Origin of the sequence: uncultured Pontibacter sp., assembly GCF_947502515.1 — a bacterium.
In the GTDB taxonomy this organism is placed as follows: Bacteria; Bacteroidota; Bacteroidia; order Cytophagales; family Hymenobacteraceae; genus Pontibacter.
Window position 1 is genome coordinate 859,437 of record NZ_CANNAI010000001.1, and the last position, 112,886, is coordinate 972,322.

The 112,886-nt window shown below is 49.4% G+C and carries 115 protein-coding genes, 1 tRNA gene and 1 pseudogene (2 of these 117 cut by a window edge); 55 read left to right on the top strand and 62 right to left on the bottom strand.

Features of this window, described 5'->3' with window-relative positions:
* The 3 genes from corA to Q1A54_RS04005 form a co-directional block, all read right to left on the bottom strand.
* Positions 1-331, bottom strand: partial view of a magnesium/cobalt transporter CorA gene (corA, locus tag Q1A54_RS03995; protein WP_299985209.1) — the start only. It extends 797 nt beyond the left edge of the window; the window shows 331 of its 1,128 coding nt (coding positions 1-331); it begins with the start codon at positions 329-331; the stop codon falls past the left edge of the window.
* A 119-nt stretch (positions 332-450) separates the two neighbouring features.
* On the bottom strand, positions 451-1,047 hold the full coding sequence (locus Q1A54_RS04000; RefSeq protein ID WP_299985211.1) for a YigZ family protein: 597 nt from the start codon (positions 1,045-1,047) through the stop codon (positions 451-453).
* Between the two features lie 2 nt (positions 1,048-1,049).
* Positions 1,050-2,027 (bottom strand): hypothetical protein, encoded by a 978-nt coding sequence (locus tag Q1A54_RS04005; RefSeq protein ID WP_299985213.1) that lies wholly within the window; start codon positions 2,025-2,027, stop codon positions 1,050-1,052.
* A 68-nt stretch (positions 2,028-2,095) separates the two neighbouring features.
* Here Q1A54_RS04005 and Q1A54_RS04010 point away from each other — a divergent pair, with 68 nt between their 5' ends.
* From Q1A54_RS04010 to Q1A54_RS04025, 4 genes are all read left to right on the top strand, one after another.
* A complete protein-coding gene (locus tag Q1A54_RS04010; protein ID WP_299985215.1) occupies positions 2,096-2,509 on the top strand; it encodes an FdtA/QdtA family cupin domain-containing protein in 414 nt (137 codons plus the stop codon).
* Between the two features lie 9 nt (positions 2,510-2,518).
* A complete protein-coding gene (locus tag Q1A54_RS04015) occupies positions 2,519-3,640 on the top strand; it encodes a DegT/DnrJ/EryC1/StrS family aminotransferase (protein ID WP_299985217.1) in 1,122 nt (373 codons plus the stop codon).
* Entirely contained in the window at positions 3,633-4,601 is a 969-nt protein-coding gene (locus tag Q1A54_RS04020) for a glycosyltransferase (protein WP_299985220.1), read from the top strand. The genes Q1A54_RS04015 and Q1A54_RS04020 overlap by 8 nt, the downstream gene beginning before the upstream one ends.
* A gap of 251 nt (positions 4,602-4,852) precedes the next feature.
* Positions 4,853-5,830 carry an acyl-ACP desaturase gene (locus tag Q1A54_RS04025; RefSeq protein ID WP_299985222.1) on the top strand — a complete coding sequence of 326 codons (978 nt, stop codon included), beginning with the start codon at positions 4,853-4,855 and terminating at the stop codon, positions 5,828-5,830.
* A gap of 75 nt (positions 5,831-5,905) precedes the next feature.
* Here the strand turns inward: Q1A54_RS04025 and Q1A54_RS04030 are convergent, their stop codons facing one another.
* Positions 5,906-6,187 (bottom strand): DUF427 domain-containing protein, encoded by a 282-nt coding sequence (locus Q1A54_RS04030; RefSeq protein WP_196114432.1) that lies wholly within the window; start codon positions 6,185-6,187, stop codon positions 5,906-5,908.
* Positions 6,188-6,343: 156 nt separating this feature from the next.
* Between Q1A54_RS04030 and Q1A54_RS04035 the strand changes: the two genes are divergently transcribed.
* Positions 6,344-7,444 carry a VWA domain-containing protein gene (locus Q1A54_RS04035; RefSeq protein ID WP_299985224.1) on the top strand — a complete coding sequence of 367 codons (1,101 nt, stop codon included), beginning with the start codon at positions 6,344-6,346 and terminating at the stop codon, positions 7,442-7,444.
* Between the two features lie 144 nt (positions 7,445-7,588).
* The gene (locus Q1A54_RS04040; RefSeq protein WP_299985227.1) at positions 7,589-9,109 is read left to right on the top strand and encodes a sigma 54-interacting transcriptional regulator; all 1,521 of its coding nucleotides are present in this window, start codon (positions 7,589-7,591) and stop codon (positions 9,107-9,109) included.
* Between the two features lie 98 nt (positions 9,110-9,207).
* On the opposite strand, the gene Q1A54_RS04045 is transcribed toward Q1A54_RS04040, so the two are convergent.
* From Q1A54_RS04045 to Q1A54_RS04095, 11 genes are all read right to left on the bottom strand, one after another.
* Complete coding sequence (locus Q1A54_RS04045; protein ID WP_299985230.1) at positions 9,208-9,498, bottom strand: hypothetical protein; 291 nt, start codon at positions 9,496-9,498, stop codon at positions 9,208-9,210.
* 31 nt (positions 9,499-9,529) lie between these two features.
* Positions 9,530-10,045: a hypothetical protein gene (locus tag Q1A54_RS04050; protein ID WP_299985232.1), complete on the bottom strand. Its 516-nt coding sequence runs from the start codon at positions 10,043-10,045 to the stop codon at positions 9,530-9,532.
* Positions 10,046-10,134: 89 nt separating this feature from the next.
* On the bottom strand, positions 10,135-10,728 hold the full coding sequence (locus Q1A54_RS04055) for a hypothetical protein (RefSeq protein ID WP_299985234.1): 594 nt from the start codon (positions 10,726-10,728) through the stop codon (positions 10,135-10,137).
* 81 nt (positions 10,729-10,809) lie between these two features.
* Positions 10,810-11,178, bottom strand: coding sequence for a hypothetical protein (locus tag Q1A54_RS04060; RefSeq protein WP_299985236.1), 369 nt, complete (start codon positions 11,176-11,178; stop codon positions 10,810-10,812).
* 93 nt (positions 11,179-11,271) lie between these two features.
* Positions 11,272-12,102 carry a type II CAAX endopeptidase family protein gene (locus Q1A54_RS04065; protein ID WP_299985238.1) on the bottom strand — a complete coding sequence of 277 codons (831 nt, stop codon included), beginning with the start codon at positions 12,100-12,102 and terminating at the stop codon, positions 11,272-11,274.
* A gap of 82 nt (positions 12,103-12,184) precedes the next feature.
* Positions 12,185-13,375, bottom strand: coding sequence for an NRAMP family divalent metal transporter (locus Q1A54_RS04070; RefSeq protein ID WP_299985240.1), 1,191 nt, complete (start codon positions 13,373-13,375; stop codon positions 12,185-12,187).
* The gene (gene pxpA / locus Q1A54_RS04075) at positions 13,372-14,151 is read right to left on the bottom strand and encodes a 5-oxoprolinase subunit PxpA (RefSeq protein WP_299985242.1); all 780 of its coding nucleotides are present in this window, start codon (positions 14,149-14,151) and stop codon (positions 13,372-13,374) included. Before pxpA ends, Q1A54_RS04070 begins: the two co-directional genes overlap by 4 nt.
* Positions 14,148-15,155, bottom strand: coding sequence for a biotin-dependent carboxyltransferase family protein (locus tag Q1A54_RS04080; RefSeq protein WP_299985244.1), 1,008 nt, complete (start codon positions 15,153-15,155; stop codon positions 14,148-14,150). The genes pxpA and Q1A54_RS04080 overlap by 4 nt, the downstream gene beginning before the upstream one ends.
* Positions 15,145-15,879 (bottom strand): 5-oxoprolinase subunit PxpB, encoded by a 735-nt coding sequence (pxpB, locus tag Q1A54_RS04085; protein ID WP_299985246.1) that lies wholly within the window; start codon positions 15,877-15,879, stop codon positions 15,145-15,147. The genes Q1A54_RS04080 and pxpB overlap by 11 nt, the downstream gene beginning before the upstream one ends.
* A 123-nt stretch (positions 15,880-16,002) precedes the next feature.
* The gene (locus tag Q1A54_RS04090) at positions 16,003-17,316 is read right to left on the bottom strand and encodes a dicarboxylate/amino acid:cation symporter (protein ID WP_299985248.1); all 1,314 of its coding nucleotides are present in this window, start codon (positions 17,314-17,316) and stop codon (positions 16,003-16,005) included.
* Positions 17,317-17,588: 272 nt separating this feature from the next.
* A complete protein-coding gene (locus Q1A54_RS04095; protein ID WP_299985250.1) occupies positions 17,589-18,050 on the bottom strand; it encodes a peptidylprolyl isomerase in 462 nt (153 codons plus the stop codon).
* Between the two features lie 194 nt (positions 18,051-18,244).
* Here Q1A54_RS04095 and Q1A54_RS04100 point away from each other — a divergent pair, with 194 nt between their 5' ends.
* Positions 18,245-18,874, top strand: coding sequence for a fasciclin domain-containing protein (locus Q1A54_RS04100; RefSeq protein WP_299985251.1), 630 nt, complete (start codon positions 18,245-18,247; stop codon positions 18,872-18,874).
* 2 nt (positions 18,875-18,876) lie between these two features.
* On the opposite strand, the gene Q1A54_RS04105 is transcribed toward Q1A54_RS04100, so the two are convergent.
* The 3 genes from Q1A54_RS04105 to Q1A54_RS04115 form a co-directional block, all read right to left on the bottom strand.
* Positions 18,877-19,578, bottom strand: coding sequence for an SDR family oxidoreductase (locus Q1A54_RS04105; protein ID WP_196114443.1), 702 nt, complete (start codon positions 19,576-19,578; stop codon positions 18,877-18,879).
* A 744-nt stretch (positions 19,579-20,322) separates the two neighbouring features.
* The gene (gene rsgA, locus Q1A54_RS04110) at positions 20,323-21,246 is read right to left on the bottom strand and encodes a ribosome small subunit-dependent GTPase A (RefSeq protein ID WP_196114444.1); all 924 of its coding nucleotides are present in this window, start codon (positions 21,244-21,246) and stop codon (positions 20,323-20,325) included.
* A gap of 5 nt (positions 21,247-21,251) precedes the next feature.
* Positions 21,252-22,493, bottom strand: a complete 1,242-nt coding sequence (locus Q1A54_RS04115; RefSeq protein WP_299985256.1) for a glycosyltransferase N-terminal domain-containing protein — start codon at positions 22,491-22,493, stop codon at positions 21,252-21,254.
* Positions 22,494-22,784: 291 nt separating this feature from the next.
* Here Q1A54_RS04115 and Q1A54_RS04120 point away from each other — a divergent pair, with 291 nt between their 5' ends.
* The 6 genes and pseudogenes from Q1A54_RS04120 to Q1A54_RS04145 all read left to right on the top strand — a co-directional run bounded on the left by Q1A54_RS04120 (position 22,785) and on the right by Q1A54_RS04145 (position 26,722).
* A complete protein-coding gene (locus tag Q1A54_RS04120) occupies positions 22,785-23,732 on the top strand; it encodes a hypothetical protein (RefSeq protein ID WP_299985258.1) in 948 nt (315 codons plus the stop codon).
* 126 nt (positions 23,733-23,858) lie between these two features.
* Positions 23,859-24,497 carry a trimeric intracellular cation channel family protein gene (locus tag Q1A54_RS04125; protein WP_299985260.1) on the top strand — a complete coding sequence of 213 codons (639 nt, stop codon included), beginning with the start codon at positions 23,859-23,861 and terminating at the stop codon, positions 24,495-24,497.
* A gap of 8 nt (positions 24,498-24,505) precedes the next feature.
* Positions 24,506-24,981: pseudogene (locus Q1A54_RS04130) on the top strand (GNAT family N-acetyltransferase).
* Positions 24,978-25,604 carry a class I SAM-dependent methyltransferase gene (locus Q1A54_RS04135; protein ID WP_299985263.1) on the top strand — a complete coding sequence of 209 codons (627 nt, stop codon included), beginning with the start codon at positions 24,978-24,980 and terminating at the stop codon, positions 25,602-25,604. Before Q1A54_RS04130 ends, Q1A54_RS04135 begins: the two are co-directional and overlap by 4 nt.
* A gap of 40 nt (positions 25,605-25,644) precedes the next feature.
* Complete coding sequence (crcB, locus tag Q1A54_RS04140; protein WP_299985265.1) at positions 25,645-26,016, top strand: fluoride efflux transporter CrcB; 372 nt, start codon at positions 25,645-25,647, stop codon at positions 26,014-26,016.
* Positions 26,017-26,101: 85 nt separating this feature from the next.
* Positions 26,102-26,722 (top strand): HAD family hydrolase, encoded by a 621-nt coding sequence (locus Q1A54_RS04145; RefSeq protein ID WP_299985267.1) that lies wholly within the window; start codon positions 26,102-26,104, stop codon positions 26,720-26,722.
* Positions 26,723-26,787: 65 nt separating this feature from the next.
* On the opposite strand, the gene Q1A54_RS04150 is transcribed toward Q1A54_RS04145, so the two are convergent.
* The 4 genes from Q1A54_RS04150 to Q1A54_RS04165 all read right to left on the bottom strand — a co-directional run bounded on the left by Q1A54_RS04150 (position 26,788) and on the right by Q1A54_RS04165 (position 30,941).
* Positions 26,788-27,417: a peroxiredoxin gene (locus tag Q1A54_RS04150; protein WP_196114453.1), complete on the bottom strand. Its 630-nt coding sequence runs from the start codon at positions 27,415-27,417 to the stop codon at positions 26,788-26,790.
* A 32-nt stretch (positions 27,418-27,449) separates the two neighbouring features.
* A complete protein-coding gene (locus tag Q1A54_RS04155) occupies positions 27,450-27,914 on the bottom strand; it encodes a transcriptional repressor (protein WP_196114454.1) in 465 nt (154 codons plus the stop codon).
* A gap of 526 nt (positions 27,915-28,440) precedes the next feature.
* Positions 28,441-29,214, bottom strand: a complete 774-nt coding sequence (locus Q1A54_RS04160) for an enoyl-CoA hydratase-related protein (RefSeq protein ID WP_299704061.1) — start codon at positions 29,212-29,214, stop codon at positions 28,441-28,443.
* A gap of 461 nt (positions 29,215-29,675) precedes the next feature.
* On the bottom strand, positions 29,676-30,941 hold the full coding sequence (locus Q1A54_RS04165) for an aspartate kinase (RefSeq protein WP_196114456.1): 1,266 nt from the start codon (positions 30,939-30,941) through the stop codon (positions 29,676-29,678).
* A 92-nt stretch (positions 30,942-31,033) separates the two neighbouring features.
* Here Q1A54_RS04165 and fbp point away from each other — a divergent pair, with 92 nt between their 5' ends.
* A complete protein-coding gene (fbp, locus tag Q1A54_RS04170) occupies positions 31,034-32,059 on the top strand; it encodes a class 1 fructose-bisphosphatase (protein WP_299985270.1) in 1,026 nt (341 codons plus the stop codon).
* Here fbp and Q1A54_RS04175 read toward each other — a convergent pair.
* The 4 genes from Q1A54_RS04175 to yihA all read right to left on the bottom strand — a co-directional run bounded on the left by Q1A54_RS04175 (position 32,056) and on the right by yihA (position 34,013).
* Positions 32,056-32,364: a hypothetical protein gene (locus tag Q1A54_RS04175; RefSeq protein ID WP_196114458.1), complete on the bottom strand. Its 309-nt coding sequence runs from the start codon at positions 32,362-32,364 to the stop codon at positions 32,056-32,058. The genes fbp and Q1A54_RS04175 overlap by 4 nt on opposite strands.
* A gap of 70 nt (positions 32,365-32,434) precedes the next feature.
* On the bottom strand, positions 32,435-32,917 hold the full coding sequence (locus Q1A54_RS04180) for a DUF5606 domain-containing protein (RefSeq protein WP_196114459.1): 483 nt from the start codon (positions 32,915-32,917) through the stop codon (positions 32,435-32,437).
* 21 nt (positions 32,918-32,938) lie between these two features.
* Positions 32,939-33,337, bottom strand: coding sequence for an energy transducer TonB (locus Q1A54_RS04185; RefSeq protein ID WP_196114460.1), 399 nt, complete (start codon positions 33,335-33,337; stop codon positions 32,939-32,941).
* A gap of 73 nt (positions 33,338-33,410) precedes the next feature.
* Positions 33,411-34,013: a ribosome biogenesis GTP-binding protein YihA/YsxC gene (yihA, locus tag Q1A54_RS04190; RefSeq protein ID WP_007658261.1), complete on the bottom strand. Its 603-nt coding sequence runs from the start codon at positions 34,011-34,013 to the stop codon at positions 33,411-33,413.
* 509 nt (positions 34,014-34,522) lie between these two features.
* Here yihA and Q1A54_RS04195 point away from each other — a divergent pair.
* The 5 genes from Q1A54_RS04195 (at position 34,523) to Q1A54_RS04215 (ending at position 39,208) form a co-directional block, all read left to right on the top strand.
* Positions 34,523-36,532: an OmpA family protein gene (locus Q1A54_RS04195; RefSeq protein WP_299985276.1), complete on the top strand. Its 2,010-nt coding sequence runs from the start codon at positions 34,523-34,525 to the stop codon at positions 36,530-36,532.
* 137 nt (positions 36,533-36,669) lie between these two features.
* On the top strand, positions 36,670-37,392 hold the full coding sequence (gene ubiE / locus Q1A54_RS04200) for a bifunctional demethylmenaquinone methyltransferase/2-methoxy-6-polyprenyl-1,4-benzoquinol methylase UbiE (RefSeq protein ID WP_007658259.1): 723 nt from the start codon (positions 36,670-36,672) through the stop codon (positions 37,390-37,392).
* A 26-nt stretch (positions 37,393-37,418) separates the two neighbouring features.
* The gene (locus tag Q1A54_RS04205; RefSeq protein WP_299985278.1) at positions 37,419-38,096 is read left to right on the top strand and encodes a porin family protein; all 678 of its coding nucleotides are present in this window, start codon (positions 37,419-37,421) and stop codon (positions 38,094-38,096) included.
* 1 nt (position 38,097) lies between these two features.
* Positions 38,098-38,850, top strand: coding sequence for an SDR family NAD(P)-dependent oxidoreductase (locus Q1A54_RS04210; RefSeq protein ID WP_196114462.1), 753 nt, complete (start codon positions 38,098-38,100; stop codon positions 38,848-38,850).
* Between the two features lie 97 nt (positions 38,851-38,947).
* A complete protein-coding gene (locus Q1A54_RS04215) occupies positions 38,948-39,208 on the top strand; it encodes a hypothetical protein (RefSeq protein ID WP_299985280.1) in 261 nt (86 codons plus the stop codon).
* 67 nt (positions 39,209-39,275) lie between these two features.
* Here Q1A54_RS04215 and Q1A54_RS04220 read toward each other — a convergent pair whose 3' ends face one another.
* From Q1A54_RS04220 to typA, 3 genes are all read right to left on the bottom strand, one after another.
* Entirely contained in the window at positions 39,276-40,904 is a 1,629-nt protein-coding gene (locus Q1A54_RS04220; RefSeq protein ID WP_299985282.1) for a hypothetical protein, read from the bottom strand.
* Positions 40,905-40,943: 39 nt separating this feature from the next.
* Positions 40,944-42,545: a hypothetical protein gene (locus Q1A54_RS04225; RefSeq protein ID WP_299985284.1), complete on the bottom strand. Its 1,602-nt coding sequence runs from the start codon at positions 42,543-42,545 to the stop codon at positions 40,944-40,946.
* Between the two features lie 645 nt (positions 42,546-43,190).
* Entirely contained in the window at positions 43,191-45,002 is a 1,812-nt protein-coding gene (typA, locus tag Q1A54_RS04230; protein ID WP_196114467.1) for a translational GTPase TypA, read from the bottom strand.
* A 213-nt stretch (positions 45,003-45,215) separates the two neighbouring features.
* Between typA and msrB the strand changes: the two genes are divergently transcribed.
* The 3 genes from msrB (at position 45,216) to Q1A54_RS04245 (ending at position 46,705) form a co-directional block, all read left to right on the top strand.
* Positions 45,216-45,764: a peptide-methionine (R)-S-oxide reductase MsrB gene (gene msrB, locus Q1A54_RS04235; protein WP_299985287.1), complete on the top strand. Its 549-nt coding sequence runs from the start codon at positions 45,216-45,218 to the stop codon at positions 45,762-45,764.
* A 251-nt stretch (positions 45,765-46,015) separates the two neighbouring features.
* Complete coding sequence (locus Q1A54_RS04240; protein WP_230391930.1) at positions 46,016-46,279, top strand: hypothetical protein; 264 nt, start codon at positions 46,016-46,018, stop codon at positions 46,277-46,279.
* A gap of 90 nt (positions 46,280-46,369) precedes the next feature.
* Positions 46,370-46,705, top strand: coding sequence for a hypothetical protein (locus Q1A54_RS04245; protein WP_299985289.1), 336 nt, complete (start codon positions 46,370-46,372; stop codon positions 46,703-46,705).
* Between the two features lie 43 nt (positions 46,706-46,748).
* Here the strand turns inward: Q1A54_RS04245 and Q1A54_RS04250 are convergent, their stop codons facing one another.
* Positions 46,749-47,003 carry a hypothetical protein gene (locus Q1A54_RS04250; protein WP_299985291.1) on the bottom strand — a complete coding sequence of 85 codons (255 nt, stop codon included), beginning with the start codon at positions 47,001-47,003 and terminating at the stop codon, positions 46,749-46,751.
* 162 nt (positions 47,004-47,165) lie between these two features.
* Here Q1A54_RS04250 and metG point away from each other — a divergent pair, with 162 nt between their 5' ends.
* On the top strand, positions 47,166-49,205 hold the full coding sequence (gene metG / locus Q1A54_RS04255; RefSeq protein WP_299985293.1) for a methionine--tRNA ligase: 2,040 nt from the start codon (positions 47,166-47,168) through the stop codon (positions 49,203-49,205).
* A gap of 79 nt (positions 49,206-49,284) precedes the next feature.
* Here the strand turns inward: metG and Q1A54_RS04260 are convergent, their stop codons facing one another.
* From Q1A54_RS04260 to Q1A54_RS04285, 6 genes are all read right to left on the bottom strand, one after another.
* A complete protein-coding gene (locus Q1A54_RS04260; RefSeq protein WP_299985295.1) occupies positions 49,285-50,556 on the bottom strand; it encodes an MFS transporter in 1,272 nt (423 codons plus the stop codon).
* Positions 50,557-50,591: 35 nt separating this feature from the next.
* Positions 50,592-50,897 (bottom strand): hypothetical protein, encoded by a 306-nt coding sequence (locus tag Q1A54_RS04265; RefSeq protein ID WP_299985297.1) that lies wholly within the window; start codon positions 50,895-50,897, stop codon positions 50,592-50,594.
* Positions 50,898-50,906: 9 nt separating this feature from the next.
* Positions 50,907-51,470 (bottom strand): aminoacyl-tRNA hydrolase, encoded by a 564-nt coding sequence (gene pth, locus Q1A54_RS04270; protein ID WP_196114474.1) that lies wholly within the window; start codon positions 51,468-51,470, stop codon positions 50,907-50,909.
* A 283-nt stretch (positions 51,471-51,753) separates the two neighbouring features.
* Positions 51,754-52,341, bottom strand: coding sequence for a 50S ribosomal protein L25/general stress protein Ctc (locus tag Q1A54_RS04275; protein ID WP_196114475.1), 588 nt, complete (start codon positions 52,339-52,341; stop codon positions 51,754-51,756).
* Between the two features lie 208 nt (positions 52,342-52,549).
* Entirely contained in the window at positions 52,550-53,479 is a 930-nt protein-coding gene (locus Q1A54_RS04280) for a ribose-phosphate pyrophosphokinase (protein ID WP_007657501.1), read from the bottom strand.
* 161 nt (positions 53,480-53,640) lie between these two features.
* Positions 53,641-53,713 (bottom strand) — tRNA-Gln (locus tag Q1A54_RS04285).
* A gap of 576 nt (positions 53,714-54,289) precedes the next feature.
* Between Q1A54_RS04285 and Q1A54_RS04290 the strand changes: the two genes are divergently transcribed.
* Positions 54,290-54,526: a hypothetical protein gene (locus Q1A54_RS04290; RefSeq protein WP_196114476.1), complete on the top strand. Its 237-nt coding sequence runs from the start codon at positions 54,290-54,292 to the stop codon at positions 54,524-54,526.
* Positions 54,527-54,870: 344 nt separating this feature from the next.
* The gene (locus Q1A54_RS04295) at positions 54,871-55,386 is read left to right on the top strand and encodes a hypothetical protein (protein ID WP_299985302.1); all 516 of its coding nucleotides are present in this window, start codon (positions 54,871-54,873) and stop codon (positions 55,384-55,386) included.
* Between the two features lie 101 nt (positions 55,387-55,487).
* On the opposite strand, the gene Q1A54_RS04300 is transcribed toward Q1A54_RS04295, so the two are convergent.
* Positions 55,488-57,998 carry a DPP IV N-terminal domain-containing protein gene (locus tag Q1A54_RS04300; protein ID WP_299985304.1) on the bottom strand — a complete coding sequence of 837 codons (2,511 nt, stop codon included), beginning with the start codon at positions 57,996-57,998 and terminating at the stop codon, positions 55,488-55,490.
* A 231-nt stretch (positions 57,999-58,229) separates the two neighbouring features.
* Between Q1A54_RS04300 and Q1A54_RS04305 the strand changes: the two genes are divergently transcribed.
* From Q1A54_RS04305 to atpC, 3 genes are all read left to right on the top strand, one after another.
* Positions 58,230-58,682: a hypothetical protein gene (locus Q1A54_RS04305; protein ID WP_299985306.1), complete on the top strand. Its 453-nt coding sequence runs from the start codon at positions 58,230-58,232 to the stop codon at positions 58,680-58,682.
* Between the two features lie 267 nt (positions 58,683-58,949).
* The gene (atpD, locus tag Q1A54_RS04310; RefSeq protein ID WP_076420409.1) at positions 58,950-60,455 is read left to right on the top strand and encodes a F0F1 ATP synthase subunit beta; all 1,506 of its coding nucleotides are present in this window, start codon (positions 58,950-58,952) and stop codon (positions 60,453-60,455) included.
* A 94-nt stretch (positions 60,456-60,549) separates the two neighbouring features.
* Positions 60,550-60,795 carry an ATP synthase F1 subunit epsilon gene (gene atpC / locus Q1A54_RS04315; RefSeq protein WP_007657491.1) on the top strand — a complete coding sequence of 82 codons (246 nt, stop codon included), beginning with the start codon at positions 60,550-60,552 and terminating at the stop codon, positions 60,793-60,795.
* 102 nt (positions 60,796-60,897) lie between these two features.
* Here atpC and Q1A54_RS04320 read toward each other — a convergent pair whose 3' ends face one another.
* The 4 genes from Q1A54_RS04320 to Q1A54_RS04335 all read right to left on the bottom strand — a co-directional run bounded on the left by Q1A54_RS04320 (position 60,898) and on the right by Q1A54_RS04335 (position 64,722).
* On the bottom strand, positions 60,898-61,440 hold the full coding sequence (locus Q1A54_RS04320) for a hypothetical protein (protein ID WP_299985311.1): 543 nt from the start codon (positions 61,438-61,440) through the stop codon (positions 60,898-60,900).
* Between the two features lie 23 nt (positions 61,441-61,463).
* Positions 61,464-63,071 carry a serine hydrolase gene (locus tag Q1A54_RS04325; protein WP_366915783.1) on the bottom strand — a complete coding sequence of 536 codons (1,608 nt, stop codon included), beginning with the start codon at positions 63,069-63,071 and terminating at the stop codon, positions 61,464-61,466.
* A gap of 24 nt (positions 63,072-63,095) precedes the next feature.
* Positions 63,096-63,446, bottom strand: a complete 351-nt coding sequence (locus Q1A54_RS04330) for a hypothetical protein (protein ID WP_299985314.1) — start codon at positions 63,444-63,446, stop codon at positions 63,096-63,098.
* Positions 63,447-63,654: 208 nt separating this feature from the next.
* Positions 63,655-64,722: an iron-sulfur cluster-binding domain-containing protein gene (locus Q1A54_RS04335; RefSeq protein ID WP_299985316.1), complete on the bottom strand. Its 1,068-nt coding sequence runs from the start codon at positions 64,720-64,722 to the stop codon at positions 63,655-63,657.
* A gap of 146 nt (positions 64,723-64,868) precedes the next feature.
* On the opposite strand from Q1A54_RS04335, the gene Q1A54_RS04340 reads away from it, so the two are divergent.
* Positions 64,869-66,002 carry an aminotransferase class I/II-fold pyridoxal phosphate-dependent enzyme gene (locus Q1A54_RS04340; RefSeq protein WP_299985318.1) on the top strand — a complete coding sequence of 378 codons (1,134 nt, stop codon included), beginning with the start codon at positions 64,869-64,871 and terminating at the stop codon, positions 66,000-66,002.
* A gap of 101 nt (positions 66,003-66,103) precedes the next feature.
* Positions 66,104-66,928, top strand: a complete 825-nt coding sequence (gene ispE, locus Q1A54_RS04345) for a 4-(cytidine 5'-diphospho)-2-C-methyl-D-erythritol kinase (RefSeq protein ID WP_366915784.1) — start codon at positions 66,104-66,106, stop codon at positions 66,926-66,928.
* Here ispE and Q1A54_RS04350 read toward each other — a convergent pair.
* The 3 genes from Q1A54_RS04350 to tgt are packed head-to-tail and all read right to left on the bottom strand — an operon-like array spanning position 66,884 to position 70,046.
* Positions 66,884-67,825: a DMT family transporter gene (locus Q1A54_RS04350; RefSeq protein ID WP_196114485.1), complete on the bottom strand. Its 942-nt coding sequence runs from the start codon at positions 67,823-67,825 to the stop codon at positions 66,884-66,886. The genes ispE and Q1A54_RS04350 overlap by 45 nt on opposite strands.
* Entirely contained in the window at positions 67,825-68,901 is a 1,077-nt protein-coding gene (locus tag Q1A54_RS04355; RefSeq protein WP_196114486.1) for an LptF/LptG family permease, read from the bottom strand. Before Q1A54_RS04355 ends, Q1A54_RS04350 begins: the two co-directional genes overlap by 1 nt.
* A gap of 14 nt (positions 68,902-68,915) precedes the next feature.
* Positions 68,916-70,046, bottom strand: coding sequence for a tRNA guanosine(34) transglycosylase Tgt (gene tgt / locus Q1A54_RS04360; RefSeq protein ID WP_299985323.1), 1,131 nt, complete (start codon positions 70,044-70,046; stop codon positions 68,916-68,918).
* A gap of 273 nt (positions 70,047-70,319) precedes the next feature.
* Here tgt and Q1A54_RS04365 point away from each other — a divergent pair, with 273 nt between their 5' ends.
* The 5 genes from Q1A54_RS04365 to Q1A54_RS04385 all read left to right on the top strand — a co-directional run bounded on the left by Q1A54_RS04365 (position 70,320) and on the right by Q1A54_RS04385 (position 73,731).
* Positions 70,320-71,423, top strand: a complete 1,104-nt coding sequence (locus tag Q1A54_RS04365) for a glycosyltransferase (RefSeq protein WP_299985325.1) — start codon at positions 70,320-70,322, stop codon at positions 71,421-71,423.
* Positions 71,414-72,022 carry a sigma-70 family RNA polymerase sigma factor gene (locus Q1A54_RS04370; protein ID WP_007659731.1) on the top strand — a complete coding sequence of 203 codons (609 nt, stop codon included), beginning with the start codon at positions 71,414-71,416 and terminating at the stop codon, positions 72,020-72,022. The genes Q1A54_RS04365 and Q1A54_RS04370 overlap by 10 nt, the downstream gene beginning before the upstream one ends.
* Before the next feature lie 223 nt (positions 72,023-72,245).
* Positions 72,246-72,464, top strand: a complete 219-nt coding sequence (locus tag Q1A54_RS04375) for a hypothetical protein (RefSeq protein WP_299985327.1) — start codon at positions 72,246-72,248, stop codon at positions 72,462-72,464.
* A 77-nt stretch (positions 72,465-72,541) separates the two neighbouring features.
* Positions 72,542-73,174, top strand: coding sequence for a 16S rRNA (guanine(527)-N(7))-methyltransferase RsmG (rsmG, locus tag Q1A54_RS04380; RefSeq protein ID WP_299985329.1), 633 nt, complete (start codon positions 72,542-72,544; stop codon positions 73,172-73,174).
* Positions 73,175-73,182: 8 nt separating this feature from the next.
* Positions 73,183-73,731: a DUF4269 domain-containing protein gene (locus Q1A54_RS04385; RefSeq protein ID WP_299985331.1), complete on the top strand. Its 549-nt coding sequence runs from the start codon at positions 73,183-73,185 to the stop codon at positions 73,729-73,731.
* Between the two features lie 12 nt (positions 73,732-73,743).
* Here the strand turns inward: Q1A54_RS04385 and Q1A54_RS04390 are convergent, their stop codons facing one another.
* On the bottom strand, positions 73,744-74,697 hold the full coding sequence (locus Q1A54_RS04390; protein WP_299985333.1) for an alpha/beta fold hydrolase: 954 nt from the start codon (positions 74,695-74,697) through the stop codon (positions 73,744-73,746).
* A 124-nt stretch (positions 74,698-74,821) separates the two neighbouring features.
* Here Q1A54_RS04390 and Q1A54_RS04395 point away from each other — a divergent pair, with 124 nt between their 5' ends.
* Complete coding sequence (locus tag Q1A54_RS04395; RefSeq protein WP_299985335.1) at positions 74,822-75,190, top strand: hypothetical protein; 369 nt, start codon at positions 74,822-74,824, stop codon at positions 75,188-75,190.
* 140 nt (positions 75,191-75,330) lie between these two features.
* Positions 75,331-75,708 (top strand): hypothetical protein, encoded by a 378-nt coding sequence (locus tag Q1A54_RS04400; protein WP_299985336.1) that lies wholly within the window; start codon positions 75,331-75,333, stop codon positions 75,706-75,708.
* A gap of 65 nt (positions 75,709-75,773) precedes the next feature.
* Here Q1A54_RS04400 and Q1A54_RS04405 read toward each other — a convergent pair whose 3' ends face one another.
* On the bottom strand, positions 75,774-75,902 hold the full coding sequence (locus Q1A54_RS04405; protein WP_299985338.1) for a hypothetical protein: 129 nt from the start codon (positions 75,900-75,902) through the stop codon (positions 75,774-75,776).
* Between the two features lie 475 nt (positions 75,903-76,377).
* Between Q1A54_RS04405 and rpsT the strand changes: the two genes are divergently transcribed.
* The gene (gene rpsT, locus Q1A54_RS04410) at positions 76,378-76,638 is read left to right on the top strand and encodes a 30S ribosomal protein S20 (protein WP_196114496.1); all 261 of its coding nucleotides are present in this window, start codon (positions 76,378-76,380) and stop codon (positions 76,636-76,638) included.
* Positions 76,639-77,335: 697 nt separating this feature from the next.
* Here rpsT and pyk read toward each other — a convergent pair.
* Together pyk and Q1A54_RS04420 are read right to left on the bottom strand one after the other, a co-directional pair.
* Positions 77,336-78,763 carry a pyruvate kinase gene (gene pyk / locus Q1A54_RS04415; protein WP_299985340.1) on the bottom strand — a complete coding sequence of 476 codons (1,428 nt, stop codon included), beginning with the start codon at positions 78,761-78,763 and terminating at the stop codon, positions 77,336-77,338.
* Positions 78,764-78,766: 3 nt separating this feature from the next.
* Positions 78,767-79,198 (bottom strand): IPExxxVDY family protein, encoded by a 432-nt coding sequence (locus Q1A54_RS04420; protein ID WP_196114498.1) that lies wholly within the window; start codon positions 79,196-79,198, stop codon positions 78,767-78,769.
* A 159-nt stretch (positions 79,199-79,357) separates the two neighbouring features.
* On the opposite strand from Q1A54_RS04420, the gene Q1A54_RS04425 reads away from it, so the two are divergent.
* From Q1A54_RS04425 to lgt, 5 genes are all read left to right on the top strand, one after another.
* Positions 79,358-79,594, top strand: a complete 237-nt coding sequence (locus Q1A54_RS04425) for an acyl carrier protein (protein ID WP_007659745.1) — start codon at positions 79,358-79,360, stop codon at positions 79,592-79,594.
* Between the two features lie 62 nt (positions 79,595-79,656).
* Positions 79,657-80,910, top strand: a complete 1,254-nt coding sequence (gene fabF / locus Q1A54_RS04430; protein ID WP_299985343.1) for a beta-ketoacyl-ACP synthase II — start codon at positions 79,657-79,659, stop codon at positions 80,908-80,910.
* A 66-nt stretch (positions 80,911-80,976) separates the two neighbouring features.
* Positions 80,977-81,654, top strand: a complete 678-nt coding sequence (rnc, locus tag Q1A54_RS04435; protein ID WP_234986256.1) for a ribonuclease III — start codon at positions 80,977-80,979, stop codon at positions 81,652-81,654.
* A gap of 285 nt (positions 81,655-81,939) precedes the next feature.
* Positions 81,940-83,820: an NAD(+) synthase gene (gene nadE / locus Q1A54_RS04440; RefSeq protein ID WP_299985345.1), complete on the top strand. Its 1,881-nt coding sequence runs from the start codon at positions 81,940-81,942 to the stop codon at positions 83,818-83,820.
* Positions 83,821-83,992: 172 nt separating this feature from the next.
* Positions 83,993-84,835: a prolipoprotein diacylglyceryl transferase gene (lgt, locus tag Q1A54_RS04445; protein ID WP_196114502.1), complete on the top strand. Its 843-nt coding sequence runs from the start codon at positions 83,993-83,995 to the stop codon at positions 84,833-84,835.
* Positions 84,836-84,904: 69 nt separating this feature from the next.
* Here lgt and Q1A54_RS04450 read toward each other — a convergent pair whose 3' ends face one another.
* The gene (locus Q1A54_RS04450; RefSeq protein WP_299985348.1) at positions 84,905-85,750 is read right to left on the bottom strand and encodes a hypothetical protein; all 846 of its coding nucleotides are present in this window, start codon (positions 85,748-85,750) and stop codon (positions 84,905-84,907) included.
* 125 nt (positions 85,751-85,875) lie between these two features.
* Between Q1A54_RS04450 and Q1A54_RS04455 the strand changes: the two genes are divergently transcribed.
* Positions 85,876-86,271: a VOC family protein gene (locus tag Q1A54_RS04455; RefSeq protein ID WP_299985349.1), complete on the top strand. Its 396-nt coding sequence runs from the start codon at positions 85,876-85,878 to the stop codon at positions 86,269-86,271.
* Between the two features lie 39 nt (positions 86,272-86,310).
* Here the strand turns inward: Q1A54_RS04455 and Q1A54_RS04460 are convergent, their stop codons facing one another.
* The 5 genes from Q1A54_RS04460 to cdd all read right to left on the bottom strand — a co-directional run bounded on the left by Q1A54_RS04460 (position 86,311) and on the right by cdd (position 91,628).
* Positions 86,311-87,504 carry an acyltransferase gene (locus Q1A54_RS04460; protein ID WP_299985351.1) on the bottom strand — a complete coding sequence of 398 codons (1,194 nt, stop codon included), beginning with the start codon at positions 87,502-87,504 and terminating at the stop codon, positions 86,311-86,313.
* A gap of 90 nt (positions 87,505-87,594) precedes the next feature.
* The gene (locus Q1A54_RS04465) at positions 87,595-88,743 is read right to left on the bottom strand and encodes a helix-turn-helix transcriptional regulator (protein WP_299985353.1); all 1,149 of its coding nucleotides are present in this window, start codon (positions 88,741-88,743) and stop codon (positions 87,595-87,597) included.
* A 169-nt stretch (positions 88,744-88,912) separates the two neighbouring features.
* Positions 88,913-90,253: a hypothetical protein gene (locus Q1A54_RS04470; protein WP_299985356.1), complete on the bottom strand. Its 1,341-nt coding sequence runs from the start codon at positions 90,251-90,253 to the stop codon at positions 88,913-88,915.
* Positions 90,254-90,497: 244 nt separating this feature from the next.
* The gene (locus tag Q1A54_RS04475; protein ID WP_299985358.1) at positions 90,498-91,139 is read right to left on the bottom strand and encodes a phospholipase; all 642 of its coding nucleotides are present in this window, start codon (positions 91,137-91,139) and stop codon (positions 90,498-90,500) included.
* 3 nt (positions 91,140-91,142) lie between these two features.
* Entirely contained in the window at positions 91,143-91,628 is a 486-nt protein-coding gene (cdd, locus tag Q1A54_RS04480) for a cytidine deaminase (RefSeq protein WP_299985360.1), read from the bottom strand.
* 127 nt (positions 91,629-91,755) lie between these two features.
* On the opposite strand from cdd, the gene Q1A54_RS04485 reads away from it, so the two are divergent.
* On the top strand, positions 91,756-93,105 hold the full coding sequence (locus Q1A54_RS04485) for a saccharopine dehydrogenase C-terminal domain-containing protein (RefSeq protein ID WP_299985362.1): 1,350 nt from the start codon (positions 91,756-91,758) through the stop codon (positions 93,103-93,105).
* A 23-nt stretch (positions 93,106-93,128) separates the two neighbouring features.
* On the opposite strand, the gene Q1A54_RS04490 is transcribed toward Q1A54_RS04485, so the two are convergent.
* The 5 genes from Q1A54_RS04490 to aroQ form a co-directional block, all read right to left on the bottom strand.
* Positions 93,129-93,845, bottom strand: a complete 717-nt coding sequence (locus Q1A54_RS04490; RefSeq protein WP_299985364.1) for a methyltransferase — start codon at positions 93,843-93,845, stop codon at positions 93,129-93,131.
* A gap of 220 nt (positions 93,846-94,065) precedes the next feature.
* Entirely contained in the window at positions 94,066-94,530 is a 465-nt protein-coding gene (rnhA, locus tag Q1A54_RS04495; protein WP_299985365.1) for a ribonuclease HI, read from the bottom strand.
* Positions 94,531-94,662: 132 nt separating this feature from the next.
* Positions 94,663-95,229 (bottom strand): MarC family protein, encoded by a 567-nt coding sequence (locus Q1A54_RS04500; protein ID WP_040574344.1) that lies wholly within the window; start codon positions 95,227-95,229, stop codon positions 94,663-94,665.
* Between the two features lie 110 nt (positions 95,230-95,339).
* A complete protein-coding gene (locus Q1A54_RS04505) occupies positions 95,340-96,401 on the bottom strand; it encodes an aminotransferase class V-fold PLP-dependent enzyme (RefSeq protein ID WP_196114512.1) in 1,062 nt (353 codons plus the stop codon).
* Between the two features lie 81 nt (positions 96,402-96,482).
* Positions 96,483-96,935, bottom strand: a complete 453-nt coding sequence (gene aroQ, locus Q1A54_RS04510) for a type II 3-dehydroquinate dehydratase (protein ID WP_007658113.1) — start codon at positions 96,933-96,935, stop codon at positions 96,483-96,485.
* A gap of 126 nt (positions 96,936-97,061) precedes the next feature.
* Here aroQ and xerD point away from each other — a divergent pair, with 126 nt between their 5' ends.
* From xerD to Q1A54_RS04540, 6 genes are all read left to right on the top strand, one after another.
* Positions 97,062-97,961, top strand: a complete 900-nt coding sequence (gene xerD, locus Q1A54_RS04515; RefSeq protein WP_196114513.1) for a site-specific tyrosine recombinase XerD — start codon at positions 97,062-97,064, stop codon at positions 97,959-97,961.
* Between the two features lie 329 nt (positions 97,962-98,290).
* Positions 98,291-99,940, top strand: coding sequence for a beta-N-acetylhexosaminidase (locus Q1A54_RS04520; protein ID WP_299985366.1), 1,650 nt, complete (start codon positions 98,291-98,293; stop codon positions 99,938-99,940).
* 125 nt (positions 99,941-100,065) lie between these two features.
* Positions 100,066-100,881, top strand: a complete 816-nt coding sequence (locus Q1A54_RS04525; protein WP_299985367.1) for a hypothetical protein — start codon at positions 100,066-100,068, stop codon at positions 100,879-100,881.
* Positions 100,882-100,972: 91 nt separating this feature from the next.
* Entirely contained in the window at positions 100,973-102,004 is a 1,032-nt protein-coding gene (locus tag Q1A54_RS04530; protein WP_299985368.1) for a quinone-dependent dihydroorotate dehydrogenase, read from the top strand.
* Between the two features lie 803 nt (positions 102,005-102,807).
* Entirely contained in the window at positions 102,808-105,429 is a 2,622-nt protein-coding gene (locus Q1A54_RS04535) for a DNA translocase FtsK (RefSeq protein ID WP_299985369.1), read from the top strand.
* 32 nt (positions 105,430-105,461) lie between these two features.
* Positions 105,462-106,106 (top strand): outer membrane lipoprotein carrier protein LolA, encoded by a 645-nt coding sequence (locus Q1A54_RS04540; protein ID WP_299985370.1) that lies wholly within the window; start codon positions 105,462-105,464, stop codon positions 106,104-106,106.
* 65 nt (positions 106,107-106,171) lie between these two features.
* Here Q1A54_RS04540 and Q1A54_RS04545 read toward each other — a convergent pair whose 3' ends face one another.
* On the bottom strand, positions 106,172-106,570 hold the full coding sequence (locus Q1A54_RS04545) for a hypothetical protein (RefSeq protein WP_299985371.1): 399 nt from the start codon (positions 106,568-106,570) through the stop codon (positions 106,172-106,174).
* A 179-nt stretch (positions 106,571-106,749) separates the two neighbouring features.
* Here Q1A54_RS04545 and pyrF point away from each other — a divergent pair, with 179 nt between their 5' ends.
* Together pyrF and Q1A54_RS04555 are read left to right on the top strand one after the other, a co-directional pair.
* Complete coding sequence (pyrF, locus tag Q1A54_RS04550; protein ID WP_299985372.1) at positions 106,750-107,580, top strand: orotidine-5'-phosphate decarboxylase; 831 nt, start codon at positions 106,750-106,752, stop codon at positions 107,578-107,580.
* A 111-nt stretch (positions 107,581-107,691) separates the two neighbouring features.
* Entirely contained in the window at positions 107,692-108,324 is a 633-nt protein-coding gene (locus tag Q1A54_RS04555) for a pyridoxamine 5'-phosphate oxidase family protein (protein ID WP_299985373.1), read from the top strand.
* A gap of 148 nt (positions 108,325-108,472) precedes the next feature.
* On the opposite strand, the gene Q1A54_RS04560 is transcribed toward Q1A54_RS04555, so the two are convergent.
* Together Q1A54_RS04560 and Q1A54_RS04565 are read right to left on the bottom strand one after the other, a co-directional pair.
* The gene (locus Q1A54_RS04560) at positions 108,473-109,027 is read right to left on the bottom strand and encodes a hypothetical protein (RefSeq protein WP_299985374.1); all 555 of its coding nucleotides are present in this window, start codon (positions 109,025-109,027) and stop codon (positions 108,473-108,475) included.
* 307 nt (positions 109,028-109,334) lie between these two features.
* Positions 109,335-110,975: an ABC-F family ATP-binding cassette domain-containing protein gene (locus Q1A54_RS04565; protein ID WP_299985375.1), complete on the bottom strand. Its 1,641-nt coding sequence runs from the start codon at positions 110,973-110,975 to the stop codon at positions 109,335-109,337.
* Positions 110,976-111,071: 96 nt separating this feature from the next.
* Between Q1A54_RS04565 and Q1A54_RS04570 the strand changes: the two genes are divergently transcribed.
* Positions 111,072-112,361 (top strand): DUF2851 family protein, encoded by a 1,290-nt coding sequence (locus Q1A54_RS04570; RefSeq protein WP_299985376.1) that lies wholly within the window; start codon positions 111,072-111,074, stop codon positions 112,359-112,361.
* On the top strand, positions 112,358-112,886 hold the beginning of the coding sequence (locus Q1A54_RS04575) for a hypothetical protein (protein WP_299985377.1). The gene runs 815 nt beyond the window's last position; the window shows 529 of its 1,344 coding nt (coding positions 1-529); its start codon is at positions 112,358-112,360; its stop codon lies beyond the right edge, outside the window. The genes Q1A54_RS04570 and Q1A54_RS04575 overlap by 4 nt, the downstream gene beginning before the upstream one ends.

Consider the following 112,886-nt stretch of genomic DNA (forward strand, 5'->3'; position numbering starts at 1 on the left):
GTTCGTCTACCTTGGGGCGCTGGTAGTCATTGATCACGTCCTCCATTTGCAGCGAGTGTATGCCGAAGTCCTGCTTGAGCAGTTCCAGCATAGTCAGGTCGGCATAGCCTCGGATGTCGATCCAATGTGTGGCGTTGGGTTGGGACTGTACCTGCTGCAACAGTTCGGCATAAGAAACGAATTCCTGCTCTTTGAATAGCTGCTCGTTAAACGACATCAGGAAGTAGCGTGGGGCATGCGACTCAGTAGGTATAAAGAGCGTACCCGGGCTGATGCCGAGCTTACGATCAAGTATTTTGTGGCGGGAGCGTTGACGTTTTTTCTTAGCCATAGGGTTGTTAGGGTGTACTGCAGCTGTACAAGTTAATAAAAATTAGGTTTTGCTTAGGGCAATTTTGCAGTTGGTGATACAACTGTTTGTTGAGGGTAGAACCCTCTTCAAATCCTGATTCAGACAGTCACCGTAACTCCTTCAATCCCCTCAAATTTACCCCGCACTTCTTCCTCCAGCTTCTTTCGTACCTCCAGGGTCATGCGGCAGTCGAGTTCAAATTGCTGGTCTTTCACGCCGAGTTCGTACTCTTTCACCAGGCTCATTACGTCGTTCATCTGGGGGTAGGCGAAGTGTACCTGCAGCAACGTCGTTTCGTGCTTTTCAATGATCGTGGCGTTGCTGAGGGCTTCTGCAGTGGAGGTCTTGTAGGCGGTGATGAGGCCACTGACTCCGAGTTTGGTGCCCCCAAAGTAGCGTACCACTACTACGAGCACATTGCTCAGGTCAAAGGAGCGGATCTGGCCCAAGATGGGGTCGCCGGCGGAGTGGTTGGGCTCGCCATCGTCGTTGGCACGGTAGCGGCTCTTGTCGGCGCCCAGGCTGTAGGCATAGCAGTGATGGCGGGCATCGTAATATTGTTTGCGCAGGTCAGTGAGGACCTCCTTCACTTCCTCTTCCGAGTATACGGGGTAAGCTAAGGCAATAAACTTGCTGCCTTTCTCTTTGTAAAGGCCTTCTGAGGGAGCCTCGATGGTACGGTAGGTATCTTCCATAATTAAAACAGATTGGCGGCTAATTCCTGATACGAAAGCAGCACCAGAGCCAGCACTGCCAGTGACAGACCGAGGAGGTTGATCGCACTCAGCCGCTCCCCGAATATCATGACGGCTCCCAGTGCCCCCGCCATGATGATGCCCATGTTATTGACGGGGTAGAGGAAGGCACCATCGTTACCGAAGGCTGAGAGGGCCATAATCAGGAAAAAGATAGAGAAATAGTTGGGCACACCCAGGGCTATACCTGCCCAGATACTCTTAGCCCGGAATGAGGTACTGCCGGTGAAAAGTTGGTAGAGTAGCACCACTAAACCGAGTACGGCGGAGGCAGTGAAGGTCAGCATCGTGAACTGGCTGGCTTCGTGGGCCTGGAGATGATACTCGTTTACGTAATTGATAAGCGAATCTGCAAAGCCACTGCTCAGAAAAATGATGAACGGCAGCGCGAAACTAAGCAAACGAGCGGAGGGTTTGCCGACCCCGGAGCCAGGGCGAACCGAGGAAAGCACAATCGCCACCAGCGCCAGGCCCATGCCCACATAGTTGACCACCGAGTATTCCTTCACGCTATTTTGCAGCACCAGCAAGCTAAACAGCACCGGAATGACCAGCGAGATTTTAGCTGCCACGGAGGTCGCAGTTACACCCACTTTTTGGGTAGAGAGCGCAATCAGGTAGAAAGCTCCGATAAAAATAGCACCGAGCACCAGCGCATGCAGCGCCCAGGATTTCTGAAACACACCTGCCTGCAGCACATCAGTGCCTCCCGGAAAGGCAAGTCCAACCAGGATACAGACAACGTAATTGACAACGATGGCCTGAAACGTATGTACATTGAAGCGCTGATAAAGCTTGAAGATAAACACGAGCGAAACGCCCGACAGCACACTCAGGATCAGGTATAGCATAGGTATAGCATCAAAGGCCTGCAACAGGACCTGATTTGCAAAAGTAACAGAAGCGCCAGCAAGCGCCAAGCCATGCCCCTTTTATAGGCACATTAACCGAAAATGTTTTAATTTGTGGCTGCACTAAATTTTTCCATTTGTCTGCCATACCATACCTGATCCACTTAACCGAAACCGGGACTCAAGAAATAGGCTTTATCGCCTCTACACAGCTGGCTCAAAACATACCTTTTGAGATCAAGCGGGTGTTCTGGACTTACGGTACTCCGGCAGGTGTGCTGCGCGGGCAGCATGCCAACAAAGCCACTGAAGAGGTGCTGGTAGCCGTGACGGGAAGCATTACCGTGGAAACGGACAATGGGCGCAGCAAGGAGACCTTCGTGCTGGATAATCCGGCTACAGGGCTATACCTGCCGGCCATGTGCTGGACTGACCTGCACTTTGCCCCAGGCACCATAGCGGTCTGCCTAACTTCCACTGATTTCGAGGATTCCGACTACATCCGCGACTACGGCACTTTTAAGCGCCTGGCAGCACACCTGGCCCTGTAAAATATACCTATGTCTACAACCCAGGTCCCATATTTCGCTTTCCGTGACTACCCTGCAGGTATAGACCAGCAGGTGGAGGAGGCACTGCTAGGCGCCTTGCGCAGTCAGCAGTACATTTTGGGCGAGGCGGTGGAGCAATTCGAAGGTGAGTTTGCGACGTACGTGAAGGCGGGTATAACCATCGGCGTGGGCAATGGCTACGATGCCTTGGTGGTGGCTCTGAAAGCCGCAGGTATAGGCGCAGGCGACGAAGTGATCGTGCCGGCTAACACCTTTATCGCGACTGTGAATGCCGTGGTGCAGGTGGGTGCTATACCTGTGCTGGCCGAACCCGACCGCCATACCTGTAACCTGACTGCCACTGAGGCCGCTGCGCATATCACCTCCCGCACCAAAGCCATCATACCCGTGCACCTCTACGGGCAGGCCTGTGAAATGGACGGACTTATGGCATTGGCGCAACAGCATCAGCTGGTTCTGATCGAAGACTTTGCCCAGGCACAGGGTGCCAGTTACAAAGGCCGTCCGGTTGGTGGCTTCGGCCGTGTCAGTGCCACCAGTTTTTACCCGACCAAAAACCTGGGAGCGCTGGGTGACGGTGGGGCAGTGGTTACTTCCGATCCTGAACTGGCTGCCTACGCCCGCATGTACCGCAACTACGGACAACAGCAGAAATACCACAATCAAATCGTAGGCATTAACTCCCGCCTCGACACGCTGCAGGCGGCCGTGCTGCGCATCAAGCTGCAGCACCTTGATGCAATGAATGGCGAGCGTCAACGACTGGCTCAGGTTTACCTGACAGCGCTGCAAGGTATAGGCGACCTGGTGCTGCCTGTCACAGCGACGGGCTGTACGCATGTTTACCACATCTTCAACATCCGCAGCAGGCAGCGCGATGCCTTGCAGCTACACCTGTCAGCACAAGGTATACAGACGGCCATACACTACCCGGTTCCCGTGCATTTGCAGGAGGCCTATACCTGGCTGGGGTATGGGAAGGGAAACTTTTCGATAGCAGAAGAACTAGCCGAAACGAGCTTAAGCCTGCCGCTTTTTCCGGGTATGACGGAGGCTGAACAGGGGGCGATCATTGCTAACATTCAGACTTTCTTTGAGCGCCATGGCTGAAGCTACTGCACTTCCGCTGGTATCGGTCATATGCCTGTGCTACAACCACGAGCGCTTCATCTCTGAGGCGCTGGATTCCGTGCTGGCCCAAACCTATCCTCATCTGGAGATCATCATCATGGACGATTGCAGCACCGACAACAGTGTGGCCATCATCCAGAAATACGTCCGAAAATATCCGCAGCTCACTTTTATGAGCACAGGCACCAACCAGGGCAATACCAGGGCGTTCAACATGGCCTGGCGGGCCTCCAAAGGCGACTACATCATCGACTTTGCCACCGACGACGTGTTGCTGCCCGAGCGTGTAGCGCAGCAGGTGGCAGCATTCGGAAACCTGGACGATAACCATGGGGTTGTTTACTCGGATGCAGAGTATATAGACGACAATGGCAGGCACGTACGCTTCCACTGCCAGCGCAACAAAGCAGGTGAGGTTATTTCCTTTGCGCCTTCCGGCGACATCTTTCAGCACCTGCTGGGTCGCTACTTCGTTTGTCCGCCCACTATGATGATGAAGCGACAAGTGTTTGAGGACCTGCAAGGTTACGACGAGTCACTGGCTTATGAGGACTTTGATTTCTGGGTGCGCTCTTCCCGCAGGTATAAGTACTTCTTTCTGGATGCCATTACAACCAAGCGCCGTCTGCATGCCAACTCACTATCGCAACAGTGGTACAAACCGGGCGACAGACAGCTGGCCTCCACCGTGATCGTGTGCCAGAAAGCAGTGAAACTAGTGCAAAGTCCTGAAGACAGCAATGCCCTCACCCGACGCCTGCAATATGAGGCGCGGCACGCGTACCTGACTGGTCACTACCAGCAGGCCGAGGAGTTTCTGGGCCTGCTCCGACAGCACGCCGGACTAGGACCGGTTTACCATACCATTCATTTCCTTAGCAAACTTAAAGTAGACCTTCGCTTCATTAGAACGCTGTATCAGAAGCTTTTGAACCGCTGAAATTGCACTCTGTCAGGGACTTACTACATATTGGGGGTGAAAATGAAAACCGTTTTGTCTTTCTACGTAAGTAATAATTATCCCAGGCGTGTTTTGTGGTTTGTGCAACTGAAGAGCTGGCAGGTTGGAGTCTAAACACGCTTCCGAGTCCGATTTCCTTTTTTAGCAGTGCATGAACTTAATATGACGCTGCGGATTACTATTTTAGTATAAATGCCTATATTTGAAATTCAATCGCCTAAAACAACACCATGATTACAGCCATTGCCTCCCGTGTAGAAGTCATGAAATGGATGGAAGACTTTGTCCAAGAAAAGATGACAGAGTTTCTCAAGTCTGTTGAAGACAGTTGGCAGCCTGCTGATTTGCTGCCCGACGCCCGTATGGAAAATTTCTTTGAAGAAATTAAAAACCTGCAGGAGCGTGCCCGTGACCTGAGTTATGACCTGCTGGCCGTGCTGGTAGGAGATACCATTACAGAAGAAGCACTGCCAACTTATGAAAGCTGGCTGATGTCTATCAAGGATGTGCCAAGCAATGAGGATAGCCCTTGGATGAAGTGGAACCGCGCCTGGACTGCTGAAGAAAACCGTCATGGCGACCTGCTGAATAAGTACCTATACTTGACCGGTCGCATCAACATGCGTGAGATGGAGGCGTCCACGCAGTACCTGATCGCTGATGGTTTTGACCTTCAGACAGATAATGATCCTTACCGTGCCTTTGTCTATACCTCTTTTCAGGAAACAGCTACTAACCTGTCGCACCGCCGCGTAGCCCAGATCGCCAAGAAGCAGGGCGATGGCATGCTGGCAAAGCTTTGCGGCTATGTAGCCTCTGACGAGGCCCGTCACGCCAAGGCGTATAAGGCTTTTGTAGGCAAAATATTTGAAGCCGATCCGAATGAGATGATGCTGGCCTTTGAAGACATGATGCGCAAGAAAATCGTAATGCCTGCGCACTACATGCGTGAGTTGGGCGTGGACATGGGTAAAACCTTCGGCCACTTCACTGATGCTGCTCAGCGTATCAACGTGTACACGGCGCTTGACTATACGGACATTCTGAGGGATCTCGTGAAAGAGTGGAAGCTTGAAACAGTGACTGGCCTGAACGACGCTGGTGAGCGTGCCCGCGATTACGTGGTCGCCTTGCCAGATCGCCTGCGTAGAGTAGCTGAGCGTATGAGATCGCCACAACTAGAGTATAAGTTCCGCTGGATCGACTAATCCTGTGTGATAGAATTATAAAAGAGCGGGGCCTGTCAGTTTTCTGACAGGCCCCGCTCTTTTTATGGGCATTAGTTAGTCTTTTAGTTCGACAACGTCTGTAAAGGCAATGTAGCTTCGTACTTCTTCTGCCTTCTTTTCGGGGTTTGTGTACGACCAGGCTGCATCGAGTTCAACCTCTCCGTTTACTTTTACATGGTAAAAAGAAGCCTCGCCCATACCTTCCTGTGTAGTGTGCGTTCTGCTTTCTTCCAGGTATTGATGGTTCACTTCATTTGGTGGGAAATAATGCTTGCCGCCCACCTTAACAGTTCGTTCGCTTTCTGCTATTACGATATCGTTGAATATTGCTTTCATTGTGATTTAATTTGGTTAGTATCTGTATATAAGGTACTCTCGCATGCAGCTTATTGTTGCCACACCTGTGCTTATGTGATATTGTACGTATAAGAAGCGGTGCGCAAGAACATTCGGTTGCATAGCGTTGTTAGAGTATAAATCAGGAGAGAGCATATGAGTATAGGGTATAGATTTGCAGAGTACATACCACCGCAGGATGATAAGCAGGGCTTCGAGTCGCTGCTCAAGATCTTTCTGCAGCTGGTGATGATCACTTCCGGTGATGTGGCCGAGGCACTGTCGTGGCTCAGTTCGCTGGACAAGCAGTACGGCCTGACAGGCGATGATTACGGCATTGGCGACTTCATCGAAGACCTTAAGAAAAACGGGTACATCGATGAGAACCCACAGGAGGAGGGGGTGCTGAAACTCACGGCAAAGAGTGAGCAGAACATCCGGAAAAGTGCGCTGGAGGAAATTTTTGGCAAGCTAAAGAAAGGCGGCAAAGGCAGCCACGCCACGCCGCAAACAGGTATAGGCGACGAGGCCAGCACAGACCGCCGCGAGTACCGCTTCGGCGATGCGATCGAGCAGATCTCCATGACGGACTCGATCCGCAATGCCCAGATCAATCACGGCCTTTCAGACTTCAGACTGACTGAGCAGGACCTCGAGATAATGGAGACTGAGCACAAAACGCAATCTGCAACGGTGCTGATGATTGACATCTCGCACTCCATGATCCTGTACGGCGAGGACCGTATTACACCCGCAAAAAAGGTGGCCATGGCGCTTGCCGAACTGGTGAAGCAGAAGTATCCGAAAGACACGCTGGATGTGATCGTGTTTGGTAACGATGCTTGGCAAATAGAGATTAAGGACCTGCCCTACCTGGAAGTGGGGCCCTACCATACTAACACCGTAGCCGGGCTCGAGTTGGCCATGGATATTTTGCGGAAGCGCAAGACGCCGAATAAGCAGATCTTTATGATCACGGACGGCAAACCGACCTGCCTGAAAGAAGGGGTGCATTACTACAAAAACAGCTTCGGCCTGGATCGCAAAGTGGTGAACAAGACACTGAACCTGGCTGCAGCTTGCCGTCGGATCAAAATCCCGATTACCACCTTCATGATCGCATCGGACCCATACCTGCAGCAATTCGTAGACGAGTTTACCAAAGTGAACAACGGCCAGGCCTACTACAGCTCACTGAAAGGATTAGGGCACCTGGTGTTCCGCGACTATGGACGCAACCGAAAGAAAAGCTTTTAAAGTTTGAGAGTTTAGGAGTTTAAGAATTTGAGAATTAAAGATCTTAATACTCAAGCAATTCCCCTCCTCGGAGGGGTTAGGGGTGGGTCTACACATAGAAGGTAAACCAACCATTAAGCAATTTAGCATTCAACAATAAAAAGAATGAATTACAAAGACATCCCAGCAGAAAACTTACTGAAAATAAAAACCCTTGGGCAATTGCGTGCCGCCGGGTACGAACCGCAAACTGTGAAGCAGGAACTGCGTCGTAACCTGATCACCAAGCTGCAGCGCAAAGAAGAAGTGTTTCCGGGCATTTGGGGCTATGAAGAAACCGTGGTGCCGGACCTGCAGCGGGCCATCCTCTCGATGCATCACATTAACCTGCTCGGCTTGCGCGGACAGGCTAAAACGCGCATTGCCCGCCTGATGGTGGACCTGCTCGACGAGTACATACCTGTTGTGCAAGGCTCTGAGTTAAATGACGACCCACTGCAGCCGCTCTCGCGTTTTGCCAAGGATCAGGTGCACGAGCATGGCGATGATACGCCCATCAGCTGGATGCACCGCTCCGACAGGTATACCGAAAAGCTGGCTACTCCCGACGTGTCGGTAGCGGACCTGATCGGTGATGCTGACCCTATCAAAGCGGCTACACTGAAGCTGCCCTACTCTGATGAAAGGGTGATCCATTTCGGCTTGATTCCGCGTTCCCACCGGGGCATCTTTGTTATCAACGAGCTACCCGATTTACAGGCCCGCATTCAGGTGGCTTTGTTCAACATCTTGCAGGAAGGCGACATCCAGATCCGGGGCTTTAAAGTCCGCCTGCCGCTCGATATCCAGTTTGTTTTCACAGCCAACCCCGAGGACTATACCAACCGTGGTTCCATCGTAACGCCACTCAAAGACCGCATTGACTCGCAGATCATCACGCACTATCCGAAGTCCATCGAGATCGGCAAGAAGATCACGAAGCAGGAAGCACATGTGAAAGAAGAGCAGGAAGAACTAGTCATCACCAACGACATCATCAGCGACCTGATAGAGCAGGTTGCCTTTGAGGCGCGTGAGAGTGAGTATGTCGATGCTAAAAGTGGTGTATCAGCACGTCTGACCATCTCGGCTTTTGAGAGTTTGCTGAGCGCTGCCGAGCGTCGGGCCTTGCTGAACGGTGAAAGCAAAACCTATGTGCGCTTGTCGGATTTCCTGAACACCATACCTGCTGTGACGGGTAAAGTGGAACTCGTATACGAGGGCGAGCAGGAAGGCGCAGGACATGTGGCGCAGGTGCTGATGGGCAAAGCTATCCGCACCCAGTTCCTCCAGTACTTCCCTGATCCCGACAAGGCCAAAAAGTCAAAAGAGGGAAATCCGTATAAGAAGATAACCGATTGGTTTGGCGATGGTAACACAGTGGATATCCTGAATGATGCGCCTGCCTCGGAATACAAAAAAGCTTTGCAAGCTATACCTGGCCTGAGCGAACTGGTAGAAAAGCACCGCTCCGATGCAAAAGGCGAGGAGAAGCTGTTTATGATGGAGTTTGCCCTGCATGGTTTAGCAGAGCACAGCCAGCTCAGCAAAAACCGCCTCAGCACCGGCCTGCAGTTCAAGGATCTGCTCAGCGGTATGTTCACCATGCCGAGTTTTGGAGAGGAGGAAGACGAGGATGATTTTTAGGAGTTAGATAAGTTAAGAAGGGAAAGCCAGAAGTAGTATTCGTACTGCTTCTGGCTTTTTTATGATAGGTATTGGGAGTTGTTTATACCTGAAAGCGCCTATACCTGCAGCAAGTCGGTGACAATGCTTTCCCATTCCTGCTGAAGAGAGATCTCTGGTCTTTTGCGGCCTGCCCGGCTATACCAATAGTCTGCATTCCAGGTGTCGCCTTCTTTGCGGTGCAGGTAGGCATGTAACCATGCGGCGGTTTTGTCAGGTAGATCCTGTATGAGTATATGCGCTTTGTCCCAGTCGCCCTTTGCCTCATGCCACAACGCCTGCAGGTATACCGAAGCCTGTGGAGGAGGCATGGGAGCGGAGAGGCTGGCTTTGAAGGCGTCGAGGTTCATCGGGAGTTTAATTACATGAGAAGTATCAGTTTCAAAAATGCAGGCTCAACGCAATTTTGTCAAACAGCGGTTTGAATGCTTCAAAATTAGGAGAAGTGGTCACCATCGTTAAAATCAATATCATGCCGTCCTTATTTGTAAGGAGTACATAGTTGTGCATGTCCTCTTTACTGTATTTATTCTGATGTGTTTCTATCAGGAATTTATACTTTCTTTCATTGATCACGGTGTCACCCTGCTCAATAATCTTAAATCCTTCGACAGTCCCAATGCTTTTCAGGAATTCATTGTAGGTTTTATCCAGGCTCGTTTCGTTGTGGTGTAAAATGTTGATATTGAAGTTCTCTCTTGGTACATCTTCTTCGCTCTGTTTCTGCCTGAATGCCATCAGGGCCAGGGATTTATCAGCAGGCACACCGTACTTCCAGCCAATCGGAATACCAATCCGGTAGTTTTGAACAGTATCCTGAATAATAGCGAGTTCCTGCCCAAGACTGATAGTCTTAACAGATACTAGAAAAATGAGGGTGAGTAAAAAGTGTTTCATGTTGGGGAATTGGGTTTAGGAAGTTTGTTGTGTGTTTACCAATCTGCGCCGGTTTTACAGCTGAAAGATCGGTAAATAACCATTGTGGTTTAATATCCCTGCGTATCACTTTTACTAAGGATTGGCTTTTCTGAATTACTTCTGTAAAGCGCTAGTGCACTTGTGATAAATTGGTAAAGCAAGGGGTGTGTATCTTTACGGGGCGATACTGCAGAGAGCACATATTCGGGCCCTTTTTCATGTCGTACCTTCATTCTTAACCGCGTCCCATCTAAGACTATTCTGCTTCTGTCGTTGTCATTCTCTTGTAATGTCTCTGCTTTTGATAAAGAATCACTGATGCGGAGCAAAGGATGGTCTGAGGGAATTTCTAAACTGTCTCTTTCAAAGGCTTTATACTTTTCAAAAATGCGGGTAAGCTGCTTTTGTACTATTGAATCCTCTCTGAAGGTTTTCGCCAGTTCCTGAATTTCTAAACTGTCCTGCTTCGTAGGGCTTAAGTCCTTTTGCTTTCTTTTAAAGTAAATGAGTTTGGTAGATTCTGTATTTTTTAAGAGATGAATCTTAAACTCCGAAAAACTGGCTGATGCCTTTGACGTGATTTCAATCTGGTAATTCCCTGTAGTTTGAGAATAAGAATTTAAAGTCAAGAGGATTAGGAAGAATAGTAGTAATGTTTTCATCGTATAGAATAATAGTTTGCACTTAATGCGAGCAAGGCATAGTCTAAGTTGGTTTATACGCCATGCTATGCATTGTATTTTTTAGTATCGGCTAGTTGAAGCAAATACAGTGTCCTTTTCAATTTTGAAAACAACCTGGCTATTTAAAGTACCACCGTTTGTATAGTATCCTGCTGTACTGATTTCTTTCTTCCCATTCTCACGAGTAAATGCTAACACATAACTCCCATCTGTCTTATTATCGCCCATTTTTAAAAAATCAGAAACTTTTTCATTGGTATCTATAGTCTCAAATTCAATAGAATTTAGATTTTCAGAAGTTGTAAACTTCACGTCAGAAATGGGAGCGTCTGAATTATTTTCAATCTCAACTTCAATTCCATTTTCTTTGAGTAAATAGCAGGAATTTATAGCTAGAATCATGATTAGTAAATAAGTCAGTTTTTTCATACTAGCTTTATTAAGCACTAAGGTAAAGAGGCTATTTACTCCCATTAGCTGCAGTAAAATGGTAACAATGTACTAAACTTTTAAACACTTTTCCTACACCATTACTAACTCATCCCTTACCACCTTATTCCGCTTCCAGGCTACTATAATTGCCAGCACGATCAATAGCCTTAATACCGTGAAGACGACTTCCCCAGTCAGATCAAGGCCAGCAGGATAAGCCATGTTTGCCATTAGGTGTAGCAGGATAGCGCCCAGTATACTGCGGTGCGTGTGGTTGTATACCCACGTGAAGACAAAAGAAAGCATGATCAACTGGAAAGACCAAGACCAGAACTGATAGCCAAAGCCTTTGGCATGCTGAGACGTGCCTTCGATGAAGAATAGCGGCAGGTGCCAGAGTATCCAAAAGATACCTAGTATTAAACTGCCTGCAACAGCGCCGTATTTTTCCTGCAGTGGGTCCAGTACGTAACCACGCCAGCCCAGTTCTTCTGAAACAGGGCCTGCGAATAGCATAATCAGCGCAAAAGTAAGTATGGTCGAAGGTGAGTCGAGGCCGCTGAACAAGCTCGTTACTGGCGGCTGTGTGCCACCAAAGAAAGAGTAGATGTAATAACCCAGAAAGTAAATCGCCGGAAAGATAAGCAGAATGACCAGGTACCATACCCAACCAATTCGGCTGAAACTGAAAACCCGGTTCCAGAAGTCACGATTCTCTGCTGCCTGACCATAGCGCTGCACCAGGTAGATCGCTGCAAAGGATGGCCCAAAAGCACCCAGGATAATAATAGGCAGCAGCAGATCGTCCGGAAGTGGAAGCGCCAGGATAGCGCCCCAGACTAACCACGAAAAGGCAAAACTTAAGGCAAAGAATCCCCAAATACTGGCGACTGCTGGTTTTGATGTAGAGAGGCGAGTCATTGTAGAAAGTTTAAGGTGAGAAAACTTTATACAATATAGGAAAATTTACATACGAGCCAAACAAAGTATAGCACTCTCAGGCCTAGCTAAACAACGCTGGTAGCTGCTTCACCAAGGTATAGCCTCCCATCCAAGCCATCACCAGCACGACCAGTATTCCGAAGACCGTGAGCCACAGTGGGTGCTTATAACTGCCGATCACCTTCGCTTTGTGAGCAGCGATCAAAATAGTGCCGAGCGTAAGGGGTAGGATAAGGCCGTTGAGGGCGCCAGCCAAGATAAGCAGATGCACCGGACGACCAATAGTGACGAAGATAGCAGTGGAAATAGCGATGAAGCCGATGATGAACCAGTTCTCATTCCGCTCGATGCTTTGGTGAAAGGACTTGATGAAAGACACTGAAGTATAAGCCGAGCCGATCACAGAGGTAATAGCCGCTGACACCATCACAATGCCAAATAACTTATAGCCAACATTGCCAGCCGCTAACTGAAACACGGAGGCTGGTGGATTGCTTTCGTCGAGCACGAGGCCTTTGCTCACCACTCCCAGCGCTGCTAAAAACAGGAAAATGCGAATGATAGAGGCTACTGTTATACCTGATATGGCGCTGGTATTTACCTCAGGCAGAGCGGCTTCGCCTTTCACGCCGGCATCGAGCAGACGGTGACCGCCTGCAAACGTAATATAACCGCCTACTGTGCCACCTACCAGCGTGATGATCGAGATAAAATCGATCTGGTCAGGTATGAAAGTTTTGGTCACGGCCTCTGCCACTGGAGGTGCAGAGGTGATGGCCACATAGACGATCAGCAGGATCATCAGCAGGCCCATAAACTGGGCGAAGCGGTCCATTACTTTTTTGGCTTCCCGCACCAGGAATATGCCGATGGCTATACCTGCCGCAATAATGGCCCCCAACTCCGGAGAAATTCCGAACAGCACATTGAATCCCAGACCGGCCCCGCCTACGTTGCCAATGTTGAATGCAAAGCCACCGAGCACAATGAGCACCGCCACAAAAAGGCCCAGGCCCGGCAGCACCAGGTTGGCAATGTCCTGCGCCCGCTTCTCGGACACAGCAATCACACGCCATACGTTGAGCTGCACCCCGATATCGAGTACAATAGAAGCTAGTATCACAAAGCCAAAACTGGCAGCAAGCGATTGCGTGAAAACGGTGGTTTGGGTGAGGAAGCCGGGTCCGACCGCAGAAGTTGCCATCAGGAAGGCGGCACCGAGCAGGACGCTCCAGTTGCGTTTCTGATTCATGGGCGCTGCACTTTTGGTGTAGCAAGCGCTATACCTTCCCGCTGCAAGGTTTCATGTATCTGGCGGGCAAAAGACAGGGCATGCGGGCCGTCACCGTGTATGCAAACCGTATTAGCCTGTATATCTATATCCACCCCCTGCTGCGACTGCACTTTGCCTTCCTGCACCATGCGCAGCACCTGGCTGGTAGCTTTGTCTGGATCCGTGATCAGCGCATCAGGTTGTCGGCGGGAGGTAAGGGTGCTGTCCTGTTGGTAGGTGCGGTCGGCAAACACTTCGTTAGCAGCCCCTAGGTTGAGCCGATAGGCAGCTTTTATCAGCTCACTTCCAGCCAGACCATAAAGCAGTGCCTCGGGCTTTACCTTGTACACGGCCTCTGCAATGGCCTCAGCCAGCTTCACATCGGTTGCGGCCATGTTATAAAGAGCGCCGTGCGGTTTCACGTGGTGCAGGGTGCCACCCTCGGCCTGCACGAAAGCCTGCAACGCTCCTATCTGGTAGATCACCATATCGTATACCTCCTCTGCTGAAACGGCCAGGTTGCGCCTTCCAAAGCCCACTAGGTCGGGCAGGCCGGGATGGGCGCCGATGGCTACATTGTGCTGCAGGCATAGCTGCACGGTTTTGCGCATCACACCAGGGTCGCCGGCATGGAAGCCACAGGCTATATTGGCCGAGGTTACATAGGGAAGAATCTGCTCGTCATTCCCTATACGATAGGCGCCAAAACTCTCGCCCAGGTCGCAGTTCAGGTCAACGGAAAGGAGTGTGATCATTTATTGTGCTTTAGGTGGATGGCGTGTGCCAGCTGTGTCAGGTTCTGTTCCTGCCGGATGTAAAGCTGCTGGGCTTCTTCCAGCGATACTTCCTCAAACGCAATGGTCTGACCCGGCGCAACCTGGGCTAATATAGGCAAATCGACGCTAACTACCTGCAGGATGCGCGGGTAACCGCCTGTAGTCTGGTGGTCGGCCATCAGCACAATTGGCTTGCCCTCAGGCGGCACCTGCACCGTGCCAAAAGTCACAGCAGTGGAGATAAGCTCGGTCTCCTCGTTCAGGTAGAGCGAAACGCCCTGCAAGCGGTAGCCCATCCGATCCGACTGGCTTGACACTTGAAAGCGCTCTTTCCAGATCTGCTCCTGGCTGGTGTCAGAGAAGAGCTCAAACTCGGGGCCTTTAATAGCCCGAAGGGTCGGGTTAGGCTTGTAGCCGGGGTAGAACTGCGGGTCGGGTGTCCAGGTAGCGGCTAGGTAATCGTGGCCGTCTGTAGTACCTGTTGCCTGTGAAAACAGCGCTATACCTGTAGCAGTGGGGCTGTTGCAAGGTATAAAGTCACCTGCCTGCAGTGCCCGTCCCTGGTACCCGCCTATACCTGCCTGCATGTAGGTGGCGTAGCTGCCCATTACTTGTGGTATATCAAAACCACCCGACACGGCTATATAAGCCCTGCAGCCGGATTGGGGTGCTCCAAAAGACAAAACGCTGCCGCTCTTCACAAAAAAAGGACGCCACAGACGCAACTTCTCTCCGTTAAGCTCAGCTGACAGATCAGCGCCGGTCAGGGCGATCAGTTGATCCTCTGTAAAGCGGATAGTAGGACCGAGGAGCGTTATCTCCAATACGGCTTCGTGCTCTGGGTTGCCGGCCAGCATGTTGGCTACCCGGGAAGCGAACGTATCCATGGCACCGCTTGTGATGATGCCCTCTTTCTGGTGCCCATACCTGCCCTTATCCTGCAGGGTGGTGAGCAAGCCCGGTTTTATGATCTCAAGCCCCATGCGGTTTCTCCTTTCGCTGCCAGTACTCTTTTTCAGAAATAGCGACAAATTTTACCTGATCACCGGCCTGCAGCAGACTGGGCTGTTCCCGGTTGGGGTCAAAAAGACGCAGTGGGGTGCGGCCAATCAGTTGCCAGCCACCCGGTGTCTCGATGGGGTAAATGCCTGTCTGGCCGCTCGCTATACCCACCGATCCGGCAGGTATGCGTGGTCTGGGGTTTTGCTTGCGGGGAGTAGCCAGCTTTTTCGCCATACCACCCAGGTATGGAAAGCCAGGCGCAAAGCCGATCATGTATACCTGGTACTTGCCGCGTACGTGGCTGGCGATGACTTCCTGTGGTGTGAGTTTGGTATGCCGGGCTACATACTCCAGGTCAGGACCGAAAGAGCCATTATAGCACACCGGAATCTCCACTACACGCGGTTTAGTACCTTTGCCATTTTCGCGGGCCACTTTAAGCATGTGCTGGAGCTGCTCCGTCACGCGGGTATAAGGGTTATAGAAACCTCGCTCACTTGCCTGCCAGGGGTCATAGTACACCGTGACAGTGTTAAAAGCAGGCACCTGTTCTCTGAAACCGGTAAAAGGATGCCGGTCCAGATAGGTACTGAAGGCGCGCACCTTGGTGTGGGTGGCTTCATCGATGCTATCGCCGAACTGCACCGTAATGGCGGTGTCGCCGAGTGGGTATAGCCGGAATAGCTGCATGTCTTTCTGCTTCATGCCTACGCTGATTAATGTGCCTTTGTATACCTGATGGAGTAAAGTATAGTTAACCAAGGTACATAAAAAAACACAAGACCGCGGGGTAGCAGCCTTGTGTTTCAAACGAATGTTCTGAATTTGTTAGTCGTGCAAGCCGACGTCTTCCAGTGATGGCGGGTGCAACTGACCTTCTGTTTGGGCGATCACCATGGCTACTGTTGCATCGCCGGTTACGTTGACAGTAGTACGGAGCATATCCAGAATACGGTCAGGGGCCAGGATCAGGGCGATACCCTCGATTGGGATGCCTGCCTGCTGCAGCACGATCACAAGCATCACCACACCGGCACCCGGCACGGCAGCTGCCCCAATAGAGGCCAGCGTCGCTGTCATCACAATGCCCAGCTGCGTCATCAGGTCGAGGTCCATGCCATAGGCCTGCGCTATGAACACAGCAGCCACCGACTGGTACAGACTGGTACCGTCCATGTTGATGGTAGCCCCCAATGGCAGCACAAAGCTGGTGATCTCACGGTTGATGCCCAGTCGCTCCTCACAACGCTCCATGGTAACAGGCAGTGTGGCCGCACTGGAGGAAGTGGAAAGCGCCAGCATCTGCGCCGGGAAGATACCTTTGAAGAAGTCGGTGTATTTGGTTTTGCCGATAGTGACTACCAGGGCAGGGTATACTAGCAGCATCATAATGCCAAGGCCTACAATCACCACCAGGCCATAGTAGCCCAACACCAACAGGAGCTCAACGGCAGCGCCCGGATCATCTCCGGCAAAATCCACTACCAGTCCGGCCAGTAGGGCAAACACGCCATAGGGAGCCGCCATCATAATGATGTCTACCATCCTGAGTATAACCAGGTTGACACCGTCGAAAAAGGCATTGATAGGGGCGGACTTATCTTTGGGAATCATAATAAGTGCGATGCCAAAAAGAAGTGCGAAGAAGATCACCTGCAGCATGCTGCTGTTATTGGTCATCGCCCCAAAAATATTGTCCGGTACAATATCGACCAGCGCCTGCAAAGGGCCCTGCTGTTCTACTGCGGCTGCGTCGGATGAGCGCTGCTCCGTAGTAGCTGCAAACTGCGACTTAAACTCTTCCCGCTTTTCAGGTGAGAAAGCCTTGCCCGGCTCCACCAGGTTCACAATGACCAAGCCTAGCACAACTGCCACGATAGTGGTCATGATGTACATACCGATGGTCTTGGTGCCAATGCGCGAGAGCTTGCTTACATCACTCAAACTGGCCACCCCCGTTATCAGCGATACGAGTACCAATGGCACCGCAATCAGCTTCAGCAGGTTGATAAAGATGGTACCAAAGGGTTTGATAAAGTCGGCAGTGAACTCGATAAGGCCGAAGGAGCTGGCAGAGATTCCCCATGCTACCCCGAGGGCCATACCAATAAGAATCTGCCAGTGCAGGGCTAACTTCTTCATAAACAGGTTGGTGGCAGGCAATTTAAACGAGCCCACCCATGTTTGGTGTAAGGTTCAGATTAATGCGTGCAGGCAAAATATCAGGTATGGCGCCGCCATAGAGCCCGCTAAGTATGCCCACGTCAGGTAAAATTAAGCAAAATCCTTCAGAAACGGCCGGAATATCTCAATTCCAGAATTTAATGGGCAGCAGAGCCAGGTATAGCAGTTTTGTAAAAGAAAAAGACCGCAACTGGTGCGGTCTTTTAAGGTATCAAGATGTGTGGTAGAGCTTATGCTTCCTCGTTCACAACAATCTTTTCAATTCTGTCATTGGCTCTGATCTGGTCAATCACGTCCACGCCTTCTATCACCTTACCGAAGCAGGTATGGTTGCGGTCCAGGTGCGCCGTGTTTTTGCGGCTGTGCACAATAAAGAACTGTGAGCCACCAGTGTTGCGGCCAGCATGCGCCATGCTCAACACGCCACGGTCATGGTACTGGTTCTCACCGGTCAGTTCACAATCGATTTTGTAGCCCGGGCCACCTGTGCCAGGTACGCCTTTAGCACCTTCGCGTGAGTTCGGGCAGCCACCCTGTATCACGAAGTCAGGAATAACGCGGTGAAAGGTAAGGCCATCGTAAAAGCCATCTTTGGCAAGCTTTATAAAGTTCTCTACCGTCTTAGGAGCGTCTTTTTCATAAAACTCTACTTTCATGACGCCTTTACCGGTATGGATTTCTGCAGTTCTCATAATTCTATTTGTTTGAAATAATGTAATACTAACAAGTACAAAAGTACGGAAAATATTTATTGAGGGCCAGTCGACCAACCTCCCGATTTGGCTGAAGAGGCGACTGGCTTGGTATTTGCTAAAACTTGAAGCGCCTTAAAACAGTAATTGTACTATAGCGCGACCCCTGAATTAGACTAAAACCTGAGCCTACTATGAAAGCAAATTCCTACATATTAACCCTGTTTGGGCTCGCCATGCTGCTGCTTACTGCCTGTGATCAGCCCAAGGATACCCAAACTGGAAACGAAGCCGACCTTCAGGAAAGCCCCAATACCCTGCAGACGAATGGACCTGTTGAGCCGCAAGCCAGCACAGCCCGCCAGATTCCAGGTAGCACTGAGGCGGCCCGTGTATCGGAGCGCAGTTTACTCGATAATGTAGCAGCCAACAGTGACCTGAATACTTTCAGCTCGCTTTTACGCACAGCCGGCGTTACAAAAAGTCTGAGTGGCACGGGTCCCTATACTGTGTTTGCCCCCACCGAGGCAGCCTTTCAGGCCTTGCCTGATAGTTTGCGCGACAACCTGAATAGTCCAGATCACCGGGAGATGCTACAGCAAGTGCTCAACAATCACATTATAGCAGGCAAGCTGACCACGAGCGACCTGCAGGACGGCGCCATTCTGAAAACAGCAGCAGGACGACAGCTGAAGGTCACAAAGCGCAATAGCAATGTACGCATTGACAGTGCTATGATTGAGGATCCTGATGGAATGAGCAGCAATGGTGTGCTGCATACAATAGACAAGGTACTCGTGCCAGTAGAAGAAACTATCCTGTAAGCTTAGAAAGGATTTGTCGCCCAGACAGCCATTTCAGGTATAAAGCCCCTGTCATCGAGTTCCAGCGCTCCTTTGATCGCACGCGCAATCTCACGACCGCGTAGTTTGTTTGGCTGGCTATCGCGCTCTTCCCGTTCTTCACGCCCAAATGCAGTGGTAACCTCGCTCGGATTTAGCAACATAACCCGCACATTGTAGGGGCGCAGTTCCATCTGCCAGCACTGTGTCATGCCGCGTAAGGCAAACTTAGAAGAGGCGTATACTGTGCCGCCGTCATAACCTTTGGTAGCAGCTGTAGAGCCAATGTTGATGATGTTGCCGTAGTTCTGTTTTTTGAAGATCTCAGCCGCCCGCTTGCCCATCATGGCCGCTCCAAACACATTGACGCTATAGATCTGCTGAAAGTCTTCCAGCGACACATCCTCTAGTCTTTTAGAGTAGCCGATCCCCGCATTGTTTATCAAGGCATCCAACCTGCCATACTCATTCATGAAGGTTTTAAAAGTCTGCTTTACGTCATCCGGATTCGCCACATCAGCTGTGATCGGCATGGCACCGAGTTCCCTGGCTGCTTTGTGCGTTCGTTTCTCGTCACGACCTGTAATGGCTACGTTTGCGCCGTGTTCAATGAGTAGTCTGGCTGTGGCATAGCCGATGCCGAGTGTGCCGCCTGTGATCAGGATATTCGCGTTTTCGATTTTCATAGTGGTAGAGGTGAGTTTTGATTTTTGTAATAACGTGGGAGGGGTGGTTGTAGTTAAGGTTTTGCTTGCAGCAGGCTTTTCGCCTGTGCGGCGGGGTGGGTATGCCCTGGCCGGGCGGGCCTTACTTTTTTCCTTGATGAAAAAAGTAAGCAAAAAAATCAAGACGATTTTGAACTCGCTGACCGCTCAAACAAAAAATCGTCGTTTGCGCACAAGACAGCGCTTTCTGTTTTATAGCCAGCGTGTGAGTTAGTCTTGCTTTACCTGCCAGTGGTCATTTTGATCTTTGACAAAAACTTTGAAGCTTATACCTGCACAATGGCAGTGGCTAACTCTCCACCTTAGAAAAGAAGGGGCTAGGGGAGGTTTGATCCGATCCCCAATGCGAAGGTAGGGCTGTTAAGTTCTAGCAAATTCTCCCCTTGAGGGGAGCGTAGAGGGGTGTTGAGGCTGCGGATGCATCGTAAGTAAATCCGCTAATGGCAATTTAGCACCGAATTTACACCCCTATAATCCCCTCAAGGGGAGAATTACGAACAGAACTTAGCAGCCCTACCCTGCGAAGGGGGTAGGGGTGGGTTAATTGTTCACAAGAATCCTGTCAATCCGTGGGGGTAGGGGCCCTCTTTAATCCTGAAAATCCTGATTCTGACAAACTATACCTGTGCACAATCCGAATAGGTCGCGACCTATCCCTACACAACCATTCTCAAACTCCTCAACTCTCAAACTCCCAAACTGGATCTATTTTCTATTATCTTCCCCATGCATGATGCTCAGATAGCTCTCATACCTGGTTAAGGCGATTTCGTTTTTACGGACGGCCTCTACTACGGCGCAGCCGGGTTCGTTGAAGTGGGTGCAGTTGTTGAAGCGGCATTGGTTGAGGCGCTCGCGCATTTCGGGGAAGAAGTGGCCGAGTTCCTGTTTGGGGATGTCGACGATGCCGAGCTCTTTGATGCCGGGCGTGTCGATGATGAAGGTTTCAGGGTCGATCTCAAACATCTCAGCGAAGGTGGTGGTGTGCACGCCTTTGTCGGAGAAGCCGGATATTTCGGAGGTTTTTAGGTCGAGGTCAGGTACAATCAGGTTGATAAGTGTGGACTTGCCCACACCGGAGTGGCCGGAGAAGAGGGAAGTTTTGCCGTGCAGCAGCTCTTTGAGCTCGTCTATACCTTCGTTGGTATGCGCCGATACGGCCATCACTTTATAGCCAATGCGCTCATACAGGTAGGCGATCTGCCGCTGGTACTCCTGCATATCCTCATCGTAGAGGTCGGTTTTGTTGTACACGATCACGGTAGGTATACCGTAAGCTTCGGCCGTTACCAAGAAGCGGTCGATGAAGCCAAAGGAGGTACGCGGCGACACCAATGTGGCGATAAGCAGGGCTTGGTCGAGGTTGGCAGCGATGATGTGGGCGTGCTCGGCCTTATGCGTGGATTTGCGGATGATGTAGTTTTCGCGGTCTTCGATTTTGTGAATCACAGCGGTGTCTTCGCCGGTGGTTTCCACGTCGAACTCCACACGGTCGCCCACAGCCAGCGGGTTGCTCACTTTCATGCCTTTGAGCTTGAACTTGCCGCGCAGACGAGCCCGGTGCAGCTTGCCCTCCTCGTCACGCACCAAATACCACGACCCCGTCGATTTTACTACAACTCCTTTCATTCGTTTTATTTCAACAGCTGGCGCACGTCGGCCATGATTTTGACCGTGGCACCCGCCTGTTCGTGTACGTAAGTTTTTTCTTTGTTGGTTATACCTTGGCGCAGCCCAGATGTGGTATGCACCCGCTCAAAAGCCTGCAGCAGCTCTTCCGCGTTGTTGATCGGGAAAGCACAACCCAATGCCACCAAATCCTTCGCCTCCTGAAACTTATCGAATTTCGGTCCGAAGTACAGCGGCAGTCCAAAAACAGCCGCCTCCAGCGTGTTGTGCAGCCCTTTGCCAAAAGCCCCGCCAATGTAAGCATAGGTGCCGTAGCTGTAAAGCGACGAGAGCATACCGATATTATCAATCACCAGCACGTTATACCTGTTCGCGTCCGCTTCCGTAGCCTGCGAAAAGCGCACAGCACCCTCGCCGAGCTGTTGCATCAGCTGACTAATCCCGCTTTCGTGAATCTCGTGTGGGGCGATGATGAACTGTATATCTTGTCTATACCTTTGAATCAGCGGCAAGAGCACGTCGATATCCGCGGGCCAGCTACTGCCGATCATAAATACCGCCTTACCCTGCGCAAAAGCCTCCACCACAGGTATAGTCTTCACACTCGCAGCCGTCTGCAACACACGGTCGAAACGGGTGTCGCCGGCAATGCTGGCTTTGCTTATACCTATACCTTGAAGAAGTTTCAGCGAAGCCTCGTTTTGGGTATAGATATGGGTGAAGCGCTGCAATATGCTGCGGTTGAAGCCGCCGTAGGGTTTGAAAAAGACTTGGTCAGGACGGAAGATGGCCGAAATAGAAAGCACAGGTATAGCCCGCTCTTGCATAGCCTGCAGGTAGTAGTGCCAGAACTCGTACTTCACAAACACCGCCAGCTTCGGCTTTATGATATCCAAAAAGCGGTTGGCATTGCTGTGGCTGTCGAGCGGCAGGTAAAAGATGTAATCGGCCCCAGCATAGTTTTTGCGCACTTCGTAGCCCGAAGGCGAAAAGAACGTGAGCACCACCTTATACCTTGGGAACGCCTCTTTGAAAGCCTCGATAACAGGTCGTCCTTGCTCAAATTCCCCCAGCGATGCGCAATGAAACCACACCGTCGAAGCCGTGTTGCCCTGCAGTTGTTGCGCCATCCGCTCAAACTGTCCCGCACGCCCTTCCTGCATCAGCTTCGCCTTTTGGTGAAAAGGCGCTGCCACCGCAATAGCCGCCTGGTAAGCCTTCAGTCCGATGTCGTAGAGTAGTTTCAAATGTTATTTCTGGCAATGACCTCACAGTGTCTCAAAGACCTGTGAGTGTCTTGGTGCTTCAAAGCAAAGGCCCTATCCAGACACTCACAGGTTTGATAAACACTGTGAGGTCGGGGAATTGCCTTCACGTTACAAATATAGGGTATTCTAAAGCGATAGTAGTAAGAGGCCTGTACTTTGTGAAAGGAGAGGAATTACTTGTGAAGTTACGCAGATACTCTATATTTGGTAGGATAAACGTCACGATAGTAATTGCAGAGTAGTTGTGTGAAATTAGAACAAAGAAAACAGATGATAAAAGAGATTAAATTAACGACATTGTTTCTGTCAATTTCATTAATTGGGTTTGGACAAGCACTGCAAAAAGAAAAGTCTAAAAATTACATTCAGATTAAAGGAACAAATATATTTATGATTCCCCCTGTTTCTTTTGAGCCTTCGAGTAATTTTAAAGGTTTCCAAAATTCAAAAGATCAAACGACTATGATTATGGTGCTAGAAATTCCTGGACCATATTCAGAAGTATCAAAAGGATTCAATTCTGAAATGCTCAAAACAAAAGGTATGGAATTGAAATCCTTAAAAGAAGTTAAAGTTGCTGAATACAATGGTTTACTAATTGAGTTAGATCAACCTGCTAACGGTCTAATATTTTCAAAGCAAATTTTGATTTATGGCAACGATAAATCAAGCACACTCATAAACGGGATTTACCAAAAAGATTCATTACAACTAGGTAAGAAAATTGAAGAAAGTATTTTGACGACTTTTGTCGACTCTAAATTGGAAAGCAACCCTAGAGAAGCATTGAATTATAAATTAGATGAAAATGCTGGCTCTTTGAAGTTTCATTCGGTTATAGGGAACGGAATGCTGTTTAATCGAGATCTAAAAACACCTACACAAAGTGAAGATAAAGCGACTTTAATAACTGACAAATCATTTTCCAATATTGAAATAAGCAATAAGAAGCTTTTTTGTATTTCAAGATTAAAAAAGTATCCTGAAGATTATTCTATAATTCCGAGTAAGGGTATTAACGAAATAGAATTAGATAATCTAAAAGGATTTGAACTCTTTGCAAAGAATAATGATAGGGAAAACGAAGAAATGTATCAAGTAATTTTATTTGATGATAATGGTGGTTATTACCTTTTTGTAGGGACCTATTTAGCTGAAAGTAAAAATGCTATGACTGATGTAAGAAATGTTATTAAAACCTTCAAAAGAATAAAATAACAGCACATAACAAGGTTCAAAATCCAGGCTTCAGCTATGCTTTGCCCACATTATACACGAACCAATAGTCACTCTCCACTATTAAGAGCCTTATATTTCTAGATACCCCATTAATCAACACCCCCCTTGGAAGGACTCTTCATCACCGCCATTGACCTAATCGGAACCTTCGTTTTCGCGATAAGCGGCATCAGGCTGGCTTCGGGTAAGAACATTGATTGGTTTGGGGCTTATATCATTGGCTTGGTTACGGCTATTGGTGGAGGTACCACCCGAGATTTGCTGCTGGGCGTAACGCCTTTTTGGATGCTGAACGGCACCTACTTCCTCACAACCGGTGTCGCGCTTCTGGCGGCTTTGCTGTTCAAAGACAAAATTTTCCGGTTGGGGAGTACGCTGTTTCTATTCGACGCCATCGGGCTGGGGCTGTTTACGGTGGTGGGCATCAGCAAAAGCCTGGAGGCGCAACTTCCATTCTGGGTGGCGATTGTCATGGGGACTATTACAGGTTCCGTCGGTGGCCTTATCCGGGATGTGCTCTTGAACGAAGTACCGCTCCTGCTGCGCCGCAATATTTATGCGCTGGCCTGTGTCGCCGGCGGACTCATTTACTTTTTGTGTACACAGATTAACCTTCCGACGAGCGTGACGGAATTGCTTGCTGCCTCCGTCGTGATACTGGTTCGGATAGTGGCCGAGAAGTTTAACATTCATTTGCCTGTGCTGAATCCTGTGAATCAGGATGAGGAGAAAATAACCAAATAACACACCGCATGCCTCCCATTATCCGCCCCATACATCCATCCGACAACGAGCCATTGGCCACTTTGATCCGGCAGGTTTTCCGTGAGTTTAAGATAGACAAGCCCGGCACCGTGTATACCGACCCGACCACCGATTCTTTGTACGAGCTATTTCAGCAACCTGGCAGCGCCTACTTTGTGGCCGAAGAGAATGGTGCCATCATTGGCGGATGTGGCGTATACCCCACCAATGGCCTGCCAGAAGGCTGTGCCGAGCTGGTGAAATTTTACCTTGCTGCAGAGGCCAGGGGATAGGGCACCAACTGATGCAGCAGAGTATAGCAGCTGCCCGGGAACTCGGCTATACCCAGCTATACCTGGAGTCGTTCCCGGAACTGGCCAAAGCCGTATCAATGTATGAGAAAGCAGGCTTCAGGCCCATACCACATGCCCTAGGCAACTCGGGACACTACGCCTGCAACATTTGGATGCTGAAAGACCTATGACCGTAGAAGAAGCCTATAACAGTTGGGCCGCGCAGTACGACACCAACAAGAACCGCACCCGCGATCTGGAAGCCTCAGCTTTGCGGGCTACATTGGCTGATGTGCCCTTTGAGGCATGCCTGGAAATTGGCTGCGGTACAGGCAAAAACACGGAGTGGCTGGTGCGTAAGGCCATGCATGTTACGGCGGTGGACCTGTCTTTCGAAATGCTGGAGCGGGCCCGAAAGAAAGTGAGCTCCAACAAAGTTGCGTTTCAACAAGCCGACATCACACAGCCTTGGCAGTTCGCCACGCAGGTATACGATCTTGTTACCTTCAGCCTGGTGCTGGAACATATCTCACAACTGGATTTTATTTTTGATCAAACGGCAGCGGTCCTAAAGCCCGGAGGCTACGTCTACATCGGCGAACTGCATCCTTTCAAGCAATACACCGGCACCAAGGCCCGCTTCGGCACAGAAGAGGGACGGCAGGAGGTGGCATGCTATACCTACCACGTATCGGAGTTTGTGCAGATGGCCAGACAGTACAGCCTGAAACTGGTTGCCTTGAACGAATATTTTGATGACAACGACCGCACCGGTATACCGCGCATTCTGACTATCCTTTTGCAGAAGGTATAGAAAACCCTACTTTTATACTCTCAGAACCAGTCATTACTACATGAAGATACTTTTAGCCATAGGAGCAGGGAGCTTTATAGGGGGTGTCACACGTTACTTGCTCACCCTTTTTATACAAAGCCGTGCTACTATTGCTTTCCCTTTCGGCACCTTGGGCGTTAACCTGATTGGCTGCTTTTTGATGGGCTTACTATTTGCGCTGCTTTCCAAAAGCTCCGTGGGTCCTGAGTGGCGCCTTTTCCTGGTGACTGGCGTGTTGGGTGGTTTTACTACTTTCTCTGCTTTCTCACTGGAGTCTGTTCACATGCTGCAGGCAGCGCAGTACGGGCATGCGATAGCGTACATGCTGGCAAGTGTACTGCTGGGCTTGCTGGCTACCTTCGCAGGTATAGGCCTGGTCAAGTTGTTGTAGGCACTGCGTCTGTAGAAGGTATAGCCCTGCCTGGCTGTTTTCCGTAAACCCCATACCTGCTCAACAGGTATAAACTCATCTTGGTATGACAGAAAACAAGCAAAACGAGATAAAAGTCGTGGTGTTCGACCTGAACGGCACCTTCTATAATAAGAGCTCCAAAGAAGAATTCTTTAAGTTCATCAGTAGAAAGAAGCCCCACAAACTGGCCTACTATTTCCAGATGATCTACTACAAGGTGCTCCTCAAGCTGCACCAGATCCGGATGACGGAGTTTAAAGAGAATTTCTTCAACTACCTCGACAACATCCCTCCCAAACAGGTAGAACAATACGCCCGTGAGTTCTGGCAACAAGAGTTTCCCGACGAGTTCAATGAAGAAATAAAAGCCAAACTGGACAGGTATAAGCAGGAGGGTATTCAAGTCATCTGCGCCACCGGAGCATTGGAGGTATACGTGAAGCCTTTGTTCGAGCTATACCCGGTTGATCTGTTTTTCGGAACACAAACCAGGTATAACGGAGAAACCTATATAGTACAAGGCAAAGCCTGCAAGGACGAAGAAAAGATCAAGCGCCTGGATAAGCACTTCAATGGGAAACCTTACAGAATTGTAGAAGCCTACTCTGACAATAAAGAAAACATACTGGACGAGGCCGATCGGGCCTGGCTTGTGAAGGATAGTGGAAAGCTTGTACGCCTTTGACCTGCTCTAAAACAAAAAGCCCCGGCTACTGCCAGGGCTTTTTTATGCTTAATGCTATCTAAAGCTTAGTGCTTTGCAAGGTAGTTAGATACGCCTTCTTTTGTAGCGCTCATCGCTTCTTTGCCTTCAGACCAGTTGGCTGGGCAAACTTCGCCTTTCTCTTCGAAATACTGCAGGGCATCTACCATACGCAGGGCCTCGTCGATAGAACGGCCAAGCGGAAGGTCGTTAACTACCTGGTGACGAACTACACCTTCTTTGTCGATTAGGAACAGGCCGCGGTAAGCAACCGGCTCACCTACGAAGATTGCTTCGCCTTCCTCGTTGTAGTCGTAGTGACCAGCCAGCACGTCGAAGTTCTGAGCGATCGTCTTGGCAGCGTCAGCTACCAGCGGATACTCAACACCTTCGATACCACCTTGGTTACGTGGTGTGTTCAACCATGCGAAGTGAGAAAAATGCGTGTCGGTAGAGCAACCAACTACGGCTACGTTCTTACGATCGAACTCTTCCATTCTGTCCTGGAATGCGATGATCTCAGTAGGGCAAACGAAAGTGAAGTCCATTGGGTAGAAATAGAATACCACGTGCTTCTTGCCGATGTACTGGTCAAGTGAAAAGTTCTCTACGAATTCGCCGTTAACTACAGCTGTAGCTTTGAAAGAAGGTGCTTTTTTACCTACTAATACTGCCATTTTGTTGTGTTTTTATTGGGTTTTGAAAAAATCTATTTAGATACTCTTGTAATACTAATCTTTTTGTCGGGCTCCACTTTGCATCCTGTCAGCTGCACCGAAAAGCCTTTGATCTCGAAGTTCTCGAGCTTTCGCTCACTAAAGAACTTGAGCAGTAACTGCTCCAACTCCTCGTCCTCAAAATCAACGATCTCCTTGGTCTTGCTGCAATAGATATGGCTATGCGTCATCGTATTGGAGTCGTAACGCTTGCTGCCCTGTTCTGACACCACCCGTCGCAGCATACCTGTTTCGGTAAAGGTGTCCAGCGTTTTGTAGACCGTGCCCAGCGAGATCGTTGGGTTAGCCGGTCTTAATCGCTGAAAGATATCCTCTGCCGTCGGATGTGACCCGTGCAACTCTGTTACCGCTTCGAGCACAACAATGCGCTGGTGCGTGGCCTTCAGGCCGCACTCAATCAGGCTTTGTCGTATTTCGTCTCGGGTCAGGTGTTGCATACTGCAGATAAGAATGATTCTTAACTAGGAATAGTTCCGCAAAGGTATAGCTTCTCTCTAAGAATTAAAAGTGAAGCACTAAAAGTTGTTCGTGAATGGGGGAACTTTGGGTGGGAAAGATGTATAGGTGTTAGAGAGTTAAGGAATTGGGAGATCGAATCTGGAGTGACATAACTCGGCAACATCGTGAGCTAAGAAATACTACCGTTCGCCTGTAGGGACAAATGGGACCTGTCAGAAGTATACACTTGCCATAGCTGACTATGCCCTCGCTCGCGTCCCGCGAGTGTGAGCTATCAGGCGGACTCTGGCCGCTTTCATTTGTGTCTCAGGCACAGGTGGTGGGATGCTGCCGAATTACGCACACTCGCGGGATGAGAACGAGCGTGTTAATAATACATGTCATTTCGAATGCAATGAGAAATCTGGATAGAGTATTACACTATTTCAGATTTCTCATTGCATTCGAAATGGTAAGAAGAGTTTAACTCCTAAACACTTCAACTCTCAAACTCCTCAACTCAAATTAGCGTCCCTTAAACTCCGGCTTGCGCTTTTCTACAAAGGCGTTCATGCCTTCGGTTTGATCTTCGGAGGCGAAGCAAAGGTAGAAGTTCTTGCGCTCGAAGTGGAGGCCTTCATCGAGGTTGGTTTCAAAAGAGCGATTCACGGATTCTTTGGCCAGCTTAGCAGCTACCGGCGACATCTGAGCTACTTCACCAGCCAGTTTAAAAGCTTCTTCCAGGTATAGCTCCACCGGCACCACACGATTGATCAGACCATGCTTCTCAGCTTCGTCGGCACTCATGAACTTGCCGGTCAGTACCATTTCCATGGCTTTGGCTTTGCCGATGGCTTTGGTCAGGCGCTGCGTTCCGCCAGCACCCGGCATTACCCCGATCTTGATCTCTGGCTGGCCAAACTGTGCCGTTTCTGAGGCTACGATCATGTCACAGGTCATAGCTAGTTCACAGCCGCCACCCAGCGCAAAACCTGATACAGCTGCAATGATGGGTTTCTTGGTTTTGCGGATCTGATCCCAGGTAGAGAACTGGTCGATGTTAAGCATGTCGATAGCCGTTTTACCAGCCATTTGCTTGATGTCGGCACCAGCAGCGAAGGCACGCTCGTTGCCCGTGATGATGATCGCACGCACATCGTCATTATCGTCCAGCTCTTTCAGAGCGTCGCGCATTTCGCCCATCAACTGCAGGTTCAGGGCATTAAGTTCTTTGGGGCGGTTCAGCTGGATAAGGGCTACATGCGGACGGGCCTGTGGGGTAACAAGTATAAATTCCATAGTTTAGTCGATGTTAGTTTCGGACTAAGTTACGGCTTTTGAAGAAATCAGAAAAAGGGGAATTGAAAGACTAAGAAACTAGAATGACCTGAGCATTTGCTGAGATAGTATTATGTGTGAGGTTCCCCTCCCGGGTAGGGGCCACTACTGTTAGAAACCTGTGGAAGAATTGTTATCTGGCCATTGAGGCTGAATACAGGAAGCGAAACTGTCCCCTTGAGGGGACCATAGGGGTGTAAAAGGCTGCTGTTTTGCTATTTGGTTTCTGCTCTGAATGGTCTTCGGCCTACAGAACTCCCCCTTTAGTCCCCTCAAGGGGACAGTTTTAATTGGTAGAAACTAGCTTAGATGCCTTGTAGAGCCCGTTTTAAAGGTTTCGAACAGTAGTGGGTAGGGGCCCTCTTAAAGGTTAAGAAGGGGCAGGGGGGTAGGCAAGGATTTATTATGAATGCTTATTGAAATTACCTACAGACTACCTGAAAGGTCGTTCTGGTCCGCTGTTCCAGCAGCACCTCTTTGCCTTTGGTGATTTCCTGTATACTAGCGTTGTCGTAGTTCTTGATCGTGAACAGCTGGAGCCCTGTATTGTAATGGATCGTGAACTGATCTTTTAATGTGTCCAGTAGCTTCTGCAGTCGCTCATCATTGTAATCAGTACAGATCGAAAACGAAATAGCCGAGTTCTGCATCAGGTTGATCTTGAGCCGCAGCTCCGACAAAGCATTGAAAATGGTACCCAGGTTCTTTTCGCTGATGAAGGTGAAGTCCTTGGCACTGAAGGATACCAGGCACTGTTTGTCTTTCACAATAAATGCCGGCGCCAGTTTCTCGAAGCGGCAGTCACAGATCTTGGTGCCTTTGGCCGTCGGGTCCAGGAAGGATTTTACATACAGTGGGATTGACTTATTGGCCAGCGGCTTGATCGTCTTCGGGTGAATCACGGATGCACCGTAGTAAGCCATTTCGACTGTCTCCTGGTAGTCCAACTCGCGGTAGCGCACGGTATTGGCAAAGCGCTTTGGGTCAGCGTTGAGCAGACCGGCTACGTCTTTCCAGATATAAAGTCCTGCTGCATCGAGGCAGTAAGCAAAGATGGCACCGCTGAAATCAGAGCCCTCGCGGCCAAGGGTCGTGGTGAGGCCATTGTTGGTGCCACCCAAGAAGCCCTGCGTCACGATAATTTGTTGCGCCAGTATACCTGGCAAATCGCGTTTGATCACGCGCTCCGTCCAGGCCCAGTCTACGCGGGCTTCCCGCCAAGTATTATCTGTTTGGATATATTTCCGGCTGTCTATCCAGGTGCTGGCTATACCTTGTTCCTGCAAAAAATAATGCACTATAACAGAAGATATTAACTCACCAAAACTCACCACCTGGTCATAGCCTTTGTCGTAATTGGAGGCTGGCTGGCCTTTAGAAGACTGCAGCACCTGCTGCAATTGAGCGAACAGATGTTCGAGTCGTTCGTATACAGGGTGTTCCCGGTTCGGAAAAAGCTCATTAACAATAGATAGATGGTATTGGCGGCTCTGCAGAAGGGCTTCGCTGAAACTTTGCCCCGCAGTGGCCAGTTCGTATACCTGTTCCAGGGCATTGGTCGTTTTGCCCATAGCGGACACAACCAGAAGCAGTTCTTTTTCGCCGCCCTGCGCGGATACAATGTGAGCCAGATTTTGCAGTGCAACGGCATCTTTTACAGAAGCGCCACCAAACTTAAATACTTTCATCAATTGAGACTATTACTGCGTAAATGTAAGTATCCTTCGGTTATGTTTCAAAATATCATATTTTTGTAGCTATATATTTAAATTTCACCATAATGAATGACAAACTAGCGCTTCCTGTCGGTACCACACTTGACAGGTTTATCATGAGAAAGCAGGAGGACTTCCCTTTTGCGACCGGAGAACTTTCGCAGTTGCTGCGCGACATAGCCCTGGCAGCCAAGATTGTAAACCGTGAAATTAACCGTGCCGGCCTGATCGATGTGACAGGTGCCTACGGTCAGCAGAACGTGCAGGGAGAAGAACAGCAGAAACTCGACGTGATCGCCAACATCCGCTTCATACGCGCCCTTCGTAACGGAGGCGAGGTGTGTGCCATCATTTCAGAGGAAGAGGACGAAATCATTCATACAGGCAACCTCAAAGGCAAGTATATTGTGGCCATTGACCCGTTGGACGGCTCTTCTAACATCGACGTGAACGTGTCTATCGGTACCATCTTCTCTATTTACCGCCGTGTGTCTGAGGTAGGCACAGAGGGTACGATGGAAGACTGCATGCAGAACGGCACTCACCAGATCGCAGCTGGCTATGTCGTATACGGCTCTTCTACGATGCTGGTGTATACGACAGGTCATGGCGTGAATGGCTTTACTTATGAGCCATCGCTGGGCGAGTTTTTCCTTTCTCACCCGAATATGCGCACCCCAGAAACAGGCACGATCTACTCCTGCAACGAGGGTGGTTACAACAGCTTCCCGGAGGGCATCAAAAACTACCTGAGCTATTGCAAAGAGAACGGTTACTCGGGTCGCTACATCGGTTCGCTGGTGTCTGATTTCCACCGTAACCTGATCAAGGGCGGGGTATACATTTATCCGTCTACAGCCAAAGCGCCTAACGGCAAATTGCGTCTGCTGTACGAGTGCAACGCCTTGGCTTTCATTGCAGAGCAGGCAGGTGGCAAGGCGTCTGACGGCAAGAGCCGCATCATGGAAGTAGAGCCAACCGAATTGCACCAGCGCTCTCCGCTGATCATCGGATCTGCCGAAATGGTAGATAAGGTGGAGGCGTTCATGAAAGCGGAAGTGAATAAAAAAGAGGAGGTTACAGCTAATTAATTCTGGCTATACCGGAAGCGGATCTGAGCTTTAAGCAGTTCGCGCTCCACAATCAAACGGGCTATGTTTTCGGCTACTTCTTCTTCGGAGGCCGCGAGCATAGCCTGTTTTACTTTACGCTCCTCCACATCGATGCGGTAAAGTATATGCAGGAGCTGGTTCAGGTTATGCCGGAGCAGGTATAGCACCATGCGGGACACCTCCTGTATTAAGTCGTTTTCCTGGGAAGGCAGCCGGTGCTCTGATTCAAACACCCGTTGCAGCTGTCGTGCGGCACTTGCAAGTAGGGCAGGAGAGTAAGTCATAGCTGTAAGCGTAAGGTATAGCGATAAAAAAAAGCCCTCCGGACAGGAGGGCTTTTCTATGGGTTGGATTTTACTTTTTGGTTTTTTTTGCCTTTGATTCAGCCTTTTCTTCTGTTTCGGCTTCTTCGCCGCTTTCCTCTGAAGCAGCTTCCTCGCCTGCTGTAAAACCAATGTGCTGGTTCGCAATGCTATACCAGGCTGCGAGTTTCTTCATGTCAGAAACATACACGCGGTCTTCGTCATAGTCAGGCAGCACGTCCGACATAAAGCTCTTCAGCTCCTCATCAGATGGCTTGTCGCCGAAAGGCAGCTCCCCGTTATATTTCTGGTGGATGCGGTCCATCACATCAGCCAAGGGCACGGTTGCTTCCTCGTCGTTGGTGTAGATCGAGATCTCGTCCAGCAGCGACATGCGGTGACGCGCCTGGGCTACCATGCGGGTAGGCTTGTCAGAAAGGCTCTCTACGATTACGCCATTGCGTGTTGGCTTTACGATGCGGTAAAGTCCGCTCATGCCGGCAATGGCTGCAACTTGTCTTAAATCAATAGGCATAATCAGGTATAAAACTGTTGGTTATAGTTTAAACATTATGGGCACACTGGCCACCATGCCGAAGCCGGGGCCGGGTGCTTTGAATTTCAGCATCTTGGCAATTCGCAAGGCCTCCTCTCCGGTGCCTGCGCCTGCATTTTTCAGCACTCTGAAGCCTGAGGTGGAGCCGTCTTCATTCAGCGTAAAGCTGACGATGCACTCGCCCTGCACCCGGTTGCGGCGGGCCAGAGCCGGGTACTGTATCTGCTTGTCGATGAACTTATACATGGCCTCCTGGCCACCTTTGTAGTACTCCGCCACAGGTATAGACTTGGACGGCATCCATACTTCCTTTTCCGTTGCCGTGTCGGCTGATTGAGCAGAAGCGGCAAAGGTCATAAAGGCAAATAAAAGAAACAAAATTGAGATTCTACTTTTCATAAGGGTAAAGAATTTAAGTTTGAGTTGGTGCACACCTGGCAAGTCTTCCCCCAAACCGCATACCCTGTGGCAATTAGTATTGCACCTGTGCGTTTACCTCTTCTATAAATTGAAGGATCTCTTCGCGACCTGTTCTTTTTTCTGCAGAGGTTTTGAACATGCGGGGAAGTTCATCCCAGGTTTCCTGCATCTTACGGGCATACGCGGCTATGGTTGAGTCGGTCTTGGTGGCTGACTGCTTGTCGGTTTTGGTGAACACGATCACAAAAGGAACGCCGAGCTCGCCCAGATGTTGCATAAAGTCGAGGTCAACCTTCATGGGCTCGTGCCGCGAGTCGATGAGCACAAACACGCAGGTGAGGTTTTCCCGCTTCTGCATGTAATAATTGATCATCTTGCGCCACTGCTCCCGCGACTCCTTGCTCACTTTGGCATAGCCGTAGCCTGGCAAATCGACCAGGTACCACTGGTCATTGATCAGGAAATGGTTGATGAGCTGTGTTTTGCCCGGAGACTGGGAAGTCTTGGCCAGCCCTTTCTGCTCGGTAAGCATGTTGATGAGCGAGGATTTGCCCACATTGGAGCGGCCGATAAAGGCATACTCCGGTTTGTTAGGTTCCGGGCATAAGTCAACCCGGGTATTACTTATTAAAAATTTTGCTTCTTTGATAACCATGCAGTTGCTAGCTTAAGTCACCAAGCCTGTAGTTGACTTGCTGATGTGGCAATTATAATTTACGATGTGCGAAGTGCCCGGGATATGAGCACATAGCTTATTTGTCAAAATTACTATTATTTTGGCAAACTTAATTTCAGCCAGGCTGTAGCGCGGGCTTCACAGGCGGGGGAGGGCATATAAGTTAGATGAAATATAAAATCGTTTTAATAAATAATCAAGAAAGCTATATAGTTTATATGTATATTTTAATATATTTGCTCTCTGTTCTTGAATTGGGTTACTGTGTCAGTATATAAAAATAGATATTAGTGTATCTATTGTAGCGATAGTAGCGTAAGGGGGAAGTTGTTGGGAGGTGGGAAGGAAAGAAAATAACACAATAGAATAAAGGGAGTAAACCGCCAGCATACTTGATCAATTGGGCGGAGAGACCTTTACTACGTTCTTCAAGAAAAGATTAATACATATTTCCATACAATCAATAAGTATAACAAACCCTTTACAGCATGAATAATTTAGCCAAATTATTTTCACGGCTTTCATTAGCGCTGGCGGTTACCTGTGTGAGTGCTTACACAGTAGACGCCCAGAGCAACAGAAAGCTGGTACGGACTGGAAACAAATTTTTTGACCGTGAAAACTACCGCGCTGCCCTGCCATATTATGAGCAAGTGCTGGCCAATGACCCAAACAACGCTGAGGCCCTCTACTTTGCGGGTATCAGCTACATGACTTTCGATAAGGAGAAAGCAGCAGAATACATCAACAAAGCACAGTCTGTAAAGCCTAACGTTGATCGTGATATTGAGTACTGGCTGGGCCGTATCAACCACATCAACTACCGTTTCGACGATGCCATCAAGCATTACCAGGCGTATATCCCGAATATCCGTAAGCGTGATGACTGGCGTCGTGAGGAAGTGGCCATGCTGATCCAGCAGAGCCGCAACGCACAGAAAGAGGTAGCTAACCCGAAAGACATCTTTGTAAAGAACCTGGGTGGTGTAGTAAACTCTGAGTTCTCTGAGCACAGCCCGGTAATCTCTTCTGACGACAATTACCTGCTTTTCACTTCACGCAGTGCCGGTAACAACCAGAGTGGCTCTAAAGCTTCTGACGGTGAGTACTTTGAAGATATCTACGAAACGCGCCGTATCCAGGGTGACGAGTGGGAGCAGCCACGCTCTATCGCTGGTAACCTGAAGAGCTCTGGCCACGATGCTTCTATCCAGCTGTTCGACAACGATACCAAAATGCTGCTGTACCGTTCTGTAAACAACGGTGACATCATGTACTCTGAGCGTCAGGCGGATGGCTCATGGGGCGATGCCAAGAGCATTGGTTCTAACATCAACACAGCCGACTTTGAGTCTGATGCTTTCATTACACCAGACAACCAGCGCCTGTACTTCTCTACCAGCCACTACTCTGAAGACGGTGACCTGGACATCTATGTGTCGCAGCGTCAGCGCAACGGTGAGTGGGGCAAGCCACGCAGCGTAGGTGCCGCTATCAACACCAAGTTTGACGACGACAGCCCGTACATGGCAGCTGACGGTTCGCTATACTTCGCTTCACGCGGTCACAACTCCATGGGTGGCTATGACATCTTCGTGGCCCGTTACGACTCAGTTGCGAAGCGTTTTGCCCGTCCTGAGAACCTGGGTTATCCGGTTAACACACCAGACGATGATACTTACTACCGCCTGAGCCCGGACGGAAGCTATGCTTACCTGTCTTCTTACCGCATCGGTGGTTACGGCGAAAAGGATATCTACACCATCAACTATATCCGTGCTGCCCGTGTGACGGGTCGTGTGTATGCTTCTAATGACAGCCTGGCTATACCTGGCCTGGAGCTTGTGTTCAACGGTCAGCAGGCTGACAAGCGTCCGATCTCTTACCGTGACGTAACCAAGCAGGAAGACGGTCTGTACGACCTGCGTGTTCTTTCTGGCCGTACGTACCAGGTAGAGATCACTAAGGATGGTGAAGTATTAACGACAGAGTCTTTCGAAATGCCAATGGTGCTGAACGATACGACTACTATCGAGCAGAACTTCTACATCGACTTCGGTGATGACACTACGCGTGTAACTTCAGCACCTACGTTGGCAGATAGAGGCACAACTACAGACAAGGCCGCTACCATGGAGTTCAAGAACATCTACTACGACACCGACAAGTACGAACTGCGTGCTGAGTCTATTCGTGAGCTGGATGCCGTAGCAGCCTTCATGAAAGCCAACCCTAATGTGAACGTAAGCATCGAAGGTCATACTGACTCACGTGCAAGTGAACAATATAACATGACACTCGGTGAAAACCGTGCCAACGCTGCCTTCGATTACCTGGTGCAGCAGGGCATCTCTCCACGCAGACTGGTAACTGTAAGCTACGGTGAGCGCCGTCCTACAGCGCCAAACAACTCTTCTGCTAACATGCAGCTGAACAGAAGAACTGAGTTCAGAATCATCCAGCGCCAGGATACACAGCAGGAAGTGCCTGTAAACTAACCTGAGCAATCATGCTGAATAAATAAAAAACAGGCTGGGCACACGCTCAGCCTGTTTTTTTATAATAATGGAACATATACTGTGCATAATAGTTACAGGTACAGTATTTTTGTTCTTTTATTACATAAGCATAACCCATGGCGGTAGTACCCTACAAAGACCAGAATAACGACAAGAAATCGCAGGTTGCGCAAATGTTTGACAACATTGCGGGCAAATACGATTTTCTGAACCACTTCCTGAGTGCTGGCATCGACATTGTTTGGCGCAAAAAGGCCGTGAGCCTGCTCAAAGCCGAGAAGCCGAAGCAAATGCTGGACATTGCAACTGGCACAGCCGATTTTGCAATTGAAGCACTGAGCCTCAACCCTGATAAAATTACGGGTGTTGACATTTCGGAAGGGATGCTGGCCGTGGGACGTGAAAAGCTGAAGCGCAAGGGGCTGACAAATAAGATCGAGCTGCGTTATGGCGACTCTGAGAACCTGCCATTTGAGGACAACAGTTTTGATGCGATCACGGTAGCGTTTGGGGTGCGTAACTTCGAAAACCTGAAGCAGGGCCTGTCGGAGATGCGACGTGTGCTCAAGCCGGGCGGTACAGCCGTGGTGCTGGAGTTTTCCAAGCCGCAGAGCTTCCCGATGAAACAGCTGTATCAATTTTATTTTAAGAATATACTACCGATGGTAGGTAAATTCGTTTCTAAGGACCGTGCCGCCTATACCTACCTGCCCGAGTCGGTGCAGGCTTTCCCGGACGGCAGGGAATTCCTGAGTATCTTTGAAGAAGTTGGCTTTAAACAAACAAAATGGCATTCACTCACATTTGGCATCAGCTCCATCTACACCGGCAAAAAATAAGTTTTGCGGTACTTCTTTTTGTTTTGATGGCAGGTACCACGCAGGTACAGGCTCAGAACCAGAAAGTAATGGGCGAAAACAAACCAGGCTATGACGAAAAGCGCATACACTACGGATTTTACCTGGGTATGTCTTATTCGAAGTACTACATTGAGCACTCGCAGGATTATGCGAATCAGGTTGCTAACGGCACGAAAGTAAACACGATGAATAGCCTGGGATTTTATCCTGGTCTGGTGTTGAACGTGCGCCTGTTTGAGTACTTAGACGCCCGTTTCGTACCTGGTGTGGGCTTCTATGGCCGTAGCATCGACTTTGAAAGAAATGTGGAAGGCGAAGAAGGCGGAAACTTCGATAACACTACGTTTGCCTCACCCGTGATCGAGCTGCCCCTATTGCTCAAATACAGAGCGAAACGCCGCGGCAACTTCAGGATGTACATGGTGGGTGGTGTAAAAGCCAGCCGTATGCTAGGCAATACAACCCATACCCAGAATGGCAACCTGCTGCAGGTTAACCGCAACGACTTATCTGTAGAGTATGGCGTGGGGCTGGATATCTTTTATCCATTTTTTAAGTTTGCGCCTGAGCTGCGCTACTCTCACGGACTCATGGACCAGAAGAGTACTGCTGGTGGAGAGTACAGTCCGCTGATCGACAGAATGACTACCCGAAACGTTTCCTTAATCTTCCACTTCGAATAACATGGCACGCATTGCACTTGTAACAGGAGCTACATCAGGTATAGGCCGCGCTACGGCGTTTGCTTTGGCCAAAGCAGGCTATCACATTATTGCAACTGGTCGTAGGGCAGAGCGCCTGCAAGAGCTAAAAGAGCAGATCACGGAGGTGCCGGTGCATACGCTAGCTTTTGATGTGCGCGACCGTGAGGCCGTGCAAGAGGCTATCAGTAGCCTGCCTGCCGACTGGAAAGGTATAGACGTGCTGGTAAACAATGCCGGTAATGCCCACGGTCTGGCGCCGGTACAGAGCGGCAACATAGCCGACTGGGACGCCATGCTCGATATCAATGTGAAGGGGCTGCTCTATGTCACACACGCTGTGCTCCCCCTGATGCTCAACCGCAAAAAGGGCCATATCATCAACATTGGGTCTATTGCTGGCAAAGAGGTGTATGCCAATGGCAACGTATACTGTGCTTCTAAATTTGCGGTAGACGCCATCTCCAAAGGAATGCGCATTGACCTGATACAGGAAGGTATAAAAGTATCGGAGGTGAACCCAGGCCTGGTAGAGACGGAGTTCTCTGAGGTGCGCTTTAAAGGCGACAGAGAACGTGCTGCCGGTGTTTACCAGGGCTATGAGCCACTTCGTGCAGATGATATTGCTGACCTGATCACCTTTATGGTGACGCGCCCTGCCCATGTGAACATCGCGGAAGTGCTGATCTTACCGGCTGCACAGGCATCTGCCACGGTGCTGAACAAGCAGCTGTAGCCCTCTTCTTCGACAACCCGCCCTTGCGGACAATCGTACCTACAAGGGAAACGTCCGTAAGAGTTGCGGACCTGAGTTGAAGAAAAACAGAAGAGATATGGCTAATAACAAAGATAACCAAAACAGACAGAAACCTGACAGCAACGCGAACTCGCAGCCAATACCAGACGAGTTTTCAAATGAGGCAAACCACAAAGGAGCAGTAGACCTGGGCACGGATGGCACAAAGGCTACGGCTAGCCAGCAGCAGGGCCAGGGAGCCTGGGGAGCCAAAGACAAAGATAACCGTACCGGTAGCCGAAGCGGCAGTGGTGGCGGAGGCCAGGGATCCCAAAACAAAACAGGTAAGGAAGATTAATCTATAAGACACAAAAAAAGGAGCCGGCTATACCTAGCCGGCTCCTTTTTTTGTGCCCAGTTATCTGCTAGTCAAGGTAATAGCGCAACAGCCATCCCTCTGCGTCAAACTGATTAGCGGCAGGGCTCTGCTCTGTTTTTTGGCGGGTACCTTTGCTCAGGTCATAAGTGTTGCGGTATTCCGTGTCCTCTATCCTAATGCGACGGGCCATGGGCTTGCTTCCTTTTACGGTATAGCTATCTTCCCCGGCGCCGCCCCATATCCTGATTTTTATCTTAGGCCGCACTTCACCTTTCACTACAAACTCGTCATTGCCGTTGAGGCCGTACAGGTGTATCTCTTTTGTATCCTTGGCCTGAAATATCCGGTCAAAGAGCTGTCTTCGTTCTTCGCCATCTTTCTTGATCTTGTATACCTGTACCCGCACTTCGTTTGCAGACAGCACCTCTATTTCAAAGCGCTCGTGCTTGTCAGATCCAACCACAACGGCTTCCCTCAGTAAACTCTTGTAATATTTTTGAACTGATTTGCCCAGCTTGTCCCGGCGGGACTTTAGTTGGTTCATAATGGGAGACGCTGTGAGTTGGTAAATGGTGTCGGGCATTTGCCGGAAAGACTGCTCGATCACTTCATCTGTTAGCGCACTACTGACGCTGTCGGCTACTTCTGTCCAGTCCTGGTAAGTGAGGCTGGCGAGTATGGTTTCATCCAGGTTGCGGCCGCTTCTGTTCAGGTCATCCAGGTTTGTCAGGTTATTGCTGTAAGTCTGAAAGTGCTTCTTAAGACCAGTGCGCATAAAGAGCCAGGGAATGATCGCATCATTGAGCTTATAAAACACATTGTCACGGTCACGGGGCACGGCCTGGTATACCTTTACGCCGTCCTGCTTATACTGCGCCCAGCGCCAGTTGTCTTCGTGTCGGCTCCAGTCACCGATCAGCATGTCGAATAGGCGGGTCCGCAGGTAGTATCGGGCGTCTATATCACTGTTGTTCTCAAAAAAGCGGTCCTTGAGCATGGCTCTGGTGCTTTTAATATTCTCAGAGCTTCCCATACCTGGCTCATCAGATAGGTCATCATCAGGTCTGATCTCAAACAGGGCAACCATGCCGCCGAAGTTTTCTAGGTAATCACCTAGTCTGGGGTCGTGCGGTATGTAGACCAGTTCTGGCTTCGTGTGGTGTATGCCAATGGCCTCGGCCATGGGTGGCAGCACGAGAGCGGCATAAGGGTGCGTAGCTGAAGTGGCATCCCGTATGATGTTAGCCGCATAGCTTTGCTGCCACCTTTCGGGCAGGGCAGTGGCGGGGTCTTTGTCAACAGAGCGGAGCACGTACTCTTTACCCTCCGGGTTCTCGAGGCGAAGGTTCATCGTTTGTCGGCTACCACCTTGCTGTGTTGGTGTCAGGCCACCTTTTTCAGTGCCCAGATCGAGCACACGGAAAGAGACAGGAACAGTCCAGGCGGGGCGGTAGTGCTTGCCATAGAAGAACGTGTGCAGGCGGCTGCGACCGTAGTGTTCGCCCACAGCTACTGTCACGGTGCTATCACTGTAGTCAGGTATACCTGCTGTTGATTGAGACGGGGGTGGAACCTGCTGCAGGCTATGCGTATACTTGTTGCCGATGCAGCCGCTCACAAGCATCGCAGATAATAGACTGATCAGGAATGGTAACCGGTAGTAGGAGGGGCGCATGGGTGTTGGTAAGTTCGTGGGCTGGTGGTGCTGGTTTACTTATTTGTTCCCTTCCCTGTCAAAAGCGTGTACTCTCACATCGCGGGTGGTTTTGTCTACAGTCTCAGGTCCAAATTCTATTTCGTTGCCACGTTTGGTGTCATACACAATTGTTTTCCGGCGCCAGCTGTTCACCCGCGATTTGTCCTTTATTTCATCTTCACCGCGGCCACCCACAATCACTACACGGATGCCCTTATTCACTTCGCCACTCACCTCAAACTCATCATCCTCAGCCAGACCGTACAGCGAGATTTGCTTTGTTTCGCTGCGCTTGAATACTCGGTAGTATACCTGCTTGTCGTCTGACAAGCGTGTCACTTTTACAGATGTTTCTTCGTCGTTCAGGCGCTCTACTTCAAAGCGTTCCTCCTTGTCAGTGCCTACCACAAGCGGATCTTTGGCAAGGTGCATGTAAAACTCCCTCGCAGCCTGGGGTAACAGGTCGCGACGACTCTTTAGGGTGCGAATGGTTTGCTCCCCGATCTGTGCGTATACCTTGGGCGGGAACTGCCTGACAGCTCTTTCGATTACCTCATCCGTTAATGCGGCCTGCAGCTCAGTAGCCAGGTCTTGATAGTCCTGTAGAGTAAGTTCATTTAGACCGCGGCTGTCGATGAAGGTAGCATTCATCATCAGGGCATACACATCCTTATACTTTGGGTCGAAGGACTCGAACTTACGTATGGCCCACTTGCGGCTAAACAACCAGGTGATGACACCGTCATCAAACTTAAAGAAGGCATTGTCACGGTCTTTCGGAATAGCCCGGTAGTGCTTGTTATTGCCATCGTCATATACTGCCCATTCCCACTGGCCTGCGTGGCGGTCCCAGTCGTTGATAAACAGGTCGAAAAGTCGGGCACGTGCAAATTCGCGCTGATCGATAAAGTGATCATCGTCTCCGAACCGCTTTCTCAGCATCTTTTTGGAGCCGGCAATATCAGTCGCATCGCCAAGCATGGGCGTAATTGTACGGTCACTGTCATATTTTTCCTCGATCATAAACACGCCATCCTGAAACCGGTCACTATACTCGCCGAAAGTAGTATCGTTGGGAAGCACATAAACCAATTCGGGCTTGGAGTGTGCTATACCTGCCGCCTCTGCCATGGTAGGCAGCACAATAGCTGCATAGGGGTTTATGGCTGAGGTCTGGTCGCGGAGCACGTCAGCAACAAAAGTATTGCGCCAGAACTTGGGTAGTATACCGGCCGGGTCTTTGTCCAGGGAACGCAGGGCGTAGGTAAAGCCATTGTCATCTATCAAGGTAAGGCTTGTAGTCTGCATACCTCCCCCGAGCTTTTCGATGGAGAGCCCGCCCTTGGCTGTTTTCATATCAAACACCTTAACATTAACGGGAGTGGCCCATACGTCGCGGTAATGCTTGCCCCAGAAGAAATTGTGAAATCCAGTGCGCTTGTAGTGCTGGCCAGCCATCACGGTTACACTGTCTACATCAGTAGGGGAAGCAGCCTTCAGCTGCTGATAGCGGTCCTGGTCAACAACGGGTGTTTTAGCGAAGAAATTCTTGCGGGCACAACCCGAAGAAAATAGAACAATGCACGTGAGTGATAAAACGTGCAGGTAGTAGCTTTTCATGCAGAGTATGTTATCAAATTTATCTGCCTATCTAACGTAATTCAGCGTTAATGTTTACAGGCAGACGAATGATATATGGTGCAAACCAGATTTTAGTACAAAAGCATGCTATCAGGATGGCATACTTTTGTGGACTATCTGTCTTTTGTCTCTTTCTCTGAAAGCTCTGTTCTCGGATTTAATCTTGTGTTTTTTACTGCGTTGAAATCATCGGGCGTTTAGTTAATCACTACATCAGGTACTAGCGTACTGAGACTAGTTTCTATCAGGGAAGCAAATGTGTGTAGCTGAAGTGATGTTGAAGATAATGGTCCGTTTGTCATAGTTCACATATGCATGCAGCCCCTGCCCAAAGCCTTCAATAAAAATGGATTTTTTATGGCCTTCAGACAATGTCGTATGAGCATTTGCTAAGAAAGTGCAGCTAGCTAGGGATAGTAAAAAGAGTAATTTCCTCATCAAGTTTGATTTAGATGGTATAAGGTACGGCATGCCAAAGCAGGTATGGCTATTCTGTGTCTGGTAGAGCTCAGTTGCTTTCGTATAGTCAATGTGCCTTGAACTTAATGCTTTACAAATATCTAAAACAAAAAGCCCCGACCAGATATACCGGTCGGGGCTTTAATTATTGAGGATAGGCTATACCTACGCTACTTCTTCTTTCTTGCTCATGCGGTTACGCTCGTTCTCGTCGAGGTAAATTTTACGCATACGCAGGCTCTTTGGCGTTACTTCCAGGTACTCATCCTTCTGGATGTATTCCATGGCTTCTTCCAGCGAGAAGTTCTTAGCAGGAGCGATCTTGGTGTTGTCGTCAGAACCAGAAGCACGCATGTTCGTCAGCTTCTTGCCCTTCTGGATGTTCACCGTGATATCGTTCTGGCGGTTGTGCTCACCGATTACCTGACCCATGTATACATCTACTCCCGGATCAACGAAGAATACACCTCTGTCCTGCAGTTTGTCGATAGAGTAAGCAGTACCAGGACCTGTTTCCATTGAGATGATAGAACCGTTGTTACGGCCAGGTATAGCACCTTTGTACGGCTCGTAGGCCAGGAAGCGGTGGTTCATGATCGCCTCACCAGCAGTGGCCGTTAGCACGTTGTTACGCAGGCCGATCAGACCGCGGGCTGGGATGTTGAACTCCAGGTGCTGTAGGTCGCCTTTTGGCTCCATGATCGTCAGTTCACCTTTACGCATCGATACCAGCTCGATTACCTTACCAGCAGTTTCTTCAGGCACGTCTACTACCAGGTGCTCGATTGGTTCATGGCGCTGGCCGTCTATTTCTTTATAGATTACCTGTGGCTGACCAACCTGCAGTTCGTAACCTTCACGACGCATCGTTTCGATCAGAACTGACAAGTGCAGGATACCGCGACCAAATACCAGGAAGGTATCTTCACGGTCGGTTTCCTGTACGCGCAGGGCCAGGTTTTTCTCAGTTTCTTTGAACAGGCGGTCACGCAGGTGGCGCGACGTCACGAACTTGCCCTCTTTACCGAAGAAAGGAGAGTTGTTGATCGTGAAAAGCATGTTCATGGTAGGCTCGTCAATAGAGATACGCTCCATTGCCTCTGGGTTCTCTGCATCAGCGATAGTATCACCAATGTCGAAGCCCTCTATACCTGTCACAGCGCAAATCTCACCGGCAGATACTTCCTGTACCGTTTTCTTGCCAAGGCCTTCAAAAACCTGAAGTTCTTTGATACGACCTTTCTTAATGCTGCCATCTGCCTTCATCAAGCTAATCGGCATACCTTCTTTGAGCGTACCACGGTGCACACGACCGATAGCGATACGACCTACAAAAGAAGAGTAGTCAAGCGAAGTGATCTGCATTTGTGGCGTTCCTTCACGGAATGGAGCGGCAGGGATCACATCGATGATAGCATCCAGCAGTGGCGTGATGTTATCAGTTGGCTGCGTCCAGTCAGTGCTCATCCAACCCTGCTTCGAAGAACCGTACAGCGTCGTGAAGTCCAACTGGTCTTCTGTAGCCTCCAGGTTGAACATCAGGTCGAACACCTGCTCGTGCACTTCATCAGGACGGCAGTTTTCTTTGTCTACTTTGTTTACTACTACGATCGGCTTCAGGCCAAGCTGAATTGCTTTGCCCAATACGAAACGTGTTTGTGGCATGGCACCTTCGAAGGCATCCACCAAAAGGAGTACACCATCAGCCATCTTGAGTACACGCTCTACCTCACCGCCGAAGTCGGCGTGACCAGGTGTGTCGATGATGTTGATCTTAACATCCTTGTAACGAACCGATACGTTCTTGGAAACGATCGTGATACCGCGCTCGCGCTCCAGGTCATTGTTGTCCAGAATGAGGTCGTCAAAGTGCTGGTGGTCAGCAAATAGCTTTGAAGCGTGGATGATCTTGTCCACGAGCGTTGTCTTGCCGTGGTCTACGTGTGCGATAATCGCGATATTTCGAATATTTTGCATTGAATTGATTTTTCGAGGTGCAAAGGTATGAAAAAGCCTTCGCATTTATAGTAGTCCGCTCGAAATAAACAGGTTAGGTAATTATTAAATCTTCTCTCTCAGCACGATGACTAAGGTTATGGAGCAAACATTATGTGTGCTGGCTTTGTTCAATTAGGTATAAAATAATCAAAAGAGGCCTGTTTTTTGCTCTTGTACTACGTAAACAACTGTATGAAAATGTTTTATATCTATACCTTGCTGTTGCTGCTGAGCCTATCTGCCTGCGGACAACAGGACCAGCCGATCACCGATTCTGAAGCCATTGTTGTAGGATCGGAGGATGTAAGTGCCACCCAAAACGGCAACACAAAGAATTCAAAGCAAACCTACGAGATCAACAAAACCGAAGCGGAGTGGAAAAAGCAACTTACGCCTGAGCAATACTATGTACTGCGCAAGAAAGGAACAGAACGGGCCTTTAGCGGCAAGTACAATGATCACAAAGAAAAAGGCGTCTATACCTGTGCTGCCTGCGGAAATGAAGTATTCACCTCTGACACCAAGTTCGACTCCGGCACCGGCTGGCCAAGTTTCTTTAAACCGATCTCCAGCAAAAATGTGCGTGAAGTAGCTGACCGTAGCATGGGCATGGTGCGCACTGAAGTTGTCTGTGGTCGCTGTGGCGGACACCTGGGCCATGTATTCGACGACGGGCCTAAGCCAACCGGACTGCGTTACTGCCTCAACTCGGTAGCGTTAGGGTTTAAGAAAGGGGAGTAGGTTGAATTATTAAATTGTTGATGGTTAGGCAGTTGTCCGCGATCGGTCAACCTGCCTCTGCTCTCAGCGGGGGTTCTAATGCACGATTCGGAATGATCGTGATCTGTACCTACAAATCTCTTTAATCATCCAACAATTTAACCATTTAACAATTTAGCCCTTCAACCATCCCAAACTCATAACTCTCAAACTCTTTAACTCTTAACTCTCTTACCCCGTATTTTCTATCCAACACTAACGAGAAAACAGACATGAACAAACTACACTCCGAAGCGGATAATATAGAAAATGTGGCGCAGTGCATCATGGGTGCCTTCAGGGAACATAACATAGAAGCTGGCAGCGTGCTGTCATACCAGGAGTTATACCCATACCTGCAGGAACGCTACCCTAAATACAAAGATGTGCAGAAAGAGGCCGAGCACCATCTGGCCAAGCTCGCCTGGGTAACGCCGGCACCTGAGGGGCTGATGCTCACGCAGGTCGGGCAGCAGAACCTGAAGGATAATAATTAAGAGTACGTTCTTTTATACTTTTTCATCCGTATACATAGTATAAGGTGTTTTAACGGACATCTTTATTTTACTATTTTAAGACGAAACAAGATGAAAAGGTATAGAAGCTGGATAGGGGGCATCGTGCTGCTGGGGGCTATGAGCTGTACCTCGCTATCGGAAGGAGGAGGAGGTGCTTTAGCGCCTGATCCTGGTCATACGCAGCGGGTCAGAGTTAGCGAAGGTGATCCGGTACGTAGGCAAATGTATGAGCAGGCAAGCGACATAAATCGCAAGCGCAACATTGAAGAGTACGATCGGAATGCACCGGTTAACCTGCCTCCCGAAGTAAGGCCGCAACAACTGCCCCATGCCCCAGTGGATTCCACACGGCACCGTGTCCTGCGTATACTTCCTACCAGGCCGCCAGTCGGTAATAATAACTAAGGTATAAACAAGAAGCGCTGCCCTTCCAGGCAGCGCTTCTTGTTTATTTATTCTTTTTGTCTTTATCCTTGTCTTTGTTGCGCAGGTCGCTTACGTCCTCCACTTCATCTTCCTCATCGGCCAGGTGCAGTTCGTCTGGCTCCAGGTCTACATAAACTTCATTACCGGGTGGTGTGTTCTCCGACTCACGGTCAGTGCCTTTGGGAGCAGGGTTCTTGCTTACTTTATTTCTGTCCTTGTCCTCGCCCAGATGGACGCTGTCATTTTTCTTTTCGTGAAAATTATCTTTGTTCTTCATATACTTCAGGTGATTGGGTTCTTGATGATACAGGTATAGCCGGTTTACCGTTTACGTAAAAGTGAAGGGCTAGTCAGTTTATACCTGCCATTTTTTTGGAATAGGGACAGTGTAGCCTATCAATCCGGCCGGTATTTGTATATTTGCGTTTTTACGAAGACTATGGCTGAAAACTATAAACGATATACTGTAACGGCAGCGTTGCCTTACGCCAACGGTCCGGTGCACATCGGTCACCTGGCGGGCGTATACCTGCCGGCTGACATCTATGTGCGCTACCTGCGCTCGCAGGACAGAGATGTGAAATTCATCTGCGGCTCCGACGAGCACGGGGTGCCGATCACGATCCGCGCCAAGAAAGAGGGCATTACGCCGCAGCAGGCCGTGGACAAGTACCACGAACTGATCAAGAAGTCGTTCGAGGATTTTAACGTGTCCTTCGATATCTACTCCCGCACCTCTTCGCAGACGCACCACGAAACGGCTTCTGACTTCTTCAAGAAACTGTATAACGACGGTAAGTTCATAGAGCAGACCACGCAGCAGTACTACGATGAGAAGGCGCAGCAATTCCTGGCTGACCGCTACATTGTGGGAACCTGTCCGAAGTGCGGCAACGAGAACGCCTACGGTGACCAGTGCGAGAGCTGCGGTACTTCCCTTAATGCCACTGACCTGATCAACCCGAAAAGTACGCTGAGCGGTGCCGTACCGGTAATGCGCGAGACTAAACACTGGTACCTGCCGCTGAACGAGTACGAGCCTTGGCTGCGCGAATGGATCGTGGAAGGCCACAAAGGCGACTGGAAGCCGAACGTGTACGGCCAGTGCAAAAGCTGGATCGACCAGGGACTGCAGCCGCGTGCCGTTACCCGCGACCTCAACTGGGGCGTGCCCGTGCCAGTAGAAGGTGCCGAAGGCAAAGTGCTTTACGTGTGGTTTGATGCACCGATCGGTTACATCTCTGCCACCAAAGACCTGACGCCAGACTGGGAGAAATACTGGAAAGACCCGGAGTCGAAGCTGGTGCACTTTATCGGCAAAGACAACATTGTATTCCATTGCATCATCTTCCCGAGCATGCTCAAAGCACATGGCGACTACGTGTTGCCTGACAACGTGCCGGCCAACGAGTTCCTGAACCTGGAAGGCGACAAGATCTCCACTTCCCGCAACTGGGCGGTGTGGCTACATGAATACCTGGAGGAGTTCCCGGGCAAAGGTGATGTGCTGCGCTATACCTTGTGCGCCAACGCACCGGAGAGCAAGGACAACGATTTCACGTGGAAAGACTACCAGGCCCGTAACAACAACGAATTGTTAGCCATTCTGGGCAACTTTATTAACCGCGCTGTGGTGCTGACCCAAAAGTACTACAACGGCGAAGTGCCAGCCCGTGGCGAGCTGCAGGACTACGACAAAGAGGTGCTGGGTGTGCTGGAAGGTATGCCGATGGTGATTGCCACTTATATTGAGCGCTACCGCTTCCGTGATGCCCTAAGCGAACTAATGAACCTGGCTCGTCTGGGTAACAAGTATCTGGCAGACACAGAGCCTTGGAAACTGATTAAGACAGACGAGGAGCGCGTGAAAACCATCATGAACATCGCGCTGCAGATCTCAGGCAGTCTGGGCATTTTGATGGAGCCTTTCCTCCCAGAGTCGGCTGCTAAACTGCGCTCTATGCTGAGCATGAATCCAGGCAAATGGGCTGATGCCGGTGCTGCTGATCTGCTGCCGGCTGGCCACGTGATCGGTAAACCGGAGCTGATGTTCGAGAAAATCGAAGACGCTGCTGTGGATGCCCAGGTACAGAAACTCCTTGATACTAAGAAAGCCAACGAAGCAGCCAATGCCGTTGTGGAGCCAGCTAAGGAGAATATCACTTTTGAAGACTTCACCAAGATCGATATCCGTATCGGTACGATCATAGAGGCCGAGAAAGTGGCGAAGACCAAAAAACTGCTCAAACTGAAGATTGACACAGGTATAGACCAGCGCACCGTGGTGAGCGGCATCGCCGAATTCTTCAACCCGGAGCAGATCATTGGGCAGCAGGTGAGCATTCTGGTGAACCTGGCGCCGCGCGAGATCAAAGGCATTACCAGCCAGGGTATGATTTTGATGGCGGAGAACGCCGATGGTTCACTTGCCTTTGTGCAACCAAGCAAAGAAGTGAAAAATGGCGGTACGGTGAGCTAAGCTATACCTGTCCAACACATAAAAAGCCCTTGCCTGTTTCGATCGGCAAGGGCTTTTGCTTTATACCTGTACTCGGGTTTTATCCTACCATCACACCCGCTTCCCCGGAAGCTACAATCGGTTGCTTGCGAAGCCGCTCCCGCTCCATGTACTGCACCACGAAGTAAAATCCTACCGCCGTGATCACAGCCAATCCGCCCACACTCCACCACAGGGTGTCAAAGCCATACTTGGAGGCGATGGTGGTACCCAGGTATGGCGCTACCACATGCGCTGCAGCGTACGAAATGGTATACAGGCCCATATAGGAGCCCCAGTTATTCTCCGTAGAGCGCTCCACCGTAATCGTGGCCATAAACGGCATCGCCAGTATCTCGGACAGGCTCAGTAAGAACATGGCCACATACAGGGTGCTTACTTCCATGTTCAGATTCAGCAGTATAAACGAGAACCCTAGCATCAGCATGCCTGTCACGATCAGCACTGATTTGCGCACTTTGTCACCGATCAGGTATACGGCGATCATCTCCAGCATGAATACGATAAAGCCGTTGAACGCCAACAAGCTGCCTATACCTGTTTCAGACAATTGGTATACCTGCCGGTAATAAAGTGGCAGGGTGGTGATAAACTGAAAGAAGATGGCGGCGAAGCTGCAGCACAAAACGGTGAACAGCAGAAAAGGCACGTCCCGGTAAGGCGAGCGTTCGACATTTATAGCCTGTTCAGTTTGTTCAGCTTTCTTCCTTGGCTGCGGGCGATGCCCCTGCTGGTTCCGGAAGTAAAAGAAGAAGAAGATACCTGCTGAAATACAGGTGATGCCATCTGCTATAAACAGCCACCGATAGGAGATAGCCGCCAGAAACCCGCCCAGTGCCGGCCCAATGGAAAAGCCCAGGTTGAGCGCCATACGGTTGAGCGAGAAAGCTCTTGTTACATTCTCAGGTCGGGCATAATACGATATAGATACTGAATTGGCAGGACGCAGCGTGTCATTCACCAGGCTGAGGATGAACACTCCAGCCGCCATGTACTCAAACTCCCGCAGATTGAGCAACAGGAAGTACAAACTGCCCCCAACCGTCAGGCTCAGGAACTGTACCTTGAAGTGGCCCACCCGGTCTGTAAGCCAACCACCCAAAAAGGAACCGCATACCGAGCCGAGCCCATAGATACTCAGGATCATACCTGCCTCCTTGAGCGAATAGTCCAGCACCTCGGTCAGGTATACAGCCAGAAATGGCGTTACCATGGCCCCGCTCCGGTTGATGAACATCACCAGCGACATCATCCAGGCAGGACGGGAGAGGCCTCCGAAAGCATTGCGGTATAAAAGGAACAGGCGTTTCATGATATGCCTCGATTTTACTTAATTTATTTACTGTGCTAACCCATAAGGGAAACAATTACCCAAAGCAGGTTATAGCCCAGATTGAACAGCACGATTGCCGTGACGATACCGCCAAAGCAGCCTGCTTGCAGTTGGCTATCCGTTCTGCTTTGGCTCCGAAAGTAGAAGATGGCCAGGGTCCCAGCTACCAAGAGCAGAATAACCGACGTCGCTGGAAATAAATCCTGCGGATAGTCGACCTCGGTATAGGCTACTCCGAAATTGCCAATCGTGAGTATACCTAATGCTATACCTGTCCAGAAGTAAAAATCTGTTTTGCGGCTCAGCAGGAAGTCGACCATGTAGCGGGCTTACTTGGTGTTATACTGGTTCATGGTGCGCTCCAGCCCAATGCTGCCAAATGCGATCACAGACTCAGCTGCTTTTTCAATAATGCCTGGCAGGTCGATCTTTTCATCGTCACTGAACGTGCTCAATACATAATCCACCTGCTTGCCCTTGTGGAAAGTGTCGCCAACACCGAAGCGCAGACGCGGGTAGTTGTTGTGGCCCAGGGTCTGCTCAATGTGCTTCAAGCCATTGTGCCCGCCTGCACTGCCTTTGGCGCGGATGCGCAGCTTCCCAAAGGGCAGGGCAATGTCGTCGGTGATCACCATCATCTGATCTGGTGTAAGTTTCAGGTTACTGAGCCAGTGACTCACGGCCTTGCCGCTCAGGTTCATGTAAGTGGTGGGTTTCACCAGCACATAGGTGCGGCCCTTACTCTTGATCTCGGTCACGAAGGAGTGACGACCTGTGTCAAACTTTGCATCAAATTTCTGCGCCAGGTAGTCCAGCACCATAAAACCGATGTTGTGTCGCGTCTCCGCGTATTCCGGGCCAATATTGCCAAGGCCCACGATCAGGTATTTCATACTTGTATCTTCAATGCTCGCTGCCGCCTCTTGTCCAAGGCCCAGCCATTGTTTTAGCTTTGTAATAGGTGAATTGCTCAATGGTTAAATTTTTAAATGCTACAGTTTTAAATTCTGGAAACCCAATTTACGCCTGTGCACCAATGTGAGAGGATATGGACCGCATATCTGGTGTAGCAGGCAACAATTTAGTAATTAAACCATTTAGCCATTCAGGAGAAACAAAAAATCCTGCCCTGCTCGGAGCAGGACAGGATCTTGAATGCTTTTGAAGCAACAGTAATTATTTCTTACCGCCGCGAGCTTCTTCAGCCTGTGCGCTCTTAAGAGCACGTGGAATCGTAACAGTTGCTACCGGAGCAAGTGGGTTGGTCAGGATCTCGTAGTCACCTTTCGCAATCTTGCTTACTTTGATAGACTTGCCAAGCTCCAGGTCAGAGATGTTCACCTCGATATAATCCGGAAGGTTAGCTGGAAGAGCCTTGATTTTCAGCTTACGCAGCTTAGTTACCAATTTACCACCTACCATTACACCAGGAGAGTTACCAACGAACTTAACAGGAACGTCGATTTTTACTTCTTTGTCTTCTTGCAGCTGCAAGAAGTCAACGTGAAGCAGCATTTCGTTTACTGGGTGGAACTGTACGTCCTGAAGGATCGCTCTGTAGTGCGTACCTTCGATATTCAGATCAACTTCGTATACTTCTGGAGAATAAACTAAGTCTCTGAACAGGATAGCTGGGGCGTAGAAGTGAACTTGCTCAGCACCGCCATACAATACACCTGGTACATAAGACTCATTGCGCAGCTCTTTCGTCTGCGCTTTACCGAGATTTGCTCTTTTAAACCCTATAATCTCTAAAGTTTTCATAAAAATGAATTTGTTAAAATTTTGAAGGCACAAAGGTATGGATTTAATCGTTGATTGTTAAATTGTTGATTGTTTTTTTCTTATACTTTACAATCAATTCAAAAACCAACCGCTATATCCTTTGTAAGGCCTACTCCACTATTAAATACAATTGCTGGTTATTAATCATTGAGAACAACAATCAACAACCAGCAATTAACAGTCAATATTATATAAACAGCGAGCTGATAGACTCGTGTGTCACTACGTTGTTGATGGCGCGTGCGAACAGCTCAGAGAACGAAAGCACTTTGATCTTGGAGCAGTCCTGGCGTAACGGAATAGTGTCAGAAACCACGAGTTCTTCCAGTACCGAGTTCTCGATACGCTCGTAAGCCGGTCCTGACAGTACCGGGTGCGTGGCGATAGCGCGAACTGTCTTGGCACCTTTGTCTTTCAAGAGTTTGGCTGCCTGTGTGATCGTGCCGGCAGTGTCTACCATGTCGTCCACAAGCACCACGTCCATACCTTCCACGTCACCGATCACCTGCATAGAGGCAATCTCGTTAGCGCGTTTGCGGTGTTTGTCGCAGACAACCATTTCAGCACCGAAGTTTTTGGCAAAGGCTCTTGTTCTTACCACACCCCCCACGTCAGGAGAAGCGAAGATGAGGTCGTTGCCCAAGTTGAGGCTGCGCAGGTAAGGCACGAAGATGGCAGAACCATCCAGGTGATCAACCGGAATATCGAAGAAGCCCTGGATCTGGCCGGCGTGCAGGTCGCATGTCATCAGGCGGTCAGCACCTACTGACTGGATGGCGTTGGCCAGTACTTTAGAGCCGATAGAAACACGGGGCTTGTCTTTGCGATCCTGGCGGGCATACCCGTAGTAAGGCATCACCACGATCACTTTGTGGGCTGAGGCACGCTTGGCTGCATCTACCATCAGCATAAGCTCCATCAGGTTGTCGGCTGGCGGAAACGTAGACTGCACCAGAAATACTTCTGCACCGCGAACGGATTCATTGAAGTGTGGTGCCATCTCCCCGTCACTAAAACGTAAAAGCTCAAGGTCGCCGAGTTGCGTACCGTAAGCGGCTGCGATTTTTTCAGCTAAGTACTTGGAGGCGGAGCCAGCAAAAATTTTTACCTGTGGCATAATAATGCTAAATGTTTGAAGGGTTTGGTTTAGGTTATTATGCCTGCAAAGCTACGAAATTCCGCAGATATGCTACCTGATATTTCTGATTTTTAATTAGTTAGGCAGGAGGGTATAAAGCAAAAAAGGCAACCCACAGCGATGCGGGTTGCCTTTTTAAGTTGTCCGACCAGGTTTCGAACCTGGACTCTTCTGAACCAAAATCAGACGTGTTGCCAGTTACACCATCGGACAAGCTACCTACTAGATTTCAGGGTGGAAGCCCCTTCGTCGTTCAGTGATGCAAAGATAGGCAGGCTATTTTAAACTGCAAACATTTGCCTCAAATTTTTTTGAAAAATATAGTCCAAAATCTGCTTTAGCGCCTTGTTCTAGTGCTTTTTGGTTACGCTTTTGCCATCCGATAGTTCGCTTTGGCAGGAGCGAACAGGAGCTGATTTGGTGCTTAATTGAGTGAAATTCACAGTCTTATTCTGTGGCTCTTTACCAGATTTGACTAACTTCTTCGCCTAGTCCTGAGTTACAGGGCAGAGCCGGCGCAAGCTTAAAAAAATTTCAGGAGCTGAATTTTTTTCTGTTCCATTGCCGGATTCAGGCCTTCAGGTATAGCAGATGCAGGGTAATACAAACAAAGCAGCGGCCAGAAGATGTAGTAGGTCACGCATTAAGTTGAAGCACTCCTTGTCATGTTAAATAAGGTATAGCTTAAAGGGCTGGGTGCCAATGTGGATAAATATAACTGATTTTATGGTCCTTGCGTGTCACCAACTGGCAAGTCCTGCGTAAAGAACCTTGCTAAATCTTCCAATTATGTATTCATCTACCATGACGGTCACTACTGACATCATTACCACTACCTGCGGACGTGAGCTTGACCTTAGCCGTACTGAGCTGATCATTGAGCGTTCCAACAGCCTTTTCAGTTATAATATCCATAAACTGAATTCGGGCGAATATGTGATAGCAGAGAAGTTCTTTGCCAACCCTTTTAACAACCGCTACATCCTGCTCAATGACGAGCAGATCGAGATGCTGAAACATTTGTAGTGCTTTTGACGAATAAGGAGTTTGTCTTTAGAACAATCAAACAAGATTACGCTTACAATTATGTTTAAATTTTTAGCCTTCCGCTTATTCCGGGCCATCTGGGCTCAGATTCTTTAAAATTTAAGAACCACTCTAAAAATACCAGGCCATCTCCGCCATGCACTGTTTGTTAGCAAGCTGCGCATGGCGGAGATGGCTTTTTAGAGGCGTTTGCAACTGGTATACCTCCGTCTGCTAAATAATGACCTTACTTATTGGTAATGATGCGTTTAAGTATTATGTTCACAGTTATTAACAGTGGTTCATTTTAAGTCATTGCTATGAAACAGGTTTATCTTTTACCCATGTTACTGTGTGCCGCTATAGGTGTTGAAGCCGTACGTGGTGCCGGACCTGCTCCGTTGAAGGGAGAGGGTGCTTCTTTTAATACTTCTGAATTGATGGTCTCCTCTCAGGATACTATTGTGAAGGGGCAAGACTCTACGAAGGTCGCCTATGTGCGGGAGGACGACCCCAAAATGAAAAAGAAAGCCCCGACTGTTAAAAAGACCAGGATCTCCTACAAACGGGATGTGCAGCGGGCCTCATTGTCCAAGCAAAGCGCGGAGGGTAATATGATTGATGTCATTGTAATGCAGTCAGGCCGTGTGTTGCGCAACCTGGAAGACGTGCAATTAGCTGGCAGCAGCGGAAATCAATTAACTTCACAGAATTTTGTAGGTTTCGAAAACATGGTGATTCCCTTCGAAGGCACCGTCCGGTTCAGGGCATCTAACCAAATGGGTACTGCTACTTACGACCGCGAAGTGCGCTTCACTGTAATGGAGCAGGGGCGCTGGGTGTTGAGGATCGATCTTTAGTGAGTTGTAACTATATACCTGTCGCAGGTATAGCCTTATAAAGAAACAGCCGCAGTGAGAATCATCTCGCTGCGGCTGTTCTATGTTTCAGGATTTGTATTCTACTCTTCGTCAGGGGCTGCTAGAAATCCATTTCGTCGTTTGTTGCCCACGTTTTCAATCTCACGGTTAATCTCCTTGATATCTACTGGCTGTGAGAAGTCGCCTAACAGGTGCTTGGTGAAGTAGTCACCCATCATCCAGAAGAAATACTCGGTCATGTCGCCGAAGCCGTGACGCTGTCCTGGCAGCAGCACGAAGTCGAAGCGCTTGTTGGCTTTGATCAGCGCGTTGGCCATGCGGATTGTACCAGCAGGGTGCACGTTGTTGTCTACGTCGCCGGTTGCCAGCATCAGGTGCCCCTTCAGGTTTTGAGCCAGGTCCGGGTTTTTCTCGATGGCGTACACGAAGGTCGTGTCACCTTTAGGCGAAACCACCTCTTTCACGCCGTGGTGTTTTTCACTCCACCAGCGGTTGTAGATGTTGTTCTCGTGGTTACCTGCTCCTGATACCGCTACCTTAAAGAAGTCAGGGTATACCAGCATAGCCGCCGTAGACATAAAGCCACCACCGGAGTGACCAGTTATACCTACACGGTCGATGTCGATGAAACGGTGGCGATCTGCCAGTTGCTCAATCGCGGCTTTCTTGTCGGATAGGCCATAGTCACGCAGGTTGCCGTAACCGAAGGTATGGTACCACTTAGAGCGGGCCGGGTGACCACCGCGGTTACCTACAGTCACTACCACAAAGCCCAGCTGCGCCAGACGATCAATGCGGTCCATGCTGCGGCCGAATGACTTGTTCACAGCCTCTGTCTGCGGGCCTGGGTATACGTAAGCGATAATCGGGTAGGTCTTAGTGGAGTCAAAGTCGAACGGTTTGTACATAACACCATAAATGTCGGTAATGCCATCGTCTGCCTTCACCATGAACGGCTCCGGAAATTTATAGCCAGTTGTCATCAGGCGACTCAGGTCCGCTTTCTCCAGATCCATCACCTTGCGGCCTTTCGTGTCGTACAGTGCTGATACTGGTACGGTGTTCACGCGGGAAGCCGTGTTCACAAAGTAGGTATTGTTGTCGTTCAGGCTGATGTTGTTGTCAAAGTTGCCTTTGTTAAGAAGCGTCATGCCGCTGCCGTCGAAGTTGATGCGGTAGAGGTGCATCAGATAAGGGTCTTCGCCGTTTTCACGACCATTGGCTGTGAAGTAAAGCACACGGTTCTTCTCATCTATACCTACCAGGTCCTCTGCATGGAAAGAGCCACTCGTGATGCGGTTTTTCAGGTTGCCTTTGCCATCGTACAGGTAGAAGTGTCCCCAGCCATCACGCTCAGACCAATGAATGATCTCGTTGCCACCCTTTACCAAACCGATGCGGTTCATGTCGATGTAGGTGTTGAAGCGCTCTTCGATAACAGGTGTTACCTTGCCGGAAGCGATGTCCAGCTCACAAACGTCGATCTTTTTCAGGTCGCGGCTGGTACGGGTGAAGTATAGCTTGTCTTTGGTGCCGTGCCACAGGTTGGGGCGGTGCTCATCGTCACGCTGTTTCTGCAGGGCTGGAGCGGACCACAAAGAAAGCTCCTGGTCTTTGAAAGCAGCAGTATTAATGCGTTTCTGCGTCTTGTTGGCAAAGTCAAAAATCATCAGCTCTCTTTTAGGAGCCTCTTTCTCGCCTGGCATCTGGTACTTGTAAGTTTCAAGTGCAGGGCGGCCATTAGCGGTATGGTGCAGTACCCACAGGTCCTTTACTTTGCGTTCGTCAGTGCGGACCATGGCAAACTGCTTAGAGTCCGGTGACCACAGAATAAAGGCTGGCTTGCGGTTCTTCTTGTTCTTCTCGCGCTCCACGTTTGTTTCGCCACGTGAGTCGCCGTAGGTATAGTACTCCACACCATCTTTGGTGAGCTGGTGCTCTACAATGGTGGAATCTTTTTCGTTCTTCAGTGCCTTCTCGTAGTTGGCTTTGTCCATCCAGTAGAGATTGTGCTCTTTGGCGTAAATCACTACCTGCTGGTCAGGGGAGATAGAGGCCCAACGTGGCTTAGACTTCGGCTTTTCAAAGTCTTTTAGCTCCACTACCTGACCGGTAGCCAGGTTATAGCGGAAGTAAAATGTCTTTTTCTCGAGTGAGTCAGCGGCTTTTTTGTCCAGTCGGTCTTTCTTCACCTGGTCGATTGAGCTTTTGATCTCGAACTGCACGCTTTTCTCGTCTTCAGTGAACTTCAGGTTCTTGATAGGCAGGTGTTGCGCATCAAAAGGGTCCTGCACAATCATGGTCACGGCAGAGGCTACCTTGGCATTGTCGAGCAATAGCTTTTTAGATTTAGTGGCTGGGTCCACGATGTACCAGTTCTTGCCGTTACTGGTTTCGTACTCGTACCAGAAGCGGTCGGAGTTCTTGAGCCAATGCGGGTCTAGGTTGGTGGTGAAGATAAGTTTCTCCAGCTTTTTGGGTGAGAAGCGGGAAGCCAGCTGGTAATTCCCCTTGGTCGGCGTACCAGACTGCTGTGCCTGTACACTGATGCCCGCTATCAGCAGCATAGCGAGAAGGTAAATTTTCTTCATGAAAAGGTTAGTTTGGTTGAATAGATCAGGTGAACAGGTATAAGCCGCTCGGAAGGTATAGACTGAAGCAACGAACAATGGTTTAACATGAGGTAACAAATATTAGAAACTATAAACTAAAAGTGAAGAGAGAAGCTAAGTGAGCTGGTTCGGGTATGCAGAAGTACTGCTCCTGGTATGCAACCCTCTTCCCTGTATTTGGGTCAACTTATTACATCTCAGCTCTATATTATGAGAAAACCCCTGTTTGTTGTTGTGCTGGTCAGCCTTTTCTTCTCCTGTTCAAAAGAAGACCTGGAAACTGTTAATGTCGTTTTAGGGCAGGAAATCAGGCTGAAAGAAGGGCAGTCGGCTCTTTATAACAACAGCGGATTGGAGGCTGCACCCACTGTTAAGCTCAAAGTAGAAGACGTGCGCGACGGCCGGTGTCCGAGCGATGTGGTTTGTGTTACCTATGGCAGCGTGGAAGTGATCCTGGTAATAGGTGTAGGAAATGACAGAGGCGAAACCCTCACCTTGTGCCTGGGGGACTGTGCCGGTAGAAGCCAGCCTGAAGATGAGGCAGTAGTCAGGGTAGGGGCTGCACTTTATAAAATAAGACTGCTGGGAGTGAGCCCACTGCCCAATACAAAGGAGAAATCAGGTCAGGTGAAGGAGGTGCAGCTGGTGTTAGAGCGCAATTAAGAAATTTTCTCAGGAGCTTTGATGGAGCAAGGGAGAGGTAACTGATGTGATAGATGCTGGAAGGCATAGTGCTGCGATTGGCGCAGGGCTGTGCCTTTTTGTATACCAGGGCCGTCCCTTCCTGTGGAAGTTCAGGAGAAGAAGGCTATACTTTGATTTTGAGTAAGTTAAAACTTTTTGGGGTGTTGTGTGGAATTGTCCCTTTTATACATTAGTTTTGCGCCTTGAAATAACTCCGTTATACAGTTAATCAATATAAAAAGTCAAATGGCGAATATTGGCAGAATTACCCAGGTTATCGGTCCGGTTGTGGACGTTAGCTTTGCGGGTGAAAACGCAAAATTACCAAACATCCTCGATGCGCTTGAGGTAATTAAAGAAAACGGCCAACGCATCGTGCTAGAGGTGCAGCAGCACCTTGGCGAAGATCGTGTACGTACCATTGCGATGGACTCCAGCGAAGGCCTTACCCGTGGTGCACAGGTAACTGACCTGGGTGGCCCAATCACGATGCCTACTGGCGATGCTATCAATGGTCGTCTATTCAACGTAATTGGCGAGGCTATCGATGGTATTCCTCAGCCTGCTACTACTACCCGTCTGCCAATTCACCGCGCTGCGCCGCGTTTCGAAGAACTGGCAACGTCTTCTGAAATACTTTATACTGGTATCAAAGTAATCGACCTGCTGGCCCCTTATGTAAAAGGTGGTAAGATTGGTCTGTTCGGTGGTGCCGGTGTGGGTAAAACGGTATTGATCATGGAGCTGGTAAACAACATTGCCAAGGCCTATTCAGGTCTGTCAGTGTTTGCCGGTGTAGGTGAGCGTACCCGCGAAGGAAATGACTTGCTTCGCGAATTCCTCGAGTCAGACATTATCCGTTACGGTGCCGAGTTCAAGCACTCTATGGAAGCTGGCGGATGGGACCTGTCTAAAGTGGACATGGCGGAACTGGAGAAATCGCAGGCGACGCTGGTGTTCGGTCAGATGAACGAGCCTCCTGGGGCGCGTGCACGTGTGGCCCTGTCTGGTCTTACAATCGCTGAGAACTTCCGTGACGGTGACGGTACTGGCGCTGGTCGTGATATCCTTTTCTTCATCGATAATATCTTCCGCTTTACGCAGGCAGGTTCTGAGGTATCAGCCCTTCTTGGTCGTATGCCATCAGCGGTAGGTTACCAGCCAACGCTGGCAACGGAGATGGGTGCCATGCAAGAGCGTATCACGTCTACAAAGCGTGGTTCCATTACATCTGTACAGGCCGTTTACGTACCTGCGGATGACTTGACTGACCCGGCTCCAGCGACAACGTTTGCTCACTTGGACGCTACTACAGTACTTTCCCGTAAGATTGCCGAGCTTGGTATCTACCCTGCGGTGGATCCACTGGACTCTACGTCACGCATTCTTTCTGCCGACGTACTTGGTGATGACCACTACGGTACAGCACAGCGTGTGAAAGAGATCCTGCAGCGTTACAAAGAACTTCAGGACATCATCGCCATCCTTGGTATGGACGAACTTTCTGAAGAAGATAAGCAGGTGGTACACAGAGCGCGCCGTGTGCAGCGTTTCCTGTCTCAGCCTTTCCACGTAGCCGAGCAGTTCACTGGCCTTGCTGGTGTACTTGTAGACATCAAAGACACCATCCGTGGCTTCAACGAGATCATGGATGGTAAGTACGATCACCTGCCTGAGGCAGCCTTCAACCTGGTAGGTACCATTGAAGACGCCGTAGCGAAAGGTGAGAAGATGATGGCCGAAGCTAAGTAATTTATAATTAGTTAAAAGTTAAGAGTTGAAAGTTGAGAGTTGGTTTTCCAGCAGTGACTTTTAACTCTTAACTCTAAACTCTTAACTAATAAAGATGTATTTAGAGATAATCACACCAGATAAGAAGGTTTTTGCCGGTGAGGTAGAGGCTGCTCAGTTTCCAGGCACAAACGGTTCGTTTGAAGTACTGGACTCGCACGCTCCCCTTATCAGCACCCTCGAAAATGGCAGAATCCGTATCACTACCGCACAAGGACAAACGTTCTACAACGTGGATGGTGGTGTGGTAGAAGTGCTGAACAACAAGATCATCGTACTGGCTGAGTCAGTAAGCGAGTAATAGTAATATAGCACCCGCTAAAACATTAAAAATCCCCTTCTGTTCAATAAGAGCAGAAGGGGATTTTGTTTTCTTGAGACTGCAGTAAAGCCTTTCTCCCGTTTAAAAAGCTGCACCTATTCCAAGATATAAGGTTTCAGGATAGCCAGCGCCACATCGAAACAGGAAACGACTGGTAGGCTTTTGGAATCTGTAACCCGCTGTGCCAACAGCCCTGATGTGTATGTAGTTTGATTTTGGTGGCTGCGGCTCGCCAAGGTATTCGTTTATGTCTCTTGCATTGTCATAGGCGCTTTCGTCGACCATACGGGCTAGCCCAAAATTGAGCTCAAAATGGCTGTTATTCTTACCTGTCATGGTGCCAATCATCAGCGACTGGTAGGGCCCTCCTGATGACCAGACGCCCCAACCTCCAATTCCAGCTTTTGCCCACAAGCCCTGTAGCGAACTCTTCCTGCTGGACAGGAGCATCCGTTCGTAGTGTAGGTTGTAAGCACCCATCAGCCCTACAGTACCAACAGTCGCAAGTATAGCGTTCTTTCGAAAGTTTTCTGGGCTTTCCGGAATAGCCTGCTCCTGCGCATAAGTATGGAAGTAAAGCAGGAACACAGCTCCGATGGTCAGGTGAACATTTTTTCTGGTCATGATGGTAGCAGGTATAGTTGCGCCTATTTTCTAACTGGTGCTGCCGAGCTTTGCGGCACAACCTGTACTCTGGTGAAGTCCAGGTCGTGGAAGTCATAACTGAAGTCGGTAAGTGGCGAGACAGCTTTCATGTTGATCCCAGAGAGCTTGCCTTCCTGATCAGGCACGTATACCACAAAGGCGTCGGCCTCGAAGCTACGGTCAGTCCATTTCACGACAAAAGTGTTGTCTTTGTAATAGAGCATTTCACCCTGCAGCCTCGGCGATCGGAGTGATTTGAAGTATAGCCTGTTCTTCTGCTTGTATATTTCCACATGGCCAAACCACTTATCTTCGAAAGTGCCTACATAGTTGTCAAAAGCAACTTTTGATTTCTTCTCTTTCAGTACCTTGTTTACATCTCCCCAGATCTTATCGGTATAGGCAGTCGCCTCTGCTATATACTCGTCTTCCTCCTGCTTCAGTTCTGCTACCCAGTCATGTGCTTCCATACCAAGGTAAGCCTGCTTGATGGTGTTGGTAATAGAGCGGAAAGCCTGGCCGTTTTGCTGGTTGGTGAGGACAATGATGCCCACGCCAAGTTCTGGCAGCATCGTTACCTGGCTCACCATACCTGGCAGGCCACCAGTGTGGCTCACTTCTTTGTGTCCTTTTACATCACTCAGGAACCAGCCAAGGCCGTAAGAGCGAAAGTGGGTATTAAAAGGGCTTTTGCCATGGTAAGGTATAATGGTTTGAGGCGTCCACTGCTCCCGAATTACCTGCTGTGTGAGCAGTCGCCGCTTGAGGTCATCGCCATACCTGCCTTCGTTCATCAGCATGATCAGCCACTTGCTCAGATCGTGCACGCTGGTGTACATGCCTCCGGCAGCGGCGCCGAATGGCAAGTTATAGCGGTCGATTATTTTTAACTTACCTTCCACCACAGCATGGGCTTCGATGGTATTGCTCAGGTCGCGGAGCCGGTCATAGCTGGCAGCGCTTCGCGCCATACCTAGTGGCTGCAAAATACGCTTCTCCGTAAAGTCTGACCAGCTTGTGCCTGTCACGCGAGCCACTACCTCTCCGGCTATGATGTATAGTAAGTTGTCATAGTCATACTTTGACCTGAAATCGGATACTGGCCGCAGGTATTGTATGTTGCGGATCAGGTCGTCCACGGTGAAGTTGTTGCCGTCGGGAAACATCATCAGGTCGCCAGCCCCAAGGCCCAGTCCGCTGCGGTGGGTGAGGAGGTCGCGGATAGTGAATTCCTCCGTTACGTAGTCGTTGTAGAGGCGGAACTCAGGTATGTACTTCACCACCTTGTCGTCCCACTTGATCTTGCCCTCTTCAACCAGCAAGCCCAGCGATGCCGCCGTAAAAGCCTTGGTATTGGAGGCTACGCCAAACAAGGTATGCTCGTTCGTTTTCTCACCAGTGCTGAGCGAGTTGACGCCATAGCCTTTCATGTGCACCACTTTCCCGTCCTTCACCACAGCCACCGCTATACCTGGCACCTGAAAGGCGGTCATGGCCCGCTCCACCACCTGATCGATATCCTGCGAAGAAATAGACTGAGCGTGGAGGGGAAGAACTGAGCTCAGCCAAAGGAGCGCAAAGGCAAAAAGTATCGGGGTAGATTTTTTCATGGTCATCAAAGTCGACTAAAGTAGTTATGGTTTTCTGACAGGCATTGGGAAGGCTACCGTGGAGTCAGGTTTCAGGGCCAGTATATGAAACTGGATAGTGGAGTCAGGCACTAGGATAGGCATGGTGAACTTTGGCTCACTTTCTTTTGCTGTGTCAGCGCTTTTGGGAGTAGAAGACTTTGGAAACAGGCTATACCTACTGCCTGGCTTCTCAAGCGAATTAAGCTTGCTAGTGGAGGAGTCTTTACCCAGGTAATCTAACTCAAGTTGGTTATTGAGCGGTTTCAAGCGGAGCTGTGGACGGTCTAAATCCTGTGCCTGCGCTGACAAGGATAAGAGCACCAGGCCGGCGATAGCGGTGATTGTTTTCATCATTTGTGCAGTTGATTGAACCTGTTTTAAGAATAAACCAGCCTGTGATGCCTATTTGCCAGGTTTCTTTACCTGAAGATGTTTCAAGCGCTGAATCATAGGCAGCGTAAGGCAAGCAGACTAAGCCTGTCTAAATATAGTTAAATCTTGATTCGATTTATGAAACAAACTACACTTTTTAGAAGATATTGTAGAATTCAGGAAAGTTTAGCTACATGATTTCCAATTCCACATCTCCGCCCACCGGAAAGCCTACGCACGTGAGTGTCATACCTTTTTCGATGTCCCGCTCCGTGAGTACCTCGTTGTACGACATCCATACCTTGCCCTTTAGCACCCTGGCCAGGCAGCTGCCGCACTTTCCGGTTTCACAGCTGTAGGGCATGGGAATGCCTGCCTGACGGGCACTTTGGAGGATGTTGTTAGGATAGCGCGAAATGATCTGGTGTGTGCTGCCGCCGATATGCAAGATGACGTTATGAGCAGCTGTGTCAGGTGGCATCAGTTTGGCGGGCTTGCGGATGTCGGTGTTGAAGATCTCTTTGCGGATGTTGCTCTCCGGTATACCGAACTGCCGCAGCGCAAACGACATCAGGCGCATGTAGTTGTCGGGGCCACAGATGTAGAAAAGCAGCTCATCATGCGGCACCCTGGAAAGGGAGTTTATAAAACGCTGGAGCAGGTCTTTGTGCAGTCGTGCCCGGCTTAGGTCTGGGGAATTGCTGAACAGGAACTCAGCATGAAACCTGTCCGGGAAGTCAGTAGTCAACTGCTGGAGAGGCTTCAGGAACATGGCTTTCTCTGGGAAGCTATTGCTATAAAACAGCACAGCCGATAAATCCGGGCGAGCGTGCAGCAGCGTCTTGAGCAGTGAATAAACAGGCGTGATGCCGCTACCGGCCGCCAAAAAGAAAAGCTGTTGATAGCCTGCACCTTCATCTGGCAATGTAAAGAGACCTGCTGCGCCGGTCGTAACCAACTTGTCGCCGACACGGGCGTTGTCGATGAGCATACGCGAGAACAGGCCGTTCTCAATGCGCTTCACACCGATGGTAAGCGGCTCCTGCAGCGCAGGGGAGGAGGTGATGGAGTAGGAGCGACGGACTTCACCGTGCGTACTGTGGTGCACTAGGGTAAGGTATTGGCCGGCTTTGTACGGAAGGGGCTTGCCATCCTCGGGCTCCAGCACAAATGTCTTCACACCTGGTACCTCCTCCTGTATGTGGCGGATGATCAGGCTGCGGTAGTGTCTGTTATCGTCAGGTATAGGATGTGTCATTTTTTGTTTTCGAAACTTATTGGCTATACGGGTCCAACAGCCTTGGGTGAAAGTAAACACGTTGTCTCACCTCAAAAATAAACAGGTTTGCCGGTCTATTTCCAAAACCTGCCTATCTTTAACGAAGAAATACGCTATACCTGACCATGGCACAGATCCACCCGAAAACCACGCCCATCTACCAGACTTCGGTCTTCACGTTTGAAGACCTGAACGACCTGGAGCTATACTTTGAGCAGCCTGACCAAAAGTACATGTACACCCGCTACGGCAATCCCAACTCTGATGAATTGGCCGAGGAGGTGAACAAACTGGAGGAAGGAGCAGGGGCTGTGGCTACATCCTCAGGTATGTCGGCTATTCTGACGGCAGTGCTTACCTATTGCCAGTCAGGCGACCACCTGCTGTGCGCAGAGGAGATCTACGGCGGGTCAGCTGCCTTGCTGTCGCAGGAACTGACCCGCATGGGGATAGCAGTAAGTTATGTGCCAAGCGAGGAACTCTATACCTTGGATGGGCATGTAAAGGAAAATACAAAGCTGCTATTGGCTGAGACCATGAGTAATCCGCTGCTACAGGTGGTAGACCTGCAGCGCCTCTCAGCCGAAACCAAACGCACCGGTATCAAGTTGCTTATCGACAATACTTTCGCCACGCCGGTTATCACCAAGCCCTTGCACCTCGGTGCTGACATGGTCATCCATAGCGTGACCAAATACCTGTCGGGACACAGCGACGTGACGGCGGGCACTGTGGTAGCAGCCAAAGCAGAAGACATAGAGCGCAGCAAGCAGATCATGCGGGTGTACGGCCTTAACCTGAGCCCATTTGAGAGCTGGCTGGCTGCACGTGGTCTGAAAACATTGCAGGTGCGCATGAAACAGCACTGCTTCAATGCGCTGGCAGTAGCCGAGTTTTTAAGCCGCCACCCCAAGGTGAAGCAGGTATGGTACCCGGGGCTGCCTCAGCACCCGCAACACAAACTGTCCAAGGCGCAGGGGTGTGGCATGTTCGGAGGGATGCTTTCTTTCCGCCTCGAAGATGATCTGGAAACGGTTAATACTTTTATGAAGGCGCTGCAGCATATTCCGTTTGCCCCATCGCTGGCAGGTGTGAGCAGCTCCATATCCCACCCGCTCCGTACTTCGCATCGTAGCCTCAACCCAGAGCAGCAGCAGAAGCTGGGCATCACGCTGGGGGTTATTCGTCTGTCGGTAGGTATAGAGGAAACCGTAGAATTGCTGGCCGACCTGGCACAGGCGTTGGAGAAAACGAAATGAGTTTGGGAGTTTAAGAATTTAGGAGTTTAAGAGTCAGAAAGTCTGGAAGGAAGTATACCTGAGCCTAAAAGAACAAGTATATCCTGGGACGGGCTCCATACATGATCAAGACCATATCTATGCTGGATTTTCCGAATGCTAAAATAAACCTGGGCTTGCTGGTGACGGAGAAGCGCCCTGACGGATTTCATAACCTGGAGTCGTGCTTCTACCCGGTGCAATGGTGCGATGCCCTGGAGATCGTGCAGGCAGACGAACTGACGTTCACTATGAGCGGACTGCCCGTGCCTGGCAACCCTGACAGCAACCTATGCCTGAAGGCCTATAAACTGCTGCAGCAGGACTTTCAGCTACCACCGGTGCACATGCACCTGCACAAGGTCATTCCGATGGGAGCGGGCCTTGGAGGCGGTTCTTCAGACGCTGCCTTCACCCTAAAGCAACTCAACACGCTTTTCGAACTTAACCTGGCCCCTGAGAAACTGGAGGATTACGCTCGCCAGCTTGGGAGCGACTGCGCCTTCTTTATCCGGAACGAGCCCGTAGTGGCAGTAGAAAAAGGGGATGTGTTTAAGCCGACATCCGTAAATCTGAGTGGCTATACCTGTGTGCTGGTATACCCTGGGATACACATTACCACTGCTGAGGCTTACGGCAACATCGTCCCGAAAAAGCCGAGCTGCGGCATAGAGATGTACCTGAAGCAGGATGTAGAGGTATGGAAAGAAGTACTCAAAAATGATTTTGAAGAAGCGCTTTTCCCAAGCTATCCGGAGCTGGCAGGTATAAAAGCACAACTCTATAACGCAGGTGCCGACTATGCTTCTATGACCGGCTCAGGGTCGACAATTTACGGCCTTTTCAAAAATGAGGCTGCCAACCTAGTCTTTCCCGGCCACTACCTTCTCTGGAAAGGTTTGCTTTAATTTCTTGCGGCGCTCACTGTAGGTGTCCAGCACCGGGTGGATGAAAACACTGAGCAGGATGATGGTGGCTCCAATGTAAAAGTTGGAGGTCATCTGTTCATTCTCGTTGAAAATGATCCACGCCAGCAAGATGCCATAAATCGGCTCCATGTTCACAGTCAGGTTCACGGTATAGGCCGATATCTTTTGCATCAGCCTCACTGAGGCGGTATAGGCATACACTGTACACACCACGGCCAATAGCAACAGGTATACCCAGTCCATGCCGTTCATGGTAAAGTTCAGCGTACCCGTCTCTGTAAACAGGTCAGCGTAAATCGGGAAGAACAGCGCGGTGCCGATACAGGCCCCTGCCATTTCATAAGCGGTGATGGTCGTGGAAGGATGCTTCTTGGCTAGTCTGGCATTGATGATGGTAAAAATAGCACCCAGCAGTGCAGAACCTACCGCCATACCAATGCCCAGCATGTTGTCAAATTCTGTTTCGGCCTGGAAAATAATGTAGAGGCCCATCAGGATGATAAGACCTAGTAGAATCTCGTGCACCTTGAGTTTTTTGCTCGTGAAGGCAGGTTCCAGCAAGGCGGTCCACAAGCTACAGGTAGCCATACCTACCAGGCAGAGCGAAACGGAAGAGATACGGGCTGAGGCAAAAAACAGGATCCAGTGAGCCGAGATCATCAGCCCGACTCCCATGATGATGAACAGGTTATTGCGCCCTAGCCAGAACTGCGTCTTGCGACGGTAAATGATAGCGCCTAATGCCAGTGCTGCAATCAGCGTGCGGAGGAATACCAGCTCTACTGCCGGTATGGTAATCAATTTGCCAAGTATGGCAGTGAAGCCCCATAACAATACAATGAAATGGAGTTCGATAAAATCCTTAAGACGCGGCATTAGCGTGGAATATAACGATAGAGTAGAAAGCCTATACCTGTAAAAATAATACTCGGCACCCAGGCCGCATACATAGGTTCCAGGTCACCGACCTGCGCCAGACTGCGACTGGTGATCACAAAAATAATGAACACAAAGGCCAGGAAGAAGCCCAGTGCAATCTGCATACCGACGCCACCGCGGGCCTTGCGCGCACTCACGATCACCCCGATCACAGTCAGGATAATGATGGCGAAAGGATAGCTGTAGCGTTCGTATTTCTCGATCAGGTAGGTCTCGATATCATCGGCGCCGCGGTTGATCTTTTCCTGTATAAAGCTGTTAAGCTCCGGCAGGGTCATAGTTTGCTCCAGCTTGTAGGTGCTCTCAAAGTCTTTGGGCCGCATGTTGAGCGTTGTATCCAGCGCCCCGCCGTGGTAGATGCTCTCGTTCTCTCCGTCGAAGGTGCGCAGGGTATAGCGGTCAACGCTCCACTTTTGCCGTTCCGGGTTCCACTGCACGCTGCTGGCCGTTAGCTTCTTGCTTAAGTTGGTGCCTTGTATTTCCTCAATGGCAAAGTTATACCCTACGTGTGCCGTGACGTTGTAGCTCTCCATATACACATAAGTATCAGGCGCTATCTTCACATGTATGTTTCGTTTGTCGTAGGTAAAGGGGCTCTTCACATATTTCACCTGAAAGGCCACACTCTCTTTGTTCGAATTCGGAATTACCCAGCCGATCAGTCCAAAAATCAAAGCACCGATAATGGTAGCCCCGATCAGGTAAGGCACCAGGAAACGCTTGAAGCTCACACCACCGCTCAAAATGGCTACAATCTCGGTATGCGACGCCATTTTGGAGGTCACAAATACCGTCGCGATGAACACCGTGATCGGGCTCAGCATGTTCGCATAGAACGGAATCAGGTGGATGTAGTAGTCGAAGATGATCTCTGAAATGGGCACATTGTGCTTGATGAAGTCGTCGTTCTTCTCCGTGAAGTCAATCACCAGAATCACCGAGACCATGATCAGCACCGTGAACACATACGTGGTCAGGAACTTCTTCAGTATGTATTTGTCAATTAGCTTCAAGCTTATCTAGTTTTTTACAATCGTGTCATTAGTTTTTTCACCATCACGTCTTTCCAATCGCGGAAAGTGCCGGCAATGATGTGTTGGCGTGCCTGCTTCACCAGCCAGAGGTAGAACGTCAGGTTATGCACGCTGGCGATCTGCCCGGCCAGGTACTCGCCGCTGTGAACGAGGTGGCGCAGGTAAGCCTTGCTGTAGAACGTGCTGACATAGCCGCCTAGTTCCGCATCGATCGGGCTGTGGTCCGTGGACCACTTCTGGTTGCGTATGTTGATGATGCCCTGCGTCGTGAACAGCATGCCGTTTCGGGCGTTGCGGGTTGGCAGTACGCAGTCAAACATATCTACGCCCAGCGCAATGTTTTCAAGTATGTTAGCCGGTGTACCCACCCCCATCAGATAGCGGGGCTTGTCGGCTGGCAGGATGTCACATACGATCTCAGTCATCTCGTACATCATCTCGGCAGGCTCGCCTACTGACAGACCGCCAATGGCATTGCCTTCGCGGCCAAAGCTGGCGATGGTCTCAGCGGACTGCACACGCAGATCTTTGTAAGTGCTGCCCTGCACAATCGGGAAAAGCGTCTGGTCGTAGCCATACTTCGGCTCCGTGCTGTCAAATCGGTCGACGCAGCGCTGCAGCCAGCGGTGCGTGCGCTCCATCGAATTCTTGGCGTAGGTATAGTCGCAAGGGTAGGGGGTGCACTCGTCAAAGGCCATGATGATATCGGCCCCAATGGTGCGTTGCGTGTCCATCACGTTCTCCGGTGTGAAATCCAGCGCCGAACCATCGATGTGTGACTTAAACTTCACGCCTTCCTCTTTGATCTTACGCGTACCAGCAAGCGAGAACACCTGATAGCCGCCACTGTCGGTCAGGATAGGACGGTCCCAGCCATTGAACTTGTGCAAGCCACCGGCTTGCTCGAGTACGTCGAGGCCAGGTCGCAGGTATAAGTGGTAGGTGTTGCCCAGGATGATCTCGGCCTTAATGTCCTCCTTCAGTTCGCGCTGGTGAACCGCTTTCACGGTGCCTGCCGTACCTACGGGCATGAAAATCGGGGTTTCGATGGCACCATGGGCTGTTTGCACTACGCCGGCACGGGCCTTTGACTGTATATCTTTCGCTACTAATGAAAACTCCATGGTCTGTGATTGTCAGCGCGGTATGCTACAAGAAGCACGCCAACTAGTTCAGCGGCACAGATGCCGCTCGTTATTGCTAAATGGTTGTCGGAATAATCTGCAAAGATACAAAGCGTGAGAGCACAAACATAAACAATTATTAAATCGCGCAAATGTTCCTAAATGGCTTAAATATACCTATTTTTGGTTGTTAAACCGGTTGTAGCGGTATGTGCGGTCTGGTGTGTTGTGCTATCAGCAGTTTAACCATCAACAATTCAACAATAGAATAATTTGATTTCACTTATACTCCTGGCAGTGCTGGCTTTTTGCGTGCTGGTGCAGCTATACTATGCTTTGTTCTACTTCCTGCCCCTGAGCAGGTATACCGATCCGGAGCCGGACACCCAGCGGCCTGTGTCGGTGATCGTGGCGGCCCATAATGAGCAGGACAACCTGTTTGAGCTCCTGCCCATGCTGCTCGACCAGCAGTACCCTGAATTTGAGGTTATTCTGGTGAACGACCGCTCTGACGATGACACCGAGTTTTATGTATATGAGTTGGAGCGCCAATTCCCTAACTTCAGGGTAGTCACCATCAAAAAAACCCCGGAATACCTGAATCCGAAGAAATATGCACTGGCGCTGGGTATACGCGCTGCCAAGTACGAACACATGCTGTTCACAGACGCCGACTGTCGCCCTTTCAGCGAACACTGGATAGAGAAAATGCAAAGTGGCTATCAGGCTGGTGCTGATTTGGTTATAGGTTATTCTCCCTACAAAAAGTTAAGTGGTTTTCTCAATCATCTTATCCGATATGAAACCTTACTGACCGCAATTCAGTATCTGTCTCATGCAAACAAAGGACACGCTTACATGGGCGTCGGCCGAAACTTATCGTATACTAAGTCATGTTTCTTTAGGAACAAGGGGTTTGCATCTCATATCAAGACTACTGGCGGCGACGATGATCTTTTTGTCAGAGATGCCGTCAACAATAGTAAAGCAAGCATTGTTATCAGCAAGGAAGGGCAAACAATCAGCATTCCCAAAAAGACGTTTCGGGAGTGGCTGATACAAAAGAGAAGGCACATGGCCGCCGGCAGGCAGTACAATGCGGCAGACAAAGGAAGGATAGGAACTTTTATTTCATCCAATATTCTTTTTTACACGCTAGTAATTATTCTTCTTGTTCTAAATAGCCATTTGACTATATTGGCTGCGCTCATTGGGATTCGCTATCTGATAGTGTTCCCGATCTATGTAAGCGTAGCTCGCAGACTTGACGAAGAGGTATCTTTGCCGTTGTTGCCGCTGCTCGATATTGCCTATTTTTTTAGTTACCTGCTCCTTGGGGTATCCGTAGTATTGAACAAACGAATCAGATGGAAGTAAACAAACAATTCTCCGCAAAAGCGAAACACGATTTCAAACTGATACAGGCGGCTGTTGAGGAAAACGATGAGAAAGCTTATGCTGAGTTGATGAGCATCTATAAGAAGCCGGTATATCACGTGGTACTCAAAATGGTTCGCAACGCCGACGATGCTGAGGACCTGACCATAGAGGCTTTTGCCAAAGCTTTTCGCAACCTGCATAAGTTTAACCCGGAGTATGCCTTCAGTACCTGGCTGTTCCGTATCGCCACTAACAACTGCATCGACTTTATCCGTAAGAATCGCATCAAGACGATGAGTATCGACTCAGCGATCAAGATCGACAACGGCGACGAGATCACGATCGACTTCAAAGACAAAAACCTTAACCCGCAGGAAGAGGCGATCAAAAACCAGAAAATCGAGATCATGCAGTACGTGGTAGCCAAACTACCAGAGAAGTACCAGCGCCTCGTGACACTGCGCTACTTCAACGAACTGTCATACGAAGAGATCGCCACGGAACTGAACGCTCCGCTCGGCACCGTAAAAGCCCAACTGCACCGCGCCCGCGAGTTGCTCTATGACATGGTGAAGAATAAGAAGCACTTGATTTAATTGTTGATTGCTGATTGTTAATAGTTCTAGAACAATCGTTCTGAGATCCAACAATCAACAATTAACAATCATAAAATATTAATTACGTTTTTAGAGCCCCTGTTGCCTTGTGCGGCAGGGGCTTTATTTTTGGGTTGATTCCGTACATATTTCCTATTTTTGCGGTGCCTGAGGCGAATGCAGGGCAAAAAAGAATAGAAGCTATACCTTGCCATAACAGACGATGCGAAACCTGAGCGAAGCCATACTGGAACGAATGGGCCGTCTTCATCTATACCTGCGATACAGGGGTAGGGTGGAATCGGAGCAGGTACTGCAACGCAAGTATGAAGGCCAATACCGCAATGCCGGTCTGGTGCTTCTCTTCGACCTCTTTATGGCCCTCGCCGTAGTGGTAGTTGTAGCCGTATTGGCAGGTGTGATATACCTTGTGACAAGTTAGAAAGAGAACGAGCTATATGATTAACTCTCCGCTTTCAACTATTAAAATCTCAAATTTCTAAACTCTTAAACTCAACCATGTCCATTTCCATCCGCATCCTTTTGTCAGGTTATTTTCCGGAGCTTACCGAGGATCAGCTCGAGAAATATGAGCGCATGGCCGAGCTGTATCGGGAGTGGAATGAGAAGATCAATGTGATCTCGCGCAAAGACATGGAGCACATCGGAGAGCACCACATCCTGCACTCCTTAGGTATAGCCAAGGTGATTCAGTTTCCGGCGCAGGCGCATGTGCTGGACGTGGGTACTGGTGGCGGGCTGCCGGGGCTTCCATTAGCAGTGATGTTTCCGGAGGTGAAGTTTCACTTGGTTGACTCGATCGGGAAAAAGATACATGTGGTGCAAGAGATTGCCCGTGAGCTGCATCTTCATAACGTGACGGCCTCCCATACCCGCGCTGAGCAGGTGCGTGAGAAGTTTGATTTTGTAGTGAGTCGAGCCGTAACCCGTCTGGCTAATTTCTATCCTTGGGTCATGAACAGCTTCAAGAAAGAGGCTATCCCTAACAAGGGCATTTATTACCTCAAAGGCGGCGACCTGCAGGAAGAAATAGCCGAGTCAGGCCTGATCACCAAGGTATACGACTTGAAAGATTACTTCACAGAGGAGTTCTTTGAGACGAAGAAGGTGGTAGTGGTACCGATGCCGTAGGCTGAAAATTGAGAGAGGTAAAAGACTTTACAAACCTAGATTACCTGCAGCATGGCAACATGCGGCAGCAAGCGGCTTACTGGCTATTAACCAGATATGAAGTGATGGAGAAGCTAGCGCCTTTTCATCCGCTATTGGCAGGTACTATCCCTCTCGAAATAGACATAGCGCAAAGTGACCTTGATATTGTATGTTGTTGGGCTGACAAGTCTGTTTTTATAGAAACGGTTAATCGTCAGTTTGACACTTTTCCTTCCTTTGTTATCAAAGAAAAAATAGTAGGCAAACACCTCTCTGTCGTGGCTAATTTCAGATTAGGGAGTTTTGAAATAGAGCTCTTCGGACAGGAGCTCCCTTCTCAGAGGCAGGCGGCTTATCGGCACATGCTCATAGAAAACAGGCTCCTGCTGCAGTATGGGGAGGCTTTTCGTCAGAAGGTGGTACAGTTAAAGAGGCAAGGGTATAAAACAGAGCCCGCCTTTGCAAAACTGCTTGGCTTAAAAGGAGACCCGTATGAGACACTACTATTACTGGAGCAGGAAATCTTCGGGCTTTAATGACCCTGGCAATTATTCTCCATCCAGTAAGAACTTCACAGCTCTGGCCTCTGAGTAGTAAATATCATTCCTGAAATCTTCCGCAAAACCTACATGGCCGCCTCCTTCAGGTGTCTCCAGGTATAGGTATGGGTTTTCGTCTGCCTCTTCGAAGGGGAAGCAGGATTTGGTCAAGAACGGATCATTTTGGGCATTTACCAGTAGCGTCGGTACCTGTATATTTTTCAGAAACTGCTTGCTGCTGGAGCGCTTGTAATAATCCTCCGCATTTTCGAATCCATGAAGTGGTGCCGTATACTTGTCATCAAACTCCGGGAAAGACCAGAACAGGCTGTAGTTGCTAAGGTCTAAGGCATCCGGGTACATCTCCTTTTTCTGTTCCAGTTTCTGCCCCAGAGACTTTAAGAAGCGTTGGGTATAGATCTTAGAGATGCGCTTTGCAGAGCTCTTGAGATCGATAGGCACCGAAAAGACGGATGCCCGCTTTACTTCTGAAGGCACGAGTGCCGGATCTTCGCCCAGGTACTTGAGACTGATATTGCCGCCTGCGCTAAAACCGATCAGGTATACGGTTTCATAATTGCCCATATTTAAGGCGTGGCGCACTACAAAATCAAGATCGTCGGAAGCGCCCAGGTGGTAGGAGCGGAGGAGTTTATTCGGCTCGCCACTGCAGCTACGGTAGTTCCAGGCCAGTGCATCCACCCCGCATTCATTCAGCGCTTTTACCATGCCCATAATGTAAGGCCGGTGCGAGTCGCCTTCCAGTCCATGGGAGAGCACAGCCAGCGACCGGGACTTAACCCGCGACCAGTCCGCATCTATAAAGTCATCATCGGGGGTGATAAGCCGTTCGCGGTGGTAAGTCACTCCTTCCACTTGCCTGAACAAACTAGGCACAATGGTTTGGATGTGCCCATTGAAGAGGTAGAAGGGAGGTTTGTGCTGTGACGGTAAGATTGGCATTAGGTATAAGGGTATTTTGTAATCTGTACGAAAACGCTAAAATTACAGCCTTTCTATATGTAGCGCCATATAAGCGGGACACTTTTACGTATTCTTTACTATAAAACCAACAGAACATAAGACGATGAAGTTTAATAAAAATATAAAAACATGGCTACTGGCCTGCCTGCTGGCAGGTTTTGTGATGGCTTGTTCTTCTGAAACGCGGCACAGTGCTAATCGGGATGTAGAAGAGTTTTCGGCCTGGGTAGATGAAAACAGTACACGCGCTGAAACAGCTACCGAAGAAGAGTGGAATGAAATGGAAGCAGAGTATAATCGCAGAGCTACTGAAATAGAAAAACGCAGCGCCGACTGGGACGATCAGACTAAAGCGGAATGGGAAAAGGTGCAAACCCAATGGCAGGAAACGGTCGGACGATCCGAGACACGCTTCAGAGCATCAGAGGTGGAGCCAGAGTTTGATACAGAGCAGGAAGAAGGCGTACAATAACTCACTATATATAGAAACGCTATACAGTTATATGCATTGCTTTGAATATTCATATTCTGCGAGTTGTACAGTGCGTATAAAGCATTATAAACAACGATAATTATAAAATGAATATAAAATCAAATCTCAAAACACTAGGTATGGCGCTAACAGTTAGTGCATTTACCTTTGCCTGTAACTCTGAAACGCGTACTGAGACGAACAGTGAAATTGATGAAGCACAGGTGGAAATGAATGAAACCGGTGTGGAAACTGAGCGTGAGTACAACGACATGGCTGTGTGGGTAGATGAAAACTCAACACGTGCAGAAAATGCCTCTGAGGAGGAATGGCGTGAGATGAGAACTGAGTATAACAGACGCGAAGCTGAGCTTGACGCCAGAAGCGAAACTTGGGATGATGAAGCCAAGAGAGAGTGGCAGGAAGTAAAAGCCAGTTGGAAACGTACCGAAGACAAAGTGCAGAAGCGCCTTGGCGACGTGGATGTTGACGTTGACGTGGAAAGAAGAAATAACTAAACGGGTTTTGGTTAAAGAGCAAGCCTGGGGCTGCAGCATAAGCTGTGGACTCAGGCTTTTTCCATTTATTGGGAGCTCCACGGGTTGCCCAGTGCTTTGCTGCTGATCAGTGTAGAGACAGTGAGCGTGTGTAAAAAGGCGATGATTTGTTGCTCTTCAGAGCTGAGGGCTATACCTGGCGTGCCGTTCTGCATCAGTTGAGAGGCCAGGGTAGAGGATACCTTTAGACCTGAACTGTAGAGTTGTCTTCCTGTTATGAGCTAAAGCGACTGTCGTGCATATAGGGGCTGTGAGAGCCATGCCCTCTACGATCATTGGGTTATGTAGGTATAACAAAGTTTTCTGGTAGCGTAGCAGGTATAGACAATTCTTCAGGATTGGATTTGCCTGGTGTTGGCGCGATCTGTTCGTCTTCTTTATTCCGGAAGCAAGAGAAAAAATAGCGGCCAGCAGAAAGAAACGCAGGGATGCCATGGTTTTCAGGCGAATAAAGTGTAATTTTGAAGCATCTTAATTTAGGGAATTGAGCTGGATTATTCTTGGTACAGGGGATAAATACCCTACCAGACTTTTTTTATAGCGAGGAGGTTTTGGAATTTAATTTCTAAGATTATATCTTTGCAAACTCATTTAGGATACGCAACGAAATTTTAATTAGTATAAAATAACATGGCTAATCACAAGTCGGCATTAAAGAGAATCAGATCTAACGACACGAAACGTCTTCGTAACAGATATCAGGCGAAAACTACTCGTACTTTCATCAAAAGGCTGAAAGGCACTACTGACCAGACCGAGGCGCAAGAACTGTACAAGACAGTTTCTTCTATGCTTGACCGTCTGGCAAAGAAAAACATCATCCACAAAAACAAAGCGGCTAACAACAAGTCAAAACTGGCTAAGTTCGTTAACGGCCTGGCTGCAGCCTAAGTTTTTGCTGGAATACCAGTCTCTAAGCCTTACACCTTCGTGTAAGGCTTTTTGTGTTTTCTAAGAATGCTGTTTGGAGGTTAGTTTTTACCTTCAGGCAGCGTTTTTTGATAGATGTGTTTTCGTCTTTTGCGATAGGGTAGAGGTCTTTTGCTTTCGCTAGGGTATTGCTGCTATTATTACATCTCAATTTTAAGCCTTGCGGTGACGTAACACTGGTACGCATTAAAAACTAACTCGCACGCTGGCTATAAAACATGCAGCAGTGCCATGTGCGCTTTGCGACGCTCCACTGTTGGGGGTGAAGGGGCCCCCTGTCGAGAGCGTTCAGCGAGTTTGGATAGTCTTGATTTTTTTGCTTACTGGGGGTAGGGGCCCTCGATTTTTTCATCAAGGAAAAAAGTAAGGCCCGCCCGGCCAGGGCATACCGTGCCCGCCGCACAGGCGAAGCTATGGAACAAGTCACGTTGCTATACCTGTACAGGTTGCTGTAACTGCTATACCTATACCTATACCTGAGCCAGAGGCCCCACCATATCCATCACGAGCGAGGACGCTCGCTCCATGCGAACTAGCCCCGCCGGCTAGGCGAAAACTATTTCAGGTAAACCGGCCCTGCCAACCCCCACTCCCTAAAAACAAAAAATCCTGAAGTTGATGCCAACCTCAGGATTCTGATAATGAAATCTTACTTCTGTTAAGCGATACTCAACTTGATCATGTTGGTACGCTTCTGCTCATATATCGGCATACTCGCCGTGTTGATGAACACATCTCCCTTGTTCAGGTAACCAGCCTTCAGGAGCATCTGCTTGATATCCTCAATGGTGGCGTCAGTCGACTCAAACTTGTCGTAGTAGAAGCCACGAACCCCCCACACTAGGTTTAGCGTGTTCAGCAGGCGCTCATTCTCTGTGAAGATGAAAATATCAGCTCTGGTGCGGTACTTAGCCAGTTGGAAAGCTGTGTAACCAGATTTGGTCATGCCGATCACGGCGCGTGCGTTCGTGTCGCGGGCAAGGTTACAGGCATTGGCTACCAGGCTGTCGTTGTAAAAAGTCTCAGAGTGCGGGTTCAGGATGTATGTCTTGTTGAAGATCTCCGCCTGGCGCTCCACCTCACTGATCGTTAAGTTCATGGAGCGGATCGTCTCAACCGGGTAAGCTCCTACCGCCGTTTCGGCACTCAACATCAGGGTGTCAGCGCCGTCTATTACGGCATTGGCAACGTCGTTGGTCTCAGCACGTGTCGGCTTCGGGTTCACGATCATGCTTTCCATCATCTGGGTGGCGATGATCACCGGCTTGGCAGACTTGTTACACTTCTCCACGATCATCTTCTGCAGCATTGGCACACGCTCCATACCTGTTTCCACCCCAAGGTCACCACGGGCCACCATGAGGGCGTCAGATTCGGCAATGATCGCATCGATGTTTTTAATCGCCTCAGGCTTCTCAATTTTGGCGATCACGCGGGTATCCTTGCCACGCTCTTTGATGATGCGCTTAATTTCCAGTACATCTTCTACGCGGCGCACAAACGAGAGCGCAACCCACTCTACGTCGTGGTCGAGGCCGAAGTGCAGATCACGCAGGTCTTTTTCGGTTAGCGAAGGGGCTGAAACAGATGAGTCCGGCAGGTTGATGCCTTTACGAGGTTTTACCACGCCACCGTATTTTACATCTGCTTCCACCAGGCAGTCTTTGTCAGTGGTGATTACTTTCAACTCGAGTTTGCCATCGTCGAGCAGGATGGTATCGCCAGGGTTTACGTCCTTGGCCAGCGCGGTGTAGCTGGTGCCAAGATGCTCATGGTTGCTGATGGAGCCATCGCAGCGTAGCACGATGCGTTGGCCTTCCTTTATTTCTACGCCGCCGTTTTCCACTTCACCAATGCGGATCTTAGGGCCTTGTAAGTCCTGTACGATGCAGATATTGGTGTTGAAGCGGCGGTTGATTTCGCGAATGTGCTGTATTACCTGTAAATGTTCTTCATGCTCACCGTGCGAGAAGTTAAGGCGGAAAGCATCTACGCCCTCCTGCACGAGTGCCAATAGGCGCTCAAAGGTATTGCTGGCAGGGCCAACAGTGGCCAGTACTTTTGTCTTGTTGAAGAGTATCTTCATAAATCAGAATAATAAGTGTTCCTTGTACTTAAGTGTAAGTGGATCAAATTGTTTCGTGTACTGAATAATGGGGAGGTTGTGAAGCCTCCGTAGCAGCTCCTGGGGGTGAAGGTAGTGCTGCAGCGCACCTGATATTTGCAGAATATAGTCATACTCTTTTACATCAGGCAGCATAAAAGGCTTTTTAATGGTAAGGGTGCCCAGCGCTTTGTTACGAAAAAGGCGCACAGTGCTATGGGTGTCATTGTGCTCAAAATGAGAGATGTACATTTTGTGTCTATCCGGCATTTCGTAGCATAAGTCCGGCTGGCGGGTGAGATTAAGACCCAAAAGGCGATTAAGCGACCAGGCCATCTTGTAGTCGCGGCATGAGGCAACCACGCCGAAAAGGGCGAAGCTAAAATCATACTCGATGTCCAGGTGCAATGTTTTCATGGGCTAACAATCAGCGTAATTGCAAATTTATAAACATGAAAGTCTAAAACGACCTTTAAGGCAAAAACTTTTATCACTTACCGAATACCACAATTTTTTTTGACATTGTCTGCCTAATTACATTTCTTTGCACAGTGTTTTAATAAACTATAAGAAAAAATGTCAGAAATCGCAGAAAAAGTAAAGGCTATCATCATCGATAAGCTTGGTGTTGAAGAGTCAGAAGTTACTCCAGAGGCTAGCTTCACAAACGACCTTGGCGCTGATTCATTGGATACAGTAGAGCTTATCATGGAATTCGAAAAAGAATTCAACGTTTCTATTCCAGATGACCAGGCTGAAAACATCGCCACTGTAGGTCAGGCTATCAGCTACCTGGAAGAGCACGCAAAGTAATATAACCCCGATTACCTTATTGTATTAAGTAATTTTTACTATCTATCCTCTACTAACAGCTTATGGAGCTTAAGAGAGTTGTAGTTACAGGGCTTGGCGCACTCACCCCACTTGGAAACAACGTTGCAGAATATTGGAACGGGCTGGCCAATGGTGTGAGTGGAGCTGCGCCTATTACACGCTTTGATGCGAGTAAGTTTAAGACCCAGTTTGCCTGTGAAGTAAAAGGATATGTTCCTGAAAATTACTTCGACCGTAAGGAAGCGCGTAAGATGGACCTGTTCTCTCAGTTCGCCATGGTGGTGGCTGACGAGGCGGTTCAGGACGCGAACCTGGTGGAAGGGAACTATAACCCCGACCGCGTAGGTGTGATCTGGGGATCTGGTATTGGCGGTCTGCGTACCTTCCAGGAGGAGTGCGTGAACTTTGCCAACGGTGACGGCACACCGCGATTCAACCCATTCTTCATCCCGAAGATGATCGCTGACATCAGTGCCGGCCACATTTCCATTAAGTACGGCTTCCGTGGACCTAACTTCGTAACGGTTTCTGCCTGTGCATCTGCTACCAATGCCATCATCGATTCTTTCAACTATATCCGTTTGGGTATGGCCGATGTGGTGGTAACCGGTGGCTCAGAGGCAGCTGTAACTGAAGCAGGTATAGGAGGCTTTAACGCCCTGAAGGCCCTTTCAGAGCGCAACGACTCTCCGGAAACGGCCTCCCGTCCATTCGACAAAGACCGTGATGGTTTTGTGTTGGGTGAAGGTGCAGGCGCATTGATTCTGGAAGAGTACGAACATGCCAAAGCCCGTGGCGCAAAGATCTACGCCGAGGTGATCGGTGGCGGTATGTCTGCAGACGCATATCACATTACAGCTCCGCATCCGGATGGATTGGGCGCGCTGAACGTGATGAAGAACGTGCTGCGCGATGCCAACATCAAGCCAGAGGAGGTAGACTACATCAACGTACATGGTACATCCACACCGCTCGGAGACATCAGCGAAGTGAAAGCCATCGAAACTGTGTTTGGTGACCACGCCTACAAACTCAATATCAGCTCTACCAAGTCCATGACAGGTCACCTGTTGGGCGCGGCTGGTGCTATTGAGGCGATTGCGGCTATCATGTCGATCAAAAACAGCCTGGTGCCACCTACCATCAACCACTTTACGGATGATGACAGCTTTGACAACCGTCTGAACTTTACCTTTAACAAAGCGCAGGAGCGTGAAGTGAGGGTAGCGCTCAGCAATACGTTCGGCTTTGGTGGACACAATACTTCCGTTTTATTCCGTCAATCTATCGACTAAGTGTTTGGTCCTATAAAACCGGTACGGCGCTTCTATCACAGCCTATTTACCAAGGATAGAGAGTTAGTGCGCGCCATCTCCGGGATTATTGGCAGCACTCCGGATAACATACGCCTGTACAAACTGGCGCTCACACACACGTCCTTTGCTCGTCAGAACCTGGCCAGCAAGCACGATACGAATGAGCGTCTGGAGTTTCTGGGCGATGCGGTACTCGGAACAGTTGTGGCAGAACTGCTATTCAAGAAATTCCCCTACGAAGATGAAGGCTTTATGACAGAGATGCGCTCACGGATCGTTAACCGTGAGTCACTCAATCATATTGCCATTAAAATCGGGTTGAACCTACTCGTGAAAGTAGACACTTCAGGTGGACAGACTTCACGTCACAAATCAGTGCACGGCAATGCCCTAGAGGCGCTGGTAGGCGCCATATACCTGGACAAAGGGTATAGTACAACCCGCCAGTTTATATTGGGAAAACTCATAAAACCTCATGTTGACCTGCATAAGCTGGTCAACACCACTTCCAACTTCAAGAGCAAGCTCATCGAGTGGGCACAAAGCCAGAATGCCGATATCCGCTTTGAGATCGTCAACCGCAAAAATCAGGGCAATACGACCGAGTTTACATGCGAGATCTTCCTTAATGACAAACCGGTAGCCGTGGGCGTGGGGCTCTCCAAAAAGAAAGCTGACCAGGCTGCTGCCGAAAAGGCACTGGAAGTCCTCAATATCAGCTGAGGTTGGTTTCTATCAGCGAAAATATCGGGGCATCCAATTAATGCGACCATTTTAGCCCTTCCTTCTCTAACCCGGCTTTTACTTTAACTCTGTTGCTCAAACGGAAATTGCTCACCCTCGCATCATTTCCAGTTGTGAGCTTCTGATTTTGTTCCAGCACTGTGCCATACCTATACCTAAATGGGCTCTACAGGCCTCAACCTATACCTGTTCAGGGTATAACGGTTCTTTATTTGGCTGCCAAAGCTTAACTTGCTTCCGTATTGTTGCGTTAGAGAACACACTATGGAAGAAACTAGACTGATACTGGCTGGGGCTGCCCTGAATCAGACCCCACTCGACTGGGAAGCCAACCTCCTTAATATACGATCAGCTATTATCGAAGCAAGCACCCGAAACGTGGATATCCTGCTGCTGCCCGAGCTTTGCATTACTGGTTACGGGTGTGAGGATATGTTCCTGCACCCTTGGTTTGCTGAAGAAACATTCGAAAAGCTGCTCCAGGTAAAAGAGTGGTGCGATAATATAACCGTATGCCTGGGCGTGCATGTGATTATCGGGCAGGATGTGTTCAATACGGCCTGCGTCATCAAAAACAAGGAGATCGTGGGCTTTACTGCCAAGCAGTTCCTGGCCCGTGATGGCATCCACTACGAGCCACGCTGGTTTACGCCATGGCCGGCCAATCTGGTAGAGGAGTTTGAGATAAAGGGAAAACGCTACCCGATTGGTGACATTGTGTACGAAGAGAAAGGCGTGAAGTATGCCTTTGAAATATGCGAGGATGCCTGGCGAACTAACCGTCCCGCCGAGCGCCATATGCCGAAGGGTGTGCAACTGATCCTGAACCCAAGTGCCAGCCACTTTGCCCTGAGCAAGACGGACCTGCGTCACCGCCTTGTAGTAGAAGCCTCTCAAAAATATCAATGTGCTTATCTGTATGCCAACCTGCTTGGCAATGAGTCAGGGCGTGTGATCTTTGATGGGGAGGTGCTCATAGCCCAAAACGGTAAGTTGATTCGACGCAACGAGCTGCTATGCTTCAAAGACGTGGACCTGGAGTGCGCAGAGGTATGCTTCGGACCTAACCCGGAAATAACTGAAACAATTGAGTACCTGCCACCCATTGATGAGAATGCTGAACTGATTGCCGCCTTGAGCCTGGCGCTGTTTGACTATATGCGAAAGAGCCGCAGCCGGGGCTTTGTGCTGTCGCTGAGCGGTGGCGCTGACTCGTCATGCTGTGCGGTGGCCGTGGCCGAAATGGTGCGCCGGGGCGTTGACAGCCTGGGAGTGACTGGGTTTGTGACCAAAGCCCGTATGTTCTCGCTGGAGGATGCCGAGTATTTTGAATCACTGCCGCAGGAGCATGTAGTAAAAGAACTGGTAGGACGTATGCTTACCTGTGCGTATCAGGGCACTGTCAATTCATCTGATGCCACCTATACCTCTGCGAAGGAACTGGCGGAGTCGATCGGGGCAGTGTTTTACGACTGGACTATTGATGATGAAGTACGCGGCTATACCTCAAAAATAGAAGGTGCCCTAAAGCGGGAGTTAACCTGGGAGCAGGACGACGTGACCTTGCAAAACATACAGGCACGGGTACGCGCGCCAGCTATCTGGATGCTGACGAACGTAAAGAATGCCTTACTGCTGGCCACCTCAAACAGAAGTGAGGCCGCCGTGGGCTACGCTACAATGGATGGTGATACTGCTGGCGGCCTATCTCCGATCGCAGGTATAGATAAGGCCTTTATTCGTCAGTTCCTGATCTGGATGCAGGAAGAACTTGGCTACCTCGGACTGGACTATGTGAATAACCTGCAGCCAACAGCCGAACTTCGCCCATCTTCTGAGAACCAGACGGACGAGAAGGACCTGATGCCATACGAGATTCTGAACATGATCGAGCGCCTGGCCTGGTACGACCGTCTGTCACCACAGCAGGTAATCGATCAGCTGGAGAAAGAGAAGGTAGCGCCGGTAAAATCAATCAAGGAATATGTGCACAAGTTTTATACCTTGTGGTCACGCAATCAGTGGAAACGGGAGCGTTATGCCCCAGGCTTCCACCTCGACGACTACAACCTGGACCCTCGCAGCTGGCTGCGCTATCCGATCCTGAGCGGTGGCTTCAGGGAAGAGCTGAGCAATTTGAAATAGAGGCAGGGATTAACATCAATACAAGGCATCATCCTATACCTGTTAGAGCAGGGCGGGGTGATGCCTTCTCCTTTTGTGGCTATACCTGTGGATAAATATCCCTGTACCTGTCTGGTGCTGGTTTTTTAGCATTGCGAATTATTGTAACTTTGGCAGAACCATACCTTTGTATATGAGCATTCTGAACTATATCACATGGGATGTAAGTCCTTCCATCTTCTCCATCGGCTCCTTTGAAGTGCGCTGGTACGGACTCCTGTTCGCACTGGCTTTTGTGTTCGGGCAACGCATCCTGACTAAAATCTATGTAGCCGAAGGCCGCACAGAAGGCGATGTGGACGTGATCACCCTTTACATGATCATTGGCACTGTTGTAGGTGCACGTCTGGGCCATACCTTGTTTTACCAACCTGAGTATTACCTGAGCAACCCGATCGAGATTCTGAAGATATGGGAAGGCGGACTAGCCAGTCATGGCGCAACCATCGGTATTTTGCTGGCCCTGTGGTTATTCAGCCGTAAGCACAATTTTGATTACATGTGGGTTTTGGACCGGATCGTGATCGTAGTGGCGCTAGGTGGCGCACTTATCCGACTGGGCAACCTGATGAACTCTGAAATCTTTGGTCGTCCGACGGATCTGCCGTGGGGCTTTATTTTTGTGCGCCAGAGCGAATACTCACATGTACCACGCCACCCTACACAGCTTTACGAGTCATTCAGCGTATTCCTGCTGTTTGTACTGTTATACTGGCTCTGGAAGAAATACAAAGAGGCCCTTCCGAAAGGTTTGCTGTTCGGTATTTTCGTAACGGCCCTTTTCACTTTCCGCTTCCTGGTAGAGTTTCTGAAAGAAGTGCAGGTAGAGAAAGAGGCGACGATGGCGCTGAACATCGGGCAGCAATTGAGTATCCCACTCATCATTATCGGTCTGTTCATACTTTTCAGAGTATGGCGTAACCCAAAACCTGCCCTGCCTGGCGGAAAGCCAGCAAGAGAAGCAGTCCGCAAATAAGTAGTTATTCAAGACACCAAAACGGCCAGCATCACTGCTGGCCGTTTTGGTTTAAAAGTATATGGCGGCTTAGTTAAGGCTATACCTGAACAAGCCTCCATCTTCGCTGGTAATGACCAGGGTGCTTTCATTTTCAAAAGCTACCGCCTCGGTTTGTCCGGCCTCCTTGATACGCACACGCTGGTAGTCGCCCTTATAAAAATCCGCTGGGTTACTGACGTCGCGGAAGATGTGCAGTCCTCCTTCGCTCACAAGTGCCACGGTTCTGCCATCAGCGCTGCTGGCTGCGCCGGTCACAGGCACACCAAGCTTGTGACTGCCCAGCAGTCTGGCTTTGTACTGCCCGCCGCTGTCAGGAAGCTCGTATACCTTAGCTGTTTGTTTTCTACCTCTGTCCTTTGATACCAGGTATAGCTTGCCGCCTTGCCAGAAAATAGCTTCCACATCGTAGTTCATATCTTTTTTAGCTGGAGGGAAATCTTTCTGGTCCTCGTAGGTGAAGCGTATGGCTTCAATCTGGTCAGGCTTGTCGAGCTTCAGTTTATAGATAGCCAGTTCCTTGCGTTTGTTGTTGTTATTGCCTGTATCGGCTATGTAGATATTTCCTTCGCTGTCACGTGCCAGGTCCTCCCAGTCCACATTGGGAAGCTTCAGTTTGATGGTCTCTACTAATTTGCCTTGCTGATCTACCACATAGAGGTGTGGTTTGTTGCCTGCATCGTTGTGCGTTATGTAAGCTTTACGCTCAGGTATAAACTCGACGCCGGAGCTTTCATTAATAGGGGAAGGGAGTTTGGCCAGCCTGACCAGTTTGCCGGAAGTAGCTGTGGAATTAGAGTCTGTGCCGGAAGGCTGACCCAAAAAGTAAAAAAGGGCGACCATGACAGGTATAAAAAAGGCGAGTATTTTCAACATAAGCTTCATAGGGTTCTTTTAGAGAGTAGGCGCGTTATGGTATAACGGAAAGCAAAAGCACTGTGGTTGCGTACAAACTGTAAATACACGTTTTTTAACCGGATTATTGTTTTTAAAGCCAACCGATGAGAATTAAGAAGATAAAAGAAACCTGTCTGTATGTAGCCAATCTGGAGCGCAGTCGCGAGTTCTATAACGGAAAGTTAGGATTGGCTGTGATCGGTGAGGTGAAAGACCGTCATATATTTTTCAGAGCAGGAGAGTCGGTATTACTCTGTTTTCTGCCAGAGGCCTCAAAGCTTGGTGGTACATTGCCTCCACACTTCGGATCAGGTCAGTTGCACCTGGCTTTCGAGGTAAGCCGGGAAGATTACGAAAGCTGGAAAAGCAAAATCAAGGACGCAGGTATAGCAATAGAGCAAGAGTATGACTGGGGGCGTGGTTACCTTTCGTTCTACTTCCGCGATCCCGACCAGCACCTGCTCGAAGTGGTGATGGAAGGGATGTGGGAAAAGGACTAGCAGTAGGATGCTCATTAGTGATAACACGCATTTAATTGCTTACAAGTTGTAATTGCTTACAAGTTGCTCTTTCTCTTTGATTTTCTCCGCATGCAAGCCTGCAGGATATTGTGTTTCTCTCTGGATTGGCTTCATACCAAACGGCAGTCGGAGCCAATTTACTGGCATGATCAGGTACTTGATCAGCAGAAAGCAAATGATAAAAGTGCTTAGGCTGATAACTGAAAACTTGAGACCGATGCTCCAGTCTGCTTGCATCAGGTAATATCCTAATGCCACAATGACGGTCTGGTGCAGTATATAGAACGGGTATACCATCTCATTAGCTTGTGCCAGAAACTTATGTTTCACGTTAAGGTGCTGCATCGCAAAACCCAGTATGACCATCAGCCAGAACCAACGGTTACTTTGCTTCAGGGCATAGTATAGCGACAATTCTATACCATTCAGATCAATATCTTTAAACCAGTAGAAAGTATACAGGATTGTAAGAGTTGAAGCTGCGAGGCCCAGGCTGAACCAGCGCAGCTTTCTTACTTTTTCCTGCAGCTGAGGAAACTTCATCAATACAAAACCAATTAAGAAAACCGTGATATAGAGGAAGTGGTTGGCCCAATCATCCACAAGGGCATTGGTAGCCGGGAATCGTTCGTTGAGCAGAATGCCTCCTGTACTCAACCAGAGCGCGGGCACGGCCAGTAGCACCCAGTTCCGTATACCGGCTACCTGTGTGTTGACACGGCGCAAGTATACGAGTAGCGGCAAAAGCAGCAGGCTATAGCAGAAGATGTAAGTCAGGTACCACAGATGGTGCCAGCTGAAGTTGCCTTCGGGGTAGGGCTCAAATTCAAAGACAGAGGGATAGAAGCTGAAGTAATCAGTAGCCGTGCCCTGTACTGCCCGCTCAAAATATACTTGCGGCGGCACTACCAGTAGCATACCGATGACCAGTGGAAGCAGAATGCGTTTCAGCCTGTCTTTTGCGAAAGTACCGGCACTTCGGAATCCCAAGGCAAAGTATACGCCCACTCCCGACACCAGAAAAATAAGCGACATCCGCCACTGGCTCATAAAGATCATCGGCACTTCCAGCGTTTCACTGAGTACCGGGTTTTTAACGTGCCAGTCCCAACTGACAAAGTACATGCCGGTGTGGTAAAAGATGAGTAGCGAGAAGGCCAGTACCCGCAGCCAGTCGAACTCGTAACGTCTGATTTTAATCTGGTTTTCCATAGCGTTTCGTTTTGATGCAAACATCGCCAAAGAAGACTAAATCAGAAGAATCTGCCGATAAGTGCGAGGTGCTAACTTATAGGGAAGTACTTAAACTGAACCGGAAACGGCATTTTTACGATATTGCCCCGGTGTCTGGCCAGTATGCTTTTTGAAGACACTGCTAAAAGCCGACTTCGATAAATAGCCTACCTGCTCGGCCACTTCTTCCACCTTGAGATGCTGCTGAGTTGGATCTGCCAGTATAGCTCTGGCCTCTTGTATACGCAGCTCAGCCAAGTACTCAAAAAAGCTCTTGCCCAGGCGCTCGTTCAGGCTTTGTGAAAGGTAGTGGGGCGAAGTATGCAGTTGTTTGGCCAGCGTCGGGAGGGAGGCCGATGGTTGAATGTAAAATTTTTCCTCTTCAGCCGCTTTCAGTTTCCGGATCAGGTCCTGCTTGGCCTCCTCACTCAGGGCAGACTTTTCATACTTTAGCTGCACCACCGGCTGAAAGAAGGCAGAATCAGTAATGATTTTGTAGCTGGCAAAGAAGAGCTGTAGTACCAGAAACACGGCCAGGAAATGATCACCCAGGTCGCGCTCATAGCTTAGCTTAACGATCACGATCAGCACCAGCGTGGCAACGAAAAAGAACAGCAGGAACCTTGCCCAGGTATAGAAATAGGGGTTTGGGGACTCGACTGTGTTTCGTTTCCTCAAAATCATGAAGCAGAGTATGATGTAGATGAGGATGTGTGCCATGGTCAGCTCATTTACATACCTCGTCCAATGCAGCGGGTCCCAGAAAAGCTCAATAGTAACTGGTATCTGCTCCATCTCCGGAAAATAGGCTCCTACATAGGCGTTGTATTTAACTTCCTCGGGCTGTATGTAAAAGAGGGTATGGTAGAGAAAGTACACTACAAAAGGAATGAAGTGCAGCCACTGCTTCCGCGTCCAGTTATTACCGTTCAGGCTCCGGAAAAGCAGGTAGGTGAGGGGACCGACGGCGAAATTTGCAGGTTCAGAGAAATCGACCAGATGAAGCACCCGGAACATAAGGCCGCTGTAGCACAAAAATACCTCCAGGACCATGCTGGCAAAAGTAAATACCAGCGCCGCCAGTAGCAGGTGATGATAGGGCTGCCGGTGCGGGCGCTTCGCCAGAAACAGCAGACTCATGAAGAAGCCCTGCACCACACCTACCAGCAGGATGGCTGCAAACCAATCAAATCGGAAAAAGGACTCTGTTTGTGGCATCTGCAAGTATGATCGTTTACTAACGGTTCATAAACTAAAGCTAAAACTAAATTTTAACTTACATTTAAGTACACCCGAAAATTCTGCGTTTGGATTCCAAGGGAGATGTTTAAAAAGAAAAGCCCCCGCTGTTGGCGGAGGCTCTTGCAATGATTCTTATAAAGTCGGATTACTGAAGACGCGCCTGGATCTCTTCGATCAAGCCATCATAGCGCTTCAGCAGACGACCCCAGTCTTTGAAGTCTTCATCGTCTTTCACACTGATGTTGCGCGAAGTGTTGATCTCACGCTCGTGACGCTGGCTAACGATCTTCACCACGTAGGTAAGGTCGTTAGAGTTACCGCCGCTGCTCACAATCACACGTGTGCGGATCATGTTGGCACCGTTGAAGTTCTGTACCTGCCAGGCACTGGTGAGGTAGCCTGTGTTGTAGTCTACCGTTTCGAGCACATCAAAACGTTTGGTGATGATTGAGCTCAGGATTCTCCAGGCGTCAGCAGGGTCTACGGTTTTGCTTACAGGTATGGTGATGCGCACATTGGCCATGTCTGAGGAAATAGACGAGGTATAAGCCTCGTCCACGGCAAGCTCTACAAACTCAGTTGGCTCCGGAGCCTGCATGTTTTCCTGGTTGCAGTAGTTCTTGATATAGCGCAGGAAACCGTCTTTGGTCACACGCACTTCTACGCAGCCGTTCTTTGGAACTTTCAGGTCGTATTTGCCTACGCCAACCACTTTACCAGCCACCTCAATGTTGGCATCAGCAGGGGAGGATGTAATTTTCACCAGGCGATCTTCGAGCATGGCACGGCTGCGAAGCGGAGGAAGCGGGTCAGTAGATGGCTTGTTGCAGAACACCTGTACTACTTCGGCAAATCCGTCCTTTGTTACAGTCACTGTTACGCAAGTGCCAAATGGTACGCTTACGTCTGTATTGCCACGGCCGCTTACCACACCATTCAGTGATACAGAGGCGTCAGCCGGAATCACTTCCAGGCGTACCTGGCGGTCTTTCAGCTCAAAAAAGTCTTTAACAGGAGGAGCTTCACGGTCTTTCTGGTTGTAGTATACCTTGGTTTGTGGTGCAAAGCCTGGTTTCTTTACCTCTACGTTCAGGAACTTGTCTTTCTCCACAATCAGGTTGATACGCTTTGTGCCAGCCAGGCGACCGTCAATGTAGATTTCCGCATCATAAGGCTCCACACTGATGTCAATCAGGCGATTTGCCAGTTCTATCTTTTGTTCCTTGTCCCACTTCATGGTGCGCGGAAACTCACGAATTACAGGTTCATAACCTTCTTTTACAATGGCAATGCGATTGCGGGAGTCTTTGTTAAGCTTCAATTCAATGCTTCCGACACCCAGTTCAGTCACTCGGGTATTGTCCGCGTCGTTCAGCAAAAAGAATTTGGCATCCGGGAAGTTTGAAGTAACGTTGATCTTGCTTTGCGCAAAAGTAGAAAGCGTCAGCAAGCATAGGATGAAGGATAGGTAGAGATTTCTCCTCATAGGACTAAAATAAAGTAAGTAAAAAATATAAAATAGGTTGATTGATTATGACAATACCACCACAAATTTAAATCAAATTTCTGTAAATTTATATATAACAATTTGTGCATCAACAAAAATACCCAAAAGTGGGTACCAGATAATTGCTATAAAATGAAATGTAGCAGATGTTATGAGCCGATTCAGCCGCGCAAAAACAGATAAATTTTTGTACAGATTAGCAGCAACTTTTGTAGTTGCTGCCCTAAGGTTTCAATCTGGCTAGGAGTTCTGGTGCAATCGTATGGCCGCCTTCGAAGGTATGGACTTGTGGGGAAATGCCGAGCCGCTGCATGATCTCTCGCTGATGCTGCAGTTTTTCGGGTGTGATAAACTCGTCTTGTGTGCCGTAAACCAGATCTACCGGTATACCTTCAAAAGCCGCTTTGACTGATTCAAAATCGATATCCTCCGGAAAAGAGGCGGCCCAAAGTATAAGGTGCTGGCAAGGCACTCGTTCAGTTGCAAGCCAGCGGCAAACTGTAGCACCACCCTGTGAGAAGCCCAGCACATGCACCCGCACATCAGAAGGTACTTGCTGCAAAAGTTGTTTCAACAGCAGGTTGAGGTAAGCGGACTGGTCCTCTATTTCAGAAAGACGATCTTCTTTGGTCATCCAGGTAGCACCTACACGGCCAGAAAAACCATCCAGGTAAAAGCGGGAGAGTCCCTCCGGGGCCACTACCACAGTATTCCCATCGTCCAGCACAGCGAAGTGCCGCAGAAAATAACGGGCCAGCTGACCATAGCCATGGCATACCACCCATAGGTCGCGCGTCTGTTCTGAAGGCGTTCCCAAGGTATAGTAGCGTGCCGTTCGCGGCACTGTCAGCTGGTGCGTGTGCATAACTTACAAATGTTCTTTGTTGAACTGGAAAGGCAGCAGGTCGCTTACGCTGCGGAGGCGATAGAATTTGCCTTCTGGACCTTGCAAAAGCACAGGTATAGGCTCGCCTTGCTTGTGTTCGTACTCAGCCATCACCTGGCGACAGGCGCCACAGGGCATTGCCGGAAGAAAATGTTGTTCGCTTCGCCGGCGTGCAGTCACAGCAATCATCTTGATTTTGGTGTTCGGGTGATGGGCGCTCATGGCAAACAGGGCGGTACGCTCCGCGCACAAGCCGGATGGGTAGGCGGCGTTTTCCTGATTGCTGCCTTTGAACATGGTGCCGTCTTCAAGTACCAGGGCGGCGCCTACCAAAAAGTTGGAATAAGGAGCATAGGCATCGTTAGCAGCTTGTTGGGCCAGCTCCATTGCTTCGCGTTCCTGTGGTGTTAATTCTTCTGCCGAGTCTAGTACGTCGATGCAGATATGTATATTCAGCTCACTTGCCATTTAAGACCTTATAGGTATAAAAATTAGAAAAGGGCTATAAATTTAACGGAATATTCTGATAAAACAATGCGAAAGGTTGGCCTTGCAGGTGGTTATTGCTAAATTCAAGCGCAACGACACAATCGCTATGAAAAAAATACTCCTCCTCGGGGCTGGCCGCTCCGCCTCCTCGCTTATTCAATACCTGTTACAGCACGCGTCTTCCGAAAACTGGCACATCACCATCGGCGACATCAACGTGGACCATCTGCAGGACAAAATCGCGCAGCTGGACTTTGCTGAAGCCATCATATTCAATGTGCACGATGACGCACAGCGAGCTGCAGAGGTAAGCAAAGCCGATCTGGTGATCTCGCTCTTGCCGGCGATCTTTCACATAGAGGTGGCGCAAGAGTGTATGAAGCAGGAGAAGCACCTAATTACCGCATCCTACGTTTCGCCCGAGTTCAGAGAGCTGCACGAAGAGGCCAAGCAGAAGAACCTGACTATAATAATGGAATCGGGCCTTGACCCGGGTATAGACCACATGTCAGCCATGGCAGTGATTCAGCGTGTGCAGGGTATGGGCGGTCGCATCACGTCATTTAAGTCCTATACGGGCGGATTGGTGGCACCGGAGTCGGACAATAACCCCTGGAATTACAAATTCAGCTGGAACCCACGCAATGTGGTGCTGGCAGGGCAGGGGACGGCCAAGTATATCAAGAACGGAGAATATAAATACATACCCTACCACCAATTATTTAAGCGCACCGACGAACTGTTTGTAGAGGGCTACGGCCACTTCGACGGCTACGCAAACCGCGATTCGCTCAGCTATCGGGAGCATTACGGTCTGAAGGATATCCCTACCATGCTACGTGGCACGCTGCGCCGCATTGGTTACTGTGCCGCCTGGGATGTGTTTGTGCAACTTGGCCTCACCGACGACAGCTATGACCTGGAAGGTGTGGACAGCATGACGCATCGCAGTTACCTGGAATCCTTCCTGCCACCAGCCGCCTCCACCGACGAATCATTGCAGCAACGCCTGTGTCGCTACCTGGGTATCGCCCCTGAAGGTGAGATCATGGAAAAGCTGGAGTGGCTCGGTCTGTTTGAAGATGTACCACCCGACATGCAAGCGGCCACACCGGCGCAGGTGCTCGAAAAAATACTGGTTGGCAAGTGGAAGCTGGAACCTGGCGATAAAGACATGATCGTGATGCAGCACCTGTTTGAGTACGAACTGAACGGCGAGCAGCACGAGCTTACCTCCTCACTGGTAGTGTTGGGTGATGATGCCGTGCAGACAGCTATGGCTAAGACTGTGGGATTACCGGTTGGTATACTGGCAAAGCTTCTGCTGCAAGGCAAGATCGACCGCCGTGGAGTAGTTATACCTATCTACCAAGACCTGTATGAACCTGTGCTGGAAGAGCTCAAAGGGTATGGAATTGACTTTGTGGAAGACGAAAAAGTGAAGGTTGTTCACTAGCAGGTATAGCCTTCGGGCAATCATTAGAAAATCAGGTAATAATCCCGCAGCAATTCTGAAAAGCCAGTGGTATAGGTCGTGCCGTCTTCTTTGCGGATGTGTAAGGTCTTAGTAAGAGTATTCGCTTTCGGATTGCAGGTATACGTTTGCACATGTCGAATGCACTTGCCACCGATGCGGGTGAAAACCTCAGTCGTTTCGGTCAGGTATAACGCATGCGTTTTGGCAAGTTCTGCAAAGTGGTTTGCCTCAGCTGGCGGCAGGAGCAAGTATAGTTTACCATCCTGAGTAAGGTGCTTCTGCGCAAAAGTCAGGATATCATCAAAGAGCAAATCGCCTGTATGCTTGGCTGTGTTTTTGGCAGCATTGTCAGACTTGAGCGAAGCCAGAAAAAATGGCGGATTCGAGAGAATGACGTCGTACTGCTGCATACAGGTTTTCGCAAATTCCTGCAAGGGCATCGGGTGTAGTTTCAGTCGTTCTGCCCAAGGGCTTTCGACGAAGTTCTGCAAAGCCTGCACCTGCGCCTCGGGATTGATCTCCACCGCTTCCACTTCCGCCTCCGACCGTTGCGCTACCATCAGGGCCAGCAAACCTGTTCCAGTTCCAATATCCAGCACCCGCTTCGCCTGACGCACCTCTACATAGGCTCCGAATACACAGGAGTCCGTGCAAACCTTCATAGCACATTGGTCCTGGTTGATGCGGAACTGCTTGAATTGGAAGTAGGTGTTAGGCACGGGTTTTTAATGAATAATAGGTAATGATGAATGAATAATAGGAGTGGGTAATTGTTGTGCTCCTCTAGAGTATTTTTTTGTGCAGGCTAGAAATAGTCTATTGAAAAGAGTCATAGCGATCACATCCACAGTTAAGAATACAAGAAGCGCCATCAAGAGCTATCGTATCATCTGGCTATCCAGCGCACATTAGTCACTATTCATTACTCATTACAAACTACTACTTCGAGTTAAACTGCCCCGACTCAAAGCCCTCGTCGATCAACAGATTCGGTGACAGCGCACTGGCAACAGCTAGCTCATCGCAGCGCTCATTCTCAGGGTGACCGGCATGGCCTCTGATCCAGACGAATTTTACATTATGCTTGGCATATACCCTTAAAAAACGTGCCCAAAGATCTCCGTTGGCTTTGCCAGTGAAGCCCTTCTTCTGCCAGCCAAATACCCAGCGCTTCTCCACAGCATCCACCACATACTTAGAATCCGAGTAAACCGTGACAGGTATACCCGGCTTGGTGATCGCCTCGAGCCCCACGATCACGGCGAGCAACTCCATGCGGTTGTTAGTCGTTTTGCGGTAACCGGCAGTCAGTTCTTTCTCGTGGTGTTTCCAGCGCAAAATAGTGCCATACCCTCCCGGACCCGGATTTCCTCGTGATGCACCGTCTGTAAAAAGCTCGATCATATTGTAATTGAGTGAATGAGTGATTTAGCGATTGAGTGAGCTTTTTGATTTAGCGAACGTGTCAATGTGTGACGGAGTGATTGTGTAAAAAATAATAAATCACTCCGTCACACAATCACTAACTCACTCAATTTAAATAGGTAGATTCGTTTTGAACAGCTTGATGGCGATAGCCAGCAAAATAACACCAAAAACCTTTCGGAGCACGTTGGCGCCAGCTTTACCGAGTTTACGCTCCAGCCAGGCCGAAGCCTTGAGAACGATGTAAACGAACATCAGGTTCAGGACTATACCTACCAGCACGTTTGGTAGCGAGTAAGCGGCACGCAAAGAGAGCAGTGTCGTCATGGTACCGGCTCCCACGATAAGCGGGAAGGCCAGCGGCACAATGGAGCCACTTTTCACTTCAGGGTCGGAGTGGAAAAGGTCTTTGCCCAGGATCATCTCCAAACCAATCAGGAAGATGATGATAGCACCTGCCATGGCAAAAGACTCGAAATCGATGCCGAACAGTTTCAGGATACCGTCCCCCACGAACAGAAACACGATCATCAGAATACCCGAAATAATGGTGGCTTTTTCTGATTCGATCTTGCCCTCCCGCTTGCGCAGGTCTATGATGATGGGAATAGAACCGAGGATGTCAATTACCGCGAACAGAATAAGCGTTACAGATGCGATTTCCTTGAAACTAAACAGCTCCTGAATCATGAGTTTGTGGTTGTTAAAATGTTAAAGCCAGCAAATAGGGTATAGCTATACCTGCAAGCGCTGGCGCAATTTGATAACAAGCCGCAAAGGTAGGATTCTTAGGCGTAATAATGCAGGAAAAAGCGCTTTAGCTCTTCGTACTCTTCGTTGGCAATGGCCGGAAAATTGGCCACCCGGAACGTGTTGCGCTGCCATGGTCCGTAGCCGTTGCCCAGCCGGATATTGTGGTGCAGCGCCCGCTTCTTGATATCCTCCACCAACCGCTCGTTCGCCTCCAGTACCAGCACGGTTTTAGAGCGTACTTCTTCGTTTTCGATCAGCAGTTTAAAGTCGGTGAACTGCCCGAAGAACTCATATAGCTCGTTGGCCCGATCCGTCAGATCGATGTCGAGCTGTTTGATAAAAGGCCGGTCCTCGAGCATACGCTTGAGCAGGTAGATGTTGAGCGTGTTCGGCGTGTGCACGGTCTGGTAGTTGAGCATCTTCTCGTAGAGCGATACCAGGCTATTGTAATGATTGCGCTCGTTCATTTGCTTGGCCCGGAAGATGGCACGCGGCGAGCAAACAAGTATACCCAGACCCGGCGGCAGACCGAAGCACTTCTGCACGGAGGCGAACCAGATATCAGCTTTGATGTATTTCAGGTTGAGACCGGCCATTGAGGAAGTTGCATCCACGGCTGTGAGCGTGTCACGGAAGCGGTTGTGCAGGTTCAGAATGGTACTGGCTGTGACCTGTGTTCCGTTGGAGGTTTCGTTTTGCGTAAAGCAGATCAGCTCAGTATCAACACTGATGTCGAGTTCCTCCACCGGCATGGCCTCGTTGATGTCGAAGCGAACACCTTCAGCATTGGGACGTAGCTTTTTTGCATACTCGTACCATTTCTCCCCAAAAGAACCATTGTAAATGTGGAAGCTCTTCTTTTTGGTGAGGCTTTGGGTCAGAATCTCCCAGCACTCGGTGGCGGAGGAGGTAAAAAAAATAGAATAGTCCTGCGGAATGTTGAGGCGTCGCTTGAGCGAGCCCACCACCGTGCGTGATAGCTGTACAAACTGTTCTCCGCGGTGCGGAGCCCCCAATATACCTTCGTCATACGCATCCATAAGGTAGTTGCGCACTTCCGGATATATTTTAGACGGTCCTGGATAGAAATTCAACATGGAGGGTAATATAAAGAATTATAGTATTGCTACTATAGTAAAAAGCAAATATTTAGTGAACGGAATCCCAGTGTTACCACGCTATTTTTTGGATCCAAAACCGATCTGCTTCGGCTTCATGCGCTCGAAGTACTGCAGTGCCAGCCGGTAGCTCTCCATCCCGAAACCTGTGATTACCCCTTTGCAGAAAGGAGCCAGCATGCTTTTGTGACGGAAGGCATCACGGGCGTATACATTGGAGATGTGCACCTCGATCACAGGCGTTTCGATGGCCTTGATGGCGTCAGAGAGGGCAACCGAGGTATGGGTATAGGCGCCACCGTTAAACACGATGCCTTTGTAGCTGAAACCCACCTCATGCAGCTTGTCGATCAGTACCCCTTCGGTGTTTGACTGAAAATAGGATAACTCCATGGCTGGAAACGCTTCCTTCAGCTCTTCAAAGTATGATTCGAATGACTCTGAGCCGTAGACAGACTTCTCGCGAATACCGAGCAGGTTGAGATTAGGGCCGTTCAGGATGAGGATTTTCATAGTTTAGGGGTGTTTTGTGATTTCAGCTCAATTAAGCGGATGCAATTTAAGTATTAACTATCTTTGCTTTGATTTTTTTGACAAAAGAAAGTTTTGTCAGCTCCTCTTTTGCCCAAATTCTACCTTATGAAGTGGTCCATCTGCATTACCCAGTTCGAGCAATACCTGCGTCTCGAAAAGTCCCTTTCCGGTAACTCCGTGGAAGCCTACTTGCGCGATATCCGCAAACTGACTGATTTTCTGGAGATCAAAGGTATAAACGTGCAGCCGGAGCAGATGACCCCGCCTATACTACGGGAATTTCTGGAGTGGGTAGCTGAGTTGGGCATGACACCGCATTCGCAGGCACGCACACTGTCAGGTATACGGGCTTTCTACAAGTTCCTGATTATGGAAGATATGCTCACCGCCGACCCGACTGAGACCATCGAAGCCCCGAAGCTGAGTCGCAAATTGCCGGATACGCTACACTTCCATGAAATAGAGCAGTTGCTGGCCGCCATCGACCTTTCTACGCCAGAAGGGACCCGCAACCGTGCCATGCTGGAGACACTTTACAGCTCCGGGCTGCGTGTGTCAGAGTTGCTGGAATTGAAATTGAGCAATCTGTACGAAGACATGGGTTTCCTGAAAGTGGCCGGTAAGGGCGACAAGGAGCGCTTGGTGCCGATTGGGCGTGATGCGCTCAAGCACATACAACTCTACCGGGAAGGCGTGCGTTGCCACCTCAACATCAAGAAAGGACACGAAGACTTTGTGTTTCTCAACCGCCGTGGCGCCAAACTGACCCGGGTGATGGTGTTCACGATCATCAAAGACTTGGCTGCCAAAGCAGGTATACAGAAGACGGTGAGTCCCCATACCTTCCGCCACTCCTTTGCCACGCACCTGATCGAAGGCGGCGCCGACCTACGTGCCGTGCAGGAGATGCTGGGTCACGAGTCCATCACTACCACCGAGATCTACACCCACCTCGACCGCGACTACCTGAAGCAAGTGATTAAGGATTACCATCCGAGGAGCTAGAAGAAGTTTGAGGGTTTAGGAGTTAAAGAGTTTGAGAAGTTTTGGCTTGTAGGGATAGACATAGCGCGAGCGTCCTCGCTCGTGATTTACTATGGAGGGGCCTCTGGCCCCTATGCTAAGCTGGGATAACTCGTGACTGGACTAGCCTGTTCCGGGCGCAGACCCGAGGGCTCCTTTGTAACCAGCACGAGCGAGGGCGCTCACGCTATACCTACTGGCCCTTATCTCAACTGTAACCCTAACCATTGAGTTGACTAATTCAATACCAAACCCATTAAACCAAGCGTTTTTCCAAAAGTCAAAAAGCAACACAATCTCAAAACACCCACATGTTTTCTACCTTTCACCGGATATTCACCATTGCTCTGCTTTCTTTAGCTATACCTTTTCTCACCGCCGCTCAGTCCGTGGATGATATTACGCCTCGACCTGTGGAGGTGATCAAGGAGGCGAGAGGGCATGTGACCATCGACGGGAAAGCCCAGATCGTATTCGACAAACAGTACGGAGCGCAGGCCGAGTTTCTGCAGGAAATGCTGGCGGCGCAGACTGGCCTGAACCTACAGGTATACCCGAGCACTGCCACGAAGCCCAAAGCCAGTCATCACATCCGACTCGTTTTCGATACCAAGACCATCGACAAAGCCGAGATGTATACCTTAACCGTGTCGGGTAAGGACGTAACCATTCGCGCCAAGGACACAGGCGGTATGGTATATGGCATTCAGACCTTGCTGCAACTGTTCCCTATCAAGCAGGTAAGGGAGGCCAAAATTGATGATGTGCGCATCAAGGACTATCCGCGTTTTGCCTATCGCGGCATGCACCTGGACGTGGTGCGACACATGTTCCCCGTGGAGTTCATTAAAAAGTATATCGACTACCTGGCTTTCCATAAGTTCAATACCTTTCACTGGCACCTGACCGACGACCAGGGCTGGCGCATCGAGATCGAGTCTTACCCGAAGCTGAACACGGTAGCCTCGTGGCGCAAGGAAACCCTGATCGGGCACTTCAAAGACGAACCGGCCAGGTATGACGGCACCCGTTACGGTGGCTACTATACCAAAGACGAAATACTCGAAGTAATCAACTACGCTTCTGTGCGAGGCATCAACATCATCCCTGAAATCGATATACCGGGTCACAGCCGCGCGACCATTGCCGCCTACCCAGAGCTGAGCACCCGGCCCGACACTACCTGGAATGTAGCCACCACATGGGGTATGTACAACCGCCAGAACAATGTGCTGCAGCCAAACCCAGCCACATTTCAGTTCCTGGAAACGGTATTTCAGGAAGTAGCTGACCTGTTCCCGTATGAATACTTCCACCTGGGCGGCGACGAGACCAGTAAAAAATGGTGGAAAGAAGACCCCGTGTCGCAGCAATTCATCAAAGACCACAACCTGAAAGACGAGAAAGGCCTGCAGACTTACTACGTGGAGCAAGTGGCGAGTTACCTGGCAGCTAAAGGCAAAAAAGTGATTGGCTGGCACGAGATTCTGGAGGGCGACCTAAGCACGTCGACACTGATTATGAACTGGGGAGGGGAGAAGGAAGGTATAGCAGCCGCCACACGTGGGCACCAGGTGATCATGGCGCCAGGCAAGCCGCTGTACTTCGACCACTACCAGTCCAAAGACCCGAATGATAGCCTGGCCATACATGGCTACAATCCGCTGGATGCCGTGTATAATTTTGAACCTATACCTGCGGCATTGCGCGAGCGCAAACTGGACCACTATATTATCGGGGCGCAGGCCAACTTATGGACGGAATACATCGGCAGCGAAGCCAAAGTAGAGTACATGGTTTTCCCGCGCATGACCGCCCTGAGCGAAGTACTGTGGTCGCCTGCCGAAAAGAAGGATTTCACAGATTTTAAGCGTCGCCTCAACTCGGCTATTATTCCGCGCTATACCTTCTGGAAGGCTAAATACTTCCCCAACTTCGAGCAGTGGACGTCTGAGAAGTAGAAGCCCATTTCATTTAAACCATGCCCCGATCTCTATCAGCAAAATGGTAAAGATCGGGGTTTTTTTTAGCCATAACACAGGCTAACTTGCAGAGTCTAAACAAAGTAAACCCGCCCTGCATTAGTATGAAACAACTTATTCTCTGCTGCCTATGCGCCATGATACTCTTCAGCTGTAGCGATGGCAAAGATACGCCAGCCCCTGCAGTGCTGATCAATTCGTATGCGACCAAATATATGGTGCATCCGAAGCGCGGAGCTTTCTACACGCATTTGGGTACCTACACCCTTGAATATAAAAATGGGAAAGTAAATAAGAGGACAGGTGTTCCCGAGTGTATAGTGAATGGCTCATGTCAGGAACAACCAGCTGTTATTGATGAAGTGAGCTACGGAGACAATATTATAAGAATCGCCAACAAAAGCAGCATGGAGGACTGGGGCGTTTTACAGGAAGAGTGGTTGTATGGCCTGAAAAATCACGATCAGCCAGCTTACCTTATCTACAAAGCTGAAAACCGCAGGATGTATGATTCTTTATCTTATATCTACCATACAGATGGAAAGTTAAATAAGATAGAAGGCTTCTCCATTTATAGAGACGAGGTAGAATTAGTGGTGAATAGAGACATTGCCAAAGACTTCTTTTTTGATGCTTCGGGCAATCTGGAGAGAGTGGAGACGCGCCGTATTCTGGATGATGACGGGTTTGTACTGTACGTGATTGTCGAAAAGTTTGATAATTATGACAACGCCGTTAATCCGTTTAAAGGAATGTTTATGTTCGAAGACACCTACTACAGGTCCTTGTCTCAAAACAACTTTAGAAGGTATAGAAGAGAGGAGATAGAAGTGCGGAGCGGAGCAATGATCAGCAGTCATGGCAAAGACTGGGTGCTGGAATATGATGCGGCAGGCCGTCCAGTGTTTGATAAACCTTAGGTCTGGGGGTAGATTTGCTCCCCGAAAAGTCTCAAAATAAACACACAACACATATCTTTGCGGACAGCAAACCAAACTCAAACCCGCTGCCGTGTATAAGAGCCTCCTTCGTCCGCTGCTTTTCAAATTAGACCCAGAGAAAGTTCACTATCTCACCACCGACGCATTAAGAACTGCTTTTAGTTTGCCATTCACCAAGAGTGTCAGCCGCAGCATGTTCCGGGTCGAAGACAAGCGACTGGAGCGGGAACTCTTCGGCTTGAAATTCCCTAACCCGGTGGGGTTGGCCGCAGGCTTTGATAAGGATGCCAAATTGGTAGACGAGCTGGCTGAGTTGGGTTTCGGCTTCATCGAGATCGGAACACTCACCCCGAAACCACAGGAGGGCAATCCGAAGCCGCGCCTTTTCCGTCTGCCGGAAGATCAGGCCATCATCAACCGCATGGGCTTCAACAACGAGGGCGTAGAGGCAGCCGTGGAGCGTTTGCGGAAGCGCAAAAGCAACATCATTGTAGGCGGCAACATCGGCAAAAACAAAGTGACTCCTAACGAGGAGGCGCTCAACGACTACCTTTACTGCTTCAAGGCGCTGTATGATGTGGTTGATTATTTTGTTGTAAATGTGAGTTCGCCGAATACCCCCGACCTGCGTGCTTTGCAGGAAAAAGAACCGCTGCAGCAACTGCTGATGGCGCTGCAGGAGTTGAACAACTCCATGCCAAAGGCCAAACCCCTGCTTTTGAAGATCGCCCCGGATTTGAACGAAGCTCAGTTAAATGATATAATCGAGATTGCAATAGCAGCCAAGCTAAGTGGTATTATTGCTACGAACACAACTATCAGCCGCGATGGGCTACACACTTCTTCTGCCCAGGTTTCAGAAATCGGAGCCGGCGGATTGAGTGGCAAACCGCTCACCAAACATGCTACCAAGATTATCCGTTACCTGCGCCAGCACCTGCCAGCGCATATCAAAATTATTGGTGTAGGTGGTATTATGACGGCGGAGGATGCGCAGGAGAAACTCGATGCCGGTGCTGATTTGGTACAGTTGTATACCGGGTTTATTTATGAAGGCCCTGCGCTGGTTGCTGGGATTAATAAGAGCTTGCTGGGGAAGTAAGGGTTGGTTATAGCGCATTCGGCTGATTTGCAACTGGCGTAGTGACGGCTGTTCTTTTAGCAACTTGCCTTATTTCATAGCTTCGCCTGTGCGGCGGGCACCGTATGCCCTGCCCGGGCGGGCCCTACTTTTTGTCTTGACACAAAAAGTAGGCAAAAAAGTCAAGACTATCCAAACTCGCTGAACGCTCAAACAGTGGATAGTCATTTGGGCGCACTTGGTACCTGAGTCTGTTTTATTGCTTGCGTGCGAGTTAGTCTTGCTATACCTGCCAGTGGTGTGCAGTTACAGAATTTACAAGGCTTATACTTTCCAAATGTTAAAGGCCGTAATTCCCCTCTTGAAAGTAAGGCCGTTTCATTCTGCTTTTTTTGTCATCCCGTAGGGATCTTGGTAAAGAGGGGCCCCATCTCCGCAAGTAACATCGGCTTATCACCCATACTACCAAGTTTCTTAACAGAATAACAGTAATTATTGAACAAGTTTTGCAGAATGCACCGGCCCTACTGTTGAGAGAGGTAGGGGTGGGTTAATCGTGTACAGGAATCCTGAAAATCCTTAAATCCTGCAAATCCTTGGGGTAGGGGCCCTATGTATAGATTCAGACAAACACCTATGCACAATTCGGACAGGATTACTTGGTCTTATACAATCTTCCACTTTCTAACTTCCAAATTTTCTAACTTTTTAACTCCTAATCTCCCCAACTCAACTTTTTAGCACATTTCCTGAAAAGCCTTCGGATTTGCTGAGCGGCGTGTGCCGAAAAAATGTAAATTTGAAATCTTAATTAGTCGAAGGGTATGGCAAAGAACACTTACAGAAACGATGCGGTGAGCACGGGAAGGGCGAGGAATGAGGTGCGTGGACGTAATGAACCACGCGGCAGCGCCTCTACCAGTGAAAAGCCCAAACAGAAGAAAGCTAAAAAACCATTTTTCAAAATGCCGTCTTTCAGGTTGAACCTGAAAGCGCCTGCTTTTTTGTCGGATCGCCGCTTCAAGCTGTTCATTGGCTTCTCTTTACTGCTGATCTCCTTTTTTATGACCATCGCCTTTGTGTCCTACCTGTTCACAGGGGCTGCTGACCAGAGTGTGGTGGAGTCTGTACAAGGCACGGGGCTGAAAGAGTCAGGGCAGGAAGCGGAGAACTGGCTGGGCCTGTTTGGCGCCTGGGTGTCGCATTACTTTATTTATGAACTACTGGGCCTTGGCGCCTTTTTCCTGATACCGATCTCTTTCTTCGCTGGTAGTCGCATTGTGTTCCGCTGGAAAACTGTTTCTATGTCGTATGTGCTCGGGCTGTGTACATTCAGTATGCTGTGGCTGAGCCTGACCTTGGGGTATATTGTGCTCACAACAGGTACGGTAGGTGAATACGGCTTCATGGGCGGAGGTATAGGTATAGAAACTGCCATTTGGCTGAGTAGCCTGATTGGCTGGGGTAGTGGTTTGCTGCTGGGCTTCCTGCTACTGATTTTCCTGGTCTTCTTCTTTAACATCACGAGCATCAACTGGAGCAAACCAACTACTGAGGACGAAGAGGGTGAAGTGGCGATCGACAGAGGAAGTGCTTCGTCGCTGCGTGATGTGGTACATGGCTCTGCCCGTAACATCAACCACAACGCCGACCCAACTGCTTCACTGGATGCCGAGGAAGAAGAGGAGATAGAATTCGATGAAGAGGAGGAGGAAGCAATCAACCGTGCCCTCGAAATGGAATTGAGTTCACTCAAACCAGAGCCACCAAAGCCTGCTGCACCTGCACCAACGCCTACGCTGGAACTTGATATTGAAACCGAGTTGGAAGAGGAATTGGCTTACGACGAGTTTGACACGGCTGAGGGCGAAGAGGAAGAGCTTCTGGATCTGCAGATCGAAAAGACACCGGAAGAGGAGGCTGCCGATGTGCTGGCCACCGAAAACTACGACCCGACGCTGGACCTCGCCCGTTACCAGTATCCGACTATCGACCTGCTCAACGACTACGGCACCACGAAAGTGTCAGTGACGAAGGAAGAACTCGAGGCTAATAAAGACAAGATCGTGGCCACACTCGGTCACTACAACATAGGTATAGCGAGTATCAAAGCGACCATCGGTCCGACTGTTACGCTCTATGAAATTGTACCGGATGCCGGTGTGCGTATCTCCAAGATAAAGAACCTGGAAGATGACATTGCCCTGAGCTTAGCGGCCTTAGGTATACGTATCATTGCGCCTATACCTGGCAAGGGAACGATAGGTATAGAAGTACCGAACACGAAGAAGGAGATGGTGTCGATCAAGTCGATTCTGTCTACAGAGAAGTTCATGAAGAGTGAGATGGACTTGCCGATCGCCTTCGGTAAGACAATCACCAACGAAGTATTCATCACGGACCTAGCTAAAATGCCACACTTGCTAATGGCAGGTGCCACGGGTCAGGGTAAGTCGGTTGGTCTCAACGCCATCCTGACCTCGCTGCTTTACAAGCGACACCCTTCGCAACTCAAGTTTGTTCTTGTTGACCCCAAAAAGGTAGAACTCTCCCTGTTCAACAAGATCGAGCGCCACTTCCTGGCCAAGCTGCCGGACACAGAGGAAGCGATCATCACTGACACTAAAAAGGTGGTGAACACGCTCAACTCCCTCTGTATGGAGATGGACATGCGCTACGACCTGCTGAAGGACGCTGGCTGCCGTAACCTGAAAGAGTACAATAAGAAGTTTGTGGAGCGTAAATTGAACCCCAAAAAGGGCCACAAGTTTATGCCCTACATCGTGCTGGTGATTGACGAGTTGGCTGACTTGATGATGACAGCTGGTAAAGAGGTGGAAACGCCGATTGCCCGTCTGGCACAGCTGGCCCGTGCCATTGGTATACACTTGGTAGTAGCCACACAGCGACCATCCGTAAACGTAATTACTGGTATCATCAAGGCTAACTTCCCGGCACGTATTTCATTTAAAGTAACCTCCAAGATCGACTCCCGCACCATCCTGGATGCCGGTGGCGCTGACCAGCTGATCGGCCAGGGTGACATGCTCTTCTCCATTGGCTCGGACATGATTCGTATTCAGTGCGCCTTTGTGGACACGCCGGAAGTGGATCGTATTTGTGACTTTATCGGGGAGCAACAGGGGTATAATGATGCCTACCTGTTGCCAGAGTTTGTGGGTGACGAGAGCGGCTCTGAAAAAGCAGACTTCGACTCAAGCTCCAAGGACCCGATGTTCGAAGAAGCCGCCCGCATCATCGTGCAGCATCAGCAGGGTAGTACATCCTTATTGCAGCGTCGCCTCAAGCTGGGCTACAATCGTGCCGGCCGCCTAATCGATCAGTTAGAGGCCGCAGGTATAGTGGGTCCGTTTGAAGGAAGTAAGGCCCGCGAAGTTTTAATTCCAGACGAGTACAGTTTGGAACAGTTATTGAATACGCTGTAGGAAAGAATAAAACACGACACTCAAATAACATCATGAAAAGAGTATTATCCCTTTTGCTGGCAGTATTTATGTTTGTGAACCTGGCGAATGCGCAGCAGGATCCGAAGGCAGGCAAGATACTGGACCAGATGAGCCAGAAGTACAGAAGTATGAAAGCTTTCAAAGCTACTTTTGCACAGACACTGGAGAACCCTTCTGCCAAAGTAAAAGAAACGATGGAAGGAGATATTTTGGTAAGCGGTCCGAAATACAGACTAGCCGTAAGCGGACAGGAGATCATCAGCGATGGTAAACTAATGTGGACCTACCTGAAAGAGGTGAATGAAGTGACCATCACGGAAACTGACGCCGAAGCAGAGGCCATGGCACCAAGCAAGATCTTCGATATGTATAAGAAAGGCTACAAGTATGCTTATGCCGGTACTGAGAAGCAAGGAGCTGAGACCTTTGACGTAATCGAATTGGCGCCGGAAGACCGTAGCAACCCGATCTTTAAAGTACGCTTATACATCAGCCAGAAAGATAAGTCATTAAAGAGCTGGCAGATGTTCCGTAATAATGGCAACCGCTATACCTATACCATCAAGAATTTCCAGGCAAACCCTGCCTTGGCTTCCGACGCCTTCAGCTTTAATAAAGCCAAATATAAAGGCGTGCAGGTGGTGGATTTACGATAACCCAACCAATTTATGATACAAAAAAAGAGCTGCTCTGTTAGGGCAGCTCTTTTTTTGTAATTGATTTAAAAGTCCCCGACGTCTATCGTTGCAACAATAAACCCCACTTGAGAGGTGGAGCGGAACTTCAAGGTATAGATGCCTGCTTCGGTCGGGCGAAAGGTATAAGGAGCCATACGGATAGGCAGATCGTCTGTGCAGATATTCCCTTGATACTTCGCCACTACTCTTATGACTGTTTCCTTACCAGAAGTGCTGACATTAAAAGAGCCGAACTGACCGCAACCGCCACTAACTTGGAAGTGAACATCAACAGTCACGGTTTCACCTACTTGTGCGGTTGCAGGAGCCTCTACGCGTACAATGGGAGCAGGGCGCTCCTGTGCCGGAGGTTCGGAGTCCTCTTTAGAGCATCCGGTGGCAATCAGAAGAATTAAGGCGAGGGTGCACAGGTGTCGTATCATAGTTTTTTGGTTTAAGGTGCTGTTTACTATCTCGATCCCTTTTGTGCTGATAGGGTTGCAAGCTCTGGCAGATCTGACGTAACACGATCAATTAGTGGCCTGTGCAGGTATAAAAAATTTGTAGCTGCCCTTAAATAAACTAGCTTTGCTATACCTGAACTTTAGCTCCTATACCTATTATGACCAGAGAAAAGCTGTTTGAGCAGATCCTCCAGAAAAAATCATACCTGTGCATTGGCCTAGACACCGACCCGAAGCGCCTGCCTGAGCACTTGCTCGACCACAAAGACCCGGTGTTTGAGTTTAACCGTCAGATCGTGGAAGCCACTGCTGACCTGTGCGTTGCTTATAAACCAAACATCGCTTTTTATGAAGCGCAAGGCCCTAAGGGATGGGTGAGTCTGGAGAAGACGTTGGGAGTTATACCTGAAGAGATCTTTACCATAGCGGACGCCAAGCGTGGCGACATTGGCAATACCTCGGAACTATACGCCAGAGCCTTCTTTGAGACGATGAACTTCAATGCTGTGACAGTGGCTCCTTACATGGGTTCTGACTCGGTAAAGCCTTTCCTGGTGCAGCCGGGCCGCTGGGTGATTTTACTAGCCCTAACGTCTAACCCAGGCAGTAAGGACTTTCAGATGCTTAAACTGTCGGATGGTAATGAAGAGTATCTCTTTGAGCAGGTGCTGCGCGAGAGCGCCAACTGGGCCAGTGTGGGTCAGATGATGTACGTGGTAGGTGCTACACAAGGCGAGTACATAGAACGAGTGCGTGCCATCGTACCGAACCACTTCCTGCTGGTGCCCGGTGTGGGTGCGCAAGGTGGTAGCCTCGAAGAAATTTCCCGCCTGGGCATGAACCAGCAATGTGGCCTGTTAGTCAATTCTTCCCGCTCGATCATATACGCCTCCTCCGGCCGTGATTTTGCTGACCGTGCTAGAGAAGCTGCCTTGGAAGTGCAGAAGGAGATGGAGCAGTACTTAGAGCAGTATGTAACACATTTGTAGAATTACAGCGTCAATTTTTTTAAAATTACATAAACGCCATACCTAAGCTAAGCATGCAGGTATGGCGTTTATGTGTTATATTGTGGTAGGTATAGACAAAAAGGCAATAGCATGAACAAGGGGTTTTCAGAGATTATCAGTACTGTAGAAGATTTACAGGCTTTGCTGGGCAAACCGAGCGAGCTGGTTAATAACAAGTCGATCGACTACCTGGATACGCATTGCCGTGACTTTATATCGAAGGCCTCTATGCTGTTCGTAAGTACAAGTGACGCCGCCGGTAACTGCGATGTGTCCCCTCGTGGAGATGCGGCCGGCTTTGTGTTGGCGCTGGATGAGAAGCGATTGGTTATACCTGAGCGACCCGGCAATAAACGATGCGACACGCTTCGGAATATTCTGGAGAACCCGAAGGTCGGCCTGATCTTTATCATTCCAGGATTAGAGGAAACGCTTCGTGTTAATGGCAAGGCGTACGTGATCAGAGACGAAGCTATTATGGTACAGCTTGCGACGCAAGGCAAAGTGCCAGTTGTGGGTATAGGAGTGGAAGTAGAAGAATGCTACATTCATTGTGCTAAAGCGTTTAAACGTTCAGGCCTTTGGCAGCCCGAGCAATGGCCAGCGCAGAATACCCTACCCCGTCCTGCCGCTATCCTGGCCGATCATATCAAGAAGCCTGCTTATAGCGAAGAGCACATCAAAACAGTACTAAAAGAAAGCTACGAGAAGCGCCTGTACTAAGCAAAGTAATAGTTGGTAGGTATGGGGTATCAAGTACCTGATACAAGCCATTTATTTTTATAAGGTATCACAAGGTATGGAGAAATACAAAAGAAGCCCTGGCTACTGACCAGGGCTTCTTTTGCAATGAGGTATGACAAGGGACAATCTATTTGTTAGTCGTCTTCACTTTAAAATGAAAAGTGCCCGTTACTGGTTTTTCATTAGCGCTGTTGTTGATCTCGTAGGCTGTCATAGCATACTTGCCCTTGATAGTGAACACTGCTGAACTACCTTCTCGGCCAATGTATTTGATAGCCGTGATTTCATTGTAAGACACTTCTGAAAGTCCTCCTTTGCTTACCATCCGTGCTGTACTTCCTTCTTTGACAGGGAGTTTAAGCGAAAACTGGAACGGTCCGTCATTGTCTGTATATTCGGCTATCGCATATCGCTTCAGGTTGCTCGGGTTGACCATAGCGGAACTGTCTCTCGGGAAAGAAAGGAAAAAGGTATTGTTGGTGGACTGAGAGGTAGCAGAAACATAATAATTCTGCTTATCTAAGCTATTAGAGGGCAGGTCCAGGTGGGTGCAGTCTATGTGACGGGACCAATCCGGGGTCTTGAAGCTGAAGTGCAGGCTCTCGCTAATGCCGTCTGGAGCTGGATCGTCTTCCTTATCCTTATCGAGTACATCGCAGGAAAAAGTAAGGGCAGCAATCATAAATGACGCTAGATAAAGGGGTAGTTTTTTGAACATCTCTGGGTGAATGGTTAGGATATACTGCTTCCCCATGTAAGATGAGTAGGGCAAAGCGTATGATCTGTTATAAAAATAGAAAGCGATAATAAGAAAATACCTGCAAAAGTAGGACGGACAGCTATGACAAGAAATACCCAGAGTTGGGTATTTCTTGCTATACCTGCAGCAATATGGTGCTACTTAAACCAGAAGAGCCAATGCTATATGCATTGGCTCTTCTGGTTATTATATTAATGGTATGTCTTACAGATTAAGATCCATTGTAAAACTAGACTGCTTTTCTCTCAATCTCCCGCAGGTTTTCCATTTTCTTGTTTCGCAGGAAGCTGTTGATGTCTTCGAAGTGCTCACGAACCCGCTTGTTGCCAAACTCAAACACTTTGTCGGCTAGTCCATCGAGGAAGTCACGGTCGTGCGATACAAGGATGATCGTGCCGTCGAATGCCTTGAGGGCGTCTTTCAGGATATCCTTCGTTTTGATGTCAAGGTGGTTGGTCGGTTCGTCCAGAATAAGCAGGTTAACTGGCTGCAACAACAGCTTGATCATAGCCAGACGGGTCTTCTCACCACCGGAAAGTACTTTCACTTTCTTCTCGATCGTATCACCGCTGAACATAAAGGCACCCAACAAGTCCTTCACACGCGTGCGGGCATCGCCCACGGCAATCTCGTCGATGGTCTGGAAAACAGTCAGTTCGCCGTCGAGCAAGGCGGCCTGGTTCTGGGCAAAGTAACCGATCATACAGTTGTGGCCCAGTTGCAGCTTTCCTTCAAAATCGATCTCGCCCATGATGGCTTTCACCAGCGTAGACTTACCCTCACCGTTCTTACCCACAAAAGCCACTTTCTCGCCACGGTTGATGGTCACGGAAGCGTCTTTGAAGACGGTGTAGTCACCGTACTTTTTGGTGAGCTCCTCCACAATAACAGGGTAATTGCCCGAGCGCGGCGCTGGCGGAAATTTGACATTCAAAGCAGAGGTATCCACTTCGTCTACTTCCACGATCTCCATTTTCTCGAGCATCTTCACGCGCGACTGTACCTGAAGGGTTTTGGAGTAAGTGCCCTTGAAGCGGTCGATAAAGGTCTGGATATCGGCGATTTCTTTCTGCTGGTCCTCGAACTGTTTTTGCTGCTGCTCACGGCGCTCTTTGCGCAGCTGCAGGTATTGGCTGTACGTAACCTTGTAATCGTAAATACGGCCCATCGTCACTTCGATGGTACGGTTAGTGATGTTGTCTACAAAGGTCTTGTCGTGCGAGATCACGATCACGGCCTTGGCGTTGTTCACCAAGAAATCCTCGAGCCACTGAATCGACTCAATGTCGAGGTGGTTGGTTGGTTCGTCGAGCAGGATCAGGTCCGGCTTTTGGAGCAAGATCTTGGCCAGCTCGATGCGCATGCGCCAGCCACCGCTGAACTCATTGGTAGAGCGGGTGAAATCTTCGCGGGTAAAACCCAAGCCTTTCAGCGTAACTTCTACCTCCGCGTCAAAGTTGATCTCTTCGATAGAGTAGTATTTTTCGCCCAATTCCGATACCTGCTCGATGATCTTGTAGTATTCATCTGAGTCGTAGTCGGTGCGGGTTTCTAGTTGTGCGTTCAGCTCGTCCATCTGCTTCTTCATGTCGAGCACCTTGGCAAATGCCTTGGAGGCCTCCTCGAACACGGTGCAGTTGTCATCGGTGAGCAGGTGCTGCGGCAGGTAGGCAATCACGGCATCCTTGGGAGCCGACACCTTGCCACGGGTAGGCTTGCTGGCGCCCGCTATAATTTTGAGCAGGGTAGACTTGCCTGCTCCGTTTTTCCCCATGAGGGCAATGCGGTCGTTTTCGTTAATGTTAAAAGAAACATTGCTGAATAGGGCCGCCCCATTGAACTCCACGCTCACCGCGTCAACTGAAATCATAATCGTTTAATTTTAAGGCTGCAAAGATATGAAAGTTTAGGAGTAAACTCCCAAATCCTTCCTCCGTAGTACATAACCAACTCACAACCAAGGCGCATGAAAGAAGAGTTCCTGCACTACATCTGGCAGCACCAATATTTGGACAAATCTGATCTATTGACGGTAGAGGGGGAGCCGGTGCAGGTGTTGCGGGTGGGGATGTATAATACCGATGCAGGTCCTGATTTTAAGGAGGCGATTATCAGAGTAGGGGAAGTAGAGTGGTCGGGGAGTGTGGAGATTCACCTGCGGGGCTCGGACTGGCGTCGACATCAGCACCAGCTCGACTTCAAGTACAACCAAGTGGTGCTGCATGTGGTGTGGGAGGCCGACGAAGCTGTGCGTCGCACCGATGGCACTTTTATACCTACGCTCGAGCTGAAAGACCGCGTGAACACATCCATGCTGCAAACCTACGAGCAGCTGCGTCGTGCACCTTATGCTATACCTTGTGCCGGCTTTTGGCCGCATGTGCCGGACATCACCAAAACCATGATGCTGGGTCGTGCTCTCACCGAGCGGCTGGAGCTAAAAGGGGAGGAGGTGCTGCAGGTATACCAGCAGCTTGGCAATGACTGGGAAGCCACCGCTTTTCAGGTGCTGTGCAAGGCCTTTGGCTTTAAAATCAATCAGGATCCTTTTGAAAGATTGGCACGCGCACTACCTATTCAGGTGGTGCGCAAACATCAGCATAATTTATTTCAACTGGAGGCACTGCTGTTCGGGCAGGCTGGTTTTTTGGAGGAACCAACAGACGAGTACAGCATCATATTAGCCAAAGAACACACATACCTCAGCCGAAAGTATAACCTGCAAGAACTGGCCATGCCACGCCATCACTGGAACTTCCTGCGCATGCGCCCTGCTAATTTCCCGACCGTGCGACTGGCACAACTGGCTGCATTGCTTCACAAACACAAAAGTCTGTTTTCCACGATCATCCGAACTGAGGAAGTCAAGAGATACGATGCGCTGTGGCAAGCGCCGGTATCGGCTTATTGGCAAAAACATTATACCTTTGGAGCGGAGTCAAAGGCGGTGCAGGTGCAACTGGGCAAATCGAGTGCCCAGAATCTGACCATCAATGTGGCAGCACCTTTGTTAGCAGCCTATGCCGTGCATACCGATCAACTGGAGCACCTCGATAAAGCGGTGGACCTGCTTGAAAAGGTGAAAGAAGCCAGCAACCGTATCACACGGCAGTACGAGGAGCTGGGCTGGAAAGCTGCTTCGGCTGCTGATAACCAGGCTGCCCTCGGACTCTACAAACGCTACTGCCAGCCTGTCAACTGCCTGCGCTGCGCCATTGGCAATAAGATTATGAAGCAAAATCTACCAACTACGTGAGTATACTTATTTACGGCCTGAACCTGCTGGTGCTGGCTGGGCTAATTTGGTGGCTCTGGAAACAGAACTGGAACATCGGATTGCGTCCTTATTTTTTTCCTACGCTGCTGCTCAAGCTTGCCTGCGGGCTGCTGATCGGGGTATTGAGTTTTTATGTGTTCGATAAAGGCGATACACAGCTCTACTATAAGCGGGCCCTCATGATGACTGACCTGGCACACGAGCAAGGTATAGGCACCTACCTGCATTACCTTTTCTCCAACGACCCGAGCGGCACGCCACTGGAGGGATTGCAGCGGCCTTTCTACGAGAGTGCCTGGAACATGCCCCGGCTGCTGAGCATACCCATGCTACTGACGAATGACAACTATTATCTAAGCTCGCTATACCTGTCCCTGTTCAGCTTTGCCGGACTTTGGTTTTTTGTAAATGCGCTGGCACGGTATTTCCCAACAACCGCTATACCTGCAATAGTGGCCTTTCTGGTATTCCCTTCAGTGGTTTACTGGTCCTCGGGTGTACTTA

Excerpts from the sequence above, each read along its gene's own strand:
- typA (WP_196114467.1), bottom strand. The coding sequence starts at position 45,002 with ATGCAAAATATTCGAAATATCGCGATTATCGCACACGTAGACCACGGC.
- msrB (WP_299985287.1), top strand. The coding sequence starts at position 45,216 with ATGAAAATGTTTTATATCTATACCTTGCTGTTGCTGCTGAGCCTATCT.
- Q1A54_RS04520 (WP_299985366.1), top strand. The coding sequence starts at position 98,291 with ATGTTTTCTACCTTTCACCGGATATTCACCATTGCTCTGCTTTCTTTA.
- rsmG (WP_299985329.1), top strand. The coding sequence starts at position 72,542 with ATGTCCATTTCCATCCGCATCCTTTTGTCAGGTTATTTTCCGGAGCTT.
- Q1A54_RS04180 (WP_196114459.1), bottom strand. The coding sequence starts at position 32,917 with ATGCCTATTGATTTAAGACAAGTTGCAGCCATTGCCGGCATGAGCGGA.
- Q1A54_RS04245 (WP_299985289.1), top strand. The coding sequence starts at position 46,370 with ATGAAAAGGTATAGAAGCTGGATAGGGGGCATCGTGCTGCTGGGGGCT.
- Q1A54_RS04535 (WP_299985369.1), top strand. The coding sequence starts at position 102,808 with ATGGCAAAGAACACTTACAGAAACGATGCGGTGAGCACGGGAAGGGCG.
- Q1A54_RS04325 (WP_366915783.1), bottom strand. The coding sequence starts at position 63,071 with ATGAAAAAATCTACCCCGATACTTTTTGCCTTTGCGCTCCTTTGGCTG.
- Q1A54_RS04175 (WP_196114458.1), bottom strand. The coding sequence starts at position 32,364 with ATGACTTACTCTCCTGCCCTACTTGCAAGTGCCGCACGACAGCTGCAA.
- Q1A54_RS04295 (WP_299985302.1), top strand. The coding sequence starts at position 54,871 with ATGTTACTGTGTGCCGCTATAGGTGTTGAAGCCGTACGTGGTGCCGGA.
- Q1A54_RS04290 (WP_196114476.1), top strand. The coding sequence starts at position 54,290 with ATGTATTCATCTACCATGACGGTCACTACTGACATCATTACCACTACC.
- Q1A54_RS04145 (WP_299985267.1), top strand. The coding sequence starts at position 26,102 with ATGACAGAAAACAAGCAAAACGAGATAAAAGTCGTGGTGTTCGACCTG.
- pyk (WP_299985340.1), bottom strand. The coding sequence starts at position 78,763 with ATGAAGATACTCTTCAACAAGACAAAAGTACTGGCCACTGTTGGCCCT.
- Q1A54_RS04350 (WP_196114485.1), bottom strand. The coding sequence starts at position 67,825 with ATGCCGCGTCTTAAGGATTTTATCGAACTCCATTTCATTGTATTGTTA.
- Q1A54_RS04455 (WP_299985349.1), top strand. The coding sequence starts at position 85,876 with ATGAGAATTAAGAAGATAAAAGAAACCTGTCTGTATGTAGCCAATCTG.
- crcB (WP_299985265.1), top strand. The coding sequence starts at position 25,645 with ATGAAGATACTTTTAGCCATAGGAGCAGGGAGCTTTATAGGGGGTGTC.
- Q1A54_RS04275 (WP_196114475.1), bottom strand. The coding sequence starts at position 52,341 with ATGAAAACTTTAGAGATTATAGGGTTTAAAAGAGCAAATCTCGGTAAA.
- tgt (WP_299985323.1), bottom strand. The coding sequence starts at position 70,046 with ATGGAGTTTTCATTAGTAGCGAAAGATATACAGTCAAAGGCCCGTGCC.
- Q1A54_RS04240 (WP_230391930.1), top strand. The coding sequence starts at position 46,016 with ATGAACAAACTACACTCCGAAGCGGATAATATAGAAAATGTGGCGCAG.
- pth (WP_196114474.1), bottom strand. The coding sequence starts at position 51,470 with ATGAAATACCTGATCGTGGGCCTTGGCAATATTGGCCCGGAATACGCG.
- Q1A54_RS04335 (WP_299985316.1), bottom strand. The coding sequence starts at position 64,722 with ATGACACATCCTATACCTGACGATAACAGACACTACCGCAGCCTGATC.
- Q1A54_RS04280 (WP_007657501.1), bottom strand. The coding sequence starts at position 53,479 with ATGCCACAGGTAAAAATTTTTGCTGGCTCCGCCTCCAAGTACTTAGCT.
- Q1A54_RS04055 (WP_299985234.1), bottom strand. The coding sequence starts at position 10,728 with ATGAAAACATTACTACTATTCTTCCTAATCCTCTTGACTTTAAATTCT.
- Q1A54_RS04090 (WP_299985248.1), bottom strand. The coding sequence starts at position 17,316 with ATGAAGAAGTTAGCCCTGCACTGGCAGATTCTTATTGGTATGGCCCTC.
- Q1A54_RS04340 (WP_299985318.1), top strand. The coding sequence starts at position 64,869 with ATGGCACAGATCCACCCGAAAACCACGCCCATCTACCAGACTTCGGTC.
- Q1A54_RS04305 (WP_299985306.1), top strand. The coding sequence starts at position 58,230 with ATGAGAAAACCCCTGTTTGTTGTTGTGCTGGTCAGCCTTTTCTTCTCC.
- Q1A54_RS04185 (WP_196114460.1), bottom strand. The coding sequence starts at position 33,337 with ATGAAAAGTAGAATCTCAATTTTGTTTCTTTTATTTGCCTTTATGACC.
- Q1A54_RS04000 (WP_299985211.1), bottom strand. The coding sequence starts at position 1,047 with ATGGAAGATACCTACCGTACCATCGAGGCTCCCTCAGAAGGCCTTTAC.
- Q1A54_RS04045 (WP_299985230.1), bottom strand. The coding sequence starts at position 9,498 with ATGAACCTCGACGCCTTCAAAGCCAGCCTCTCCGCTCCCATGCCTCCT.
- Q1A54_RS04020 (WP_299985220.1), top strand. The coding sequence starts at position 3,633 with ATGGCTGAAGCTACTGCACTTCCGCTGGTATCGGTCATATGCCTGTGC.
- Q1A54_RS04395 (WP_299985335.1), top strand. The coding sequence starts at position 74,822 with ATGAAGTTTAATAAAAATATAAAAACATGGCTACTGGCCTGCCTGCTG.
- Q1A54_RS04095 (WP_299985250.1), bottom strand. The coding sequence starts at position 18,050 with ATGAGAACTGCAGAAATCCATACCGGTAAAGGCGTCATGAAAGTAGAG.
- Q1A54_RS04265 (WP_299985297.1), bottom strand. The coding sequence starts at position 50,897 with ATGGTCGACTTCCTGCTGAGCCGCAAAACAGATTTTTACTTCTGGACA.
- Q1A54_RS04015 (WP_299985217.1), top strand. The coding sequence starts at position 2,519 with ATGTCTACAACCCAGGTCCCATATTTCGCTTTCCGTGACTACCCTGCA.
- fabF (WP_299985343.1), top strand. The coding sequence starts at position 79,657 with ATGGAGCTTAAGAGAGTTGTAGTTACAGGGCTTGGCGCACTCACCCCA.
- aroQ (WP_007658113.1), bottom strand. The coding sequence starts at position 96,935 with ATGAAAATCCTCATCCTGAACGGCCCTAATCTCAACCTGCTCGGTATT.
- Q1A54_RS04475 (WP_299985358.1), bottom strand. The coding sequence starts at position 91,139 with ATGCACACGCACCAGCTGACAGTGCCGCGAACGGCACGCTACTATACC.
- Q1A54_RS04120 (WP_299985258.1), top strand. The coding sequence starts at position 22,785 with ATGATAAAAGAGATTAAATTAACGACATTGTTTCTGTCAATTTCATTA.
- Q1A54_RS04160 (WP_299704061.1), bottom strand. The coding sequence starts at position 29,214 with ATGGAATTTATACTTGTTACCCCACAGGCCCGTCCGCATGTAGCCCTT.
- Q1A54_RS04540 (WP_299985370.1), top strand. The coding sequence starts at position 105,462 with ATGAAAAGAGTATTATCCCTTTTGCTGGCAGTATTTATGTTTGTGAAC.
- pyrF (WP_299985372.1), top strand. The coding sequence starts at position 106,750 with ATGACCAGAGAAAAGCTGTTTGAGCAGATCCTCCAGAAAAAATCATAC.
- atpD (WP_076420409.1), top strand. The coding sequence starts at position 58,950 with ATGGCGAATATTGGCAGAATTACCCAGGTTATCGGTCCGGTTGTGGAC.
- Q1A54_RS04390 (WP_299985333.1), bottom strand. The coding sequence starts at position 74,697 with ATGCCAATCTTACCGTCACAGCACAAACCTCCCTTCTACCTCTTCAAT.
- Q1A54_RS04570 (WP_299985376.1), top strand. The coding sequence starts at position 111,072 with ATGAAAGAAGAGTTCCTGCACTACATCTGGCAGCACCAATATTTGGAC.
- Q1A54_RS04080 (WP_299985244.1), bottom strand. The coding sequence starts at position 15,155 with ATGGGGCTTGAGATCATAAAACCGGGCTTGCTCACCACCCTGCAGGAT.
- cdd (WP_299985360.1), bottom strand. The coding sequence starts at position 91,628 with ATGGCAAGTGAGCTGAATATACATATCTGCATCGACGTACTAGACTCG.
- Q1A54_RS04150 (WP_196114453.1), bottom strand. The coding sequence starts at position 27,417 with ATGGCAGTATTAGTAGGTAAAAAAGCACCTTCTTTCAAAGCTACAGCT.
- Q1A54_RS04040 (WP_299985227.1), top strand. The coding sequence starts at position 7,589 with ATGAATTACAAAGACATCCCAGCAGAAAACTTACTGAAAATAAAAACC.
- atpC (WP_007657491.1), top strand. The coding sequence starts at position 60,550 with ATGTATTTAGAGATAATCACACCAGATAAGAAGGTTTTTGCCGGTGAG.
- Q1A54_RS04210 (WP_196114462.1), top strand. The coding sequence starts at position 38,098 with ATGGCACGCATTGCACTTGTAACAGGAGCTACATCAGGTATAGGCCGC.
- Q1A54_RS04035 (WP_299985224.1), top strand. The coding sequence starts at position 6,344 with ATGAGTATAGGGTATAGATTTGCAGAGTACATACCACCGCAGGATGAT.
- Q1A54_RS04330 (WP_299985314.1), bottom strand. The coding sequence starts at position 63,446 with ATGATGAAAACAATCACCGCTATCGCCGGCCTGGTGCTCTTATCCTTG.
- Q1A54_RS04320 (WP_299985311.1), bottom strand. The coding sequence starts at position 61,440 with ATGACCAGAAAAAATGTTCACCTGACCATCGGAGCTGTGTTCCTGCTT.
- Q1A54_RS04545 (WP_299985371.1), bottom strand. The coding sequence starts at position 106,570 with ATGATACGACACCTGTGCACCCTCGCCTTAATTCTTCTGATTGCCACC.
- Q1A54_RS04565 (WP_299985375.1), bottom strand. The coding sequence starts at position 110,975 with ATGATTTCAGTTGACGCGGTGAGCGTGGAGTTCAATGGGGCGGCCCTA.
- Q1A54_RS04470 (WP_299985356.1), bottom strand. The coding sequence starts at position 90,253 with ATGAGGAGAAATCTCTACCTATCCTTCATCCTATGCTTGCTGACGCTT.
- pxpB (WP_299985246.1), bottom strand. The coding sequence starts at position 15,879 with ATGAAGCAGAAAGACATGCAGCTATTCCGGCTATACCCACTCGGCGAC.
- Q1A54_RS04065 (WP_299985238.1), bottom strand. The coding sequence starts at position 12,102 with ATGACTCGCCTCTCTACATCAAAACCAGCAGTCGCCAGTATTTGGGGA.
- Q1A54_RS04405 (WP_299985338.1), bottom strand. The coding sequence starts at position 75,902 with ATGCAGAACGGCACGCCAGGTATAGCCCTCAGCTCTGAAGAGCAACAA.
- Q1A54_RS04030 (WP_196114432.1), bottom strand. The coding sequence starts at position 6,187 with ATGAAAGCAATATTCAACGATATCGTAATAGCAGAAAGCGAACGAACT.
- Q1A54_RS04165 (WP_196114456.1), bottom strand. The coding sequence starts at position 30,941 with ATGAAAGTATTTAAGTTTGGTGGCGCTTCTGTAAAAGATGCCGTTGCA.
- Q1A54_RS04050 (WP_299985232.1), bottom strand. The coding sequence starts at position 10,045 with ATGAAACACTTTTTACTCACCCTCATTTTTCTAGTATCTGTTAAGACT.
- Q1A54_RS04505 (WP_196114512.1), bottom strand. The coding sequence starts at position 96,401 with ATGTTGAATTTCTATCCAGGACCGTCTAAAATATATCCGGAAGTGCGC.
- Q1A54_RS04420 (WP_196114498.1), bottom strand. The coding sequence starts at position 79,198 with ATGAAAACATTGCACCTGGACATCGAGTATGATTTTAGCTTCGCCCTT.
- rnhA (WP_299985365.1), bottom strand. The coding sequence starts at position 94,530 with ATGATCGAGCTTTTTACAGACGGTGCATCACGAGGAAATCCGGGTCCG.
- Q1A54_RS04225 (WP_299985284.1), bottom strand. The coding sequence starts at position 42,545 with ATGAAAAGCTACTACCTGCACGTTTTATCACTCACGTGCATTGTTCTA.
- ubiE (WP_007658259.1), top strand. The coding sequence starts at position 36,670 with ATGGCGGTAGTACCCTACAAAGACCAGAATAACGACAAGAAATCGCAG.
- lgt (WP_196114502.1), top strand. The coding sequence starts at position 83,993 with ATGAGCATTCTGAACTATATCACATGGGATGTAAGTCCTTCCATCTTC.
- Q1A54_RS04375 (WP_299985327.1), top strand. The coding sequence starts at position 72,246 with ATGCGAAACCTGAGCGAAGCCATACTGGAACGAATGGGCCGTCTTCAT.
- Q1A54_RS04400 (WP_299985336.1), top strand. The coding sequence starts at position 75,331 with ATGGCGCTAACAGTTAGTGCATTTACCTTTGCCTGTAACTCTGAAACG.
- pxpA (WP_299985242.1), bottom strand. The coding sequence starts at position 14,151 with ATGATCACACTCCTTTCCGTTGACCTGAACTGCGACCTGGGCGAGAGT.
- Q1A54_RS04060 (WP_299985236.1), bottom strand. The coding sequence starts at position 11,178 with ATGAAAAAACTGACTTATTTACTAATCATGATTCTAGCTATAAATTCC.
- Q1A54_RS04485 (WP_299985362.1), top strand. The coding sequence starts at position 91,756 with ATGAAAAAAATACTCCTCCTCGGGGCTGGCCGCTCCGCCTCCTCGCTT.
- Q1A54_RS04205 (WP_299985278.1), top strand. The coding sequence starts at position 37,419 with ATGGCAGGTACCACGCAGGTACAGGCTCAGAACCAGAAAGTAATGGGC.
- Q1A54_RS04250 (WP_299985291.1), bottom strand. The coding sequence starts at position 47,003 with ATGAAGAACAAAGATAATTTTCACGAAAAGAAAAATGACAGCGTCCAT.
- yihA (WP_007658261.1), bottom strand. The coding sequence starts at position 34,013 with ATGGTTATCAAAGAAGCAAAATTTTTAATAAGTAATACCCGGGTTGAC.
- Q1A54_RS04215 (WP_299985280.1), top strand. The coding sequence starts at position 38,948 with ATGGCTAATAACAAAGATAACCAAAACAGACAGAAACCTGACAGCAAC.
- ispE (WP_366915784.1), top strand. The coding sequence starts at position 66,104 with ATGATCAAGACCATATCTATGCTGGATTTTCCGAATGCTAAAATAAAC.
- fbp (WP_299985270.1), top strand. The coding sequence starts at position 31,034 with ATGAATGACAAACTAGCGCTTCCTGTCGGTACCACACTTGACAGGTTT.
- Q1A54_RS04555 (WP_299985373.1), top strand. The coding sequence starts at position 107,692 with ATGAACAAGGGGTTTTCAGAGATTATCAGTACTGTAGAAGATTTACAG.
- Q1A54_RS04370 (WP_007659731.1), top strand. The coding sequence starts at position 71,414 with ATGGAAGTAAACAAACAATTCTCCGCAAAAGCGAAACACGATTTCAAA.
- Q1A54_RS04105 (WP_196114443.1), bottom strand. The coding sequence starts at position 19,578 with ATGAAAATCGAAAACGCGAATATCCTGATCACAGGCGGCACACTCGGC.
- Q1A54_RS04195 (WP_299985276.1), top strand. The coding sequence starts at position 34,523 with ATGAATAATTTAGCCAAATTATTTTCACGGCTTTCATTAGCGCTGGCG.
- Q1A54_RS04220 (WP_299985282.1), bottom strand. The coding sequence starts at position 40,904 with ATGCGCCCCTCCTACTACCGGTTACCATTCCTGATCAGTCTATTATCT.
- Q1A54_RS04155 (WP_196114454.1), bottom strand. The coding sequence starts at position 27,914 with ATGCAACACCTGACCCGAGACGAAATACGACAAAGCCTGATTGAGTGC.
- Q1A54_RS04525 (WP_299985367.1), top strand. The coding sequence starts at position 100,066 with ATGAAACAACTTATTCTCTGCTGCCTATGCGCCATGATACTCTTCAGC.
- Q1A54_RS04025 (WP_299985222.1), top strand. The coding sequence starts at position 4,853 with ATGATTACAGCCATTGCCTCCCGTGTAGAAGTCATGAAATGGATGGAA.
- Q1A54_RS04460 (WP_299985351.1), bottom strand. The coding sequence starts at position 87,504 with ATGGAAAACCAGATTAAAATCAGACGTTACGAGTTCGACTGGCTGCGG.
- nadE (WP_299985345.1), top strand. The coding sequence starts at position 81,940 with ATGGAAGAAACTAGACTGATACTGGCTGGGGCTGCCCTGAATCAGACC.
- Q1A54_RS04260 (WP_299985295.1), bottom strand. The coding sequence starts at position 50,556 with ATGAAACGCCTGTTCCTTTTATACCGCAATGCTTTCGGAGGCCTCTCC.
- Q1A54_RS04100 (WP_299985251.1), top strand. The coding sequence starts at position 18,245 with ATGAAAGCAAATTCCTACATATTAACCCTGTTTGGGCTCGCCATGCTG.
- metG (WP_299985293.1), top strand. The coding sequence starts at position 47,166 with ATGGCTGAAAACTATAAACGATATACTGTAACGGCAGCGTTGCCTTAC.
- Q1A54_RS04300 (WP_299985304.1), bottom strand. The coding sequence starts at position 57,998 with ATGAAGAAAATTTACCTTCTCGCTATGCTGCTGATAGCGGGCATCAGT.
- xerD (WP_196114513.1), top strand. The coding sequence starts at position 97,062 with ATGAAGTGGTCCATCTGCATTACCCAGTTCGAGCAATACCTGCGTCTC.
- Q1A54_RS04450 (WP_299985348.1), bottom strand. The coding sequence starts at position 85,750 with ATGTTGAAAATACTCGCCTTTTTTATACCTGTCATGGTCGCCCTTTTT.
- Q1A54_RS04070 (WP_299985240.1), bottom strand. The coding sequence starts at position 13,375 with ATGAATCAGAAACGCAACTGGAGCGTCCTGCTCGGTGCCGCCTTCCTG.
- Q1A54_RS04425 (WP_007659745.1), top strand. The coding sequence starts at position 79,358 with ATGTCAGAAATCGCAGAAAAAGTAAAGGCTATCATCATCGATAAGCTT.
- Q1A54_RS04135 (WP_299985263.1), top strand. The coding sequence starts at position 24,978 with ATGACCGTAGAAGAAGCCTATAACAGTTGGGCCGCGCAGTACGACACC.
- rpsT (WP_196114496.1), top strand. The coding sequence starts at position 76,378 with ATGGCTAATCACAAGTCGGCATTAAAGAGAATCAGATCTAACGACACG.
- Q1A54_RS04560 (WP_299985374.1), bottom strand. The coding sequence starts at position 109,027 with ATGATTGCTGCCCTTACTTTTTCCTGCGATGTACTCGATAAGGATAAG.
- Q1A54_RS04465 (WP_299985353.1), bottom strand. The coding sequence starts at position 88,743 with ATGCCACAAACAGAGTCCTTTTTCCGATTTGATTGGTTTGCAGCCATC.
- rsgA (WP_196114444.1), bottom strand. The coding sequence starts at position 21,246 with ATGAAAGGAGTTGTAGTAAAATCGACGGGGTCGTGGTATTTGGTGCGT.